Raw genomic sequence first — 111852 nt, 5'->3', positions numbered from 1 at the left:
GGCCGTGCACAAGCGCTGTCGCGGTGCCTACGCCGTTATCGCCATGATTACCGGCTACGGTATTGTCGGATTCCGTGATCCCAACGGTATCCGCCCGGCCTGCTACGGTGTGCGCGAGAACGAAAGCGGCCAGAAGGAATACATGATCGCTTCTGAAAGCGTGGCCCTGAACGCCGCCGGCTTCACCATGGTGCGCGACATTGCACCGGGCGAGGCGGTGTATATTGAAACCGACGGCACCCTCTACAGCGAGCAGTGCGCCGAGGCGCCCAAGCTATACCCCTGTATTTTCGAGCACGTTTACTTTGCCCGCCCGGATTCCATCATGGACCGCGTATCTGTGTACAAGGCCCGCCTGCGCATGGGTGAAGTGCTGGCCGATAAAGTGCTGCGCGAACGCCCGGAACATGACATCGACGTGGTGATTCCGATTCCCGACACCAGTCGTACCTCTGCCATGCAGATGGCTTACCAGCTGGGCGTGAAGTACCGCGAAGGCTTCATCAAGAACCGTTACATCGGCCGTACCTTCATCATGCCGGGCCAGAAGATGCGCAAGAAGTCTGTGCGCCAGAAGCTGAACCCGATTGACCTGGAATTCCGCGGCAAGAACGTGATGCTGGTGGACGACTCCATTGTTCGCGGCACCACCTGTAAGGAAATCGTACAAATGGCCCGGGACGCCGGCGCCCGCAACGTTTACTTTGCCTCGGCCGCGCCCCCTGTTCGCTACCCGAACGTGTACGGCATCGACATGCCGTCTGCCAATGAACTGATTGCCCACGACCGCACGGTTGAGGAAGTTCGCGGCCTGATTGGCGCTGACTGGCTGGTATACCAGGACCTTGAAGACCTGGTGGCCTGTGTGGACGACGTTAACGATGATATCGATGGCTGGGAATGTTCGGTATTTACCGGCGAATACGTGACCGGTGATGTCGATGCCGCCTACCTGGCGCGCCTGGAAGACCAGCGCAACGACACCAAGCGTTCCGGTGGCCAGGTGATGGATGAAGATAACGGTATTATCGACTTGCACAATGATGAAGACTGACCCCAGCACCAGGAGAACCCAATGACTTACGGCCGTGAAGAACAGCTCTGGATTCCGGAATCGGACCTGGACGGCATGTCTGTGGACACCCTGGCGGTCAGGGCAGGGCAGATCCGTACCGGGCAGCTGGAACACAGTGATGCGATTTTCCCGACATCCAGCTTTGTCTACGGCAGTGCCGCCCAGGCGGCGGCGCGCTTTGGAGGCGAGGAGCCGGGTAACATCTATTCCCGCTTTACCAACCCCACGGTGCAGGCCTTCGAAGGCCGGATTGCGGCGATGGAAGGCGGCGAGAAAGCCGTCGCCACCGCCTCCGGCATGGCGGCGATTCTCAGCACCTGTATGGCGCTGCTGAAAGCCGGGGACCATGTGATTTGCTCCCGGGGCGTGTTCGGCACCACCAACGTGCTGTTCCAGAAGTACATGGCAAAATTCGGGGTGGAAACCACCTTTGTGTCGCTGACGGATATGGAACAGTGGCAGGCCGCGGTGCGGCCGGAAACCCGCATGCTGTTCATCGAGACCCCCTCCAACCCCTTGTGTGATGTGGCCGACCTTGCTGCACTGTCGGCACTGGCCCATGCCAACGATGCCCTGTTTGTGGTGGATAACTGTTTCTGTACCCCGGTACTGCAGCGGCCCTTGGAACACGGCGCAGACCTGGTGGTGCACTCGGCCACCAAGTACCTGGACGGTCAGGGCCGTTGTGTCGGCGGCGTGGTTGTTGGCCCGGCAAAGTACCTGGACGAAATTTACGGTTTCATCCGCTCTGCCGGCCCCACCATGAGCCCGTTCAACGCCTGGGTGTTCCAGAAGGGCCTGGAAACCTTACCGATTCGTATGCGAGCTCACTGTGCCAATGCGTTAGAGTTGGCTCGTTGGCTGGAACAGCAGCCGGAGGTTGAAAAGGTGTTCTATGCCGGCCTGGAAAGCCATCCCCAGCACGAGCTGGCCAAACGCCAGCAAGACGGCTTTGGCGGTGTGGTGTCGTTCCAGGTGAAAGGCGGGCGGGAGCAGGCGTGGCGGTTTATCGATGCCACCCGGATGATTTCTATCACCGCAAACCTGGGTGATGTGAAAACCACCATCACTCATCCGGCAACCACCACCCACGGGCGGCTGGCGCCGGAAGACAAGGCCAAGGCAGGCATCACCGAAAACCTGATTCGGTTGTCTGTTGGCATAGAAGCCATAGATGACCTGAAAACCGATCTGGATCGAGGTTTTCAGGCACTGAAAGATTAAACTCACTGACGGTTTGGGCATTCATGGCGGAATCCGCTAAAGCGAAAAAAGCAGTATCAGCCGAGCTGACGGAAAAACAGAAACGCTTTCGCCGCCTGATGGCACAGGGCGCCCGTGAAGGGGCTGTCATCGGCCTGATAGTGCTTTGCATCTATCTGGCCATGGCCCTGTTTACCTTCAGCCCGTCTGATCCCGGCTGGGCCAGTATCGGCCACGACACCAGCGTACAGAACTACGCAGGGCGTACCGGCGCCTGGCTGGCCAGCCTGCTGATGGATTTCTTCGGCCACGTTTCCTGGCTGTTTCCTGCCATGATTGCCGGTTATGCAGTCATGCTTATTCGCCTGCGTAACCAGTCACTGGATTTGCACTGGCCGTTGTTCATGGTGCGCTTCGGTGGCTTCCTGCTGATCCTGCTCTCTGCCACCAGCCTGCTGTCACTGTATTCGGTGTTCGGGCTGGGGGAATCCTCCGGTGGTGTCATGGGTATGGCGGTGTCGGAAGCCATGGTGCGCTTCTTTAACTTGCCGGCCACTACACTGCTGTTAATTGCGATCTTCCTGTTTGCCCTGACGGTCACCATTGGTTTGTCCTGGTTCCGGCTCATGGACCAGGTGGGGGCCTTAACCCTGAAAGCCGGGCTGGCCGTGAAGGCTCTGTTCACCCGCACGGGTGACAAAGCCGAGAAACCCGAACGGCCCGCAAAGCCGGAACCCGAGCCGCCGGTTATTCGGGACAAGGTGGCTGATGAAGGTCCGGACAGCACCCAACCAAAATCCGGGCGTTGGTGGAACCGTCTGTTCCGCCGCCGCGCCAAAGCCGCCGACAAAGAGCAGAAGGCGCCTGCACCGAAAGTCCGTAAAGAACCCGGGCTGGAAGGCCTTGCCGATGTAGACCCGGAACCGGTGCGGCTGGAAAGCTTCAGCTCCCGAGAAGTCGACGAGCCCCGGCCCGAGCCGGCTCTCAGCTCCGACAAACCGGCTCCGCAAGCCAGTCGCTCCCTGAAGATTTCTCCGTTCAAGAAAGACGAGCAGAAACCGGCGGATAAGAAAGCTTCCAACAAGCAGGCATCGCTCCTGGAGGACATCGAGAGCCCGATTCCGCCCATTTCCCTGCTGGACCCTGCTGAAGAGCACAAAGAAAAAGGCTACTCCGAGGAATCCCTGGAACACATGTCCCGCCTGCTGGAAGAAAAGCTGGCCGATTTCGGGGTGTCCGTCGAGGTTGTAGAAGTAAACCCCGGGCCGGTCATTACCCGGTTCGAGATCAAGCCTGCGGCCGGGGTGAAGGTCAGCAAGATTTCCAACCTGGCCAAAGACCTTGCCCGCTCCCTTGCGGTACTCGCCGTTCGGGTCGTGGAAGTGATTCCTGGCAAATCCGTGGTGGGTATCGAAATTCCGAACGAAGCGCGTGAGATGGTGCGCCTGAGCGAGGTGCTGGGAGCCCGGGTATTCACCGAATCGTCGTCTGCGCTGACCCTGGCATTGGGTAACGACATCGGTGGCAACCCCATGGTGGCCAACCTGGCCAAGATGCCTCACCTGCTGGTGGCCGGTACCACCGGTTCCGGTAAGTCTGTGGGTGTCAATGCCATGCTGTTGAGTATGCTGCTGAAGGCTACTCCGGAAGAAGTTCGCTTCATCATGGTGGACCCGAAGATGCTGGAATTGAGCATCTATGACGGCATTCCCCACCTGCTGGCGCCGGTCGTAACCGACATGAAAGAAGCCGCCAACGCATTGCGCTGGTGTGTGGCCGAAATGGAGCGCCGCTACCGCCTGATGGCGAATCTGGGTGTGCGCAACATTGCCGGTTACAACAAGAAGGTGAAGGACGCCCGCGCCGAAGGCGAACCTTTGCTGGATCCGCTCTGGAAACCGGACGAATACCTGGCCAATGACGAGCAGGAACGCCCGGAACTCGACACCCTGCCGTTTATCGTGGTGGTGATCGACGAATTCGCCGACATGATGATGATTGTCGGCAAGAAGGTGGAAGAGCTGATTGCCCGTATCGCCCAGAAAGCCCGGGCGGCCGGTATACACCTGATCCTGGCCACCCAGCGGCCGTCGGTGGATGTGATTACCGGCCTGATCAAGGCCAACATCCCGACCCGGATTTCGTTCCAGGTGTCGTCCAAGATCGACTCCCGCACAGTGCTGGACCAGGGCGGGGCGGAGCAGCTGCTCGGCCACGGTGACATGCTGTACCTGCCGCCGGGCTCCGGCCTGCCGGTTCGGGTTCACGGTGCCTTTGTGGATGATGACGAAGTGCATCGGGTAGTCAGTGCCTGGAAAGCCCGGGGCGAACCGGAGTACGTGGACGACGTCCTTAATGGCGCCGAGGGCGAGAACCTGCCCGGTGTTCCAACCCTCTCGGAAGGGGGCGGTGGAGACGAAGGGGACGCCCTGTTTGACGAGGCGGTGGCCTTTGTCACAGAAAACCGGCGGGTGTCGATCTCGTCGGTGCAGCGCAAATTCAAAATCGGCTACAACCGGGCCGCCAATCTGGTGGATGCCATGGAAGCTTCCGGTGTGGTCAGTCCGGCGGGACACAATGGCGCACGTGAAGTGCTGGCGCCCCCGCCGCCACGAGACTAGGAGATCAACTATGCTAGGTGCTTTGAAGGGTACTATGATTAGATCACTGCTGGCCGGGTTCGCGTTGGTGACGGCCCTTGGCTCGGCAGCACCGGCCCTGGCTGACAGCGAGCAGGAATCCCTGAAAGCGGCAGAGCAGCTGTCCGCCATGTTGCGCAGCTACGAAACCTACCAGGCTCGGTTTATCCAGATTGTGGTGGACTCCAGCGGCGGTCGCGTGCAGGAAACCCGGGGCAACCTTAAGGCCAAACGCCCGGGCCTGTTCTACTGGGAAACCGGTGCGCCGCTGTCCCAGTTCATTGTCAGTGATGGTGAAAAAGTAGAGGTTTACGATCCGGACCTGGAGCAGGTGACCATTCATACCCTGGATGACCGTATCCAGACTACTCCGGCGCTGTTGCTCAGTGGCGAAGTGGGTAACCTGAATGAGAGCTACAGGGTGTCTGGCCGCAGTATCGGGGAAGATACCCGGGAGTTTACCCTGGAACCCCGCAGCGCCGACTCGCTGTTCACCTCCTTGCGCCTGAGCTTCTACGATGGTGAACTGCAGGAAATGCGCATGGAGGATTCCCTGTCCCAGATGAGCATTCTCAGCTTTGACGAGATCCGCCTGAACGAAGACATTGAACGCAGCGCCTTCCGGCTGGAATACCCGGAGGAGGTTGATGTTATCCGGGATGGCGTCTGATGCAAGACAGCCTGTTTCAGACTGAAGCCGGTTTCCAGCCGCTGGCCGCCCGCATGCGGCCGGCAACCCTTGATGACTACGTAGGCCAGAAGCACCTCGTTGGCCCCGGCAAACCCCTGCGCCGGGCGGTAGAGCAGGGCCAGTTGCACTCCATGATCCTGTGGGGCCCGCCCGGGGTGGGCAAAACCACCTTTGCCCGGTTGCTGGCCAATGTTGGCGAGCTTTCCTATGAAACCCTGTCTGCCGTACTTAGCGGGGTGAAAGAAATCCGCGAAGTGGTGGAGCGGGCCCGCAATCGAAAACAGTCCCAGGGGCGGGAAACCCTGCTGTTTGTGGACGAGGTGCACCGCTTCAACAAAAGCCAGCAGGATGCTTTTCTTCCTCATATCGAAAACGGCACCTTTATCTTTGTGGGCGCCACTACGGAAAACCCTTCCTTCGAGCTAAACAGCGCCCTGTTATCCCGCACCCGGGTTTACGTGCTCAAAAACCTTGAGCGGGATGACATCCTGCAACTCCTGAACCGGGCGCTCACCAGTGACGCCGGTTTTGGCGGCAGGCTGCTGATTGACGAAGACGTACTGGACACCCTGGCCGAATCCGCCGGTGGCGATGCCCGCCGCGCCCTGAATATTCTGGAAGTCGCGGCCGACCTGGCAGACCCGGAAGGGCCAGAGGCCAGCCGTATTACCGCCGCCACCCTGGAGCAGGTGCTGCAAACCAGTTTGCGCCGCTTCGATAAGGGCGGCGACGTGTTCTACGACCAGATCTCCGCCCTGCACAAATCCGTGCGTGGCTCCAACCCGGACGGCTCCCTGTACTGGCTGTGCCGGATGCTCGACGGCGGTTGCGATCCGCTCTACGTGGCGCGGCGGCTGGTGCGGATTGCCAGCGAGGATATCGGCAACGCGGACCCCCGGGCGCTGCAGATCACCATGCAGGCCTGGGATGCACAGGAAAGGCTCGGCTCTCCGGAAGGGGAACTGGCCCTGGCCCAGGCGGTTACCTACCTGGCCATGGCGCCCAAGAGCAATGCGGTCTACAAGGCCTACAACCAGTGCATGGCCGACATTCGCAAAGACCCGGATTATGAAGTGCCGGTGCACCTGCGAAATGCCCCGACCAAGCTCCTCAAAAGCATGGGCCATGGCGAGGAATACCGTTACGCCCATGACGAGCCGGATGCCTTCGCCGCCGGCGAATCCTACCTGCCGGAAGCCATCCACCAGCGCCGTTATTACGAACCGGTGATGCGCGGGCTGGAAATCAAGCTGGCCGAGAAACGCCAACGGCTCGACGCCCTGGATGCCCAGAGCCCGAAAAAACGCTATTGATACTCCCGGTTTACTGAATTTACGCCGGGCGCAGGGCAGAAGGTGGTCAGCAGCACTGCGGCAGGTATAATGCCGCTATATTCTATTTCATTCGTTAACCGGAAAATTCAGGAAGATCATGCTCGATCCGAAACGTGTCCGTACCCAGACTGAAGAAATCGCCCGCCGGCTGGCCATTAAGAACTTCGAGTTTGATGTGGCTACCTTCGAACGGTTAGAGGAAAGCCGCCGAGCCATCCAGGTTCGTACGGAAACACTGCAGAGCGAGCAGAACAAGCGTTCCAAGTCCATCGGCAAGGCCAAGGCGGCCGGTGAGGATATCCAGCCTTTGCTGGAGGAAGTGGACAACCTGAAGCGCCAGAAGGCTGAAGCGGAAGACGAATTGCGTTCCGTCCAGGAATCCCTGAATGCCTTCTTCGCCGGAATTCCCAACCTGCCGGACGAAGACGTTCCGGCGGGCAAGAATGAAGACGACAACGTTGAAACCCGCCTGTGGGGCACCCCCCGGGAATTCGACTTTGAGCCGAAAGACCACGTGGCACTGGGTGAAGACCTGAAAGGCCTGGATTTCGAGAAAGCCAGCCAGCTGGCCCATTCCCGGTTTGCCGTTATGCGGGGCCAGCTGGCCCGTCTGCACCGGGCCCTGGCCCAGTTCATGCTCGACCTGCACACCGAAGAGCATGGTTACACCGAGGCCTATGTGCCGTACCTGGTGAATGCCAATACCCTGTTTGGTACCGGTCAGTTGCCGAAGTTCGAGGAAGACTTGTTCCGTACCGCCGGCGACAACCCGCTGTACCTGATTCCGACGGCGGAAGTGCCGGCCACCAACCTGGTGTCTGACACCATTCTGGATGATGCGGAGTTGCCGCTGCGCCTGGTCTGCCACACACCCTGTTTCCGCAGCGAAGCCGGCTCATACGGCCGCGACGTGCGGGGCATGATTCGCCAGCACCAGTTCGACAAGGTAGAGCTGGTTCAGGTGGTGCGCCCCGAAGACTCCGCCAAGGCGCTGGAGCAGCTCACCGGCCACGCCGAGAAAGTGCTGCAACTGCTGGAACTGCCGTACCGGGTAATGACCCTGTGTGGCGGCGATATGGGCTTCTCTGCGGCCAAGACCTTCGACCTGGAAGTGTGGTTGCCGGGGCAGGGCAAGTACCGTGAAATTTCTTCCTGCTCCAATACCCGCGATTTCCAGGCCCGCCGTATGCAGGCCCGCTGGCGCAACCCGGAAACCGGCAAGCCGGAGCCGGTACACACCCTTAATGGCTCCGGCCTGGCGGTGGGCCGTGCCATGATTGCGGTGATGGAAAACTACCAGCAGGCGGACGGCAGCATCCTCGTTCCGGAAGTGCTGAAGCCGTATATGAGAGGCCTGGACAGAATCCAATGAGCCAGAATAACGAAGGTACTCCACCGCCAGGAGCGATTGGTGTGGCCTCTGCCGCACCAAGGTATCGGGTGAATCCGATTACCGAAAACCCGAACAACTCTGCCGGAGAGGTTGCCCTGGTGGGCGCCGGGCCCGGCGACCCCGAGTTGCTGACCCTGAAAGCCTGGCGGCTGATTACCAACGCGGAAGTGGTATTGTACGACCGCCTGGTGTCACCGGAAATCATGGCGCTGATTCCGGAAACTGCCGAGAAGATCCATGTCGGCAAGCAGCGTGCTAACCATACCCTGCCGCAGGATCAGATTAACCAGCGCCTGGTGGACCTGGCCCGTGAAGGGCATAAGGTAGTACGCCTGAAGGGCGGCGATCCGTTTATCTTCGGCCGTGGTGGCGAGGAAATCGAAACCCTGGCCCAGGCCGGGGTGCGGTTTCAGGTCGTGCCGGGTATCACCGCCGCCTCTGGTTGTTCGGCCTACGCGGGAATTCCGTTGACCCATCGGGACTATGCCCAGTCGGTCCGGTTTATTACCGGCCACCTGAAGAACGACAGTTGTGATCTGCCCTGGGCTGATTTTGTGCAGACCAGCCAGACCCTGGTGTTCTACATGGGGCTGGTGGGCCTGCCGATTATCAGTCGGGAGTTGATCGCCCACGGCATGGCGCCGGATATGCCGGTTGCACTGGTGTCAAAGGGCACCACGCCGGAGCAGGAAGTCATTACCGGTACGCTGGAGACCATCGTGGGTATTATCGAAAACCGGGAAGTGGCCGCGCCCACGCTGGTGATTATTGGCGAGGTGGTCACCCTGCGCAACCGCCTGGACTGGCTGGGCGTACAACCCGAGCCATATTGAGTTTGGCCAAACATCAGGCACAAAAAAACCGGGCTGAATGAGCCCGGTTTTTTTATGCCTCGCGAATCGAATCAGTCGATTCGCTTGGGCAGTACGTCCTTGAGCTTTTCACGCATGGTGCGGATTGCTTTCTCGGTGGTTTCCCAGTCGATACAGGCGTCGGTCACAGACACGCCGTACTTCAGGTCTGCCAGGTTTTCCGGAATAGACTGGTTGCCCCAGTTGATGTTGCTTTCCACCATCAGGCTCTGGATAGACTTGTTGCCTTCCAGGATCTGGTGGGTAACGTCTTGCATTACCAGCGGCTGGATGGCCGGGTCTTTGCTGGAGTTGGCGTGGCTGCAGTCCACCATGATGGACTTGCGCAGATCGGCTTTCTCCAGCGCCTGCTCACACAGGGCAACGTTCACAGAGTCGTAGTTGGGCTTGCCTCCGCCACCGCGCAGTACTACGTGACCGTAGTTGTTGCCCTTGGTGCGGATGATGGCGCCTTTACCCTGCTGGTCGATGCCCAGGAAGCTGTGAGGGTGGGAGACCGACTTCATGGCGTTAACAGCAACATCCAGGCTGCCGTCGGTGCCGTTCTTGAAGCCGATAGCCATAGACAGGCCACTGCTCATTTCCCGGTGGGTCTGGGATTCCGTGGTACGGGCTCCGATGGCAGACCAGGCGATGGTGTCCTGCAGGTACTGCGGAGAAATCGGATCCAGCGCCTCGGTTGCCGTTGGCAGGCCCAGTTCATTGATATCCAGCAGCAGGCGACGGCCGATGTGCAGGCCCTGTTCGATGTCGAAGGTATCGTTCAGGTGCGGATCGTTGATCAGGCCTTTCCAGCCAACGGTGGTCCGCGGCTTTTCGAAGTAAACCCGCATCACCAGCAGCAGGGTATCGCTGACTTCGTCGGCCAGTTTCTTCAGTCGGTTGGCATAGTCCCGGGCAGCGTCCACGTCGTGGATAGAGCAGGGGCCAACTACAATGAACAGACGGTGGTCTTTGCCGTCCATGATGTCGTAGATTGCCTGACGGCCGTTGGCCACGGTTTCTGCAGCGGTATCTGAAAGCGGCAGTTCGCTTTTCAGGGCTTCAGGAGTGATCAGTGGTTCCTGGCTGGCCACGTTCAGGTTTTCCAGTTTCTTGCCCGACATCTTGTAGTGCTTCCCCGGTGACTGAAGATTAACGCAAATGGTGCCGGCAGGCGGTTGTCCGCCCGCCGGTGAGCTGGTTAGTCTGCGTTATTTGGCAGTGCTTTTCAACGGCGGTGCTCAGTCGTCCAGCGAACCCATGCCGGAGATATTGGCGCCGGCGTCTACGTACAGAATCTCGCCGGTGATACCGGAAGCCAGGTCAGACGACATAAACGCAGCGGCGTTACCTACTTCAATGGTGGTCACGTTACGACGCAACGGAGCGCGCTTGGCGTTCTCGCTCAGCATACGGCGGAAGCTGGCGATACCGGAGGCGGCCAGGGTCTTGATCGGGCCGGCAGAAATCGCGTTCACCCGGATGCCTTCTTCGCCCAGGCTGGCGGCCATGTAACGGACGTTGGCTTCCAGTGAGGCCTTGGCCAGGCCCATCACGTTATAGTTCTGCAGGACACGCTCGGCACCCAGGTAGCTCAGGGTCAGCAGGCTGCTGCCTTCGTGCATCATCTTGCGGGCACCCTTGGCCAGCGCCACGAAGCTGTAGGAGCTGATGTCGTGGGCAATCTTGAAGCCTTCGCGGGTGGTGACATCCACATAGTTGCCGTTCAGCTCGTGGGCCGGGGCAAAGCCAACGGCGTGGATGATGATGTCGATGTTGTCCCAGTGCTTGTTCAGCTCGGTGAACACATTCTCGATTTGCTCGTCGCTGGCGACATCGCAGGGCAGGGTGATAGTGCTGCCCCACTGTTCCGCGAATTTTTCAACGCGGGACTGCAGCTTTTCGTTCTGGTAGGTGAAGGCCAGTTCGGCGCCTTCACGGGCGAACGCCTCGGCAATGCCGTAAGCGATGGAATGCTTGCTGGCTACGCCAACAATCAGTGCTTTCTTGCCACTGAGAATTCCCATGGGTATCTGCTCCCTGTGTTCCTGTGATTTGCGCGTATTATCCCCGACCGGGGTACACGCGGGTAACGGTCAATTGGTCGTAGTCTGGTAGAAGAAGGCTGCGTTCAGCAATTCCCGGGTGTACGGCTGTTCCGGTTGCCGGAAAATCTTCTCCGCATCGCCGTACTCCACGATGCTGCCATGATGGAGCACCAGCAGTTTGTGGCTCAATGCCCGGACGACGGCCAGGTCATGGCTGATAAAGATATAGCTTAACCGATATCGCTGCTGTATATCCCGCAACAGTTCGATCACCTGTTTCTGCACGGTTCGGTCCAGCGCGGATGTCGGCTCGTCCAGGATAATCAGCTCAGGTTGCAGAACCAGGGCACGGGCGATGGCAATGCGCTGGCGTTGCCCACCGGAGAACTCATGGGGGTATCGGTGCCTGGCTTCCGGGTCCAGGCCGACATCCTGCAAGGCCCGGATGACACGGGCTTCGTGCTGGTCCTGGTTGTCCGGGTCGTGAATCGTCAGGCCTTCGCCAACAATTTCGGCAATGGACATGCGCGGGCTCAGGCTGCCGAACGGGTCCTGGAACACAATCTGGATACGCTTGCGCCAGGGCCGGAAGGCTTTCTGGGTGAGGTTGCCGATGTCGGTGCCACCCAGCTGGATGTTGCCGGTTGCGCCGGTAAGCTTTAACAAGGCGTGGCCGATGGTGGTCTTGCCACTGCCGCTTTCGCCGACAATGCCCAGGGTTTCCCCGGGGCGCACCGTGAAAGCCACGTCCCGAACGGCGTGGTAGCTCTCTTTTACCCGGCCAAACAGGTCCTTTTTGATGGGGAAGTGCACGTTCAGCTTATCGACTTTGATCAGCTCAGGGCCGCCGGTTTCTGCCGCAACCGGGTGTTCCGGTGGCTCCGCATCAATCAGCTTGCGGGTGTAGGGGTGGGATGGCGATTCAAACAGGATGGCGACCGGTGCTTCCTCGACCCGTTTGCCGCGCTCCATAACCACCACGTTATCGGCATACCGGCGCACCAGGCTCAGGTCATGGGTAATCAGCAGCATGGCCATACCGAGCTTCTGCTGCAGGGATTTAAGCAGTTCCAGCACCTGCTTCTGTACGGTGACATCCAGGGCGGTGGTGGGTTCGTCTGCAATCAGTAACTCCGGCTCGTTGGCCAGGGCCATGGCGATCATGACCCGTTGCTTCTGCCCACCAGAAAGCTGGTGCGGATAACTCTTGAGGCGACGTTCCGGTTCCGGAATGCCCACCAGCGCCAGTAATTCCATGCATCGCGCCCGGGCTTGCTCGCCCCGCAGGCCCATGTGCAGTTCCAGCGTTTCGGTGATCTGCTTCTCTACCGTGTGCAGCGGGTTCAGGGAGGTCATGGGCTCCTGGAAGATCATGCTGATCTTCCGCCCCCGGATTTGCCGCAACCGTTTTTCCGGGGCCTTCAGAAGGTCTTCGCCCTGATAGGTGATGCTGCCAGACGGATAGTCGGCGTGGCGCTCGTCCAGAAGGCGCAGTACCGACAGGGCGGAAACCGACTTACCGGAACCGCTTTCACCCACCAGCGCCAGGGTCTGGCCTTTGTTGATGGATAGCGACAGGTCGTCCACCACCAGCGGGCCCTTGTCGAAACGGATGGAAAGCCCCGAGATGTTCAGTAGTTCGCTCATATCAGTTCTTTCTCGGGTCAAAGGCATCACGCACGGCTTCGCCGGTAAACACCAGCAAGGTCAGCATCACGGACAAAGACACGAACGCCGAAATGCCCAGCCAGGGTGCGTGCAGGTTGGACTTGCCCTGGGCGATCAGTTCCCCCAGGGATGGCGACCCGGATGGCAGGCCGAAACCCAGGAAATCCAGTGAGGTCAGGCCGGTAATGGCACCGGTCAGGATAAAGGGCAGGAAGGTGAGGGTGGCGACCATGGCGTTGGGCAGTATGTGCCGGAACATGATGTGACGGTTCTCCAGGCCCAGGGCACGGGCAGCCTTCACGTACTCGAAGTTTCGGGCCCGCAGGAACTCGGCGCGCACCACATCTACCAGCCCCATCCAGCTGAACAGCAGCATGATGCCCAGCAGCCACCAGAAATTGGGTTGCACAATGGCTGACAGGATAATCAGCAGGTAGAGCATGGGCAGGCCGGACCAGATTTCGATGAACCGTTGCCCGAACAGGTCAACCTTACCGCCGTAATAGCCCTGAATGGCCCCCACGATCACGCCTACAACACAGCTGGCAATGGTGAGGGTCAGGCCGAACACCACGGAAATCCGGAAACCATAGATAACGCGGGCGGCGACATCCCGGCCCTGGTCATCGGTACCCAGCCAGTTCTCGGCACTGGGGGGCGCTGGTGACGGTACATCCAGGTCGTAGTTGATGGTGTTGTAGCTGAAGCGGATCGGTGGCCAGATCATCCAGCCTTTAGCGTTGATTTCCCCGGCGATAAAATCATCCCGGTAGTCCGTTTCGGTGGGCAGGAAGCCGCCAAAGGTTTCCTCCGGTACGTTCTGTACTACCGGGAAATACCAGTCGCCCTGATAGGACACCATCAACGGCTTGTCGTTGGCGATCAGCTCGGCGGCCAGGGACAGGCCAAATAGCAACAGGAACACCCACAGGCTCCAGTAGCCGCGCCGGTTGGCCTTGAAGTTACTAAGCCGTCGCTTCTGTATGGGAGAGAGTGTTGGCACTACGCACCCTCCCGGCTTTCAAAGTCGATACGGGGGTCCACCAGCACGTAGGTAATGTCGCTGATCAGCTTCAGGACCAGGCCCATCAAGGTGAAGATGTACAGGGTGCCGAAGATGACCGGGTAATCCCGATTGAGGGCGGCCTCGAAACCCAGCAAGCCCAGCCCGTCCAGGGAGAAGATAACTTCAATCAGCAGGGAACCGGTAAAGAACAGCGACACCAGTACCCCGGGCAGGCTGGCAATCACAATCAGCATGGCGTTACGGAATACATGGCCGTAAAGCACCTGTTTTTCCTCAAGGCCCTTGGCCCTGGCCGTAACCACGTACTGCTTGCCGATTTCATCCAGGAAGGAGTTCTTGGTGAGCAGGGTCAGGGTGGCAAAGCCGCCAATGACGTTGGCGGTTACCGGCAGGGCCAGGTGCCAGAAGTAGTCACCAATCTTCTGGTACCAGGTCATCTGCTCGAAATCGGCGGAGGTCAGCCCCCGCAGCGGGAACCAGTCGAAGTAACTGCCACCGGCAAACAGTACGATCAGCAGGATGGCGAACAGAAAGCCGGGGATGGCGTAGCCCACCACGATGGCGGAACTGGTCCAGACGTCGAAGCGCGAACCGTCCGAGACCGCTTTGCGAATACCCAGGGGAATAGAGATCAGATAAATGATGAGGGTAGACCAGAGCCCCAGGGATATCGAAACGGGCATTTTGTCGATGATCAGTTCGATGACCGTACGATCCCGGAAGAAAGACTCGCCGAAATCGAAGGTGGCGTAGTCCTTTAACATCATCAGAAAACGTTCATGGGCGGGCTTGTCGAAGCCGTACATTGCCTCGATTTCTTGCAGCAGTTCCGGAGGCAGGCCCCGGGAACCCCGGCTGTCAGAAGAGCCCGACGCCACCTCGCCGCCGGTGTCCCCGCCACCGGCCCGGGCCAGGGCGCTGCCGCCATGGCCTTCCATTTCAGCGATCAGCTGTTCTACAGGTCCGCCGGGCGCCGCCTGCACGATAATAAAGTTCAGCAGCATTATCCCGACCAGGGTCGGGATAATCAGGGCCAGCCTGCGGAGTATGTAAATGCCCATTGAGGGGAGGAGTCCTTCCGTTACTGCTGTGGAATAAACCGGCGGGTCAGGGTTTGACCCACCAGTTGTTCAGGTCGATACCGTTTTTCGGTGTGACCTCCGGGCGCTGCAGTTTGTTCCAGTACGCAACCCGGTCCCTGGTCAGGTGCCAGTGGGGGATCACATAGTGGCCGTGCAACAATACCCTGTCCAGGGCGCGGACGCGGTGCACCAGTTCGTCCCGGTCCGGTGCCTGGATGACCATCTCCACCAGGCGGTCCACCACCGGGTCACTCACACCCATGTAGTTGCGGGAACCGGACACATCCACGTTGGATGAGTGCCAGTATTCACGCTGCTCATTGCCCGGAGAATCGGACTGGGGCAATACCTGGGTGATCATGTCGAAATCGAAATCCCGTACCCGCTGAACATACTGGTTGCTGTCCACCAGCCGCACGGATACGTCAATCCCGAGGCGCTCAAGGTTCTGCCGGAAGGGCAGGACAACGCGCTCGAAACTTTTCTGAAACAGCAGCACCTCAAAGGCCAGTGGCTTGCCGGTTTCCGCGTGCACCATCTTGCCGTCGCGGACGCTGTAGCCGGCTTGCTGCAGCAGTTGCATGGCCGTGCGCAGGTTATCCCGCATGGAGGTGCCGTCACCGGTCGTCGGAGGCGTGTAGGTCTCGGTGAAAACAGCCGGGGTCAGCTGATCCCGGAACGTCTCGAGAATCTCCAGCTCGCGGCCGGAGGGCAAGCCGGAGGAGGCCAGGTCGCTGTTCTCGAAATAGCTGTCGGTGCGGGTGTACTGATCGAAGAACAGGTTGCGGTTGGCCCATTCAAAGTCAAAGGCATAGGCCAGGGCCCTGCGTACCTTCGGGTCTTTGAACACTGCTTTGCGAGTGTTGAAGACAAAGCCCTGCATGCCGCTGGGGCGGTGGTGTTCAACCGCTTCCTTGGTGATTTCGCCGTTGTCGAAGCCGCGCCCGGTGTAGGCAGTGGCCCAGTTCTTGGCTGAGGTCTCCACCCGCAAATCGAAGTTGCCGGCCTTGAAGGATTCCAGGGCGACGGTATCGTCGTTGTAGTACTCGTACTTGATGCGATCAAAATTGAAACGGCCCTTGCGGATGCCCAGGTCTTCCGCCCAATAGTCATCGACCCGCTCATAGGTTACCGAGCGCCCGGCCTCGTAGCTGTCGATGCGGTATGGGCCGCTGCCAACCGGGACATCCAGGCCGTTACCTTCGAACTTGCGGTCGGCCCAGTAGTGGGCCGGCATCACAGGCATTTGCCCGAGGATCAGGGGTAGTTCACGGTTTTCGGTTGCACCGAAATCAAAGCGGATACGATGGCTGTTTTCGACGGTGACCTTGCTCACGTCCGCATAGTAGTTGCGGTAAAAAGGGTGGCCTTCGGTGGTGAGTATCCGGTACGAGAATTCAACGTCTTCGGCGGTAATGGGTTCACCGTCCTGGAAGCGGGCCTGCTCCCGCAGGTTAAAGATCACGTAGCTGCGGTCTTCCGGTACTTCAACGCTCCCGGCGATCAGTCCGTATTCGGAAAACGGTTCGTCGGCAGAGGATTCCAGGAGGGTGTCGTAAACGTAGGTACTGACGCCAGCTGCCGCAACACCCCGGATAACAAACGGGTTGAAGCTGTCGAAGCCGTTGGCGACCACAGACATACGCAGGGTTCCGCCCTTCGGGGCGTCCGGATTTACGTAGTCAAAGTGGCTGAAATCTTCCGGATACTTCAGCTCGCCGTGCATGGCAATGCCGTGCACGGGAGCGGGATTCGAAGCCGCCGGGGTTTCCGCAACGGTGGTTGCTGCGGTGGCCATCAGGGCCAGGGAGGTGAAAATACTGGTCAGTGAAAAGGCGGCTTTCCGTGTTTTTATCATGGTTCTCGCACGTTAAGGGCTGTTTCTTATGTCAACGTAGAGTACCAGACTTTGTCCGGGTTGCAGATAACGCTTGGTATTAAGATCGTTCCATGATGCGATGTCCCGCACATTCACCGAGAAACGGCTGGCAATGGCAGACAGTGAGTCGCCACTGCGGACCCGGTAGCCCACCTTGCGAACCATCGCCTTGCTGCGGGCGGAGTTGTTGGAGGCAACGGTGGGTTGTGCGTTCTTGGACCAGATAACCAGCTTCTTGCCGGGAATCAGCGGGTCGCCGGGGGCCATGCCGTTCCAGGCAGCCACTTCACGCACCGATACCCGGTGTTCGCGGGCGATGTCCCAGAAGGTGTCACCGGAACGCACGGTATAGGAAACCTTGTTGCCATCCCGCTTGCGTGACTGGGTGCGCTGCAGGCGCTGGGACTGGCTCAGGGCATAGGCATCAGCGCCGCGGGTTGAGGATGGAATCAGCAGGCTCTGGCCAATGCGGATCAGGTCGGAATCCAGTTTGTTCACCTGGCGCACCACGGACGTAGTCGTGCCGAACTTCCGGGCGATGCTGTTCAGGTTGTCGCCCTTGCGGACCTTGTAGTTCTGCCAGGATACACGCTGTTCTTTCGGGAAATTCGCCAGGGCCTGGCGGAACTCTCCGGCATTCTGTTTCGGAACCAGGAGACGGTGCGGGCCTTCCGGATTGGTGGCCCAGCGATTGTAAGACGGGTTCAGCAGGTAGATTTCATCAATATCCACCCCGGCCAGCTCGGCAGCCTGTGCCAGGTCCAGCTGTGAGCCGGTATCCACCACTTCGAAGTAGGGCTCGTCGTCCAGTGCTGGCAACTCGATGCCATAGGCTTCGGGGTTGTCGAAGATCTTGGCCAGTGCAATCAGCTTGGGCACATAGTGGCTGGTTTCCTTGGGCAGTGACAGAGACCAGAAATCCGTCGGCTTTCCAGCATTCCGGTTACGCCGCATGGCGCTGGATACGGTGCCGCCACCGGCATTATAGGCGGCCAGGGCGAGGGTATAGTCACCGTCAAACCGCTTCGCTAGACGGTCCAGGTAGGTCAGGGCTGCGTCGGTTGCTTCCAGCACATCACGGCGGTCGTCGTGCCACCAGCTTTGGGTCAGGCCGAAGTATTTGCCGGTAGAAGGAATGAACTGCCAGAGGCCGGCTGCCCGGCCATGGGAATAGGCAAACGGGTCGAACGCACTTTCGACAATCGGAAGCAGGGCCATTTCTGTCGGCAAACCCCGTGCCTCGGTTTCTTCCACAATATGGTGCAGGTAACGGGAGCCCCGTTCGACAACCCGCTTGATGTAGCTCGGGTGGCGGGCGTACCAGTCGAGTTGCGATTTGACCCTGGCGTTGTCGACAGCGTGGTCCATGGCGAAACCTGAACGCATCCGGTCCCAAAGGTCCTGGCTGTCGGCACTGGCATCTGCCCGGGTTTTCGGATCATCCAGCTTTTGCCGGGCATCCTTCGCCTTGGCGCGCAGTTCCGGGGATATGGCGTCATCCAGCGGGGCATCCGTGGCTTCATCGCTATTGCCGGCAGCCACCGAGGCTTTCAGGTCTTCGTCTCCCCGGGCTACCACTACCTTCTCGGAATCCACCGGGTTGCCTTGCTGGTCAGTGTCCGATCCGAACCAGGCTGATGGGGAGTTCCAGTTCTCCATGATCTGGGGACTGCTGCAGGCAGAAAGCAGCGAGGAAGCGAGTAACACATATGAGAGTCGTTTGACCGGCATAAAAGAGTTCCGAGTAGCGCCGGCAGCGTCATGTATAAAGGGCCGGCAGAAATGACTGGTTACGGTCGATAGCAGGTTGGGATTCTAAGAAAGCCCTTTCACGGCGGTCAAGAATTGCCGTGTTACAGCTGTGACAAGAACTGTTAACCGGCAGCGCCGGAAAGGATCAGAAATGATCCTTTCCGTGCCGGACTGCTGCAAAAATTTCGCTGTCCGAGCCAGAGGGCAAACCCTGCTCAGCGCAGTACCGATGGGCAGCTTCTGCCACTGCCGGGTCGTCCCAGCGCAGGAACAGGTTCAGCGATTTCTCGGCGGCTATGGTTGAGGGCACGGTGGGCAGGCCCTGGTCACGGCGTGCCTGGCACTGTTGCTCGAAATCCGCGAGGGCCTGGTCGTCGGGCAACCAGCTGCGGGCAAAGCGCAGGTTGGCCAGGGTGTATTCATGGGCGCAATACACGGCTGTATCCCCGGGCAGGTCCCGGAGGGTACTCAGGGACTGGTGCATTTGCTCCGCCGTGCCTTCGAACAAGCGACCACAACCGCCAACAAACAAGGTGTCGCCACAAAACAGTACCGGCTTGCCATCGACCTGTGTGGGGCTGAAATAAGCCAGGTGGTCGAGGGTGTGGCCCGGCACGGCCAGCACGTCAAAGGTCAGCCCCTGCCAGATAACTTCGTCACCGGGGTGAACCGGGTGATTGCTGCCCTTGAACGGGGATTCCGCCGGCCCGACCACGCGCACGTCTGGCCATGTCTGCTGCAGGTCTTTGATGCCGCCGACGTGGTCCGGGTGATGGTGGGTAACCAGGATGGTGTCTGCAACCAGGTTGTTGGCGACCAGGTAGTCCTTCACCGGCTGAGCCTGCCCAGGGTCTACAATCAGTGCCTTGCCGGTCTCCTGGTCTGCCAGGCACCAGATATAGTTGTCTGAAAACGCCGGAATCGGGTGAATACTGAACATGGTGACCCCATGTGCTCGATGAATGTGCCTGTTATGATAATGCAACCGTGCTGTCATCCCAAGAAGCGCGCCCGCGAATCCGGCCCGGAACAGGGGCGCTGATGTTGGAGAAATCCTGGTGAAAGGTTTGCAGCCTGTAGATTATTCCGCACGCCACGAAAGTTTCGAGCGCTGGATACAGACCCCGCTTGGCCGCGCCCTGCTGGCCAGCCAGCGGCGTGTCCTTGACCATCACCTGGATGGATTAACCGGCGCCCGGCAATTGCAGGTGGGGCTGAGCCATCGATTGCCCCTGGCCAGCGGTACCGACTTCTCCCAGAAAATTATCACCACGCCAGCCTGGTATACCCACATGCCGGACGGCGTAGCGGTTTGCGATGCGGACGAGTTGCCGTTTCCCGGGGATTCCATGGACCTGGTCATCCTGCACCACACTGCCGACTTTTCGCCGGATCCACACCAGGTGCTCCGGGAGTCGGCCCGGGTTTTGCGGGGAGAAGGGCACCTGGCTTTGATCGGATTTAACCCGCTCAGTCTCTGGGGCGCGCGCAAGCTTGTTTCCCGGCATCAGCTTGGCCCATGGGGCGGTCGTTTTCTGCTCCGGGCGAGGATGGAAGACTGGCTCAGGTTGCTGGGGTTTCAGCTGGAGGGCAGTGCCACGTTTTTCTGTACGCTTCCGCTGCAAAGAAAGGGCAACTATATAAGCCGGCAAAGCAAAGACCTGGATTGTCATGGACATTTCCTGCCAGTCGGGGCCTATTACTGTATCCTTGCCCGCAAACGTGTCTATGCCCGGTTGCAGCGGCGGGTGCCCTGGCGCAAAACACGGGTCGTGTCGTTACCCGGGGCTGTGGGTTCCCACGGAACCTGCGCCAGTACCGGCACGGTAAAGAAACAGCAGAACAGTTCAGGAGTGTGAATGGCCGGCAAGGTAGTGATGTATACCGATGGTGCCTGTAAAGGTAACCCGGGCCCCGGCGGGTGGGGTGTATTGTTGCGTTATGGCGATGCCTGCAAAACCATGCACGGCGGAGAGGCGCAAACCACCAATAACCGTATGGAACTCATGGCCGCCATTCAGGGCTTGAGGGCGTTGAAGCGGGAGTGTGAGGTGGAACTGTACACCGATTCCCAATACGTCCGTAAAGGCATCACCGAATGGATGGCCGGCTGGAAGCGTAACGGCTGGAAAAACTCGGCCAAAAAACCGGTTAAAAACGCCGACCTCTGGCAGGAGCTTGATGCTGAAGCCGCCCGGCACAAAGTAAGCTGGCACTGGGTCAAAGGGCATTCCGGCCACCCGGATAACGAGCTGGCGGATGAGCTGGCGAATCGTGGCGTGGCTGAGTTGTCCGGCAGCTGAACCGGCATTTTCTAAAGTCTGATGGGTATTTCTGAAGGTAAGCAATGAGACAGATCGTACTGGATACCGAAACAACGGGTATTGATCCCAACGACGGCCACCGGATTATCGAGATTGGTTGTGTTGAGGTGGTCGAGCGGGAGCTGACGGGCAGGAACTACCACGTTTACATCAATCCGGAACGGGAAGTGGAAGCCGAAGCCATAACCGTTCACGGCATTACCAATGAATTCCTGACAGACAAACCGAAATTTGCGGAGATTGCCGACGAGTTCTTCGAATTCATCAAGGGCGCAGAGCTGGTCATTCATAACGCGGCGTTCGACGTCGGTTTCATGGATTCCGAGTTTGCCCGCCTGAAGCCTGTCCGCAAAACGGCAGACCACTGCGGTATTGTCGATACCCTGGCTATCGCCCGGGCCAAGCATCCGGGCCAGAAGAACAACCTGGACGCACTCTGTAAGCGTTACGGCGTGGATAACAGCAACCGTGACCTGCACGGCGCTTTGCTGGATGCCGAGATCCTGGCCGATGTCTATCTGCTGATGACCGGCGGCCAGACCGCGTTGTCACTGGACAGCGGGACCGGTGACGACGGCAGCGCCGGGGGGCTGCGCAGGATCAGTTCAGAGCGCCAGCCGCTGGCCGTTGTGCGCGCCAGTGATGAAGAAGCCGAAGCCCATGAGGCATTCATGGCAATGATGGAAAAACAGGCCGGCGGAACGGTCTGGAGCAAGTTACAGGGAGCAGAATGAGAACTGGGTCAGGGTGTACCAAATGTTACATTCCGGCTTTCTTGAGGTACTTGAATTCTGTGTTATAAGTAATGGGAAGTTCGCCAGTTTTTTGGTAACTGATTATTCTTTGTAAGGAAGCAGGAAACGTTTATGGTTCAATCGTCTCTGGCGACGAAATCGCAGTCGTTTGATCTGGTCAAAAGCGAAATCGAACAGACCATCAAGCAGGCCGAGGCCAGCCTTGAACGTTTCCAGGAAAACCGCGAGAGCGGGGAAGACCTGCAAAACTGTGTCGATTACCTGAACCAGCTTCGCGGCATTTTCCTGTTGGTGGAGCTGCGCGGTGGCACCCTGCTTTGCCAGGAAGCCGTCAGCCTGGCCAACGATGTACCTGTTGGCGCCAACGACGACAAAAACATTCTCCTGACCACTCTCAGCGGTGCGCTGTTTATCCTTCGCCGCTATGTGGAGTATTACCACCAGCAGCGGGAAGACCATCCCGAACTGTTGCTGCCGGTGATAAACGATCTGCGCGAAGCCCGCCGCGAAAAACCTTATCCCGAATCCTGCTTTTTTGACCTGGAGGTCAGGGAGCGTCCGGATTTCTGCAAGGGCAAGGCGATTCAGCCGCTGGAAGGTGGCGAAGCGGAATACGAAATCCTTGCCCGGCGCATGCGCCTGACCTTCCAGGTGGCGTTGCTGGGTGTTCTCCGGGACAGGAACGAAGTGGTCAGCAAAAAACTGATCGCCCGCTCGGCCCGGGGCTTTGCAAGGTTATGCCAGGGCGCACCCATGGGGCAGATGTGGTGTTTGCTGGCCACCGTGGCGGACACCATGCTCGACCGGGCGATGGTGTTCAACAAAGCTCGCAAGCGGCTGCTGATGCGTATTGAGAAATACGCCCGTGAAGTGGTGTATGTGGGCAAGGTTGCTACCGCAAAAGACGCTCCTGACTCCCTGATTCGTGACCTGGTCTACCTGCTGTACCGCAGTGGTTCCGGCAACCCGGAAGTCGCTGAAGTCTTGTCGGCCTGGCAGGTAGCACCGTCTGATTTTCCGGACTCCCTTCTGGAAGCCCACTCCCGCCGGTTATACGGCCCGGGTTCCGATGTCCTGAAATCCCTGTCGGAAGCGCTGCAGGAAGAGCTGAACCAGCTCAAGGACAAACTGGATATCATCGAGCGGGGCATCGAGCCAGACCTGGCTGAACTGGTGTCCATTGCCGAGTCTCTCGAACGCCTGGCCAATACCCTGGTGATGCTCGACCTGAACCGTCTGGCGGGTGTTGCCCGTGAAGAAGCTGGCAAGCTTCGCCAGTGGCAAAAAGAGGATCGCTTGCCGGAGGAAGACGAACTATATCGCCTGGCCGATTCGGTGCTGGGTATTGAAGACGCGGTGATGCAGATTGTGTCCCGTGGTATTACCTCAGAAACCGACGCCCTGGCTACCAGTGAGCGCAAAGCAGAAGAGTCGATTTACCTGCAGGAAGCGGTCTGGGTGGTAGCAGAGGAAGCCCGAAGTGCACTGACCCTGGCCAAGCGGGCGATTACCGCGTTTATTGAATCTGATTACGACAAGCTGCACCTGGCAAACCTGCCCGGAACATTGCGAAGCATCTGGGGTGGCCTGGTGATGGTCAACGATCCGCAGGCCGCGGATGTGATCGCACGCGTTGCGGCTTCTATTCAGGAGCGGCTGCTGGATGCCCGCGAAGCGCCGGTTTCCCAGGTGCTGGAAGCGCTGGCGGATGCTCTGACCTCGCTGGAATACTACATTGAAAGCATCGGCCGCCGGGAAGATCGCAATACCGATCTTCTGAAGCTGGCGGAATCATCGCTGGATGACGTAGGGCTGTAACAGCCGGCCCGTTTTTAGGGCTTTTGTCCAGCCACAAAAAAACCTGCGACTTGCGCAGGTTTTTTTGTAGAGCGTTCGGCAGGGGATTAGCCCATGTTGAACAGTTCACCCAGCTTGGTAGCCAGCATCATGTCGCCTTCGGCGCGCAGCTGACCAGCCATGAATGCTTGCATGCCGTCAGTTTCGCCGGAAACAATGCCCTGAAGGGTTTCAGAGTTCATGATCAGGGTAACGGAAGGATCATCGTGGGCACCTTCGTTCATCTTGCAGGTACCGTCGTTGATTTCCAGGTTGTAGGTCTTGTCGTCTTCGATATCGAATTGGAAGACCAGGTCCAGGCCCTGTGCCGCGTCTGCGTTGAAGTTCTTTTCCAGCTTTTCAAATACCTGAGCTACAGACATTGTTTTACCCTTTTTGGTGGTTGTCTTGTCATGGTGACTTCGCAATTCGACTTTATGGGCACAGAGGGTGTGTGTCAAGCTTGATCGAACGCTTGTTTTAATTTTCTTTCGGGCTTATCACACTTGGCCCGAGCGGGTACACTCTTGGCTTTGCGAAACACTTCCGGAGACTGCATTTTGGAATTTCTCACCGAATACGGCCTGTTCCTTGCCAAGGTTGCCACCTTCGTTGTGGCGGCCATCATTCTTGCCTCTATTATCTTTTCAGCTGCCCATCGTGATCGCGATGACCACGAAGGTGAAGGTGAGCTGAAAATCCGCAAGCTGAACGACCAGTACCGCAAGTTAAAAGAGTCTATCCAGACCCGCCTGATGTCCGATGCGGAATACAAGAGCTGGTCGAAGAAGAAAAAGAAAGAAGACAAAGCCGAGAAAAAAGCCGCAAAAAGCAGCAGTAAGGAAGGTGAGGGTGAGCAGCCCGGCAAGCCACGGATCTATGTGATCGACTTTGATGGTGACATCAAGGCCAGCGACACCGACACCCTGCGCCGTTCAGTGTCGGCGGTGCTCAGTGTGGCAGACCCGAAAACCGATGAGGTGGTGGTGCGCCTTGAAAGTGGCGGCGGCCTGGTACACGCCTACGGCCTGGCTGCTGCGCAGCTGGACCGCATCCGCAGCAAGGGCGTTCCGCTGACGGCCTGTGTCGATAAGGTGGCTGCCAGTGGCGGTTATATGATGGCCTGCGTCGCAGACAAAATTATTGCCTCTCCGTTTGCAGTGCTGGGCTCTATAGGCGTGGTAGCACAGCTGCCCAACTTCCACCGGTTCCTGAAAAAGAACGACGTGGACTTCGAAGTGCTGACAGCCGGTGAGCATAAACGCACCCTGACCGTGTTTGGTGAGAACACCGACAAAGGCCGCCAGAAGTTCCTGGAAGACCTCGAAGACACCCACGGCCTGTTCAAGGAATACGTCAGTGAGCGCCGTCCTGACCTGGATATCCAGGCGGTGGCGAACGGTGACATCTGGTTTGGCAAGCGGGCGCTGGAGGTCAAACTGATTGACGAGATCAAAACCTCAGACGAATACCTGATCGAGGCTTGTGATCGGGGGGATGTCGTGTCGGTATCTTTCCAGCGCAAGCGGACACTGCCGGAAAAACTCGGGCTGGCCACCAGTGCCGCGCTCGAGCACACCGTCTGGAAAGTGCTGAGCGCGTTCCGTAACCAGAAGATCCAGTAGCGGGCTTCCTCAGGAAGCCCGGCGGCGGAACAGCGGCACGTCTGTGTCGGCTGCCGCCTGGTAGGTCTGGGAGAAGAAGTTCAGGCAGCGGGCTGCCTTGGTGGCGTCTTTGTCAGCCCGAAGCACAAAGGCATCGAAGCCGCAGCGTTTCATAAACTGGAGCTGATCAAGCAGCACGTCACCTATGGCCCGCAGCTCGCCGCTGTATCCGTACCTTTCCCGCAGCAAGCGGCCAATGCTGTAGCCCCGTCCATCCACGAAGCGTGGGAAGTTAACGGCTATTACCGGCAGCTGGTTGGCTTTGTCGGCCAACAGTTCTGGTTCGTGATGGCTGTCGAACCATACGCCGATATCTTTCCGCCCGGCATAGTGTTCAGCGCCGGCCAGCCAGAGATCCACCGGGATCAGTGCCGGCTGGCCCTCTGGAATGGCCAGCGATTCGCCGGCTTCCGGGCGGGCAACCACGGCCCAGTTGTCGTTACGAAGGGTGCCGTCAACGGCAATGACATCAGGCATAAACCCGCTCCTTGAAAGGATCAAGACCGACCCGGCGATAGGTGTCCAGGAAAGTCTCTTCTTCTGTGCGTTTCTCAACAAACACGTCAATAATCTTCGCAACCACATCGGGCATTTCTTCCCGGGCAAATGATGGCCCAAGGATCTTGCCGATGGCGGCGTCGTGATGGGAAGCACCACCAAGGCTTACCTGATAGAACTCTTCGCCCTTCTTGTCGACACCCAGGATGCCGATATTGCCGACATGGTGATGGCCGCAGGCATTCATGCAGCCGGAGATGTTCAGGTCGATCGGGCCCAGGTCGTACAGGAAATCCAGGTTGTCAAAGCGGCGCTGAATGGCTTCCGCGATGGGGATCGACTTGGCATTGGCCAGGGCGCAGAAGTCGCCACCCGGGCAGCAGATGATGTCGTTCAGGGTGTGCAGGTTGGCGGTGGCAAAGCCCATCGGGGTAATGCGCTGCCAAAGCTCGAACAGGCGGTCCTGGCGTACATCTGCAAGGACAATGTTCTGTTCATGGGTGGCCCGGACTTCGCCGAAGCTGTACTCGTCGGCCAGGTCTGCAATGTCTTCCAGCTGGGCGTCTGTTACATCGCCCGGAGGTGTGCCGGTTTTCTTGAGGGTCAGGGTGACGATGGCGTAACCGGGCTTCTTGTGCTCGTCCACGTTGTGGGTCAGCCACTTGTCGAATTCCCGGTTCTCAAAACGTTGCTTGCCCAGCAGGTCGCTGGCGTTTTCCAGTGTTTGATAGTCCGGCTCGGTAAAGTAGCCCTGAAACTTCGTGATCGCGTCAGGGGTGAGACGGGTGGGGGAATCCTTGATCTGTGCCCACTCAGCCTCGACCTTTTCGGCGAACCCGGCCGGTGTCAGGGCTTTTACCAGAATCTTGATACGCGCCTTGAACTTGTTGTCCCGGCGGCCATAGCGGTTGTACACCCGAACGATGGCCTCGAGGTAAGTGAGCAGGTCCAGTTCCGGCAGGAACTCCCGGATAACGGGCCCAACCATGGGGGTGCGGCCGAGACCGCCGCCGGCGTGTACCCGGAAACCCAGCTCACCCTGTTCATTCCGGACCAGTTGCAGGCCGATGTCATGAATCTGGATGGCGGCCCTGTCGGTCTTCTCCGAAGCGTTCACTGCAATCTTGAACTTGCGGGGCAGGAAGGCGAATTCCGGATGAAAGGTAGACCACTGCCGGATGATTTCGCAGTAGGGCCGCGGATCGGCAATTTCGTCCGCCTGCACGCCGGAGAACTGGTCTGTGGTGGTGTTACGAATGCAATTGCCGCTGGTCTGGTTGGAGTGCATCTCTACCTCTGCCAACTCGGCCAGGATATCCGGCACCTCTTCCAGTTTTGGCCAGTTCAGCTGGATGTTGGTCCGGGTGGTTACATGTGCGTAGCCACGGTCGTAATCCCGCGTAATCCGCGCCAGCCGTCGTAATTGTTCGGAGCGCAGCATACCGTAGGGTACGCAGATGCGAAGCATTGGGGCATGACGCTGAACATAAAGGCCGTTCTGGAGGCGAAGGGGAAGAAACTCCTCTTCGGAAAGCTCACCGGCCAGTGCGCGTTCGGTCTGATCCCGGAACTGGGCCACACGCTCGGCTGCGATTTGCTTGTCGTGTTCATCGTAAACGTACATAGGGTAACGTCCTGCCTGCTACATCAAAGAGTCTTCTGATATCGGGCTCGAAAATAGGGAGCGCCTTATTCCTGTGGGGCAGGATATCACCGGCTTTTTATTCTCAAAATGATTATTTCAACATAACATTATCGATTCAGGCGATAAGGGCGGCGCTGAAGGGCTGGACGAATATCAATTTACTGCTTAAATGAAGGGCGTACGCGAAGAACAAAAACCAATAAAGAGAGGTGAAGGTAGCCATGAGCAAATCTGCAGGTTCAGACAGCAAGGTCGATGCCGTAGCAGCCGTTCTTTTAGTCGTGTTAACTGTGTCGTTTGCCGTAATCTGGGTGGCTGGCCAGTAGGTTACTACTGACCGGCCAGTACCAGGTTCACCACAAGGATCAGGCCGCCTACGAAGGCGGCCGTAAACAGCAGCCCCGCGATAATGTAGGGGGCGGGGCTGTAGCTTGAGAAGTCTTCCTGCCGCCGGCGGTCGGATTGCACACCGAGGGCGCCGGCCAGGATGCTTTGCATGATTTTCAGAACACCCGGCGAACCGGTTTTTTGGTCTTCGTTGTCCTTTTTGTTTTTGTTGGCAACGTCAGTCATGGTTTACCGCCCTGATTTATTCTGCGGGATCATAGGCCAGGCTCGGCATCAGCCAGCGTTCGGCTTCCGCTTTTGACAGCCCCTTGCGTTCAGCATAGTCCTCAACCTGGTCCACGCCAATTTTACCCACGGCAAAGTACTTGGAGTCCGGGTGCGCGAAATACCAGCCGGAAACCGCAGCGGTCGGGAACATGGCGAAATGTTCCGTTAGCTCGAGGCTGGTGTTGGCGGTGGCATCCAGCAGTTTGAACAGGGTGGCTTTTTCCGTGTGGTCCGGGCAGGCCGGATAGCCTGGGGCCGGGCGAATACCCCGGTAACGTTCCTTGATCAGGTCTTCATTGGCCATCTGCTCGTCATTGGCGTAACCCCAGAACTCCTTGCGAACCCTTTCGTGCATGCGCTCGGCAAAGGCTTCGGCCAGGCGGTCCGCCAGGGCCTGAACCATGATGGCGCTGTAGTCGTCGTGGGCGTTCTTGAACTCGGTGGTGAGTTCGTCCACGCCAATGCCGGTGGTGACCGCAAAGCCGCCCACATAGTCACCCAGGTGCGAACTCTCCGGGGCCACGAAATCAGACAGGGCCATCATCGGCTTGCCCGGGGCCTTCTCATCCTGCTGGCGCAGGTGGTGCAGGGTGGTGAGTTCCTCGGTGCGGGTCTCGTCGGTGTACACCACGATGTCGTCGCCCCGGCGGTTGGCCGGCCAGAAGCCGATCACGCCACGGGCACTGATCCGCTTCTCCTCAATCATCTGCTTGAGCAGTTTCTGGGCGTCGTCGAACAGGTTGCGGGCGGCTTCTCCACGCTTGGGGTCGTCGAAAATCGCCGGGTACTTGCCGGCAATGTCCCAGGAAATGAAGAACGGCGTCCAGTCGATGTATTCCGCCAGTTCGTTCAGGTCATAGTCTTCGAACACCCGCACGCCGGTAAACGCCGGCTTGGGCGGCTGGTAGTTTTCGAAATCAATCTCCGGCGCCCGTGCCCGGGCTTCTTTCAGGGATACCAGCTTGGTGCGGTCGCCACGGTTCTTGCGGCGCTCACGGATTTCGTCGTATTCGGTGCGGGCTGCTTCCACAAAGGCCGGCTTGGCGGTCTTGCTCAGCAGTTGTGACGCCACGTTGACGCAACGGGAGGCATCGGACACGTACAGGGCAATGTCGTTCTTGTAGTGAGGCTCAATCTTGACCGCAGTATGGGCCTTGGAGGTGGTGGCACCACCGATCATCAGCGGAATCTTGAAGTCCAGCCGCTGCATTTCACGGGCAACGTGCACCATTTCGTCCAGCGATGGAGTGATCAGGCCGCTCAGGCCGATGATGTCGACGTTTTCTTCCTTTGCTTTTTCCAGGATCTTGTCGCAGGGCACCATCACGCCCATGTCGATCACTTCGTAGTTGTTGCACTGGAGCACCACGCCCACGATGTTCTTGCCGATGTCGTGCACATCGCCTTTCACCGTGGCCATCAGGATCTTGCCCTTGGCTTGCTGGTCTTCGGTTTTTTCCGCCTCGATGTACGGAATCAGGTGGGCGACCGCCTGCTTCATAACCCGGGCGCTTTTCACCACCTGGGGCAGGAACATCTTGCCATCGCCAAACAGGTCGCCGACCACGTTCATGCCGTCCATCAGCGGGCCTTCGATCACCTCGATCGGGTGGCTGGCATTCTGGCGACAGGCTTCGGTGTCTTCGATGATGAAGTTGGTGATGCCTTTAACCAGTGCGTGCTCAAGCCGCTTTTCAACCGGCCATTCGCGCCAGGCCAGGTCTTCTTCTTTAGCCTGGCCGCCTTTGCCCTTGAACTTCTCGGCCGCTTCCAGCAGGCGGTCGGTGGAGCCTTCGCGGCGGTTCAGTACCACGTCTTCCACCAGTTCTTTCAGATCCGGCTCGATTTCATCGTAAATCACCAGTTGGCCCGGGTTTACGATACCCATGTTCATGCCGGCCTTGATGGCGTGGTACAGGAACACCGAGTGGATGGCTTCACGCACGGCATCGTTGCCGCGGAACGAGAAGGACACGTTGCTCACGCCGCCGGAAATGGATGCGTGGGGCAGGTTCTCTTTAATCCAGCGGGTGGCGTTGATGAAGTCCACCGCGTAGTTGTTGTGTTCCTCGATACCGGTAGCGATGGCAAAGATGTTCGGGTCGAAGATGATGTCGCCCGGGTTGAAGCCGATGCTGGTCAGCACATCGTAGGAGCGCTTGCAGATCTCGGTCTTGCGCTCGTAGGTGTCGGCCTGGCCGTCTTCGTCAAAGGCCATCACCACCACGGCGGCGCCGTAACGCATGCAGTCTTTTGCCCGCTTGATGAACGCCTCTTCGCCTTCTTTAAGGCTGATGGAGTTCACTACCGCCTTGCCCTGGATGCAGCGCAGGCCGGCTTCGATCACTTCCCACTTGGAGGAGTCGATCATGATCGGCACGCGGGAAATGTCCGGCTCGGAGGCAACCAGGTTCAGGAAGGTAACCATTACCTCCTTCGAGTCCAGCATGCCCTCGTCCATGTTGATATCGATAATCTGGGCGCCATTCTCTACCTGGTCCCGGGCAACGCTGAGGGCCTCTTCGTACTGCTCTTCCTTGATCAGGCGAAGGAAACGCTTGGAGCCGGTCACGTTGGTGCGCTCACCCACGTTGATAAACAGGGTGTTTTCGTCGCCGGTAAAGGGCTCAAGGCCGGCCAAGCGCAGGGCCTTCGGGCGCTCGGGAATCTGCCGGGGCGGATATTTCGAGACCGCGTTGGCAATGGCTTCAATGTGTTCCGGGCGGGAACCACAGCAACCGCCGATAATGTTCAGGAAGCCGTCTCTGGCGAAGCCTTCGATGATTTCGGCCATTTCTTCCGGAGTCTGGTCGTACTCACCGAATTCGTTGGGCAGGCCGGCGTTGGGGTGGGCGGAGACATAGGTTTCCGCTTTGTTGGACAGTTCTTCCACATAGGGGCGCAGGGCATCCGCACCCAGGGCGCAGTTCAGGCCAATGGAAATCGGCTTGGCGTGGGCCACGGAATTGTAGAACGCCTCGGTAGTCTGGCCGGATAGGGTGCGGCCGGAAGCATCGGTAATGGTGCCGGAGATCATGATCGGCAGTTCAATGCCGGAATCTTCGAAGAACTGCTGGGTAGCGTAGATGGCTGCCTTGGCGTTCAGGGTGTCGAAAATGGTTTCAATCAGGATGAGGTCAGAACCGCCTTCCACCAGGCCTGACACAGCCTCGTAATAATTATCCACCAGAGTCTGGAAATCGACGTTGCGGTACCCCGGGTTGTTCACATCCGGCGACAGCGACGCGGTACGGGAGGTGGGGCCCACGGCACCGGCCACAAAGCGGGGCTTTTCGGGATTCTTCGCGGTGTATTCATCAGCGATTTCCCGGGCCAGCCTGGCCGAAGCCACGTTCAGCTCCCTTGCCAGCTCTTCCATGCCGTAGTCGGCCTGGGACAGGCGGGTGGAGTTGAAGGTGTTGGTTTCGATAATATCGGCGCCGGCATCCAGGTATTCTGCGTGGATATTGCGCAGCAGGGCAGGCTGGGTAAGGTTCAGCAGGTCGTTGTTGCCCTGGACTTCCCGATCGTAGTCTTTGAACCGGTCGCCACGGAACGCGGCTTCATCCAGTTTCTGGTTCTGGATCATGGTGCCCATGGCGCCATCAAGAACAATGATGCGTTCCTTGAGTGCCTTTTTAAGCTGGTCCAGACGGGTGTTGCGATCGGTCATAGGGAAATCTTCCGGATGTCGTGAATAACGTCTAATACGGTTAATGGCGCGGGATCATAGCAAAAAGCGAGCAGTTCGTCTTAGTACGGATGATCATTATCAAGTGCCTTGCCGTGTGCGGCGGTTAGCCGGGTCATAAGGGAAGCTCATTAGCCCGATTAATGCCCGACTATTTTACTTGGTCTTTTAAGTTCCTGCGAACTCTCCTAAAATGGAGGTCACATTTGAAAACAGGTAGGAAGCATGGCTCTGGTAACTGTTACTGATTCTGCAAGGGACTATCTTGCACAACTGATCGAAAAGCAGGATGTCGAAGGTATGGGGGTTCGTATCTTTGTGACCCAGCCCGGCACTCGTAACGCAGAAACCTGCCTGGCCTACTGTCCGCCGAACGAAATTGTCCCCACCGACGAAACGGTAGACCTGCAGAAGTTTACGCTGTACCTGGATCACAACTCGGTACCCTTCCTGGAAGAAGCCTACGTGGATTATTCCAAGGATCAGATGGGCGGCCAGCTGACCATCAAGGCGCCGAACGCCAAGGTACCCCAGGTATCTGACGATGCACCGCTGCCGGACCGGGTGAACTACGTACTGGCCTCCGAGATCAACCCCAACCTGGCGGCTCACGGTGGCGATGTATCGCTGGTCGAGATTGTTGAAGAGTCTGTGGCCGTGCTGCGTTTTGGCGGTGGCTGCCAGGGTTGTTCAGCGGTGAGTCTGACTCTCAAGCAGGGTGTCGAGAAAACCCTGAAAGAACGCGTGCCGGAAATTACCGCCGTGCGTGACGTAACAGACCACACCAACACCGAAAACGCTTACTACCAGTAAGCGACTGCTGTGGCAGGCTGACTTCCCGAGCCTGGACAGTCTGCCACAGACACCCCTTCGCCGTGGCTACACGGCCAATGCCCGCGAGTGCCTTCTGTTTCATTATTTCCGCCATCAACAGAATGACTTGGTATTTACTCGGGGTAAGTCTTGTCGGACCTAACACTTCTATCCGTGCCAGTGATGGCTGCCGTAGTTGGCTGGTTTACTAACTGGCTGGCTATTCAGATGTCGTTCTATCCGGTTCAGTTCATCGGTTTCGGCGTCGTTGGCTGGCAGGGCGTGATTCCCCGCAAAGCCGAGAAAATGGCTCACATCTGCATCGACCGTACCCTGCAGCATTTCGGCGACCTCAACTCGGTGTACCAGAAGCTCGAACCCCAGCGCATTGTCCAGCAGGTTCTGACCCAGGTATCGCCGCGCATGGACGAGTACATTGATGAAGTGATGTACGAAGTCCAGCCGGTGCTTTGGGACAATCTCCCGATGTTTGTGAAAGACCGCATTTACCAGTGGGCGCGACAGCAATTGCCATCGCGCATAGAGGAGCTGGTGGAAGACTTTGGTGACGACCTGGACGACCTGGTAGACCTGAAAGCGCTGCTGAGCCGCGAACTGCAACACCATCCGGACCTGATGAACCGCATTTTCAAACAGGCCGGTGCCGTGGAATTGCAGTCCGTGATCAACCGGGGTGCGCTGATCGGTGCCTTGCTGGGCGCTCTGCTGGTGCCATTCTGGGTATCCTACCCGCAGCCGTGGGTGTTGCCGGTGGGTGGCTTTGCCATCGGTTTTATCACCAACTGGCTGGCCATCAACCTGATTTTTGCCCCGCTCAGGCCGCGCCGGATGCTGTTCTGGAAGTTTCAGGGCCTGTTTTTGCAGCGACAGGACGAAATCAGCGACATCTGGGCGCAGCTGGTGGCCGAGGAACTGATTACCGTGGAGAAGGTGGCGGATGCCATGATTAACGGTCGCCACGGCGCCCGTACCCGCTCCATTCTGCAGAAACACCTGCGCCCGATGCTGGATAACTCCATGGTCATGCGGCTGGCTGCGCAGGTTACCGTGGGTATGTCCGGTTATACCGACCTGAAGCGGGCCATGAACGACAAGGCGGTACTGGCTACCCGGGATGTCTTCTCCGACCCGGCATTCAACAAGGAGCGGGCACCGGTCGTTGCCGGTGTGCTGGCGGGCCAGATGAAAGCCCTCAAACCCGAAGAATTCCAGGAAATCCTGCGCCCGGCATTTCGGGAAGAGGAAATCCAGCTGATGCTGATCGGTGGCTTGTTCGGGGCGATGGCGGGCTTTATCCAGTTTGTACTGATCTGATTACTGTAGTTCAGGCCTACAGGCAGTTGGTGGGGCGGGGCAAACCTGCTATCCGGCACGCGGTTTTGGCCGGTGTGCCGGGGAACAGCTGCATCAGGTAGATGCTGTTGCCTTTTTCTTCGCCCAGTGCTTCCTTTACCGCCTTTACGAACAGCCGGTTTGATGGCGGCGACATTTCATGTGATTTATAAAAACCCCTCAGAAACTCTATGATTTCCCAGTGCTTTTCTGATAGCTCTATTTGGTCATCTGCGGCAATCTGGCGGCCCACCTCCGGTGTCCACTGATTGGCGTCTTCCAGGAAACCTTCGTTATTGCGGGGCGGCATGTCAGTTATCGGCATGGTTTACCAGCTGATGATGCGTGAATGTTTGGCGGTCAGGCGTACCAGTTCGGCGTAGTCGATCGTTCCTGTCCGGGTTTGCTCATTCAGCGCCCGGGCGTCGACATCCGCTTTCATGGCCTTACAGGCGGCAGGAAGGGTAACGGAGCGATCGGCCAGGGCAAGTACCGCGTTTTCGGTAAGTACCAGCTGATCGCAGTCCTGGATGGCCTGGAGGCAGGTTTCAAACCGGGGGTGCCCCGGAGGCTTGTTCAGAATGTGCAGTGTCGGGTTTGCTGGCTGCGTGCTTGTCATTATCTTCCTGCCTCAGCCTGCAAAGGCCACGTTACTGTGGGCGTTCATGACGTCTTGCAGGTTTTCGGCGAGGGTGACACCCGAAACCAGTTGCTCCGGCCCAAGCCCAAAGCACTCGCAGGACGCCGTGTCTGCAAAGATTTCTTCCACGCCGAACATGGGCGCTGCCGAGAGGTTTTTCTCCACGGATTTCTGGCCAATGGCGTCGGGAGCCTGTTGCTTGCGCAGCCAGTTGACCCCGGCGCCGGTAAAGAGCAGGGCAGCCGGCTGGTCGAAGGCGGCCAGCGAGAACACCATGTCCAGGGCCTCGCGCCCGGCCCAGTTACCATATGGGGGTTGGTCTACTATGATCAGCGTGCTCACCGTCAGTTACTCCCGTGGAAATAGGTAACCCGGTCCGATTTCACATTACCTTCCACCCATTCACCAAGGCCGGCAATGCCAAACGGCTCCAGCAGGTTGTTGCCGGGCAGTTCGTAGCGGGCCTGTTCGGTATCATCAATGATTCCGCGGCGCAGCGCCGAGGCAATACAAACGGTAGCGGGAATGGCGTTGTCAGCCAGGAAGCCGGCCCACTGCTTCGGCCAGTTCACCTCGTCAGAGGGTGGCGTCGCCAGCGCCGAGGCCAGCAATACGCCCTCACCATACAGGAATACCCGGTCAATCCGGTGGCCCGCAACAAGCAATTCCCGGGCAAAGGCCAGGGCGCTCTGGGGGGCCTGGGAAGACCAGGGGGCTCCGGTGATTACGAGGGTATAGCTCAGTGGCGTCATGGCGTCCTGCACCCGGGAGTGAATCTTGAGGATTTGCAGTGTACCTAAAGCAGAAACCCCGGCAAAGGCCGGGGTTTCTGGAAGCGAGGGACTGACCGGAGATCAGTCTTCGCCGCTGAATGCCGCCAGCAGGTGCAGCAGGCTGACAAACAGGTTGTAGATGGATACATACAGGCCAACCGTGGCGATGATGTAGTTACGCTCGCCGCCTTTGATGATCTGGCTGGTTTCAAACAGGATCATGATGGAGGCGAAGATGGTGAAGCCTGCAGACACCGCCAGGTGCAGGGCAGAGCTTTCCATGAAGAACGCCAGCAGCATGGCACCGATCAGCACAAATGCGCCAGCGGTCAGGAAGCTGGACATGAAGCTGAAGTCTTTCTTGGTGATGATCGCTGTCGCAGACAGGCCGACAAAGGCCACTGCTGTCAGTGTCAGGGCCTGGGCCACAATCTGGGAGGCGCCGGCCGCCACAAACGCACCGATGATCGGGCCAAGGGTATAACCCATGAAACCGGTCAGGGCGAAGGTGGTTACGATGCCCCAAGGGCTGTTCTTCAGTTTATAGGTAGCGAACAGCAGGCCAATGTAACCCACGATGGTGATCAGGAAGCCCGGATGAGTGCCGTTCATGTTCAGGAACGCAGTCAGGGCGGAGAAGGCGAGGGTCATACCCAGCAACATGTAAGTGTTGCGAAGCACCTTCATGGCATCATCGCTGATACCCGCAGTGACCTGGCTTCTTTCCCCGGTCGTGTCGTAGGCAGCCTGGTTGTTCTGAACGCCGAAACGTCTGTCTTCCATTGTCATCTCCGTTTAGTGAAACTGGATACTGTGTCCCATCATAATGTTGAATCCGCAACTTTCAATCATTTACGACAGTAATTCGCCTTCCGGATTCCATTAAACCGCTGTAATCTTGTTTATGGATTGTTCAGAAGCTCCGGAATTTACATCGTTTTTTCTACAGGGCGTTGACAGCACAGGCAAATCCGGTATCATTCCACCCGCTGTCGCAAGGCAGCTGAGGAAAGGCGAGTCATCGCCGATCCAACAAGACGGTGGGCTGGCAGAGTGGCTGAATGCAGCGGTCTTGAAAACCGCCGACGGTTAATAGCCGTCCCGGGGTTCGAATCCCTGGCCCACCGCCATTTTTCTCTCAGACACACCTTCCCGAATACGCATTTTCCTCCGCTTTACCAATCAATTCCGATTTTGCCGTACACTCATTGCTGAACCGTTTACCGAAAACAGCAGGTGTCGCTATGGACGAACATCAAACTCCTGAAACCGAAAACGAGCGCAAGAATCGTCGCTTTGCTGTGTCTGCCAATCGGGGCAAGGCCAGCCATCGCATTCGTTACGTGGAAACGGGTGGGGCGGCAGTGGATGCCGAAGAGTGCACTTTTTGCCAGGCGGTGCCGGACCTTGAAGACGACGCCAGCGTAAAATCAACCCGGGTAACCGGTCATTCGCACCCTGCTGGGTAATCAGGGACTTCCGTCGGTTTCCTGGCGCCGGGCTTTATGCCGCTTTGCCGAGTGCTGACCGTATGGCGCGAACGGCTTCAAGGGCGGCTGCGTTGTCGCCGTGAACGCACAGGCTGTCGGCGGGTAAATCCAGCCATTTGCCGGTAGTGCTGGTGACTCCGCCATTGTGGGCAAAAGACAAGGCCTGCTTTACGATCAACTCCGGGTCTTCGTGCACAGCTCCAGCCTGGCGGCGGGACACCAGTTGGCCCAGATCGTCGTAGGCGCGGTCGGCAAAGGCTTCCAGCAGCAACGGCACACCCAGGTTCTCAGCCAGGGCCTGATGCTCCCGATAACCCAGGGTTACCGGAATCATCAGCGGCAGGCCTTCGCGGAAGGTCCGTACCGCTTTCATAACCGCTGCCAGGGTGTCCTTATCCTTCATCATGTCGTTGTTGAGGGCGCCGTGGGGTTTTACATAGCTCACGGCCAGGCCTTCGCTGCGGCACATGCCCTCCAGTGCCCCTAACTGATAGAGCATCAGGGCTTCGATTTCATCCGGGGTGTGATGGATGGAGCGTCGGCCAAAGCCTGGAAGGTCGTGATAGGAAGGGTGGGCACCGATTTCAACCTTGTGCTGTGCTGCCAGTACCAGGGTGTGCCGGATCACCATCGGGTCTGCGGCGTGAAAGCCACAGGCCACGTTGGCCATATCAATCAGCGGCATAACCAGGTCGTCCTGGCCCATTTGCCAGGCACCATAGCTTTCGCCCAGATCACAGTTCAGCTTCATGGTACCCCCTCCTGATGCTATCGACTCGCTCAGAGGTCGTCCCGGCCGGGCCAGGTTGCCTGCTTGCGCTCGCTGGCCAGCGCGGCCCTCTGCTCAAGCACTTCCGGTCTGCTTTCAGGTGCGGCCCAGCCCTGCAGGTTATCTTCTACCAGTTGTACCAGGGCGTCTATATGGCCCTGGGTGGCGTTCAGGCAGGGGATGTAAGCAAAGCCTTCGCCGCCGGCTTCCATGAAGTATTCGCGGTTCTCTTCGTTGATTTCCTCGATGGTTTCCAGGCAATCGGAAGAGAAGCCGGGGCAGAACACATCAATGCTCTTCACGCCTTTGCCCGGCAGGGATTTCAGGGTTTCGTCGGTATAGGGCTGCAGCCACTCTTCACGCCCGAAGCGGGACTGGAAAGTGGTCATGTATTCTTCGGGCTTGAGTGCCAGTCGCTCGGCCAGCAGGCGCGAAGTCTTGTGGCATTCGCAATGGTACGGGTCGCCCCTCTGCAGGTACTTGAGCGGCACCCCGTGGTAGGACAGGATCAGCTTTTGCTTGCGCCCGTGCTCGGCCCAGTGGCTCTCAATGTGCTTCGCCATGGCTTCAATATAGGGAGGGAAGTCATGGTAATGGGAAACAAACCGGAAATCCGGCAACCATCGCCGCTTGGTGAAATCGCCAGCAATGGCATCAAAGGTTGAGGCCGTGGTTGAGGCCGAATACTGGGGGTAAAGTGGCAGCACCAGCAGCTTGCGTACACCTTGTTCCTGCATCTCGTCCAGTACGCGGGGAATAGACGGGTTGCCATAACGCATGGCAAAGCCCACTACCACGTCGTTGCCATATCGGGCTTGCAGGGCTTTGCGGATGCCCTCCGCCTGGTTGGCGGTGTGGATCAGCAGGGGTGAGCCGTCTTTGTCCCACACGCTGGCGTAGGCTTCAGCACTTCTCTTCGGACGGATGCGCAGAATAATGCCATGCAGGACCAGCCACCAGATGGGGCGGGGAACTTCAACCACCCGGGGGTCCCACAGAAATTCCCCGAGATACCTGCGCAGTGCCGGGGTAGTGGGGGCATCCGGGGTGCCCAGGTTGGTTACCAGAACGCCAAGGCGCTCCGACTGCTTGTGGCTGAAGTTCTCTGTCCCTTTGTATGGCATTGAAGCTTTCCGGTGTTGGGTAGTTAGTGCTGGTCTGCCTGCTGCTGAAGCCGCGGAATCAAGCCGGTAATGTCGTAGCCGGCCCGGTGGGCCCTGGTCAGGATTTCCCGTGGGTCAAGCTCGCGGGCGGCGCTCAGGGCCCATAGTACGGTACAGCGGGTGCCAGATCGACAGAAAGCGAATACGGGTTTGTCGGCATCCCGGATCATCGGGGCAAAGTTGTCGACATCCGCATCGGTAATGTTGCCGGACTCCACTGGCAGGTAGACCCACTTGAGCCCGTGCTCGGCGGCAGCGGCTTCAATATCGGCCATGGACGGCTGGCCCGGCTCTTCGCGGTCCGGCCGGTTGGCAACCAGGGTTTTAAACCCCAGGCGTGCGATTTCTGCGACATCCTGCACCGCAATCTGCGGTGCTACGGAGAGGTTGTCATCGATCTTTCTGATTTCCACTAGCATTCTCCAACGTTCTGTCAGGCGGCATCGCTGCCGGCGAATTCTCGATCGGTTTCAGAGTCGCCCCGGGCACGATTGCGCTCGAACAACTCGAACAGCACCATGCCGGCCACCATAGAAGCAACGAACACGGCGCCCTTGATTTCGCCGGCGCCCAGTGCCACAAGTCCGGGGCCCGGGCAGAAACCGGCAATGCCCCAGCCGATGCCGAACATCATACTGCCGATAACCATGCGTTTCTCGATTCGGTTATTGGTCGGCAACTTCATGTTGAAGCCGAGGAACGACAGGGTGCGTTTACGGGCGACTGCGAAAGACACCAGCCCAACGATGATGGCGCCCCCCATCACAAACGCAAGGGAAGGGTCCCACAGACCGGCGATGTCCAGAAAGCCCAGTACCTTTTCAGGGTTGGCCATGCCGGAGACAATCAGGCCCATACCGAAGACCAGGCCGGCGAACAGCGAAGCGAAAGAGTATTTCATGGCATCAGGCTCCGATCAGGTGGCGAATAACAAAGACGGTAATGAAACCGGTGGCCATAAAGCTCAGCGTGGCAACCAGCGAGCGCAGCGACAAGCGGGACAGCCCGCATACGCCATGGCCGCTGGTGCAGCCGGACGCGTAGCGGGTGCCGATGCCCACCAGCAAACCGGCCACGATGAGCGCCGGATAGCCGGCATTGATTTCAACCGGCGGAAGCTGGGCGAACAGGGCCCAGACCGCTGGCGCGCCGATCAGGCCGCCCAGGAAGGCAACGCGCCACAGGATGTCGGTGCGAACGGGGGTGAGTAGCCCGCCCAGAATTCCACTGATGCCGGCAATACGCCCGTTCAGAAGCAGGAAGCTGGCCGCTGCCAGGCCGATAAGGATACCGCCCGTGAGGGCTGCGCCAGGGGTAAACTGGCTCCACGCAATATCAATCATTCAGAATCTCCGGATTGAATGGTTGGTTTTGGAATAAGGATATAATGGGGTGTGATAATAACAAAAAAAGCCCGGCAAGGGATGCCGGGCAGAGGCGTGCGAGTAGTATCCATGAAAGACTTCCAGACAAACCGGCATCAACTCGGATACCGGTATCGAGAAGTATTGACCATAATTTGAGCAGTTCAAGCCAGAGGCCCTTTCGTTTGAAAACATTTTTTCATATCGCCCCCGTGTTTATACTGCGGCCTTTTCCCATGCGGGTTTCAGGGCTGCCCAAGGTAACACTGAAATCGCGGTATGGCTGTAATACAATGGGCGCTGAACACCCTTTGCCCGCATTCAAGAGGTAGCTATGTCCGACCAAGACCAAAATTCGCCGGAGAATGATCCGCAGCTGGCAGACAAAATCAAGGGCTCTGCCCGTCAGATCTGGCTGGCCGGGCTGGGCGCTTACACCAAGGCCGAGGAAGACGCCGGCAAATTTTTCGACCGCCTGGTCCAGGAAGGCGAACAACTGGAATCGAAAACCCGTGGCGTGGTGGGCAAACAGATCCGTACCGTGGAAGACCGGGTTGGCGAAGTTCGCGAGCGGGCAACCGGTACCTGGGACAAGCTCGAGCACATGTTTGACCAGCGGGTGTCCGGCGCGCTCCGGCGTCTGGGTATTCACCGTCGGGAAGAAATCGAAGCCCTCGAACATCGTATTGCGGCTCTTGAATCTGAACTGACCCGCCTTCGCGATTCCGACTCACTGGCCCGTGACGAAGAAGAATAAGCTTTACAGATACGTGTGGCTGGTGAGACGGATCTGTTCCTGTTCCTCAGCCGCCATGTAGGGCAGTATCAGGTGCAGCATCTGGTACACCCCCTTGCCCGGATCCACCGACTCCCGGTTATCCAGGTGTGACAGCGTGTCGAAACTGCTCCAGTAGCACACGGTCAGCGTGAGCTGTTCACACAGGGATTCCAGTTCTGCCTCTTCAATGGCCATGGTCTGCTGGCCGCGAAAACTCTGGCACAGGGTACGAAACGCTGTCGTTTTCTTTTTGAGAATGCGCCGGAACCGGACCTGCAACTGGCTGTAGCGCGACAGCACATTGACCAGGTCCTGGTACATAAACCGGTAACGGGCTACTGCCTCAAACAGCATGTGCAGGAAGAACCCGAACTGGTCCAGTGAAATCTCCACATCTTCCGGTACTGCCAGCAGGTCGAGCATTTCGGCCTCAAAGCCGTCGAACAGCTCCTCGACAATGTCACCCTTGCTCTTGAAGTGGTAATACAGGTTACCCGGGCTGATCTCCAGTTCGTCGGAGATCAGCAGCGTGGTGACATTGGGTTCTCCCAGGCTGTTGAACAGTTGCAGGCTGGTGTCGAGAATCCTGTCTCTGGTTTTGACCTTTTTCATAAGGGCAGTAGCGCGCCTTTACAGCTCGAAGCTGGCCCAAACCGGGCAGTGGTCGGATGGCCGCTCCATGGCACGGATGTCGTAGGACACCCCGGCTGCCCTGGCTTTTGGCAGCAGGCTGTCGCTGGCCATGATCAGGTCGATACGCAGGCCCCGTTTCGGCTCCCGCTCGAAGCCTTTGCTGCGATAGTCGAACCAGCTGAAGGTATCGGCTTCATCCGGGTGCAGGTGGCGGAAGACGTCGGTATAGCCACGTTTTTCCACTTCTCCCAGCCATTCCCGTTCTTCCGGCAGGAAGCTGCATTTTCCGGTACGCAGCCAGCGCTTGGCGTTGTCCGGGCCGATGCCGATGTCTTTGTCGGTGGGGGAGATGTTCATATCGCCCATCACCACCACATGGCCCGGTTGCTGTTTCAGGTCGTCCAGATAGGCCATCAGGTCCGCGTAGAATTTCTGCTTGGCCGGGAACTTCACCGGGTGGTCGCGGCTTTCGCCCTGGGGGAAGTAACCGTTGATGACCGTCAGCGGCTCACCATTTACGGTAAAACGACCGGTAATCAGGCGGCGCTGGGAATCCTCGCCATCAGACGGATAGCCTTTAACCACATGCTCCGGTTCTATCCGCGACAGCAACGCCACGCCGTAGTGCGTCTTCTGACCATGGAAATGCACGTGGTAGCCCAGTTGGCGGATGGCTTCCTCCGGAAATTCCGCATCGGTCACCTTGGTTTCCTGCAGGCCGATGAAGTCGGGATTCAGCTCTTTAATCACGGCTTCAAGCTGGTGCAGGCGGGTGCGGATACTGTTTACGTTAAACGACACAAACATCATGGCGTGGAATCTCCGGATCAGTTTGCCCGGAAGTTTACCATAAGGGATGGCGTATGCCGTGTGGCTGAAGGGGCGCAGTCAGTCTGTCAGTTCACACTCAGGGTATCGGATGACCCGGTAGTTGATTGCAGCGGTGTGATTGGCATCTGCGTTCTTGCGAATGTTGGTCAGCCCCAGGTAGTGGGTCAGGGCGCCCTGGCGGTTGTAGCCGAGCACAATCGGATCAACCAGCACTCTCAGCATCAGGCTGGTGGGGCGGATTTGCACCACAATGTCGGCATCTACCCGGTTTTTCGGGCCGGGTTCCAGCACAAAGCCGTAGTAATCGCCCCGTGTGGGTGCCAGGAAATCGAATTCTACAGACTGACCGCTGGTTACCGCGGCCCAGTTGGCGCGTACGAACTGGTCAAAGCCGGCATCTACCACCAGTTTGCTGCCAAAGCGCAGCTCGAACATGGCGGTTTCGCTGGAAGGCTTCTGCCAGGTGATGTCCAGGGTGTTGGCTTCGGGGTAGCTGATCTCCAGGCGCTCGTTGAACTCCGGCTGGTGAAAATCCACCGCCGGCAGCTGGACAGATTGCCGGTATGTCAGTTGCTTGCTGGCAAAGGGCGTGTCGTCGCTGGCCCTCAGGTAATCGACCTGGTGTTGCTCCGGAACGAATACGCCGGATTCACAAGTGCCGCTGACGGCATGGTGTTCCTGGTAGATCGGCCTGTCGTCATCAAGGCCCCGGGCGCTGCCATGGAACTCGAAGACAGCGGCACTGGCCTGGCTACAACCGAGCAGGGCGCCAACAAGCGCTGTTGTCACTTTCATGGCTCAAGCTCCGTGTACAAACTTTTCCGGATGAACAACAGCAGCGGGAAGATCACCAGCCAGCCCAGCGCGATGGCCGCTACCGACAGGGCCGTATCCGGCAGTGTGACAGCGCCGAGTTTGGCGGCAGACCAGTAAGCCAGTGCCCCGGCAAACGGTGCCAGCGCAAACGGAAGCCAGCGGTGCTGGCCTATCCACGCCAATGAGTGGCACAGGGTGGTCATGAACAGGGCCCAAATAGCCACCAGCCAGGGCGGCACAACGGCAATTTCTTCGATACCCGGGATGCCGAGAATGCCAAGCCGGAACCAGAGCGTGTCCAGCAGCCCGCCAAGTACAACACCGACCCCGATAAACTGCAGTTCCGAAAAGCGCTTCTGGCTCACCAGCAGCATATGGACCATGAAAAGCCCCAATGCCAGGGCTGTCACCGGCAGCCCCGGGTACAGCACACAAGCGAACCAGCCGGCCTGGAACAGTACGAAGTTCAGGACATTCCGGACCGTTTCCGAGGTGATCATAGGCTGATGATGTTGGCGCGCTTGTTGGCCGGCTTGGCCATCAGCAAATGGGCCACACCAATGGCACGCTCACTGAAGCCCGCTTCGCAGTAGGCGAAGTAGAAGTGCCACAGTCGCTGGAAGGCGGTGTCGTAACCCAGGGCATCCAGTTCGCTGCGCTTTGCCATGAAGCGTTCGCACCAATCCCGAAGCGTGCGGGCGTAATGGAAGCCGAAGTCTTCGTTATGGGTGAGTACCAGGTCTGACCCGCGGCCCATGGACTGCAGGATCGCCCCAAACGAAGGAATAAAGCTGCCCGGGAAGATATATCGCTGGATAAAGTCCACGTTCTTCAGGGCACGCTCGTAACGCTGTTCCGGCATATTGATCGCCTGCACCAGGGCCAGGCCATCCGGCTTCAGCAGCTTGCTGATCTGGGACAGGTAGCTGTCGAGAAACTGCGGACCTACCGCTTCGATCATTTCGATGGAGACCAGCTTGTCGAACTGGCCGGTGAGGTCGCGGTAATCATCAAACAGCATGGTAACGCGATCTTCCAGCCCTTCGGTCTTCACACGCTCCCGGGCCAGTTCCAGCTGTTCCTTCGAGATGGTGGTGGTGGTTACGTGGCAGCCGTAATGTTTGGCGGCGTGGATGGCAAAGCCGCCCCAGCCGGTACCGATCTCCATCACCTTGTCGCCGGGTTGCAGGTCGAGCTTTCGACAAATGACATCCAGTTTGTGAACCGCAGCCTGTTCCAGTGTGGAGTCCTCGCCCGGATAAATGGCGGAGGAATACATCATGGTAGGGTCCAGGAACAGCTGGAACAGGTCGTTGCCCAGGTCGTAGTGGGCGCTGATGTTCTTGCGGGAACCTTCCGGGGTATTGCGGTTCAGCCAGTGCAGGGCCTTCAGGGCCGGTTTGCTGATCCAGCTGAACTTGTCCTCGAAGGCGTTCATGGTGTCCAGGTTGCGGGTGAAGAAGCGCAACAGGGCGGTCAGGTCCGGAGAGCTCCAGTCGCCAGCCACGTAGGATTCCGCCGCCCCCACGCTGCCACCGGTGACCAGGTCCCGCCAGGTGCTGTGGTTGTGGATGACCAGTTCTGCGGTCGGGTAACGCTGGTCGTTGTCGCCGAATACCTGGTCGTCGTAACCGCGTTCACGTACCACCAGTTTGCCGTGCCCGAGCATGGACAACTGATGGCACACCAGTTTGCGGGCAACCCGGCTGATGGTGCCGGTGTTGGCAACGCTGGATTCCTGGCTGGTGACGGAGGTATTCAGGTTCTCCATGAGCTTACCCTTCCTGAAGGTTGTTCATTTGACGCGTTGATGGCCGGTTCACTGACATCGAACCCCTGATCTTCCAATCCCCGGCGGAACTCCGGTGCCTGTGGCTCCAGTTTGTCCGGGTGGGTGTAGAAGGGGGCGCCCTTAAGTTTCAGTTTCAGGGCGTTCCAGTAAATACCGGCGGTGCCTTTGATAGTTTCCAAGGGGAAACGTCGCAGGCTTCGATGCAGGGTTTTACGATCAAGTACCTGCCGTTGGACTACCAGGGTGGCATCAAAATGTTTGTGATCTTCCTGTTCCACGTTCATGTGGATGCGCAGTTCCGGGCCCCGGAAGCTGAACAGCCACTGGTAGTGCTGGTTCATGCCGTTAAACGGCGACACGTGGAAACGCTTGCTGAAGGAAAAACGCTCGGTTTGCCAGTTGCTTGCATCCCCCGGCCCGTGATTACGGCATTCCAGGCAGTAAACGTGGCGTTCCTTCCAGGGAGTATTGGTAATCTGGGCCAGAATCACCCGGGGCACGTCACCCCGGGCCGGGTCCTGGCCCTTTTCGTAGCACAGGTAAAAGCTGACCGGGTTGAACACGTAGCCCAGATACCGCGGGTGGGTGATCAGCTGAACCGGCCCGTCCGGCTGCCAGCCGGTGGCCTCCCGAACCCGTTGAACGACAGCCTGGTGCAGGTTCGGGATGTGCGGGTCCAGGTAATCTTTCCGGCAAAGCCCCAGCCAGTTGAACCGTTCCAGTGAAAAAAAGCGGCTGATGGAAGTGACAGAAGACCACTCCTCAAGGTCCAGTGCCAGCATGCCAATGTTGTACCGAAACTCATGCTGTACCGGCAACTTACGGCGATGTCTTATAGTGCCTTCTAGCCACTGGCTGGCCATGCTCAAAGCTCCACACCAAAGGCCTGTGTCACCCGCAGGGCGCTGCGCACGCCGTCTTCGTGAAAGCCGTTAAACCAGTACGCACCGCAGAAGTGCGTGCGGTTATGGTTGCCGATTTCGTCATAGCGCTGCTGTGCGGCAACAGCCTCAAGGGTGAACACCGGGTGGTCGTATTCGAACCGCTTGATCACTTTGCCCGGATCGATATCCCGGCTGCGGTTCAGGGTTACGCAGAATGTCTCCGGAGCGTCGTCGAAGTTCTGCAGGATATTCATATTGTAGGTGACAGATACCGGATGGGTGCTGTGCTCGGGAATCATGTAGTTCCAGGCCGCCCAGGCACGACGGTTGGAGGGCAGCACGCTGGCATCGGTGTGCAGCACCACGTCGTTCTTCTGGTAGCCGATGGCGCCCAGAATGTCCCGCTCCTGGTCACTCGCGTCGCTCAGCATGGCCAGTGCCTGGTTGCTGTGGCAGGCGAGGATAACCTGGTCGAAGCGGTGGTTTTTCCCGTTAACAACCAGCGTTACGCCGTTTTCATCCCGCTGGATGGCGGAGACAGGGCTGTTCAGGTGGGTTTTGTCCCCCAGTCTCTGCATCATGCGGGTGACATAGCTGGCGGAACCGCCGGAAATGACCCTCCAGGTGGGCCGGTCATCTACCGACAACATGCCGTGGTTGTTGAAGAACTGCAGGAAAAACCGGATCGGGAACTGCTCCAGCACGATTTCCGGCGCGGACCAGATGGCCGCTCCCATGGGCACGATGTAGTTGTTGCGGAAGTATCGGCTGTAATGGTTGCGGTTCAGGTATTCGCCCAGGGTTTCGCCTTCGGGAATTTCACCGGCGGCCAGGTCTGCCCGGGTTTCCTTGTTGAAGCGCAGGATCTCCCGGATCATTTTCAGGAAATGCAGGTTCAGGACGTTTTTTCGCTGGGCGAACAGGGTGTTCAGGCTGGTGCCGTTGTATTGCAGGCCGCTGGTGTGGCAGTCCACGCTGAAGCTCATATCGCTGACTTCCGAGGCCACGCCAAGCCGGTCCATCAATTTGATGAAGTTCGGGTAGGTCCAGTCGTTGAAGACGATAAAGCCCGTGTTGACCGGCCAGGTACGACCCCCGGCCTGTACCAGCTCGGTGTTGGTGTGGCCGCCGGCATAGTCGGCGGCTTCGAACAATTCTACGTCGTGGTGTTCACTGAGCAGCCAGGCGGCGGTCAGTCCTGAAACACCGGCGCCAATAACTGCAATGCGCTGACGGTCCTGATTCATTGATGGTTTTCCTTAAGCGGTTTGTTCACAAAATAGGTTCGGTCAGGAATTCTGGTCGGCTTTGCGGGCCATGGATGCTGCCATGCGATCCACCACGCCCTGAGGCAAGGCGCCCAGCACTTTCAGCAGCCAGGTAAACCGCCGCGGGAAGGCAATCTCGTTGCGGCCTTTGGCCAGCCCGTTGGCAATCCTTTGTGCGGCATCGTCTGCGGTCACCATAAATGGCATGGGGAAGTCGTTCCGATCGGTCAGCGGCGTTTTTACAAAACCCGGTGAGACCACCACCACATCAATGCCTTCGGCAGCCAGGTCTGCCCGCAGGGCATGGGCAAAGTAGGTCAGGGCGGCCTTGGATGCGCCATAACCTTCGGCCCGGCCAAACGGAAACCACCAGGCCGAGGAGCTGACAATCACCAGGGTTGCCGGCTTGCCCTTGGCCCGGGTGGCCCGCAATGCGGGCAGGGCGATGTCCAGGCTGCGGGCGGTGCCCAGCACGTTGGTAATGATATTGGCCTCGATGACCTGGCTGTTATAGTTGGCGACTTCCAGGTACTCACAGGTGCCGGCGTTCAGAATGGCCATGTCCAGGTCGCCAAAATGCTGGAGATCGCCCTGAATGGCAGACAAATCGTCCAGGCTGGTGGTGTCTGCCACGGCGGATGTAATCCGGTTCGGGTGCTGGCTGGCCAGCTTGTCCAGCGCCTCGGCTCGCCGGCCGGTAATGACCAGGTTGTGGCCGCGCTTTGCCAGTTCATTCACCAGGGCCTCGCCGATTCCGGAAGAGGCGCCGGTAAGCCAGATGTTCGATGCGGATTGCAGTCGTTTGTTCATCCTGCCTGCCTCTTCACCCAGCGGATGGCGCCACCGACCACCGGCAGGTTTTCATAAAGCAGTTGCCCGGCGTCGAAATAGTCCCGATGGAAGCGCACCTTGCCGTTGCTGATTTCCAGGTGACTGATGCCGTCTACGAACACGGTCTTGCCGTTACGGATGCGCTTGTGGCGCAGCTCCATTACCCAGGGGATGGTGCACCATTGCTGCTGGATAACCGGCGAGCTGAAACGGAACTGGCAATGGAGTACGTTGCCATAAGCCCCAGCCATGTATTCGGTAAGCTCGTTCAACCCGGACACCTGGCCGAACGGATCCTGGAAGTGGATATCCTGGCTGTACACGTCCTTGAGCTGGCTCAGGTTGCCTTTGTCGAGTTGGTTGTACAGTGTGCAGAAGCGCTCAAGCACTTCCGGTAGTTCAGCAACCGGTGTGCTGGTGTCTACGCTGGAAAGGTGTTGGCTCATTGGCTTGCCCTCCCGGTACGGTTGCGGTCGAGTTCGAGGGTTTCCTTACGGATATGGTCGGGGATCGGATTCAGGTCCCAGATAATGCCCAGTTTCGACAATACCCACAGGCCGTACCAGGTAATGTCGATTTCATACCAGCGGAAGCCCTGGCGAACCGCCGTTGGCCAGCGATGGTGGTTGTTGTGCCAGCCTTCGCCCAGCGTGATCAGTGCCAGCCAGAAGTTGTTGCGGCTGTCATCGCTGGTTTCAAAGCGGCGCTTGCCCCACACGTGGGACAGGGAATTAATAGAGACGGTGGCGTGAAACAGCACCACGGTGGAGATAAAGAAACCCCAAACCAGTAGTTGCAGGCCGTTGGTGCCCAGCCCGGGCGCCCAGGCAGCCAGTGATTCGCCAAGCAGGTAAATAGCAACTGCGAAGGCGGCAGGCACCAGGGAGTCGAAGCGATTGATAAAACGCAGTTCCGGGAACTTGAGCCAGTCTTTTACCCGGCGCTCGTTCATGGCAAAACCGGCGTCGCAGGTAAACCATCCCACGTGGGACCACCAGAATCCGCCCTGGTGGGGGGAGTGAAGGTCTTCCTCGCGGTCTGAATGCTGGTGATGGTGCCGGTGGTGCGCCGCCCACCAAAGAGGGCCGCGCTGCGCGGCACTGGCGCCCAGAACGGCAAACACAAATTGCGCGGGCCGGCTGGTTTTGAAGGATTTGTGGGAAAAGTAGCGGTGATAGAAGCCGGTAATCGCGAACATCCGAACCAGGAAAAATCCAAGGGCAAACACCATCGCGAAGGTGCTTGTGCCGGTCACCAGTACCAGGAGACAGGCCAGGTGCAGGGCAATAAACGGGAGTACCCGTACCCAGTTAAAGGTTCGGGACGAGGTGTCCAGGTGATCTGATCCCGCTTCGGAATCGAACCATCTCAGAATATTTGTCAGCCAGTAATTCACTCGGGTCATAAATAACCATGCTCAATGTAACGTCAGACACCCCATCAATACGAAGTATCGCGATTATTGGTTCAGGGCTTGCGGGCCTTACCGCAGGAATTCTGCTTGGCCGAAAGGGCCATAATGTCAGGGTCTTCGAGAAAAGTCGTGGCCCCGGTGGCCGTATGTCGTCTAAACGGGTTTCCGGAAGCTCGGCGGACATCGGAGCCCAGTATTTCACGGCCCGTCACCCGGAATTTCTGGCGTTTTTGAAGGCGTATGCCGGAGCCGACAATTTTGCCCCCTGGCAGGGCCGTTTCGGCTTTCAGGGCGACGATAAACAGTGGCAGGCGTTCCCCGAGGAAACCCGCTACGTAGGCGTACCCAGAATGACCGCCATTACCCGGGCGTTGTCCGAACACGTTCCGGTAACCGCGCAGGTACGGATTGCGAAACTGGGGCGGGTCGGGGAGCAATGGCGCTTGATCTGCACCGAAGGCAATGACCACGGCAGCTACGACCAGGTGATCATCACAGCGCCTCCGGCCCAGGCCCGGGATCTGCTGGAGGCGAGTGGGCTGAATGAACTGGCTGGCAACCTTGGCCATTCTGAAGACAGTATTCTGGCCTGCTGGGCAGTGGCCGCGCACTTTAAAGAAACTCCCAGCTATGATTTCGACGCCATGCGGCCGGATTCCGACGTGCTTTACTGGGTGGCTAACAATTCCTCCAAACCGGAGCGCAACGATCAGGGCCAGTGGTGGGTGCTGCATGCCACGCCGGAATGGACGCAGGCCCATGTCGAGGAGCCCGCCGAAAAAGTGTCGGAGCAGTTGCTGGCTGCCTTTTACGAACTGACCGGGTATCAGGGCGCTGCGACCGATGCTGTAGCACACAGGTGGCTTTACGCCCGCTCGGTGCAGCAGGAACAGCCCGGTTATCTGCTGGAACCCGGGCTGGGCGTAGGCCTGGCAGGAGACTGGCTCAATGGCGGCCGGGTAGAAGGCGCCTGGGAAAGCGCCACTCGCCTGGTTGAAGCCCTGGGCTGATTATTCCATCAGGTCGAAAGGGGCCCGGGTGGTCACTTCCGGCCGGTGGTAGAAGTGGGTGATGGTGCCATCGCCAAACTTGGAGAAGAACGCGCTGACATCGGTGATCTTCCGCAGCGACCGCTCCCGGCTGACGGGGTTCTTCACCAGTACCTTGATGCCGTTGAAATTGTCCTGGATGTTGGAAAACCGGGCCCGCATGGAACAGGTCACCACGTCCACCGGGTTCAGGCCCAGCTCTCCGGCCAGCCAGTTGCCGTGTTGGGTGATCTCTGCCTTGGCCATGTTCTCCCGGGTGTCCAGGTGCTTGAGCTTCACCCGGTTCACAATGCTGAAGGAGTAGCTCTTCGGCTGCCGTCTCGCCACTTTCCGGAACGCCTCCCAGAAGAAACTGTCGGTCAGTTCGGCGAAGTAGTTCATATCGCTCAGGCAGGTATCGATCCACTCGAAACTTTCCGGGTCTTCCAGGACTTCGTTAATCGCCTCGCGCAGCAGCCAGTCAAAGCCCAGGGCGGTCTTGTGGGCATAAACCTTGCGGTACATCTGGTAACGGCTGTATACAAAGTCTTCCAGCGCGCCCAGGCCTTTCTGGGTAATGGCCAGCCCCATCCAGGGTTCGGTTACGTCCCAGCCAAACCGCAGGTTGCTGAGCAGGTGGTCCAGGTTAAAGCCACCGATGGTGACGGAGCTGTGGAAGCCGTCCCGCAGCATATAATCGGCCCGGTCGGCATCAATCTCGCCCGATACAATGGACGACAACAGTCCCATGACCAGCCCGGGTACGTCGCGTTCCGGAATCGCCCCGGCAACGGCATCGTCGCCGGCGATGAAATCCCAGAAGGTGCGTGCGTGGCGGCAGAAGGTGTCGCTGGGGGTGACGTCTGTGGTCTCCATAATGCCGATCACATCCACCACATCCAGGCCGGCGCTTTCCAGGTCGACCGAGGTCAGCACTTCGTGTGCCACCCGCACAGAATAGTGCTCATGCTCCAGTTCGTCCGGCTCGCCCTGGTGATAGCGGGAGTAATCCACGCCCTGCCAGAGGTCGGCAAACCGTCCGGGGCGGGACATCAGCTCCCGGATGCGCCGGGCCTGGGTAAACTGGTGGGAAAAGCTGGAATGGCCGCTGTCATGCAGCAGGCACCCCAGCCGGATGGTCTTGGCAAGGTAGTCAATGGCATCAAGCTGGCTCAGGCTCAGGTCCATGCGCTCGCTCAGTTGCCGCTCCCGCAGGTAGGCATCGATCATCGAGCGGAACATCCGGGTGCCCACATGCATCACACCGATGCTGTGCAGAAACCGGGAGTGAGTGGCACCGGGGAACACCAGGCTGAGAATGTCGTTCTGGCAGATGTTGCGTAAACGCTGGAACAGCGGGTGGTCAATAACCTGTATTTCATGGCGGTACAGGGGAATACCCCCGTGAACCGGATCCATGATCAGCTTGTCGTAGGCTCCCAGCAGGTCGTTGACGGCACGTCGCATGGTTACAATTCTCCCAAAATGATGACAGCGACCTTGTTATATCACAGGGGCATGCCAGAATAGGCGATATGACCCGAATTTCTCTTTTATCGCTGGTAGTTTAAGGCAATCAACATGAACTCGCGCACCGAGCGCATACTGATTATCGATGCCGACGAACAGGCTCGAAACGATTTGTCACGCTACCTTGAAGCGAGGGGTTTCTACGTGACCGGGTATCCCGATATCCAGTCCGCCCGCGGCTTGTTCGAAGATAAACTCCCGGACGTCATCTTTGCAGACCTGCCCGCCGACGCCATCCGTGATCTCACCACCCGGCTGGCGGACTCGGAAAGCTTTATTCCGGTGGTTACCTGCACGGCCAGCAACTCCAGTACCGATGTTATCCAGGCGCTGCGGGCCGGTGCCACCGATGTGGTGCTCAAGCCCTGCAACGACGACAAAGGCGCGCTGGATGATGTGATCGGCAAACTGTTCGACCGGGTGCGGGTTAACCGATTGAACCAGTTGTACCGACAGGAGCTGGAAGAAACCAACCGGGAGCTGCGCAGCGGTATTGCGGAGCTGAGGGCAGACCAGAACGCCGGGCGCAAAGTCCAGCTGCGAATGCTTCCGGACCACGATTTGCAGATTTCCGGGTTGCAGGTCGACCATAAGATCAAACCCTCGCTCTACCTGAGCGGCGATTTTCTCGATTATTTCCGCATCTCCGAAGACAAGGTGCTGGTGTACATCGCCGATGTTTCCGGCCACGGTGCCAGTTCTGCCTTTGTCACTGTGTTGCTGAAAAACCTGACCAATCGTTTGCAGCGCAACCTCAAACGGCAGTCCAGCGACGACATCCTTCACCCGGAGCGCTTTCTCGAGCGGATCAACTCGGAACTGCTCGATACCGGCCTGGGTAAACACGTAACCGTGTTTGTGGGGATAATTTCCATATCTGAACGTATACTGAGTTATGCGGTGGGTGCACATTTCCCGATGCCGATTTTGTCGTTTGAAGACGGCGAAACCCGGTTTCTGGAAGGTAATGGCCTGCCGGTGGGGTTATTCGAAGATCCCGAATGGGAGGTGTATCAGGTTCATCTGGACCGGCCGTTCAGGTTGTTGATGTTTTCAGACGGCATTCTGGAGGTAATTGCTCCGAAATCGCTGGATGAAAAGGAACGAACACTACTTGAACTCGTGTCTGGAGGTAGTCACACTATCGCATCGCTGAGTGAGGCTCTGGGATTGGATACCATCTCCGAGTTGCCCGACGATATCGCGATAGTTTCGGTAACTGATGCCCTTGACGGGCCAGATAACACGTCGTCGACGTAGTGGCAGTGTGAAAAATGGCTGGTTATAAGATCCTGCAGGCAGAAAAGCAGGGAATTTACGTCCTGAAGTTTATTGGGGAAATCCGGCTGAACCTGTGTTCGACGCTGGACAATCTGGTTGAGACCATCACGGGTAACCCGCAGTTCAAAACGGTAATTATCGATCTGACAGAGACCGAAATTATCGACAGCACCACCCTCGGGCTGCTGGCCAAGATTGCCCTGGCCGCCCGAAAGCAGAGCCGCTTCCTGCCGACTCTGATCTCGACCAACCCTGATATTACCCGCATTATTACCTCAATGGGTTTCGACAAGATCTTTATCATTGTGCGCGAGCCCGCTTCCCGGATAGAAGAACTCGAAGAAATTCCCGTACTCAAGGCCAGCGAGCAGCAGGTGAGAGACAAGGTTCTGGACGCCCATAAAATCCTGATGGGTATGAACAGCAAGAACAGGGAAGAATTCAAGAATCTGGTGCGTGCCCTCGAGTGTGAAGAAACCGGCTAGGTTTCAGTACGCCACGGGTGCGCTGCCCGTACGCAATAAAACGGAAATGATATGCCTGAAAACACCACTCCCCCGAAAGACGGGGCGAAGTCCTACGACGTTGCAGTGCTGGGTGGCGGTAGCTTTGGTACCGCCATGACCAAGGTTCTTGGCGAAAACGGCCACACCGTCCATTTCTGGATGCGCGATGAAGTCCAGGCGGAGGAAGTTCGCCGTACCCGTGTGAACAAGCGCTACATGCCGGATGTCACCATTGAAGGCGACGTGCAGCCCACCACAGACCTGGCCGAAGCCGTTGCCAGGGCCGAAGTGGTATTGGTCGCTATCCCTTCCAAGGCTTTCCGCTCTGTGATCCGCGAGAATGCCGACGCATTCCGGGAAGGGCAGATTGTAGTCAGCCTGACCAAGGGTATTGAAGAACACGGCTTCAAGCTGATGAGCGAAATCCTGATGGAGGAGCTTCCACGCTGTCGCTCCGGTGTGCTCAGCGGCCCGAACCTGGCGGCCGAGATCGTCAATCGTGAGCTGACCGCCACGGTCATTGCCGCCAAGGATCCGGAAGTTCGCCGCACGGTGCAGGATCTGCTGGGGTGCGAGTATTTCCGGGTATACGCCAACGTAGACGTGTATGGCGTAGAGCTGGCCGGCGCCCTCAAGAATATTTACGCCATTGTGGCCGGACTGGCCTCGGCGCTGGAGATGGGTGAAAACGCCCGGGCCATGCTGATTACCCGAGGGCTGGCGGAAATGAGCCGCTTTGCCGTAAGCCTTGGGGCCAACCCGATGACCTTTATGGGGCTGGCGGGTGTTGGCGACCTGATTGCCACCTGTACATCGAACAAAAGCCGGAACTACCGGATTGGTTACGCGGTGGGTAAGGGCAAGCAACTGGACGAAGCGGTGAAAGAGCTGGGCCAGGTGGCCGAGGGCATCTACACCCTGAAACTGGTGCGGGAGAAATCGGAATCCATCGGCATTTACATGCCGCTGGTGCGCGGGCTTTACGAGATTCTGTACAACGGTGCCTCGATCAACGCGGTCATCAGCAGCCTGATGATGGCGGTACAGAACTCTGACGTAGAATTTATTCTGCCCCGCACCATCACCCAGTAAAGGCTTCTGCGAACGAGGAGCGCTTATGCAACTGATCATCATGCGCCATGGCGAAGCCGGCTGGCACAGCCTGGACCAGGAACGGGAGCTTACCGATGTGGGCCGGCACGGGGCAGCGGCCGTGGCCGCGGCAATCGGCAAATCCTCCTGGCGCCCGGACCGGATCTGGTGCAGCCCCTACACCCGGGCCCGGCAAACCGCAGCGATTGTCTCTGAAGTGCTGAATTGCCCGGTAGACGAAAAGCCGTTCATTACCCCGGACGATGATCCGGGGCTTTGCCTTGACGCTTTACTGGAAACCGATATTTCCCGTTTGATGCTGGTGTGCCACATGCCCCTGGTGGGCAGCCTGTCTACCTTACTGGTGGACGGCCATCGAAAGGGCATTCCCTTTATGACCGCCCAGGCCGTGGTGCTGGATATGCCGGTGGTGGGCCCGGGCTGCGCTGACTTGAAAGAACAGTTTCTGCCCTGATCTTTATCCTGTCATTCCATTTCGCAAGTTTCGAGACGCCATGTACAGCTTTCCGATCGAGTATATCGAACCCGTCTTCCGCCCGCCGAGCGAGGCAAAGTCCCTGATCCTGCCGGTAACCAACGGCTGCTCCTGGAACCAGTGTACGTTCTGCGAAATGTACACCCAGCCCCAGAAGAAATTCCGGGCCAGGAAGCCTGAGGACATCCGGGCCGATATCGCCAAGGCTGCCGAGGCCTTCGGTGACGTCCGCCGAGTGTTTCTGGCCGATGGCGATGCCATGGTGCTGCCAACCCGCCGGTTGCTGGAAATCCTGAGCGACCTGAAAACCGCCTTTCCGGGCCTCCAGCGGGTTTCAAGCTACTGCCTGCCACGGAACCTGGCGAAGAAATCTGTTGAAGATCTGGTGCAGTTGCGCGAAGCCGGGCTTGGCATCCTGTACGTGGGCATGGAATCCGGCGACGACGAAGTATTGAAACGTATCAACAAGGGTGAGAGCTGGGAATCCACCCGTTCCGCCCTGACCAAGATTCGCGAGGCTGGCCTGACCAGCTCTGTGATGGTGCTTAACGGCCTGGGTGGTGAAACCCTGTCGCGCCAGCATGCCATCAACACAGCCACCCTGTGCAACGAAACCCAGCCGGATTACCTGTCGACACTGGTTGTCAGCTTTCCTCAGGGCGAAGAGCGTTTCCGGGAAGGTTTTGGTGATGATTTCGTACCCCTGAGCCAGCAAGGTTTATTTGAGGAAATACGCCTGTTCCTCGAGCACCTGGAACTGGAGAAAACCATTTTCCGCAGTGACCATGCCTCCAACTACCTGGTGCTCAAGGGCACTCTGGGCCGGGACAAACAGCGAATGCTGGAGCAGGTCAACCTGGCCATCAGCAATCCCGGTGCGGCGGCTCTTCGCCCCGAGTGGATGCGCGGACTGTAAACGGAGTAGATCACTATGACCCGAAAGCCTGATGAACTGGCCTCCGCTGTTGAAAAGAATGCCGGTGGCAAGGCCTTGCCGCCGCTAGACCAATGGAACCCGGGGCTGCTGGGGGATATGGACCTGCTGATCACCCGGGACGGCTCCTGGCTGTTCGAGGGCAAACCCATCGGCCGGGAAGCGATCGTGCGATTGTTCTCCACGATTTTGAGAAAAGAGCAGGACGGCGCCTACTACCTGGTCACCCCGGTGGAGAAGTGGCGGATTGCGGTAGAAGACACGCCGCTGCTGGCCCACTCGGCAGAGGCCACGGGAGAGGGTGATAGCCAGGTGATTTCGGTGACCACCAATATGGGCGAAACCCTGGAAATCGGCCCGGACCATCCGCTTGAGGTGGGGGCCTATCCCGACAGCGACGAGCCCCGGCCAGTTGTCGCCGTCAGGCACGGCGTGGAAGCACGGTTGGTGACCAATGCCTTTTACCAGTTGGCAGAGTTTGTTGAAGAGCAAATGGTAAACGGCGAAACCGTGCTGGGAGTTTTTAGCCACGGAAAATTCTGGAAAATCGGGCAGGGCGGTTGAAAAGCCCCTGACCACCCCAATGAATGAGGTAGAAAACGCAGTCTGTCACTTGTTAAACTGTCTTTTCTTACTTGTTATCGAGCCTGGCTCTCTAACGAGGCCCGGTGGTCGTTAGTCCCTCTGTGCAGTATGGCTGTTCAAGATTACTTTCGATTACCTACATCTTAAATACACAGTCATTGCGACACGCAAGGAGATCACATGGCCCAACCTCGTGTTGTCACCATCCATTACACGCTCACTAACGACCAGGGAGAGCAACTCGATTCCTCCCGCGTAGAAGGCCGTGAGCCGCTGTCTTACCTGGAAGGTGCACAGAACATTATCGGTGGACTGGAAAACGCACTCAACGAAAAGAGCGCTGGTGACCAGGTTAAAGTCTCTGTAGCTCCTGCTGAAGGCTACGGCGAAGTTAACGAAGAACTGATCCAGCCGGTTCCGCGTTCTGCCTTCGAAGGCGTCGACACCATCGAGCCGGGCATGCAGTTCCAGGCCCAGACTCCGGGCGGCCCCCAGGTTGTTCGCGTTGTTGAAGTGAGCGACGAAACCGTCACTATCGACGCCAACCACCCGCTGGCGGGCCAGACTCTGCACTTCGACGTAGAAGTGGTAGAAGCTCGCGAAGCAACCGACGAAGAGCAAGAGCACGGCCACGTGCACTGATCTCTTCCGAAAGGTTGATCAAAGAACGGCTCCTGCGGGGGCCGTTTTTTTTGGATTTCGTGGCAAAAAAATACCGGAGGCAAGCTCCGGCATTTTCTGGTCAGTACACCCGCTTACATATTCGGGTAGTTGGGACCACCACCGCCTTCCGGCGTTACCCAGGTGATGTTCTGGGCAGGGTCCTTGATGTCACAGGTCTTGCAGTGAACACAGTTCTGGGCGTTGATCTGGAACTTCTTGCCGCTGCCATCTTCCGCTTCAACCACTTCGTACACGCCGGCCGGGCAGTAGCGCTGGGCGGGCTCGTCGAACTTGGGCAGGTTGTCCTTCAGCGGAATGTCCGGATCGGTCAGCTTCAGGTGAACCGGCTGGTCTTCCTCGTGGTTGGTGTTGGAGATAAACACCGAGGACAGGCGGTCGAAAGTCAGCTTGTTATCGGGCTTCGGATAGGTGACCTTCTTGCACTCGGATGCCGGCTTCATGGTGGCGTAGTCCGGGGTAGTATCGCGGAACGTGATCGGCAGGCTGCCACGCAGAATGTTCTGCTCGAAGAAGGCAATGGCGCCACCTACGATGTTACCGAACTTGTGCATGGCCGGGCCGAAGTTACGCTCGGCGTACAGCTCTTTGTACAACCAGCTGTCTTCAAAGCGCTTCTGGAAGCTGGTGATCTCTTCGCCAGACTTACCTTCTTTCAGAGCTTCGAACACCGCTTCGGCGCCCAGCAGGCCAGACTTCATGGCAGTGTGGGAGCCCTTGATTTTGGAACTGTTCAGGGTGCCGGCATCGCAACCCAGCAGCAAGCCGCCCGGGAAGCTCATTTTCGGCAGAGCATTGTAGCCGCCCTTGGCGATGGCGCGGGCGCCGTAAGCAACACGTTTGCCGCCTTCCAGGTACTTCTTCACCTCAGGGTGGTGCTTCAGACGCTGGAATTCCTCAAACGGGCTCAGGTGCGGGTTGCTGTAGGACAGATCGGTGATCAGGCCAACATAAACCTGGCCGTTTTCCAGGTGATACAAGAAAGAACCGCCGGTAGAGCCAGACTCATTCAGCGGCCAGCCAGTGGTATGAACCACCAGGCCCGGCTCGTGTTTGGCCGGGTCAATGTCCCACAGTTCTTTGATGCCGATGCCGTAGTGCTGAGGGTCTTTGCCTTCATCCAGCTTGAAATCGCTGATCAGGCGCTTGCCCAGATGGCCGCGGCAGCCTTCGGTGAACAGGGTGTACTTGGCGCGCAGCTCCATACCCGGCATGTAGCCATCTTTCTGGGAGCCGTCACGGGCCACGCCCATGTCGCCGGTGATGATACCTTTAACCTGGCCATCTTCAATGATGGTCTCAGAGGCGGCAAAGCCCGGGTAAACCTCTACGCCCAGCTGCTCGGCCTGTTCGGCCAGCCAGCGGCACAGGTTGCCCAGACTGATAATGTAGTTGCCGTGGTTGTGCATGTTCTTGGGCACAAAGGCATTGGGAACCTTGGTAGCTTTTTCCTGGTTCTTGAGCAGGAAAATGTCGTCCCGGGTAACCGGCGTATTCAGGGGAGCGCCTTTTTCTTTCCAGTCCGGGAAGAGTTCATTCAGGGCAGTAGGCTCGAATACGGTACCTGCGAGGATGTGCGCCCCGATTTCAGAACCTTTTTCTACTACACAGACAGTCAATTCTTCGCCAGCTTCCTGCGCCAGTTGCATGACGCGGCAGGCTGCAGACAGGCCAGCAGGGCCGCCGCCGACGATCAGAACATCAAATTCCATCGATTCGCGTTCCACGTTGGTCTCCTCAAACAGCTTTTAATGAATGTTATTAACCCGAAGGATAGCGCATTTCAAGAATCAAACAAACGTTTGTTTGAAATCTGCCCTTACCTTTGGCATTGTACGTATACACCGAAAAATCGTGTGTTTTGAGTCGATTTTTAGTATCGTCTCATTGTCAGGTCGGGTCAACCCGGTCCTTTGACTGTGAAGACTCATTAAACCCATCGTAGAAGAACGAGGAATCTATGAAGGTTCTGGTCGCTGTAAAACGAGTTATCGACTACAACGTAAAGGTGCGTGTCAAGCCGGACAACACCGGCGTTGATCTCGCCAACGTCAAGATGGCAATGAACCCGTTCTGCGAAATCGCAGTTGAAGAAGCGGTTCGTCTGAAGGAAAAGGGCGTTGCCAGTGAAATCGTGGTTGTATCCATTGGCCCGAAGGCTTCCCAGGAGCAGATTCGTACTGCACTGGCGCTGGGTGCTGACCGTGGTATCCACATCGAGACTGACGAAGAAGTACAGTCCCTGGAAGCGGCCAAGCTGCTGAAGGCGGTTGTCGAGAAAGAAGAGCCCAAGCTGGTTATTCTGGGCAAACAGTCCATCGATTCCGATAACAACCAGACTGGCCAGATGCTGGCCGCTCTGACTGGCATGGCCCAGGGCACTTTCGCTTCCGAAGTGGTTGTTGACGGTGAAAAGGTTAACGTAACACGCGAAGTAGACGGCGGTCTGATGACAGTTGCCCTGAACCTGCCGGCGGTTGTTACCACTGACCTGCGTCTGAACGAGCCGCGTTACGCTTCTCTGCCGAACATCATGAAGGCCAAGAAGAAGCCGCTGGACGCCATGAGCCCCGCCGATCTGGGTGTTGAAATCGCCCCGCGCCTGACCACCCTGAAGGTCGAAGCCCCGGCTGCACGCCAGGCTGGTATCAAGGTGGCAGACGTAGCTGAGCTGGTGGATAAACTGAAGAACGAAGCGAAGGTGATCTAAATGAGCATCCTGGTAATTGCTGAACACGACAACAGCAGCCTGAAGCAGGCTACTCTGAACGTTGTAGCGGCTGCCAAGGCCATCGGTGGCGACATCGACGTGCTGGTTGCCGGTGAGAACGTAGGCGCCGTCGCTGAAGCCGCTGCCAAGGCAGAAGGCGTGAACAAGGTACTGGTTGCAGACAACGCCGCGTACGGTCATTTCCTGGGTGAGAACCTGGGTGACCTGGTTGCTGAAGTGGGTAAGGGCTACAGCCACATCCTGACTTCTGCCGGTACCACCGGTAAAGACTTCATGCCGCGCGTTGCTGCGCTGCTGGACGTTGCCCAGGTATCCGACATTATCCGCGTTGAGTCTGACGACACCTTCGTTCGTCCGATCTACGCCGGTAACGCTATCGCGACCGTAAAGGCCAGCGACAGCATCAAGGTTATCACTGTACGTCCGACCGCGTTCGACCCGGTTGCCGCTGAAGGCGGTTCTGCTTCTGTAGAACAGCTGGACGTTGTAAAAGACGCCGGCCTGTCTTCTTTCGTAGGCGAAGAGCTGGCCAAGTCTGACCGTCCGGACCTGGCTTCTGCCGGTATCGTAATCTCCGGTGGTCGTGGCATGCAGAACGGCGACAACTTCAAGATGCTGGAGCAGGTTGCTGATCTGATGGGTGCCGCTGTTGGTGCATCCCGTGCCGCAGTTGACGCCGGCTTCGTACCGAACGACATGCAGGTTGGTCAGACCGGTAAGATCGTTGCTCCGCAGCTTTACGTTGCGGTGGGTATCTCCGGTGCCATCCAGCACCTGGCAGGTATGTCTGACTCCAAGGTGATCGTTGCGATCAACAAGGACGAAGAAGCGCCGATCTTCCAGGTTGCTGATTACGGCCTGGTAGCAGATCTGTTTGAAGCAGTTCCGCAGTTCGAAGAAGAGCTGAAGAAAGTTCTGTAACTTTCAGATCTCTTTAGCAAAAAAGGCACCTCAGGGTGCCTTTTTTGTTTTTGAAACAATGCGCTTTTCGGCTTTGCCGATAATCAGGGTATCCGCGAGGATATGCAGGGCCCGGTTGGTGGTACGGACCGCCTTGTACACCTGCTCGGTTTTTTCGTGATGGGTTTGCTGGACCTTCCTGGTACTGTTGCGAAACTCTTCATCGCTGGAAAACATGTCGATCAGGCCAAACGTGGTGTTGGCGATGGCCTTGTGCACTTTCTCGACCGCCATGGCGCCGCCAGAGACCGTATCCTCCAGCAATTTCGCACGGTTACGGACCTCCAGCAGTTCCATACGGCTTTTCTGGACGGCACTGCGGGCACTGATGCGGTGGGTGTTAAGAATCCTCAGATCACGGCGGTTATCGCCGGATACACGAAAACCGGCAAACAGGCAGCCGGCGGTGGCGGCAAGGCTCAGGGCAACAAGAATCTGGGCGATCATGGCCGAGGCTCCTCAGCGGTATTCAATGTGCATTTCAACATCGATATCACGCTCTTCGAGTTCCACTTCGAGTTCTTTCATGACTTCCTGATAGACCATTTTCCGGGTCATTACCGGTAAGCGATCCGCAAGCAGCCGGCCGGTCCGGGATTCCCGCTTGGCCAGGGAAATCGGGTCCAGCACCCGAAGGGTCAGTATCAATTCCGGATCCTGGCTGGTCTCAGGGATACCTTCGTTCTCCAGAATCTGGGCGATCATCTTCTTCTGCTCGAGGAATTGCCAGAGCAGCAGGGCGCTGAACACCAGAAGAATCAGGCTGGTGAGTGCAAGCAACGTGTTCAAAGGGCACCTCCCGGGTGTCTTGTGTGCATGTACAGAGTGTGCCCCAGTCTGCATGACAAACGATTGGCCGGGAGGACGCCCCGGACAGCGTAAACAGGAAAGTAGAACCTGTGTTCAAACCTGTTACCATCGTAACCCAACACCCGTTTGAATAAGGATAAATAATGACCAACACCACACAGGCAGAGTTTGATCTGGTCGTATTTGGCGCCACCAGCTTTGTGGGCCAGATTCTTTCCCGGTATCTGATGGAGACTTACGGCACCGGTGGTGAAGTCCGTTGGGCCATTGCCGGCCGTTCCGAGAGCAAACTGGCCAGCCTGAAGGCTGAGCTGGGGGATAACGCCTCTGCATTGCCGGTTATTCTGGCAGATGCCTCTGACGACGACGCCCTTGCCGCCATGTGCCGACAGACCCGGGTGATTATTTCGACCGTTGGCCCCTATGCGCTGTATGGCGAGCCGCTGGTTAAAGCCTGCGTGTCCACCGGCACCGATTACTGCGACCTGACCGGCGAAGTTCAGTGGATTCGCCGGATGATCGAGCGTTATGAAGACCAGGCCAGGCAGACCGGAGCCCGGATTGTTCATTGTTGCGGTTTTGACTCGATTCCTTCCGATATGGGCGTCTGGTTCCTGCAGCAGAAATCCGAAGAGACCTTCGGCCAGCCCTGTCGCGATGTGCGTATGCGGGTGAAGGTGGCCAAGGGCGGGCTGTCCGGCGGAACTGTAGCCTCCATGATCAACGTAGCCAAAGAGGCCGGGGCAGACCCGAAGCTCCGGAAAGAGCTTGCTAACCCGTTCTCCATCTGCCCGCCGGACCACCGTTCCAGCACGCGCCAGCCGAGCCTGAAAACAGCGGAATTCGATAAAACCTTCAATGCCTGGCTGGCCCCGTTTGTGATGGGTGCCATCAATACCCGGGTGGTTCATCGCTCCAACGCCCTGCAGCAAGCCCGCTACGGCAAGGAATTCACCTACGACGAAGCCATCATGACCGGCAAAGGCACCAAGGGACGCCTGACGGCCTATGGCATTGTGGCCGCCCTGGGTGCCTTCTTTACCGCATCGGCCATCAAGCCAACCCGCTGGGTGGTGGAAAAACTGGTGCCCAAGCCGGGTGAGGGGCCAAGCCCGGAATCACAGGAAAAAGGCTTCTACGACATCCGCTTTGTCGGACGTACAGAAGATGGCAAGACCCTGATCACCAAGGTGACGGGCGACCGGGACCCGGGCTACGGCTCTACCGGCAAGATGCTGGGTGAATCCGGTATGTGCCTGGCCTTTGATGTGAAAGACGAAGTGCCTGGTGGTTTCTGGACTCCGGCCTCTGCGCTTAACGGCAAGTTGCTTGAGCGCCTGACTACCAGGGCGGGGCTGACTTTCGAGCTGCTCGAAACCCGCTGAGCCGCTAGTTCAAATGCAGAATGTGGCCGGATGGCAGCAATGCCTCCGGCCCGTGGCCTAATGAAATCACGGCGCGCCCGTCCAGCCACTGATCAATCCGGGGGGCTATGCGGCTTCGGGTATCGGCATCCACGCCGGTAAAGGGTTCATCCAGAATCACCAGCGGTGCTTTACTCAACAATACCCGGGCCAATACCAGCCGGCGGGCTTCACCGCCCGACAAGCGGCTGCCGCCGTTCCCCAGCCAGGTATCCAGGCCTGCAACCTCACGGCTGAAGCGCTCGGCCAGTTCCACCAGCTCCAGTACATGCCAGAGTTCGCCGTCCGTTGCTTCTGGATTACCCAGCAACAGGTTGGCTTTGACGGTGTCGTCGAACACAACCGTAGTTTGAGTCAGGTAGGTGCAGGGCAGGGACTCCAGAGAACCTGCAACGGGAGCAATCAAACCGGCAAAGGTATCTGCCAGGGATGATTTTCCGCTGCCAGACACCCCGACTACGCCCAGGCGATCTCCGGGTTCGACCGCTACCGAGAAGTGGGTGATAACCGGAGACTGCCCCGGGTGGCCAACGGCCAGGTCGCTCGCGGTCAGAGCGCTTTGTTTTGCGCCCTGTCCGGCCGGCCTCTTCTGGAAGCCAGGCTGTTCATCTGCGGGTTGTACATCTTCATTGAGACGCCTGGCGGCTGCCAGTGTTGCACCAAACTTTCCAAAGGCTTCAGGCAGCATGCCGTAAACTTCTCCCAGACCAAGCAGGGCAATGGGCAGCAGCACCAGAACCGGCCCGGATATGAGATCCTGCTGGAACAAGCCAAAGCCGGCCCACAGGGCAATCACCGCTGACAGGTTTACCAGCAACACTGTTACCGAGAGGTGCCAGCCCACCCTGGCATCGACCTCCGCCTGGCTTTTTGAAAGCGCAAAGGCGTGGCGCATCAGCCGGCCCGAATGTTTGCCCGCACGGCCGGCGGCGGTGAGTTCTGCAAAGCCTTCTAAGTGTTCAATCACCTGGCCGCGAAGTTGTTCCTGCCGTTCGTTTAACTGTCCCGAAAGCGCCCGGGTGCGAACATACAGCCCCCAGGTGGCGATACTGAAGGCTGTTGCCAGAATACCCAGCAGTATCAGTGCAATGGTGCCGCTGAACAGCAGCCAGGCCAGGCCGACAATCATCAGGGTAACCAGCGCCGCCAGTGCGGTAGGGGCAATCAGGCGCAGGTACAGGGTGTCCAGGGCGTCTACATCGGCAGTCAGGCGGGACAACCACTGGGCTCCGGTTTTATCGCCTCGCTGGCGTTTGCCCGCCTGCGCCAGCCGGTTGAACAGCGCTACGCGAATATCGGTAAGCAGGCTCAGCACCGTATTGTGGTTGTAAAGCCGCTCCAGGTATCGGGAAACCGTTCTGGACACCGCAAAGAATCGGATCCCGCTGCCGGGTACATAAAGGTTGATGTACGCCTGAACGCCCGCTGCAAACAGCAAGCCCACCAGGGCGGTTTCGGTCAGGAACCATCCGGACAGGGCCAGCAAGGCAATGCCGGATATCAGTGTTGCCAGCAGCAGGGCACCGCCCACCACCAGCCGACCCCGGCGGCGAAGAATCAGCTGTAACCAGGGCCGGAGTTCACGCATTGCGCACCTCTGTGCCGGAGACGATCAGAACCCGGTCGGCCAGTGCCAGCAGCGCCTGGTGATGGGTAGAGAAAATCACGGTCTTGCCGGCTTCGGAAAGCTTGTGCAGGGCTTCCAGTACACAGATTTCGCTGGTGGCGTCCAGGCCTGCGGTCGGCTCATCCAGCAGAACCAGCTCATGATCCGCCAGAAAAATGCGGGCGAGACTTAGCCGTCGGGCCTGGCCACCGGACAAGCCCTGGGCATCTTCGCCAATACGGCTGTTGATGCCCTGTTCCCGGCTGTCGAGCAACTCGGCAAGGCCGACCATGCGCAGGGCATTCTCAATGGCTATATCCGATGCGTCAGGGCTGGTCAGCCTCAGATTGTCCGCCCAGGAACCTTGAATCCAGAAGCCTTTCTGGCCCAGCCAGCCGAAAGGGGAGGAGCCCGCAGATTGTCCGAACACCGATATTGTTCCGGCATCGGGGCGAATAAACCCGGCTAACAGGTGCAGTAACGACGACTTCCCGCCACCGGACGGCCCTGTGAGCGCGATCACTTCACCGCGCTTTACCTGCATGTCCAACTGATCAAACACTGGAGGGCTATCGGAATAGCGCAGGGATACGCCGCTCAGGGCGATCGTGTCCGCCGTGGCGGTGGGTTCGGTTTGTGCCTGGACATTTCCGGCGCCGGAGACCGGTTCCTGAAGCCGGGCAAGAATCTCTGCTCCGGCGCCCAGGGCGGCGGCCCGGTCGTGATAATGTTGGGACAACGTCCGTAATGGCTGAAAGAACTCCGGTGCCAGCAGCAGGATCAGCAGGCCGGAGAACAGGGTGAGCTGATCGCTGGGGCCAAAGGTGATGTAGCCCAGCAACCCGAAACCGATGTAGATGGCGATGACGGCAATGGCGACCGACGAAAAGAACTCCAGTACCGCCGACGACAGAAACGCCACCTTCAGGGTTTTCATGGTGATACGCCGGTACTGATCCGAGCGTTGATACAGGGTATCGCTGGCCTGGGCGATCTGGCCGAACAGTTGCAGGGTCGTCAGGCCCCGAACCTTGTCCAGAAACTGCCCGGACAGCCGGCTGATGGTCTGGAAGTGCTGCTGGTTCACATTTTCTGCACCCATACCCACAAGGGCCATGAACAGAGGGATCAGGGGCGCGGATAACAACAGAAAGATGCCGGCCAGCCAGTCGAGCCAGAACACCAGCGCAAGAATCATCAGGGGGATAACGGTGGCCAGGATCATCTGGGGCAGGAACCTGGCAAAATAACCGTGCAAGGCTTCCACGTGGTCCAGCCATTCCCGGGCCAGGGAAGCGGCAGAGGCCTCCGACAGAGCTACGGGGCCGACAGCTTGCCAGTGGTCATTCAGTTGGCGACGGGCATGCCGGCGTACCTGTTCGCTGCAGCGCGCCGCAAAGCGTGTTTGCAGGCCCTGGCAAACTGCCCGCACAACGAGCATACCCACCAAAACCAGAAACCAGGGGGTGAGGGCAGAGACCGGCTCGCCGGCAATTACCCCCTGATAAACCAGCCAGGCCAGTAACACCATCTGCACGATGGTGGCCAGCCCGGCCAGGGTACCGGCGACTACTGTGGCGTTTATCCAGCGCTGGCTGGTTCGGGCAAGCCCGGCCAGCCAGCCTTTGACATCAGCCTGAGCCGGTTCTGCCACTCAGTGATACCCTTCGCCGGCCCGCACCTTGCCGCGGAATACCCAGTACGTCCAGGCGGTGTATACCAGCACAATGGGAATTACGAACAGCAGGCCCAGGAGCAGGAACAGCTGGGATTCATAGGCAGACGCTGCATCCCACAGGGTGTAGTTGGGCGGCACCATATAGGGCCAGCGGCTGACCACAAGCCCCAGATAGGTTGTGATGAACAGCCCCATTGTGGCCACGAAGGGCATGCCTTCGAAGCGGTTGCGCACAGAGCGCCAGATCTGGAAGGCGCACAACAGTGTCAGGGCCGGAAGGATCCAGATGATACCGATGTGGTCAAACCAGCGTTCACGCACCATGTCGTCCACAAACGGTGTCCACACGCTGATAATGGCGAAGATGGCCAGCACGGCGAACAGCAGCGGCGTTGTTACCCGGTAAGCCCAGTCTTGCAGGCGGCCTTCGGTTTTCAGGATCAGCCAGGTGGAGCCGAGCAGGGCATAGCCTGCCAGAGTGCCGAGGCCGGTCAATACGGTGAACGGGGTAAGCCAGTCCAGCGCGCCACCCACATACACGCCATCAACCGTGTTGAAACCCTGAATATAGGCACCAACCACCGCCCCCTGGGCGAAGGTGGCGACGGTGGAACCGCCGGCAAACGACCAGTTCCACAGGTAGCGGGACGTGCGCGCCTTGAACCGGAATTCGAACGCCACACCCCGGAAAATCAGCCCGGCAAGCAGCAGGAACACGCCAATGTAGAGCGCAGGCAACAAGATGGTGTACACCATAGGGAAGGCGGCCAGCAGCCCGGCACCGCCCAGCACCAGCCAGGTTTCGTTGCCGTCCCAAACCGGTGCCACCGAGTTCATCATGGTGTCGCGGTCTTCTTCAGAGGGGGCGAAGGGAAAGAGAATGCCCACGCCCAGGTCGAAGCCGTCCATCAGCACATACATGATGATGCCGAAGCCGATAATAAACGCCCAGATGAGGGCCAGATCAAACAGTTCCATCAGGATTGCCCTCCTTCGTTAACGGGTTTTGCGTGGTTAACCGCACCCTTGCCGGATTCGATCTCGAACGGAACATGGGCCGCCGAGAGTGGGCGGGCAGGGCGATCGGCTTCATGGTCGGCATTGTCTTCATCGCCTTCCAGGCCGACGAACAATACCCGCATCAGGTAGTAAACACCGGCGGAGAACACCGCTGCGTACACCAGGATGTAACCGATGAGGGTGAACAGCGCCATGCCCCCGGTCAGCGAGGGTGTTACCGAATCAGCCTGGTTCATAATGCCGTATACAAGCCAGGGAGCCCGGCCAACTTCGGTTACGAACCAGCCGGTCAGTACCGCGAAGAAGGGCGCAATGCTCATGGCGCGCAGCCCCTGCAGGAACCAGCGGGCCTTGTAGTAGCGGCCGCCGGCCCGAAGCACCAGCCCGGTTACCGCGAACAGGATCATCAGCATACCCAGGCCAACCATCACCCGGAACGACCAGAACACAATCGCCACCGGAGGCTGCTCTTCTCTGGGAACATCCTTCAGGCCAGGTACCACACCATCCCACTCGTGGGTGAGAATCATGCTGGCTAGGCTGGGGATGCCGATTTCAAAATGGTTGGTTTGTGCTTCCTGGTCCGGAATGGCGAACAGCAACAGTGGCACATTGGAAGAGGTTTCCCAGTTGCCCTCCATCGCAGCCACTTTCGCAGGCTGGTGTTCCAGTGTGTTCAGGCCATGGAAGTCACCGACCACCAACTGGGCCGGGGCAATAAACAGCAGCAGCCACAGGCACATGGACAGCGCCTTGCGGTTGGCTTCTACCTCCCGGCCCTTGAGCAGGTACCAGGCACTCACACCGGCCACTACAAAGCTGCCGGTCAGGAATGAAGCCAGGCCCATGTGCATAAAGCGGTAGGGGAATGACGGGTTGAAGATGGCTTCGCTCCATGACACCACATGGAACACACCGTCGCGCAGTTCAGTGCCCGCCGGGGTCTGCATCCAGCTGTTGGCCGACAGTATCCAGAACGAGGAAATGAACGTGCCGGTGGCAACCATAATGGCCGCAAACAGGTGAACGCCCGCAGGAACCTTGTTGCGCCCGAACAGCAGAACCCCGAGGAACGCCGCTTCCAGGAAGAAGGCCGTGATAACCTCATAGCTCAGAATCGGGCCAAGGAAGTTGGCAGAAGCCTGGGAGAAGTTACTCCAGTTGGTACCGAACTGGAACGACATCACGATCCCGGAGACCACCCCCATCCCGAAGACAACGGCGAAGACCTTTGTCCAGAATCCGGAAAGCTTCGTCCAAACCGGGTTACGGGTTTTGAAGGCAAGACCTTCCAGAACGGCTATATAAGATGCAAGCCCGATGGTAAATACCGGGAAAATGGCGTGAAATGACACGACAAACGCGAACTGGATTCGCGATAGGATGAGGGGATCTAGTTCCACAGGAACCTCCGGTAACTTTCACAAGTCACAACAGACAGGTGCTAACCTGCCCGGCCGCTGCCTTAGGCGATTTTGCTATGTTGTTATTACCGGCAGTTGATTATGATGCTACGGGAATTGTAGCAGAAAGAAATAGGGCAGTTTGTCGCACCTTTGATATAAAACAATGACGGTGAACCTATGAGCTTCTATGAAGACCGGATTCTTCCCCACATTATCGACAAGGCCTGCTCCATGGGCCAGGTGATGAAACTGCGCAGCCAACTTGTGCCAAGGGCTCGCGGCCGTGTGCTGGAAGTGGGAATGGGCTCGGGTATTAACCTGGAATTCTATAATCAGGACCTCGTAGAGATGGTGTACGGGCTGGAGCCATCGGAAGGCATGCGGCGCAAAGCCTTGCCGAACCTGGGCCGGTCACCGGTGCGGGTAGAGTTGCTGGATCTGCCGGGTGAGAAGATTCCGCTGCAGGACAACTCGGTCGATACCGTTCTGCTTACCTTTACCCTGTGCACCATTCCGGACTGGCACACGGCCTTGCTGCAGATGAAGCGGGTACTCAAGCCCGGTGGCGACCTGCTGTTCCTGGAACACGGAGAAGCCCCACACGACACCACGCGCAAATGGCAGCACCGGATAACACCGGGATGGCGAAAGCTGGCCGGCGGCTGCCACCTGAACCGGCACATCGCGGAATTGATTGAACATGCCGGCTTTGAGATTCAGGAGCTGGAGAATCTGTATATGCCCAATGCACCGAAAATTGCCGGTTATATCTACAAAGGCAGGGCAACCAAGCCCGAATAACCTGAGTCCCTGCCGGAAATTGCTTAATTACTGAGCGATTCTGAAAGCGGAATTGCGTTAGCCATCCGGGCCTTATACAATTCCGGCCTTCAGTTTTCCCCCGATGCTCCGGTGGTGAAATTGGTAGACACAAGAGACTTAAAATAAAGTCAGTGTCTATAAAAAAGGCAATAAAAACATAGGTGTGCAAAGATCAAAAAATTTGGTGCATCGGCGGTGCATCAGATTAAGAAAAACGCTCCGGTGGTGAAATTGGTAGACACTAGGCACTTAAAATGCCTTGCCGCATGGCGTGCCGGTTCGAGTCCGGCCCGGAGCACCATTATTCTTTAGCCTGGCTAGTGTGTGTTCTTTCACCAGATCACCCGGTAACAGGATCATCCGACGAATAGCCCTTTGACTCCCTCACGCCACCCCGCCATGCTGAACCAAACCAGCATCCACAGGTGGCCTATATGAAGTTGTTACCCGTTATCGCCCTGGCGCTCACTCTCCCCACACTGGCGGCGGCGCAATCGCCAGATCAGGAAGGCATGTATCAGCCGCAAAAGCTCGTTAAGGATAAGGCGGAAAATTTCTGCGAGTTGCTGGCGAACATCAATCTACGTCCTCAAGATTTCCAGTCGATCACCCTACACACTGAACCAAAAACCTACGGCATCGCGGAATCAGACCGGGACGGGTATCACATCCTCGTCACGTACCCCTACCGCACAGACGGGGTTAACTGGGCTTGTGTGTTCAGGGACTACCGGCAGGGGGCGCTGTTGCAGCTTGTAGAGTTTGGGCTGATTGGTGGCGAGCAGGAAGAAATGCGGATTATCGAGCCGCTTTGGTGATTGCACCCCGCCAGGCCGCACCACACCAACAAATCACACCCCGGTCAGGGCGCCATTTATGGCATGATATTTTCCGGGGCACGATACCTGCTTGTTATGCAATGTCCGTTCCACGCTGCAAACAACGTGCCTGAAATCGGCTCCTGACAGTTTGTGGAAATCGCACAACGGCGGGCGCTGGATTCGTGCATCAGCAGCACCGGGGTCTAACCGGCCTCGCGGCACCACCCCCTGAAAGCCTCGCTAACGGCTTCCGGGTTATCGCCGGTCATCGAGCATAGCCAGCGGGTCATCGGCCCACACCGGCACAGGTCGTTGAAGGCGCGTAGCTCGTCCCTGCCGGTGCCTTTCTTTTCGTGCCAGTGGTTACGGGCATCCAGCACCATCAGCGCCAGTGCAGCCCGCCACAAGCGAAGCTCTGGCGCTCCGGCCTGTTGGCCTTGCTCTGTTATGTCCGGGTAATCGTTCATGGCGGGAACCTGGGCAGGAATAGGTGAGGGTTTTTCTGATCGCTGCGGATAGCACCCACAAACCGCATTCCACCACCGCAGGTGGAACGAATCGTTATTGCTGTTTCAGGTGTTCCCGTAGCCGTTGCGTTAACGGCGCGGGGGCCTTGTCCGCATGGCCTAGCCGGATCTGGGGGGCTGGCCCTAAGAGCGCGTTATAAAACTGCGCCCTCGTCATGGTGCCCCCTTGGGCCTTGTAGGCTTCAAAGTCGCAATCATCCACGGCATAGCGCCTGTTCATGCCACTACCTCCAGTTGTCCAGCTTCTACCAGCGAGCTATAGCCCGCGTTTGCAGTCACACGCGCATACTCGGCAGGCTCCAGCGTTTTCACCTCTCCGGCTTGCCAGTGCACACCCGCCACGCCTTGCCGTTTCTCGGCATTGTTGCGGATCTGAATCACCGCCCCGGTGGATGGACTCGGCACCAGACCGGCAAGCGCCTGGCGGCTGGCCTCCAGTTGCACCAGGTCACTCTCGGCACTGATACGGGCCTTAGCCTGACTTTCGAGGCTGTCCAGCAACTTGCCGTAGGCTTTCGGCGCTACCCACTCGCACCACTTGAGCAAATCGCCGTGTGACAACTCCCGTTGCCAGTTCTCCGGCCACTGAATCAGACCGGAATGGCCCTTGCCGTGGATCGCGCCAATGATCGCCCCGGCAATCTGTCCGGCCTGGGCTTCGGTCAGACCGTGGTGGCTTTTGGTACTGGCAAGGCTGCGGATCAGCAGGCCACCATCACGGGCGCGGTGGTCTGGCATCAGTTGCGCGTACCCGGACAGGATGCCGCCAATAGCATCAGCAGTCGGTGTGTCTGCGTTGTCCAGGATCGCCAGCAGTTGAGGGCGCAAGGCGTCCGGTGTGGATGCCTGTTTGGCCTTATCTAGCCGTTGCTGGGCTTCGGTCTGGGCATTTTCCAGCAGGGGCATCAGGTGGTCGTGTGCGGTCTGGGCTTCGGTTGCGTAGTTTTTCATGGTCATGGTTTCGTTCTCTCTTTGCGGTGGTTAAAGCAATGCGGCGTAGTCATACACGCCAGAATCGTGCGCGTTCAGGGCAATCACCCCGGCGGCTGCGTTGGCTCTATCGTCATGGGCTCCGGGCGCATGGTTCACGCTGTCCCGGCCCGCTCTGGAAGTCTTGCGCTCAAGGCCAGCAAACTGAGTTATCAGACGGTCATCCGGCGGCAACTCCACCCGGCCCGAAGTCAGGGCGGGCAGTGCGTCCAGGTACAGTTCAGAGCGGGGCTTAGGGCTGTATTCAATGGTGATTCCGTGCTTGCTGAACTCGTCAGCGGGCCAGCTTCCTGCGTACTTATCCGAGTGCGCCTCACGGATGCCGTAGGCTTTCAGCAGGGCGGCATAGTCGGCGGTGATTTCAGCCGGTACACCACGGCGGGCGCGTACCAGATCCACCACCACACGGGAATCCTCGCGGTGGCCTATGGCCAGGGTGTATTCATCCTGTCCACCACCGGCAGGGTCAGCAAAGGCAAAGTAACGAAAGCGGCTGTTGTACGGCAGTTCCAGCGGTTCGGAACGTGCCACACCTTCCACCAGATCGCGGGCAATGAAGGCTTCCAGGTCGCTGCGGAATTGCGCCCCATACTCAGCCTTTGCCGCTTCGGGGTCGCGCTCGTAGGCTTGATCTATCACGCGCTGGGGTAGGCTGGGGTTCATCAGCTTACTAGGGGCCTGGGCTACCAGGGTGTGCGCGTCATGGCTTCCGAAGTAGCGGCGGTAGGTGTTCCACAATTCGCCCCGCTTGCTGTACGGGCTTGAAAGGGCCACCAGCTTGCCCTCTAACGTGGCCATAGCCGGACGGATTGCCGCCAGTATTTCATGGTCGGGATTGGCGCTGTCTTCCGAGCGGATGAACGCCAGTTCATCAATACAGCAAAAAGCCGCACTATAGCCCCGAGTTGCCCGGAAGCTGGCGGTGTGCACCTCTATGGCCGTGCGGTTGGTTAGCTCAATGGTCTCTTTGTCTTCCCGGCTTATCAGTTGCTCAAGCATGGGGTTAGCATGTAGCAGGCCCGATATATACCGGAATATTGAGCGGGCTTGCCGCCGGTCTGCGGCCAATATCATCACCGTGGCCACTTCACCCGGTGCCAGCCGGTCGCGGTAGTCCTTGAAAGCCGCTTCATATACCGCCAGCAAGGCCGCTGCCTGGCTCTTACCGCCACGCCTCCCGACTACCAGCCATAGCTCATCAAACGCCACCACGGGCGCGCTAAGGCGTCCTGTAAGCTGTTTCAGTATTTGCCGTTCCTCATCATCCAACGGCAGGCCATAGAAGCCAGCCAGCAGGGCGCGCCATGCCTTGAATGACTCCCCGCCGAATTGCTCGCCGAATAGCTGGGGGTCTGTCATCAGGTCGCGAATGGTGACGGTCATTGGCGGGCCTCACGCTTCGCCAGGTACTCGGAAAGGCTGGGTACGTCATGGGCTACGCGGTTCAGGCCTAACTTGCCGAGAATGCCCTGAAGGCTGTTGGCTGCCTGAGTCCAGCGAGCTACATCAAAGTCTTGCCCTTTAGCCAAACTCTGTTCCTGTTGCGCCAGCCAGTATTCAAGCCACAAGGCGCGCTCTACTAGGCTTCGCTGGGCATAGCTCAAACGGTCAGCCCCGCCTAAGTCATCGGTGAAAGCCTGATAGCGTTCCCGCATAACCTGGGCAATGGCGTAGCGGTTATCTAGCTCACTGATCCAGCCTTGTGCGAACTTTGCCGGGGGCGCTTGTGTTTTGCTCATGTTTGGGCCTGTTTTGCCGGTAATTTGCGGCTATTGATCCACCTAATGATGCACAGTATACCAGAAAGAACCATAAACCCTTATATACCAGTACTTTGAATGATACACACAAGAGACATAATATCCTTGGTGCGGTATCTGAGAGCGACAAAAACGAGGGTAGGGCGGGGCGTAACCCGGCAGGCTGCGGCTATCGTTTCCGGCGTTTTGATAGGTTTACCCGACATTCATTCCGGGGTTTTTGAGGTTCAAAACTCCAGAAAGTGAAAACGGGGAACCATTAAAAAAAGAAAGAAAGTACACTCTAAAATGCCTATAGGGATTAAACCCCAGAAACCCCAAAATATAGGGCGGTCTGTTTACCCTTCTCGATTTCTCCAATCTGCTACCCCAAAAACCACAAAACCCGACACAAGGCCGGGTCTGCGGGTTGGTTATCGTTAAAGGATTGCCGGGTTAACCTGATAGGCTTTGCTGGGCCTTCCTGGGCCTTGAGGCTTGTACTGTACCGGCCTGATATACCCGCGTTCCGTGAGGATCTGCAAGGGCTGCTCCAGTGCGTCGGCCCTATCAAAGCGGCTTTTGTGGTTCTGGAAGGCATCACGGGCTGTAAACTCCTGCAATCCGTGGCGCTTGATCCACTTGATTAGAACCTTTGCGCCCTCCGCGTCTGGGTCAGCCGCCATCAGGCCATAGACTGCAAGGGCATGGCTTGCGAGGGCTTCACCAGTGCGAACGGCTGCGCTCATATCATCGGCACTGACGGCGCTGGCCTTGTAGTCCTGACCATGCCGGGCGATATGGAACAGGGCGGCAATCCGTGCCACTGCTCCGGGCAACTTGCCTGCCCAGTCGCGGCAATGCTCAAACAAGCCGTTTTCGCCCATTTCGGCTTCCACATCCTGCCAGCATTGTTGCCAGATTTCGCGGGCCTCGTCGGACAGCTTGATAATGTCCCGTTCCTCCTTGTTCTCACCAGCCGAAAGCAGGGCTTTCACGGTTTCGTAGAAGCTCGATTCCGTAAAGGCGTCCATACGCTCCCCTTGTCCGCTCCGGTTTCCCAGATTGGAAGGTGGCAAGGCATACAGGAAGCGGCCCAACAGGCCACGGCCCTTGAACCCCGGTTTCGTGCTGAGGCTATGCAGAACGTCCGGCTGTACCGCCAGCGCAATCGTTAGCCGTGGGTTATCCAGGATCACGGCGGGTTTACTGCCCCGGTCGATCCGTACAGGGTCGCCAGCATGGCCGTTAAGGTATAGGTCGATGTTCGGCACACCCTGGTTATACCGGCCTGCCATTGTTTCGAAAATGCCGCCCTCGGCACTGAGTAAGCCCAGCTCCCCGTTGTTGTGCTCCATCATCGTGCCGAGGTGTTCGGTGGTCACGTCTGACGTATAAACACGGGGCAAGCGCGGCACCTCCGGCAAATCGGCCTCCATTTCGATCACCTTGTCCATCAAGCTGGCGGCTTTATGCTCGTCCTTTTCCTTGGCGGCCATCTGCCGCTGTTGCTTGATCCGTTCCTTTTGCATAGCCAGTCGGCTTTCTGCCTTTTTGATTTCCGGCTCCAGGCGCTTGCGTGTGTCGGCTTCCCATTGCAGCAACGGTTTCACCGCTCGCTTAAACTCGGCAGACTTCCGCAAGGCTGGCGGCAACGCGGTGGCAATCATCAAGTTAATCGGCTCAAAGTAACCGGGCTTGATATTCACATCGGCAAGCCGTTGGCCTGCCACTGCCAGCACACCTAACGCCAGCATGGCGGGAAGCTCCACCGGGGTTTCAGTCTCCTGGCTGGCGGCCTGAGCGTAGTTTCTAAGAATCGGCGGCCACTCATTCACCGGCAATGGCACCGGGGCTGCCGTGTCCAGATCCACCAGCGGCGGCCACTCGATTGCCGGGGCGGCTTTCTCCTGTTGCTCCACGATATAGTGAAGGCTCCCCCCGGTTGCAGGCCTGCGGCTGTAGTTGCCGAACGACTGATAGGTGCCTTTTGTCTTGTCCTTGTCGTACTTGTCAGAACGGCGACTCCACAGGTCGAATACGGCGAACCCGTGCGGCCCTAATTCGTACTGGATAGCGGCCCCGACTTTCTGCCAGGTGTCATAGTCCACGCCTTCGCCATCATTACGGATCTGAGCCACAAGGGATAGAACCCGCATAGCGTCCATTTTATCGCCTTGTGTGGCGCCCTCTGGCCCGTTCTCAGGCGCTTTCCTGTCTGGGAAATACTCGCGCCCCAGTTCGCTTAGATCCCTGTCCTCGATAGCGAACGGGCTTTCCTCCAGGTGGTGCCCGGTGAAGGTTAAAAAGCGTTTGTCCTCGTAGAACTCCACGCCTTTGGCTTTGCTGTTTCCGGTGTGCCCGCCGAAGCTGCCACGGGCGATAAATCGGAAGCCAGAAAGGCCGGGGCTGAACTCCGTATAGGTATCGGCTTTTCGGATGATCTCGGCAACGTGTGGCGCTACTTCGCCAGCCTCGTTTATGCAGTCGTCAGTATCACCACCGGCTAGACCGTACTCCCGATAAAGGATGATCCCCACACCTTGCAGCATCGGTTTAGATTCAGCGTAGTGGATGGCGCGTTCAGCGGTCGTACAGAACCCTTCCTGACTCCACTTTTCGGAACCATCAACGGCTGAAACGGGCACCTTGTCCGGTTTCTTTCCGGGTTTCTGCTTCAACTTCCAGGCGCACCAAATCGGCAGGTCTGAAAGCTCTGGCGGGATTTCTTCAAGGCCGGGAATGTGTCGGGCATAAGGGCGGCTGTTCGGTTTTTGAACAGTCATGCTATACTCTGTTTGAGCTTGCCCGCTCTGCTTTGTGCTTTCGCCCCCGGTCAGTTGCCCGCTGATTTCGGGGGCTGTTCGTTCTAGCTCTGTCATTTTGCGCCCCCGTTGCTGAATCCCATTTTGTCCGCCACCTTGATAGCGTCCCGCTTCGATAGCCGGTAATGCTTTTCCAGAAACTTGCGGAAATGGCGGCGGGTGGTTAGTCCTGCGCGGGGCAGTTCCAGGCTACCGCCTTCAAATTGAGTGCGGGCGGCCCTCATTGCCTTTTGCTTGTCGTTGGGGGTGATCATGTAGTCCATCATTTCGCCCCCTCCTTGAACTCAAACAGATCCGTTACAGCCACACACTTACAGCCGCATATCTCACGGACTGGCAGGGTGCCGTTACTGATCGCGTTGGTTATGACGTGTGCCGGGACGCCTACGGCATCAGCCACACGGCTTAGGGCCACGTATTCGGCTTGGTCGGCATGGTTGTAGAAGGTGCCGGGGGTGCGTTTCATGGTTCAGCCCTCCCCGGAACAGGTGCGGGCGTTTTCTTCGATCCACGCCAGAACGTCATCAGCCCTGTAGCGAACATGGCGGCCCAGCTTGATGAAGCGTGGGCCTTCGCCACACCAGCGGGCGCGCTCGCACCAGGCGGTAGACTTGCCCAGATATTGAGCGAGGGTTTTTTGATCCCATAGCTTCGGCATGGTCACGGAAGCGTCAGGGTGAAGGGGTTCGGGGGGCAGGGTGGTGCCTGTGTATTCTGCGGCTTGTAAAGAAGTGGTGTTTTGCATGACTAGCCCTCACTGAGCTTTGAATGTGAGGGCAGTATCAGACTGATTTTAAAGGTAAAAAATTTGCTCCCCGTGCGGAAAATATAGTTTCCGTGCGAGCTATATAGTTTTCTTTGGCCTCCCTCCCTTTTTGGCGTAATCGGGTGCCACTTCTCTTACCCATCCCTTTACAACGGGAAGGGTTAATTTTTCGCCCGCCAGTTCTGCGGCCTTTTCATGCAGTAATTCCGCCACTTCGCCCGTCCGCAGTTCTTTTTCAGTATCGTAGTGCCAAAGCTCTTTAGCCTCGGCTTGCGTGGCTTCCTTCGCCCTCCGTAGTACATCCGTCTTACCTTTAAGCGGGGCTGTTCTCGCGTCCTCGGCTTTGGCGTATTTTTGCGCTTTGGCTTCGTACTCGTCCGCCAGGGCTTCGCGCGCGCTTGCTATGGTATAGCGCGCATAATCAAAGGCCGCGAATTGCTGTTGTTTCGATAGCCTGCCTTGCACGCTCGCTACCACCAGCGCGGCAGCCCTGACTAACCTGGGCTGGCTCTGGCGGGCAGAACGTAGCCTCTCAATATCAGCCGGGGGCAATCCCTCGGCATAACACAGGAACCACGCGCCCGGCTCGATATGCCCGCTTGGTTCTCTCGGCGGTTCAATGTAAAGCCTTCCCTCTGTCAGATCCTCAAGGGTAACGCTTGTTTCCCTATGCAGTGCCTTGATTACCTCGTGATCCTGTAGGCTGTTCACGCGCTGGCCTCCCTGTTAAACGGCAATACCTGGGCCACTGGCTCCGGCTGCCCTTCTACCATGCGGTAGAGCATTTGCAGGGCTTCTAGTTTCTCGTCGTTAAAATTGTGGTGCTGGTAATGCCGGGCCTGAACGCCACCTAAGCCGTGGCTAAGTAATTGGCCCAGAACGTCGGAACTCACGCGGTAGGGCTTGGCCGCCAGTCGGGTTTCAATGGTTGCCCTGATGGTGCCGGGGGTGAAGTGTCCGCCCTCCAGTTCCTTGGCTTTCTCCATTGCCTCCCGGATCTTGTCCACGCGCTCCGATATATACTTGCCGTTGATCGGGCTTTTCCCGCCATCGCACGAAAACACATAGTTGCCTGTGCCGGTCAGCCGTTCAATGCAGGCGAGGGCTTCCGGTAGCAGGGGGATAGCATGGCGGCGGGGTTCTGCTCTACGGCCTTTGTAGTCCAGCAGGGTAATGGTTCCAGTGTCCCGGTCTATGTCGTGCAGGGTGGCGCGGGAAAGCTGTTGTATGCGCTGTCCGCCGGTCAGAACGTGCAGCATCATAATAGAGCGGCCCGGCTCTGGTAGTTCTTTAACGCGCGTCCAATAGGCTTGGAACTCGGCAACGGAAAGGGCGCGGGTTCTAGCCTTGCTGGAGCCTTCCACCTTCACCATATCGCGGGCGGGGTTGGCCCTGATATTCATGTTTCGCAATGCCGCCGGAGCGTTGACGTTGCCGCGCGCCTTGATTGCTTCGGTGAAGGCTGAACGGATATAGGAGCGGATCTTGTCAGCCTGGCGCAACTTGCCCCGGTCTTTAACGTCCGCCACTACCTTTATGCAGTCGTCCAGGTCTATTTCAGCCGCGCGCTTTTTCCATAGCTTCGGCTGGGCTTTCTGAATGTCCGCCGTGATCTGGTTCTTCACGTTGCGGGCAGATTTCTTTCCCTTGGATTCCAGCAGTTCAATGTACCCGGTCAGCAGATCCCCGAACGTGGCGGCCTCCGCTTCCTTTTTCTCCGGGCGCGGGTCTATGCCGTTGGCTATGTCTGCGTTGATTTCTAGCGCGCGCTTGCGGGCTTGCTCGGCGCTGGGGGCGGTGCCGGTGTAACGGGCAATGGTTACACGGATCACTTCACCCTTGAACCGAGTCTGGAAAAACAGGGTTTTGCTTCCGCTGGGCATGATCCGCACGCCATAGCCCTGAATGGCAGAATCCCAAACAATGCGGCGCTTTCCGTCTACCGCTTCCAGCTTGTCTAGGTTGGTTTTGTTGAGCTTGATCTTTTCCGGTGGCTTGCGCTCGGCTTGCTTCGCCATGAATCCCCCTTGGTGCATCACTGGTGCATCGCTTTATTTCAAAATCGTTCAAAGGCACTAGGGATTATTCTGGCGTAACTGGCTGAAATTTCAAAGCTGTTAGTGGTTAACCATTTTTGTTCAAAGTGGAAGAAAAGGACTTAAAATCTCTCGACCGTAAGGTCGTGCCGGTTCGATTCCGGCCCGGAGCACCATCCTGTTTTCCCCGGCCCTTCAGCCAAACATGTTTGCCGCATCCTCACCAAAGCAGGCAACCCGGTTCCGGCCCTGGTCCTTCGCTTCGTACAACGCCAGGTCTGCGCTGCGCATGAGTGTGGAGCCGGAAACATTGTCCACGTTTACACTACTGGCAACACCGACACTCACGGTGACGACATCGCTCACCGGAGAGTCTGCGTGGGGCAGTTTCAGGCCTGCAATGGCTTTGCGAAGTTCTTCGGCACAGGTTCTGGCTTGTTCCAACCCTGTTTCGGGCATCAGCACACTGAATTCCTCACCCCCGGTACGGGCAACCAGAAAGCCATGGGGCTTGACGGTTTGCTCCATGCACTCCGCAACGCTGGCGAGACATCTGTCACCTTCCGGATGGCCATAGCGGTCGTTATAAAGTTTGAAATGGTCGATATCCAGCATCAACACGGAGGTCGGCTTTTCCGGTTCATCCGACAGGCTTTGCTGCAAGCTGGCATCGAACAGTCGGCGATTGGCCAGGCCTGTCAGCGGATCGTGATGGGACAGGTCCAGCAACATTTTTGACTGTTCGCGTTGCTGGCTGATCAACCTCTGGGCGTGGCGAGCGAGGGTGCCAAACTCGTCTCTCCGCTGCAACAGGCTGTCTGGTACGTCCGCCAGGTTCTCGCGTTGGCCAAGGGAATTCTCTCCCTGTTTCCCGGTAACAAAGCGGGTGAACAGGCCCAGTGGCTTCAGTACCAGGCCATATAGCAGTGCCAGCACCACCCCGATCACAACGGCCAGCAAAACGGCAGTCCAGGCGAGTGAATAGCGGAAAATCCTTGAGGCCCTTTTACCGCGGTCTCTCGGAATTTCGGTGCTCAACACCAACTCGGGCCCGCGGGAATGGGTTAACAGAGGCTTGCCGGCATGCAGCAGGTCTGGCCCTCGCTGAAGAGCCATTTTCCGTTCCGTATCGGCCGGGGCTGCTGGACGTGTGGAAATCTGCACCGATAGCCCGGTCTGATCCTCGAGCAAATCCGTCAGCCGTTCGTCAATCAGCCGAAGCTTGATAAGCCAGCCCCGGGATGGGCCTGTCCTGTCGGTTTGAAGTATGGGGGCTATCGCAACGAGTGCAGGCCACGGGGAGGCAAGGTTCAGTGGCAGCCCCGATGCTTCTACCTCGCCCAGAAACGGCTGAACCTCAGCGATGAGCGGTGCCGCCCAGCTGCAGTCGCCCGTTGCTGAGGTGCAGGTGCCGTAGGTGTTCGTGCCCGGATCAATGCCGGCAATCCACATTGGTTGCTGGCCTTCACTGATGAAGATCATGGCCTGGTCGTGCAGGTCTTCGAACATCTCCCGGCTGAAGTTACTGGTGGCGTAGTCGCTGTTTGCATCCTGGATGAACTGGTAAGTGTCATCCCAGTGCGCCCAGTCCCGGGTTTGTGCGGTCAGCGCATTGTGGTTCTGCGTCAGTGAATTTTCGATGCGCGCGAGTTCCTGGCCCGCTTGCTGGTTCTCGGCTTTCATGAGGACCGGCTGGAAAACAACTCTTTCGATCAGAAGCAGGGCGATCATGGCCAGTACAAGAAGCTGCCAGAAACAGAATAAACCTGGAGGCCAGTGAGTGGCGGACTTGCTTCATACTGCATTTACCTGTTCGCTGTTTTAACAAGCTTCTGGCTTGCTTGTTTTAAGCATTCATCGTACCGGTCGGGGTTGCCTGCGAATACTCGGTAATAGCCGCAAATTGCAACTATTTGTATACGCCCAAAGTCTGTTCGACAGGCTGGCAGCTGTTGGCAATACTGGGGTGATAGCCATCAAGGAGTTCTGAATTATGTCTGCCGCGCAAGAAAGCCCAGTGCGAGTCCGTACAGAAAATGGTATTACCACGCTGACCCTGAACCAGCCGGAACGCCGGAACAGCCTGTCTATGGCCATGCTGGAAGGGTTGTCTTCAGCCCTTGAGAAAATTGCCCGGGATGACAGTAGCCGGGTAGTGGTGCTGGCTTCCGCCGGCCATGTGTTTTGCGCCGGCCACGACCTGCGGGAGATGCGGGATAAATTCGACAGCCACGAATTTCAGCTGGCTCTGTTCCAGCAGTGCAGCAAGGTGATGCAACAGATTGTGAACCTGCCGAAGCCGGTGATCGCCCGGGTAGCCGGTGTGGCAACGGCTGCAGGGTGTCAGCTGGTGGCCAGCTGTGACCTGGCGGTAGCGGAGCGGGGCAGCCGGTTTGCCACGCCGGGTGTGAACATCGGTCTGTTCTGCTCCACGCCAATGGTGGCGCTGTCGCGCAATGTTTCCCGCAAACATGCTATGGAAATGTTGTTAACCGGCGAAATGATTGATGCGGATACCGCAGAGCATATCGGGCTGGTGAACCGGGTAGTGGAACCGGAAGCCCTGGATGAGACCGTCTACAACATGGCCGCAACCATTGCCGGTAAATCTGGCCACACCCTGAAGATCGGTAAAGAGGCGTTTTATCGGCAGCTGGAAATGCCCCTGGCCGATGCCTACGATTACACCGCCAGGGTGATGGCCACCAATATGACAGCTGAAGATGCACAGGAAGGTATTTCAGCGTTCCTGGATAAGCGGGATCCGAACTGGCAGCACAAATAGCCGGAGTGGTTTCAGGGCTTGCAGGCACCGTTGGCTGGCCATACCAGCCGGTCACCGGTGCCAATGCCGCGTTCATGGAAGTAGCCGGCATTCATTTCCACCGCACTCAGGAAGGGCTTGCCGGCCGGATAAGCCGGGCAGTCGCTGCTGCGGGAGGATGCACAGGGGTGCATTTGCCGCAGGCTTACTATCTCGCCCTGTGCACCTAGATAGGCGATGTCGAGTGGGATCAGGGTCTGGTACATCCAGAATCCGTGGTCGGCCGGTCGCAGCTGTTGGTACTCGAACAGCATGCCGGCGTTATCCTGCAGGTGTTCCCGGCCCATCAGGCCCCGGCGCCGCTGCTCCGGTTCACTGGCCACTTCAAGCATGACCGGGTAGGAGCGATCAGCGGTTACAAAACAGGCCTCAATCACCGGCAAGGGTTGTTCGTCCCGGGCGTCTGCCGCGCCGCAGGCGGCCAGCGCCACCAGGGCGCAGGTTGCCAGCAATACACGAAACATCACGAACGCAGCCGGTATCCGGTTTTGAAGATCCACCAGACGGTGGTCATGCACATGGCCAGGAATATCAGGGTCATGGCAACGCTGATGCCCACGTGCACATCAGATACGCCATAGAAAGCCCAGCGGAAGCCGCTGATCAAATACACCACCGGATTGAACAGGCTGATGGTTTGCCAGACCTGGGGCAGCATATCGATGGAATAGAAGGTGCCGCCAAGGAACACCAGCGGGGTTACGATCATCATGGGCACGATCTGCAATTTCTCGAAGCCGTCGGCCCAGATGCCGATGATGAACCCGAACAGGCTGAAGGTCACTGCCGTCAGCACCAGGAAGGCCAGCATCGACACGGGATGCAGTACCGAGTAGTCGACAAACAGCCGTGCGGTCGCCAGGATAATCAGCCCCAGAATAACCGCCTTGGTGGCCGCAGCGCCGACGTAGCCCAGAACGATCTCGGCATAGGACACAGGGGCAGACAGCACTTCATAGATGGTGCCGGAAAACTTTGGCATATAGATGCCGAAAGAGGCGTTGGAGATGCTCTGCATCAGCAGGGACAGCATCAGCAGCCCCGGGATGATGTAGGCGCCGTAGTCGATGCCGTCGATATCGCCCATGCGGGAGCCGATGGCAGAACCGAATACCACGAAGTACAGGCAGGTTGAGATCACCGGCGACAGCACGCTTTGCATGATGGTCCGCTTCATGCGCGCCATTTCGAACTTGTAGATGGCTTTTACACCGTAAAGATTCATTCTGCTCTCTCCGTTCGGGCGGCTTATTCGTGAACCAGGCCCACAAAAATCTCTTCCAGGGAGCTTTCCCGGGTTTGCAGGTCCCGGTACTCGATGCCCAGATCCCCAAGGGTCCGAAGTAAGCGGGCGACGCCGGCTTGCTGTTGCTGGGAGTCAAAGGTGTAGATCAGCTCGTAGCCGTCTTCCGAAAGCTCGACGGGCTCCAGGGTGAGTTCGCCTGGCACCCTGTCGAGTTTGTGCTGCAGCTGCAGGCGCAGTTCTTTTTTACCCAGCTTGGACATCAGGGTGTCCTTGTCTTCAACCAGGATAATCTGGCCCTGGCGAATCACCCCGATGCGGTCCGCCATTTCCTCGGCTTCTTCGATGTAATGAGTGGTCAGGATTATGGTGGTGCCGTTCTCGCGGAGTTTCCGGACCATCTCCCACATGTCACGGCGAAGCTCTACATCCACGCCCGCGGTGGGCTCGTCCAGAAACAGAATGCGAGGCTCGTGGGACAGGGCCTTGGCAATCATCACCCGGCGTTTCATGCCGCCAGACAGCGACATGATGCGGTTGTTGCGCTTGTCCCACAGGGAGAGGTCTTTCAGTACCTTCTCTATGTGGGCCGGTTTCGGGGCCTTGCCAAACAGGCCGCGGCTGAACGACACCGCATCCCATACGGTTTCAAAGGAATCGGTATTCAACTCCTGGGGTACCAGGCCGATGGCTTCGCGGGCCTTGCGGTAGTTTTTAACGATATCGTGGCCGGCAGCGGTTACTTCGCCGTTGCTCTTGTTCACTATCCCGCAGATGATGGAAATCATCGTGGTTTTGCCCGCACCATTGGGGCCAAGCAAGGCGAAGATCTCTCCCGGGTAGATTTCCAGGTTAACGTCTTTCAGGGCCTGAAAGCCGTCTTCGTAGATCTTGTTCAGGTGCTTTACGGAGATGTCCGGTTGCACAGCGGTATCCTGTTTCTTGGGTGATTCAAGCCAGAAAGCCGGGCATTTTCTCATGCTGGCCGCGGTTTAGAAACCTTTGCCATGTCGGCATTTATGCCCATAATGCCCCTTCAAAAAGGGGATGAGAGGCTGCTGATATGATACGAGCCATCGTAACAGGGGGTTTACTGATTGCTGCTGTAGCGATACTGGCATTTGCTCCCGACTACCTGAACGAAGCCAGCAACGAGGAGAAGAAGCCACCTTGCGACCTGCTTGCAGGCCCTTGCAGCTGGCAAACGGATCAAGGCCAGTGGCAGGTCAAGCTGACCCCCGGCCCGGAAGGAGACCAGGGCGTGGAATACCAGCTTCAGGTAACCGTGCCGGATGCGCCGGATCGGTTTCTGGCGGTACTTAGGGGCGAAAATATGTACATGGGCGAGTACCCGGTGCCACTGGTACGGGAAGAATCGCTGGAATACCGGGCCAGGTTTACCGCGCCGTTTTGTACCACTGGCAGTGAAATGATCTGGAGAATCGATTTTCAGGATGGCCAGGATTTAATCGAAAATGTGCCGTCAACACTGGTCTTTCGTGCGGAGAAGTAGTTAAATTCCTGGAAAATACAACAATCTCCAGGGAAATGTGATGGATTACGGGGAAAGTGTTCAAAAGGTTCTGCTCAGAAAGATTCTCAAGGCAGAACAGGATTTGCTTCAGCTCAAACTCGATTACTGCCGCTTTGTCTTCGGGCTCACCCACCGGGCGCGTGTGAACGCAGGCGGGAAATCCTGGCTGGTACGGTCTGTGGATGTCGACTCCATGCAGCACACTGACGACGGCGGGTTTACCCGGCCGGTGATCGCCGGAGTGCCCGCAGAGGACGAAACCGGCACCACAGCGATTAACCTTGGCAGTAATTGGGAAGTTGAAGCCGTCAGATAAACGCGTTGCTGGTGGCTGCGTCGTAAAGGCTGGAGGGTGCCGGTACATACTGATGTTGCTGCCAGTGTTCAGCACCTTCAAGGCCGGCCCGGTAGCAAGCCAGTAACACGGAACTGGAGGTGAGGGTGCTGATAGCCTGCAATGCTTCCGGTTGGCGAATGCCTGTTTTACGGCTGACAATGCGTGCCACCATGACTGCCAGGGCATCGGAATGGCGCACCGGTTGGCGGCTCAGTGCACAACCGGCCCCATACAACCAGGCGGCTGCGTACATCCGCACTGCCTCTGGCGCCTCGGCCAGCAAAAGCCCCTTATCCCGACAATCCCGCTCCTGGAGCCCGGCCAGAATGTGCAGCTGGGTGCGCAGTTCGGTGCCATGGGCAGAGGCAATTTTCACCTGCTTGCCAGTACGCGCCGTGCGCCTTGCCACCGGGCCGGATATTTCCGGTTCCGCTATACCACCTGCCAGTTGAAGTGCTTCTCCCCGGGACAGGGCAACCATCCGGATTGCCAGAATGCCGACCAGTGCCAGCAAGCCGAGTTCAGTAACAGTGACCAGTCCGTTGACCATGAAGGGTATCTTGCCTCGCATTCCTGAAATTAGAACGATAAGGCATTGTAACGATATGTAACGATCGGCAAGGTAACCGGCTTCCCAATTCTGGCAGTACCGGCATTTCAGGCGCGGGAATTGTGATGCTGGTCTCAGCTGATCAGCAGGTTTGCATGGTCTGCAGGGCCAGTTTCCGGCGGATGTAGCGGCCCAGTGCATCAACGCCAATGTTCAGCAGGGCTGTGATCAGTATCAGTACCATGGCCCGGTCGAAACGAATGTTCTGTATGGCACTGTCGACATAGAAGCCCAGCGTGTAGATGCCGAGGATGCCCAGGATGGCTGTTTCCCGCATGATGATTTCCCAGCGGTAGAACAGAAAGGCCAGGAAGGACCGGTAAACCCGGGGAACCAGTTCCCAGCTGTACCGGGTGAAGCCGGTGGGCGCATCCGGGCGCAACTGAAGGGTGTTGGTCTGGCGACCGATCAGGTGGCCGATAATGCCACCGTTGTGCAGGGCCAGTGCCACCACCGCCGGCAGCATGGACGGCCCCCAGAGTTGCAACAGGATGTAAGCCAGGATGTATTCCGGCGTGGAGCGGGCAATCACCAGCAACACATGGCCGGAGGTACGGCGCACCGGGCCACCAAAGTGGTTGGAAATCAGCGGGAATGCCAGCAGGGAAATAATACCCGTAGCCACCAGGGCAATCTGGGTAAGGACAATGGTGTTCCAGATGCCCGGCAGTGCCTCGGTGACCATTACATCCCCGAACCAGGCAGACAGGCCGGCAAGCCCCTCGCCATCACGCAGCGGAGCCGGGATGATGTCTTCGGTGAAGAACCGCTCCACATTGCCCCAGACAATGGGGAGCCCGTCTCCCAGAAAGAACGGAGCGGCCAGAATGTAGAACGGCAGCAATTTCGGACGAACCCACAGGGGCAGGGTGGCAATCAGGATATAGAACAGAATCAGCATGGCGCCGGCATCGGAATACATGCCCTGGGAGAACGACGATTCCAGGTAGAACCCCAGCGTAGGTAAACCCACGAAACCGAGAATGGCCGAGGAGCGCAGGCCGCATTCCAGGCGGTAAGAGGTGTAGGTGCGGATCTGTTCCCAGCAATCCGGAATACGGGCATACAGAAAGGCTGACACCGAACCGGTGCCGGGAGGCAGCAGGCGGCCGGGCTCCGGATCAGACTCTTCAAAGATCTCCGAGTACACCTTGGCGAAGATACCCGAATAGGGGATGGCAATGGCCAGCACGCCGGTCAGTGGGTGGAAACCGAAGAACTGTAAGAAGATCAGCGCCCAGAACAACTCATGAATCGAACGGATGAAGGCACAGAAGATTCGAACCGGCAGAAACTGATAACCCAGCGCCAGCAGAAATCCTGCCAGGCTGCCGATGGTTACACCCACGAAGGCGAACGCCACCGTGCGCAGCAGGGCGGTCATCAGGCCTTCGGTGCTGAAAAAGTTGGGGGTAGCTACGCCCAGAAAGAACCGGCCAAGATCCTGCCAGGGGTTGGCGGTGGTGATGGCAATATCGGCCACCAGCAAACCGCCGAGCGCAATGGCAAGGAAGATGAAACTGGCTCTGACGGTGGGGTAGGAAAACATAAACTGGTTCTGGCCCGTTAATACAGCGACATGATGTCGGATGCGACAAGCGAGGAAGCCGCTTCGTCCAGCGCTACCTGGCCGTCCTGAATGCCGATGATCCGGTTACAGTAACGCAGTGCCATGTCCACATCGTGCAAAGCAATAATCGAGGTGGAGAACCGGTTGGTGAGGGTTTTCATGACCAGGTGCGCCATGGGGCCATCCAGTGCCGAAATGGGCTCATCCGCTAACAGCACAGGGGCCTGCCGGTAGATGGCCCGGGCAATGGCCACCCGCTGGCGTTGCCCGCCAGACAGTGCAGCCGCCGGTATCCACTGTTTCTCGGGAATTTCCAGTTCTTTGAGCAAGGCCTTTACGGTGTCGCGGTCGCGACGGAACGGGCGAATCAGGGTCAGGGCGTTATACCAGCCGGGATGTCGGTCCAGTTGTCCCATAAACACGTTATGAAATACCGGCAGCGCGTTCACCAACCCCAGGCCTTGCGGAATCAGGGATGCCTCACTCTCAAGCCGGTCGTAAAGCAAACGGATCAGCGTAGACTTGCCGGCGCCACTTTTGCCGACCAGCGCCACATGCTCGCCTTCATTTACGTGCAGGGAGAGCGGGCCAATCACCCGCTCTCCGTTAAAGCTGGCTGTCAGACCATGAAAATCAAATCCTGGCATCAATCGAGGATTCCGATGTTTTCAGCGGTCTTGCGAATGGGCTCGTAATCATCGTTAGACGCCGGAATAAAGCCGGAACGGGGGAAGCTTTCAAGCAGTGCCGGATCGTCCAGTTCCAGCAGGGCCTTGGTCACCTTGTCTTTGAAACCTTCACCGAACCGCTCGTTCACGTCACCGCGGATGGTCCACTGGTAATCCGGGTACGCCGGGGTTTTCCAGATAACCTGAACGGCATCGGTATCGATGTTTCCATCTGCCAGCTCTTTTTCCCAGACCTGGAAGTTGAGCGCGCCCACTTCATAGGTGCCAGCCTCTACCAGGCGAAGAGTACGGGTATGGTTACCGCTGAAACCAACACGGGAAAACAGAGATTCCGGGGCCTCGCCAAAGGTATCGCGCAGGTGGAACTCGGGCATCAGGCGGCCGGAGGTAGAACCCTTGGAACCAAAGGTAAAGGTTTTGCCACGCAGGTTGTCTTCAAGGTCCGCCAGGCTGTCTGCCGGCTCGATTTCGGTGCTGGTGTTGGCGATGAAGTAGGTGACGAAGGCTTCGTCTTCCACGCCCTGGGCGATGGCCTCAGAACCCGGCACCAGGCGCCGCGCCTGCACACCGGACAGCCCGCCAAACCAGGCCAGCTGCACCTGGTTGTTGCGGAAGGCGGATACCGCTGCCGCATAGGATTTTACCGGGATATAACGAACGTCTACATCGAGTTGCTCGGAAAGGTAATCGGCCACGCCACGAAAGCGCTCTACCAGCTTCGTTTCATCCTCATCAGGAATAGCCGTAAACACGAAGGTTTGTGCCTGTACGGCAGTGACGGCAGAAAAAGACAGAAGGCCGGAAACCAGCCATTTCCGTAGATGTTTGATGACCATGATGATTCATTCCTTTTAGTCGGGGGAGCTTTTGGGTGGTCCGGCCAGCGCCGAAGGCAGCCTCAGGATACCGTGAATTACCACAAGTCTGAACCGGTATACGCAGGTATCCTTTACCCGGAGCACTGGCGCATGCAGAATTTCGGTAAATTTATCGGACACCCTTTATGCATATTCTGATCATCACTCCTGCCGGCCCGGACTCCAAGGCCGGCAATCGAGCCACGGCCCTGCGCTGGCAGGTACTGCTGGAGCAATCCGGCCATCAGGTCCAGGTATTGACCGAATATGAAGGAGAAACGGCTGATCTTATGATCGCCCTTCACGCCTGGCGCAGTGCGCATGCGGTAGAGGCATGGAGAGAGCAAAATCCGGACAAGCCATTAATTGTCGTGCTGACGGGTACCGATATTTATCATCACCAGCATGAATATCCCGGGGCTACCTTGGTTTCGATGGACACGGCGGATTTGCTGATAGGCCTGCACGACCTGGTAGGCCGGGACATTCCGGAATCGTTCCGCGACAAACTGGTTACTCTTCGCCAGTCTGCGGCGCAGCCTGCCGTGCGTGGCGGCTCCCGGCCGGAATCAGGGCAGTTCAATATCTGTGTGATCGGCCACCTGCGTGATGAAAAAGACAGCCTGCGGGCCGCCCTTGCCGCGCGCCACCTGCCGGAAGATTCCAGCATTGTCGTTAATTGTGCCGGCCGCCCGCACACCGAGGAGTGGTGTGAGAAAGCGCTGGCAGAAAGCAAGGATAACCCGCGCTTTCACTGGTTAGGGGAGCTGGATAAACCGGGTCTGGAAAACCTGATGGCCGTGAGCAGTGTGATGGTCATCAGCTCTGTGATGGAAGGTGGCGCGAATGTGGTCTCTGAAGCCTGCAGGGCAGGTTTGCCCATTCTGGCGTCGGATATTCCGGGCAATAAGGGGCTGTTGGGTGAGGATTATCCGGGCTATTTCCCGGTTGGGGATGACAAGGCACTGGCCCAGTTGATGAGCCGGGCAGAGCGGGAACCGGAGTACCTGGCAAAACTGAGAGCGGCTGTGTCGGCGCTCGCTGAAACCTTCACTCCTGAAAAAGAACGCCAGAGCCTGGACGAGGCTCTGGCGCGGGTACTCGACATTCGAGGCTAAGGTACGTTTTACAGTACTTTTTTCGCCTCGGCGGTCAGCTGGCTGTAGCCTTTCATGCTCTTGAAGGCTTCCAGCTTCTGCTTGTCTTCGGCGCTCGGGTTGGCAATCTGCTCGATGGAAGTAATGCCTGCTTCTTTCATCTTCTTCGCAGTCGCCGGTCCGATACCCTTCACGCGGGTAAGATCAGACTTGTCCGCAGGCTTGGCTGCCTTCGGAGTAGCAGCTTTCCTGGCGGCAGGCTTTTTGGCAGGCGCCTTTTTTGCAGCCGGCTTGCTGCCTGTAGCGGATTTGGCCGCAGACTTGGCCTTGCTGGCTGTTTCGTCCGCCGCTTTGCGGGCTTCCTTGGAGGCAATACCCACACGCTCCAGCAGGGTGGCCTGCAATTCGTGGAACTCGTTCATCCGGCGCTCGAACTCTTCGTTAAAACGCTTCATTTCCCGGTCACGCAGCTCGTCCATGTCTTTGAGCAGCTTGCGCACGGGGTCCTGAATCTGGTGCTGCAGGTGGTCGAACTGTTGCAGGGCATCGCTAATCAGCCCCTCGATCTGGGCAGAGGTTTTCTCGAACTCTTTGTTCACCTTCTTGACGATCTTATCTACGCTCGGTTTGGCTTTCTTTGCCATGGGGACGTCTCCTTGCAGACGGATGCTTGGTAAGTACTACGGGGTATCAGGCCAGTTGCCTCATGCTCGCGACGGGGCCCGGGCCACGGCGGGATTTGAGGCTTTGTTTTTTCAGAAGTACTTCGTGAATGCGCCGGAGTTTTTCTGACAGGGGAGATGCGTCTTTGGTGTTAAGGTCAGAAAAATCAATCGAATAGAAGAAATTGCTACAGTGCTTTCTCTTTTCGGTGACCAGGCCGGAGACACCCTCGGCCCGGATTTCCTCAAACGGCATATCCATTACCAGCTCCAGAACCAGGGTATCGCCCGGCTCGAAAACCTTGTCGGTTTTCATCACGCAGCCATAGCTGTCCAGCTCGTACACGCGGGCCTCGACGGTTTCTTTACGAAACAGTCCCTGGCGAACACGGAAGCGGGCAACCAGATCCGGTAGTGGGTCGTTCATTAACCTGTATCTCTGCGTTTTTCAGTACATCAGAATGTGTATATAGATCAAACAATAGACGGCGAAAGCAATTATGGCAATGCTGTCAGCCGTCTACGGTAACCCTTTCAGGGAAGGGTTCAAGAGCCTGGCCGGTGATTCCGGGCCAGATCCGTTACCGTGAACGGGTTTTGATTTCGTACATATCAACACGGCGATCTTTAAGATTAGTGACAGAACCTTCGTTACGTACCAGTTTCAGCTTTTCCAGGTCCATATCCGAGAACATGATCATCTCGGTGTTGGGCGTGGTTTCCGCCATCACGGCATCGTGGGGGAAGGCGAAGTCCGAAGGCGAGAATACGGATGACTGGGCGTACTGAACGTCCAGGTTTTCCACCTTGGGCAAGTTACCCACGCTCCCGGTGATCACCACATAGCATTCGTTTTCAATGGCTCGCGCCTGGGCGCAGTGGCGTACCCGCAGGTAGCCGTTCTTGGTGTCTGTCCAGAAGGGCACACAGATAATATCGACGTTCTGGCTGGCTGCAATACGACCCAATTCCGGGAATTCGATGTCGTAGCAGATCTGGATAGCCACGCGGCCGGCATCTGTTTCGAACACCTCGAAGCTGTTGCCACCTTCGATCACCCAGTCACGGCGTTCATGGGGTGTGATGTGAATCTTGCGCTGCTCATCAACCCGACCGTCCCGGTGGCAGAGATAGGAGACGTTGTATACCCGGTCGTTCTCGATCAGCGGCATGGAGCCGGTGATGATGTTGATGTTGTAGCTGACAGCCATTTCCGACATCTCGTTACGGAACTGTTCGGTAAAGCCGGCCAGGAAGCGAATGGCGCGGGTCTGGTCCATCTGATCGGTCAGGCCCATCAACGGCGCGTTGAAGAACTCGGGGAACAGGGCGAAATCGCTTTTGTAGTCCGACAGGGCATCGACGAAGTACTCCACCTGCTTGAGCACTTCCTCAACAGAGGTGAATTCCCGCATCTGCCACTGAACTGCCCCCATACGCACCTGGGTTTTCTTCACGTCCAGCACTGAGGAGGGCGGGGTATACAGGATGTTTCGCCACTCCAGAAGCGTGGCATAGCCCATGGATTTTTCGTCTTCCGGCAGGTATTTGTGCATCAGCCGGGTAACCTGGAAGTCATTGGAGAGCTGGAAGCTCAGAATCGGATCGTAGATCTCTTTGCGGTCTACCCGATGGATGTACTCTTCCGGGGTGTACTGCTCGGAATACTTGAAGTAGTTGGGAATACGGCCGCCGGCCAGGATGGCCCGAAGGTTCATGGAGCGACACAGTTCCTTTCGGGCTTCATACAAGCGCCGACCCAGACGATAGCCGCGATATTCATGGTGGATGAACACATCCAGCCCGTACAGGGAATCACCATTGGGGTTGTGCCAGATCTTTTCGTTGCGAAGGATCAGGTCGTCGTAGGCGTGGGGGTTGCTGAACCGCTCGTACTTAACGCTTACGGTTAGTGCTACGGCTACCAGGTGGCCATTGTCTTCAATACAGATCTGGCCATCCGGGAATTGCTCCACCAGCGCCTTGATGGTGTCTTTTGGCCATGCACCGCCGATGTCGTCATAAACATCGTCCATCAGTTCCTGGAGCTGTGGGTAATCCTCGAGGGTGAGGTTGCGCAGGTTCAGGTGCAGTTCTTCGTGGGCCATTCAGAGATTCTCCGTTTTTGACGAGCGGATGCACGGTTCAGGATGCATCAGTTTAACAGAGGTTCCTGAATACTTCGCCCGGGACTATTGGTCCAGGTATTTGATACGCCGGCTCAGCTCTTCCAGCGTTTTCCGGCCAATACCATTGGATTCATCACTGAGGTACGGGTTCTTGAGGGTGATGATGGTGCGATGCTTGAGGTTAAGTTCGTTCATCGCGCGGCCGAAGTATGTGTTCAGATAGTCCGCAAAACTGCCATCATTGATGGCGCGCTCAATGCCAAGCTGAAGCCGGTGGGCGGTGTCGTGATCGTGTTTTGCGGCAAACAGGTATGAAGGTAGCGGGTAAGCAATCAGGAGATTAGGCTCAATCACCAGGCCACTGGCGCGGGGCTGTTCGAGGTCAAACAGTACTTCACTGATGCCCCGGGCAAAGCAGTCGAAACGTTGGTTCAGCAGCATCCCGAACAGCACTTCGAAACGTGGATTGGTGATGACTCGTAGCCCGTTGGCCTCGAGAATCGGGGTGTCTGGCCAGTGCGTTCCCTGGCCAATACTGATTTTACGGGCTTTGATGTCTTCAAGGCTGGAAATATCTTTGAACTTCGGCAGGTTTTCCGGCATGACCAGGCAAACCCGAAAGCCCAGCAAGCCGCCATCCACCGGAACCGGGATCGGGTTCAGGCTGTCTTCCCGTTCAGCCGTGGTGGCAACGTTGGCAATATCAAGGATACGGTTGTTACGTTTGGTCAGCTCCAGCAAGGCCCGCCCCTGGCTGACCTCTACACTGCGAAGTAACTCGTAGCTGCCGTATTCGGGGGTTTTGTCCAGGGCCAGCAACACCAGGTTGCGAATTGCCGGGCTATCGTAGTTGCGGTACCAGAGGGTGAGCTCCCGGTGGTTGTCTGTTGTTTCGGCAACCACATGGGTGGCGGGTACCAGGCTTGCCAGCAGGCAGGCCGCGAAAGAAACGACGCGGAAAAGGGGAGTACAACCCAAGTCGGCTTTCCTTCTGGAAGATGCGTGAAATGTCGTTGTATTGTTCTGATTTGCATTGTTGTTGCTTTACGGGCAATTTTGCAACGCAAATTCGCGGTAACTGGAACCAGGACACCAAATTCATGGCTTTGATCGACAGTATAGAGGAGGTTGGGCCGGACCGGGTGCGGAAAAAGGGCTTCAAGGCGGAATAATCCGCCCTCGCTCGGTTAGCCAGCACCCAGTTCGGCGATGGCCTGAAGGAAAGTTTCGCCGTACTTCTCCAGCTTGGCGGCACCAACCCCGCTGATTTCGCCCAGTTCTTCGATACTGCCAGGGCGGCGCTGGAGCATTTCAAACAGGGTGGTGTCGTGGAAGATCACATAGGGCGGCACCCCCTGCTTGTCTGCCAGCTCCTTGCGGCAGGCCCGCAAGGCGTCCCAGCCAGCGTGGTCGGTGACCTGGTCCCGGATATCCTGCCCGCTGGCGCGACTGCCAGATGACTTGCTGCCGGAGCTCTTCTTCTGCACCGGGTCTTTACGCAGCTGAATAGGCTGTTCACCTTTCAGCAGGGGGCGGCAGCGTTCGGTCAGCTGCAGGGCGCCATAGCCTTCCGGATCTGCGCGGAGATATCCGTTAGCCACCAGTTGCCGGAATACCGACTTCCATTCGGTCGCCGATAAATCCTGCCCGATGCCATAGGTGGAAATGGCCTGGTGGCCGGATTGCAGGATGCGTTCGTTCTCTGAGCCGCGTAGCACATCAATGACATAGTTAACGCCAAAGCGCTGGCCGGTACGGTACACGCAAGACAGGGCTTTCTGTACAGCAACCGTGCCATCCCAGGTTTCCGGCGGGTTCAGGCAGGTGTCGCAGTTACCGCAGGGCTGCTCTAGGGTGTCACCGAAGTAGCGCAGCAGAACCTGCCGGCGGCATTGAGTGACTTCACACAGGCCCAGCATGGCATCCAGTTTCTGCCGCTCGACACGTTTAAACTGGTCATTGCCCAGGGACGCTTCCAGCATCTGCCGCAGTTTGATGACATCCTGCAGGCCGTAAACCATCCAGGCCGTCGAGGGTTTGCCGTCACGACCGGCCCGGCCGGTTTCCTGGTAGTAGGCTTCCAGGCTCTTGGGAAGGTCCAGGTGGGCAACAAACCTGACATCCGGTTTGTCGATGCCCATGCCAAAGGCGATGGTCGCCACAATGATTACGCCATCTTCGCGCAGAAAGCGTTCTTGGTTCCTGGCTCGTTCTTCGGCAGTCAGGCCGGCGTGGTAGGGCAGTGCCAGGTAGCCTTTGCTGGCCAGCAACCTGGCAGTGGCGTCTACCTTGTTCCGGGAAAGGCAGTAAACAATGCCGCAGTCACTTTCATGTTCGGCTTTAATAAAGTCCAGTAACTGTTTGTTGGCATTGGTTTTTGGAGTGATTCGATACTGGATGTTCGGACGATCGAAACCGCTGATGAAGTGCCGGGCCTGGGTCAGTGACAGGCGCTCGGCTATTTCCTTTCGGGTACGCTCATCGGCGGTTGCGGTCAGGGCAATCCGGGGAATGCCGGGAAATTCTTCCGCCAGCATGCTCAGCTGCAGGTAATCAGACCGGAAATCATGGCCCCACTGGGAGACACAGTGGGCTTCGTCGATGGCAAACAGAGACAGGGACGCGTTGTGCAGCAGTTCAATGGTACGAGGCTGGATCAGCCGTTCCGGTGCGCAATACAGCAGGTCCAGTTCGCCGGTCATTAGGGCATATTCGGTGGCCCGGGCCTGCTCGAAATCCATGGTGGAGTTCAGGAACGCCGCTTTCACGCCCAGTTGTTTCAGGGCGGCCACCTGGTCCTGCATCAGGGCGATCAGCGGCGAGATGACCACCGCCGTACCCGGTCGAACCAGCGCCGGCACCTGATAACACAAGGACTTACCGCCGCCGGTGGGCATCAGTACCAGGGCATCACCACCGCCCACCACTTCCTGCACGATATCGCCCTGCAGCGGCCGGAAACTTTCGTAACCGAATACCTCGTGCAGAACCTGCTCCGGGCTTCGGCCGGTGGCAGAAGGGGGTTCGCGGGTCAGTTGGTCAAAATCCTGGTCCGGATACATGCTGGTCTTTGCCTGTGGGCGGGAAATGTTCAGGGCGGGGATGATAACAGATCCGCCGGCGGGATTGGTTAACCCCGCCATTTCGGTGGAGGAAATCAGTGCCAAGACAGGATAGAATACCGCCAATTTCCAACCACTTGATTAACCGCTTCGAACAACAACAGGGCTTGCATGCAGGAATTTGACGCAATCCGTCCCTATTCGGATGAAGAAACAGCGCCGGCCATCAAACGCCTGGTTAATGATCGGGAGTTCCTCGACATGGTGGGCCGCTTCAAGTCCCCCCTGGCGGCGAAGTGGGCGCCGGCGGTCTTGCGGATGTTTGTACGGCGCTGGCTGGTTGGCAACTTCGGCCACTACCATCGGGTGGATGACCTGCAGGCGGAGCTGTCAAAGTACGTGGGCGAACTGGTTGAAAGCACCACCTCCCGGGTAACCCACAGCGGCCTGGAGAACCTGAGCAAGACCAACGCCCATTTGTTTATCTCCAACCACAGGGACATCGTGTTTGACCCAATGGTGGTGAATTACCTGCTGTTCCAGAACGGTTTCCTGACCACCCGCATTGCTATTGGCGACAATCTGCTGCAGAACCGGGTGTTTGCAGAGATGATGCGCCTGAACAAGAGCTTTGTGGTGCGTCGTAACATGACCAGCCCCCGGGAAATGCGCGATGCCTACCTGACGCTGTCCGGGTTTATCAACCACAGCATCGACACCAACCACAGCATCTGGATAGCCCAGCGTGAAGGCCGCGCGAAGGACGGTATAGACGCCACGGACCCTGCCATCATCAAGATGTTCTACATGAGCCGGAAGAAATCCGGGCTGGCCTTTGGCGAGGCCATGAACCGGCTGCATATTGTGCCGGTGTCTATTGCCTACGAGTACGACCCCTGCGATGCCGACAAAGCCAGGGAGCTGGAAGTGAAGGCCCGTACCGGCAGTTACCAGAAAACCGAAGGGGAAGATTCCGAGCAAATTGTAAAAGGCCTGACCGGTTACAAGGGGCATGTGCATGTGCACTTCGGTGCGCCTATTGCTGATGCTCCGGATAATCCGAAAGCCCTGGCCGCCCGCATCGACCACGAAATGCACGCCAATTACCATCTGCATGCATCCAACCTGGTGGCTTACCAGATGCGGGGCGTTCACCCGGAAGCCCGGGAAACACCGGGCAGTGTCAGCGAAAGCGTGGTGACGGCAGAAACCTGGTCACCGGCGGACCTGGATGCGGCCCGTGCTGAAATGGAGCGCCGGCTGGAAGCCTGTGATCCGGCTATCCGGCCTTACCTGCTGGATATGTACGCCAATCCGGTGGTCAACGCCCTGGCCGCCAATAACAACGGCGAGGCGCTGACGCCAACCGAAGAATAGCCTAGGCCCAGAGCATGGCGCCCATCTCCAGCGGATGGGTGAGGGCGTCATGGTAGGGATAGGCCCTCAAGCGCAGGGTTTGCAGGCCCGGGTAGGGCGCTTTGATGCGCGCGGAGAACAAAGTTTTGCCATCCTGGTCACCTGCCGGTTCCAGGATAAAACTGTCCGGCCCGGGCTCGCCATGGCTGCCGGTACAGTCCGGTGATACCACGCATTCCACCCGGATATCCTCCGGTGCCAGCCCGTTCAGGGCCACTTCCACGCTCAGTTCCACTTCTTCATCCCAGTTGCAGCGGTCTGTGACACAACCGTGCATCTGAATGTTCACCCCGTGCCAGGCCGCCCGTATCCGCGCCTTCCATTGCGCCAGCTCGTTGGCCAGTTCGCCTTTGTTTGCCGCCAGGCGGTGGCCCTGGGCGCTGGCCGGCTGGTAATAGTTCCGTACGTAATCCATCACCATGCGCTGGGAATTGAACCGGGGCGTAATGGTTTTCATGGACGCCTTGGAACGGGCCACCCAGTCTTTCGAGTAACCCTGGGCTTCCCGTTTGTAGTACAGCGGGATAATTTCCATTTCCAGCAAGTCGAGCAGGTCCCGGGCTTCTTCACGGTTGCGGAATTCCTGGTCCAGGCGAATATCCCGGGGGGCAATGGCCCAGCCGTTGTTACCGTCGTAACCTTCGCCCCACCAGCCATCCAGCACACTCAGGTTAAGGGCGCCGTTCATGGCGGCTTTCTCGCCGGAGGTACCGCTGGCTTCTTTTGGATATTCCGGCGTATTCAGCCAGACATCCACGCCGCTTAACAGCCGCCTCGCCATGGCCTGGTCGTAGTCTTCCAGAAGAATAATGTGGCCCATCAGGGAAGGCTGCATGGACAGGTCATGGATGACCTTGATCAGTTGCTGCCCCGGGTTGTCCTTGGGGTGGGCCTTGCCGGCGAAGACCAGGACCACGGGGTTGTCGGGGTCTGTCAGCAGCCGCTCCAGCCGCGGCAGGTCGGAAAATATCAGGGTGGCCCGTTTGTAGGTGGCAAATCGCCGGGCAAAGCCGATCACCATGGCGTCTTTTTCGGGGGATACCAGCTTTCGGGTCATACGCTCGGTGACCGAATGGCCGGTGCCGTTGCGCTGATGCTGGTGCCTTAACCGGCGCACGATGAATTCCGCCATCTGCTGTTTCAGGGCTTTATGCACGCTCCAGTAGTGATAATCCGGAATTCTGTCGACAAAATTCCAGAAATCCGGGTTTCTCAGCTCGCTTTTCCAGGTGGGCGCCTGGATTTCAAACAGGCTGGCCCATTCCGGCGCCAGAAAGGTAGAAACATGCACGCCGTTGGTGATGTAACCAATGGGGTTTTCTTCCGGAGGAATTTGCGGCCAGATACTGCCTTCCATTTCCGAGGCGACCCCGCCGTGGATACGGCTGACACCGTTGTGGAACCGCGAGCCCCGCAAGCCCAGGCTGGTCATGTTGAAGGTGCCATCGCCGTTCTTGGTGCCCAGCTCGAAAACCCGGTCAAAATCCAGCCCTGCGGTTTCCGTATACGGGCCCAGGGCATGGGCAACCAAATCCCGGGGGAAAATGTCATGGCCGGCGGGTACCGGCGTATGGGTGGTAAACAGGGTGCAGGCGGCAACGGATTCCAGGGCGGCCTCGAAGCTGAGGCCATGTTCCATGGCCATCCGGCAGCGCTCCAGGATCTGGAAGGCGGCGTGGCCTTCGTTAATGTGCCAGGCGGTGGGCTTGATGCCCAGTGCTGCCAGCGCGCGGGTGCCCCCGATGCCCAGCAGGATTTCCTGGCTGATGCGGGTGTCTGAATCGCCGCCGTACAGTTGCAGGGTCAGTTCCCGGTCCTGCTCGTTGTTCTCTGGTGTATTGGCATCGAGCAGGTACAGGCGGATATGGCCAACCCGCGCCTGCCAGACCCGGGCCCACAGCTCCCGCCCCGGGAAGGGCACGGAAATCTTGAGTTGCTCGCCATCCTGTTCTACCGGGCTGATGGGCAGCTCGTCGCTGTCGTGGCACTGATACCGGGCTACTTGCTGGCCCTGGGCATCAATGGTCTGCATGAAATAGCCCTGCTGGTACAACAACCCTACCGCGACGAAGGGCAGGCCGAGATCGCTGGCCGCTTTGCAGTGGTCGCCGGCCAGGATGCCCAGGCCACCGGAATAGATCGGAAAGCTTTCGTGAAACCCGAACTCGGCGCAAAAATAGGCCACCAGGCTGGTTTCGGGGTTGAGTAGCTCCACTACTTCTGCACCCGGCCCGGCCTCTACGTAGGCATCGTAACTGGACAGCACCCGACGGTATTCGGCGAGAAAGGCCCGGTCGGCAGCGGCTTCTTCAAGCCGGTGCTGGGATACCCGGCGCAGAAACAGCTTCGGGTTGTGTTCCACCTTTTGCCACAGGCGCAGATCAATACGGGCAAACAGGCCCCGTACGCCGTGGTTCCAGCTGTAAAACAGGTCGTTTGCCAGCTCGCCCAGCCGATGCAGGGCTTCGGGCAGTTGGGGTCGGGCTTCAAGCCGGAATTCCGTAGCCTTGTGCATGTTCAGAACCTCCCTGTGGTTACTGGTTATGCCTGAGCTTGTTGTAGAGGGCGGCGTATTCACCGGCCCGGTGCTTCCACGAGTAATCTGCGGTCATGCCATTTTGCTGCAGCTGTTGCCAGGTTTTCCGGTGCTTGCGGGCCTCGAGCGCCCGGTTCACGGCGCGCTTCAGCCCGTGGGCGTTGGGCTCCCGGAAAACAAATCCGTTGGCGTCCCGTACCGGCACCTCGCCGGGGTCCAGTACGGTATCGTTCAGCCCGCCCGTGCCGTGCACCACCGGAATAGTGCCGTAACGCAGGCTGTACATCTGGTTCAGGCCACAGGGCTCAAACCGGGATGGCATCAGGAAGATGTCCGCGCCGGCGGTTATTTCGTGGGCCAGGGCCTCGTTATAACCCAGCGTAAGTGACAACTGTTCGGGCCAGTCCCGGGCCAGGTGTTGCAGCGCCTGTTGGTAACGGGCCTCTCCGGAACCGAGAATGGCAAACTGACACCCCTTTTCCAGTAAAGCCGGCAGTGCTTCCAGCAGCCAGTCCAGCCCCTTCTGTTCTACCAGACGCCCGACAAATCCCAGCACCGGAGCGCCGTTGACTTCCAGCCCCAGCTTGCGCTGCAGGGCTGCCCGGCACTGGGCTTTTCCGGAGGTATCGTCCGGGCTGTAGTGGAAATCCAGGTGCTGGTCCGACTTCGGGTTCCAGTAACGGTTATCGATGCCGTTCAATATGCCGGTCAAGGCATGGGACCGGTGTTCCAGCAAACCGTCGAGCCCATAGCCAAACTCCGGCGTGCGGATTTCCCGGGCGTAGCTCGGGCTCACAGTGGTGATGGCATCGCTGAACACCAGGCCGCCCTTGAGAAAGGAAAACTGGCCGTGAAATTCCAACTGGTCAAAGCGCCAGAGATGATCCGGCAACCCCAGCGCCCTGAACGTTTCATGGGAGAAAAGGCCCTGATAAGCCAGGTTATGGATGGTAAAGACAGTGGCGGGCGCGTGCTTGTCGTTGTGCAGGAACACGGGGATCAGGCCGGTTTGCCAGTCGTTGCAATGCACGATATCCGGCTTCCAGGATAACCCCAGTTGCCCCAGCGCCATCATGGCCCCGATACGGGCAAACAGGTGAAAACGATGGGCATTGTCCCACCAGTCTTCACCGTTTTCGTTCTGGTACGGGCTGTCACCTTGCCGGTCGAACAGGGCCGGACAATCCACCAGCCAGAGCAGTACCTGGGTCTCCGGCACCTGAGTTTGCCAGAGTGAAACATCGTATTGTCCGAAACGGAAGCGGGCCTTGCGCTGAGAACCGGCCTCCCGGGCTGCCTTGAGTGCAGCGGGATAACCCGGCAGCAGGATCTGGCAATCGTAGCCGAGCCGGCACAGGGCTTCCGGCAGGCTGCCGGACACATCGGCCAGGCCGCCGGTCTTTACCAGGGGAAAGACTTCGCTGGTGGCAAACAGAATTCGGGTCATGCATCGGCCTTCAGAATAATCAGCCCCAAGGGTGGCAGGGTAACCTCCACCGACGCCGGCCTGGCCATCCAGGGGGTGTCGGTTGCAGTCAGGGTAAACGGATTGCCCAGATTACTGCCACCGTAGTAGGTGGAGTCGGAATTGAAGATCTCCTGCCAGTTGCCGGCCAGGGGAACACCAATCCGGTAGTGATGCCGGGGCACGGGGGTAAAGTTGACCACGATCACCAAGGCCTCGCCACCGTGCTGGTCCGGTTTGCGCAGGTAGCTGACCACCGACTGGGTGGAGTCGTGGCAATCAATCCATTCAAAACCGGCTGCATTGTAGTCCAGCCGGTGCAGGGCAGGTTGTTCCCGGTACAGGCGGTTAAGATCCTGCACCAGTTTGTGGATGCCCTGATGCCCTTCGTGTTCCAGCAGGTGCCAGTCCAGCTCCCGTTTTTCACTCCATTCCTGCCGTTGGCCGAACTCGCCGCCCATAAACAGCAACTTGGCACCCGGGTAGGTGAACATGTAGCTGAACAGCAGCCGCAGCGATGCCCGTTGTTGCCAGTCGTCTCCGGGCATTTTCTGGATCAGGCTGGATTTGCCGTGTACCACTTCATCGTGGGACAGCGGCAACAGGAAGTTCTCGGAAAAGGCATACAGCAGCCCGAAGGTGAGCTTGTCGTGGTGGAATTGCCGGTAAACAGGGTCCTGCTGGAAGTAGTGCAGGGTGTCGTGCATCCAGCCCATGTTCCACTTCAGGTTGAAGCCAAGCCCGCCGACTTCCGGTGGCCGGGTAACCTGGGGCCAGGAGGTGGATTCCTCGGCCATCATCAGCACCCCGGGGAACCGGCCCTGGCACACCTGGTTGAGCTCCCGAAGGAAGGCAATAGCCTCCAGGTTCTCGTTGCCGCCGTATTCGTTCGGCAACCAGTCTTCTTCATTGCGGGAGTAATTCAGGTACAGCATGGAGGCAACGGCATCTACCCGCAGGCCATCCACATGGAAGGTGTCCAGCCAGAACAGGGCACTGCCAATCAGGAAGTTTTTTACTTCATGGCGGCTGTAGTTGTAGATCAGGGTGCCCCAGTCCTGGTGCCGGCCCCGGCGCGGGTCTTCATGTTCGTACAGGGCGGTGCCGTCGAACTTTGCCAGCGCGTGTTCGTCATCCGGAAAGTGTCCGGGAACCCAGTCCAGAATTACCCCGATATTGTGCTGGTGGCACTGGTCAATCAGGTAACGAAGGTCATCCGGGCTGCCGTAGCGGCTGGTGGGCGCGTAGTAACCGGTGGTCTGGTAGCCCCAGGATTCATCCAGGGGATGCTCGGTTACCGGCAGCAATTCAATATGCGTGAAGCCGCTCTCCAGTACGTATGGAATCAGCTGCTCTGCCAGCTCCCGGTAATTCAGCCAGCGGCCGGAACCGTGGTGGCGCCAGGAGCCGGGATGCACCTCGTAAATGGAAATGGGGCTGCGTTGCCAGTCAAACCGGTTGCGGCTTTCCAGCCAGTCGCCATCTTCCCAGCAATAGGCCCGGCGCTCGGTAACCCGGGCGGCGGTTGACGGCCTGAGTTCGAAGGCCTGGCCGTAAGGATCCGTTTTGGTGAGCTGGTGACCGTCGCGGGTTGTAATTGAAAACTTGTACAGGGCGTCAACCTGGACTTTCGGTATGAACACAGACCATACGCCGAATCCTTCATGCAGCTGCATGGCGTCTGCGTCGGCCTGCCAGTGATTGAAATCACCGACGACACTGACAGCCCTGGCATTGGGGGCCCAGACCGCAAAACGCACACCTTCGGTGCCTTTATGGGTCATGGGATGTGCGCCAAGCACATTATAGATATGCCAGTGCCGGCCTTCGGCCAGCAGGTAGAGGTCGAACTCGCTCAGGGTGGGGCTTTCCATAGTCCTCGGGTTCCCGTTCAGAATGGTACGGCTGGAGGTTAGACCATTGGACGTTTTTGCCGCTGATCGAAAAATGACCTGCGACAATTTTACGTCATAATTGGATGGTAGTGTTCTAGAATCTTATAAATCGTCAATGCAGTGTCTATTACCGTTCGCTCAGGACGGGCAGAGGACCAAGCGGGTTTTCAGGGAAGCAGAACTATGCAAATGGCAAAGCGTTACGTCAGCCGCCTGACGCGGCAAACCCTCGCCCTGGTGCTGGCCGGAGGCCGGGGCAGCCGGCTGGAAGACCTCACCAAGTGGCGGGCGAAGCCAGCAGTGCCTTTTGGCGGCAAGTTCCGGATTATCGATTTTCCACTCTCCAACTGTATCAACTCCGGCATCAGCCAGGTGGGTGTGATTACCCAGTACAAGTCCCACTCATTGATGCGACATATCCAGCGGGGCTGGGGCTTTTTGCGGGGCGAAATGGGGGAGTTTGTGGAGCTGCTGCCAGCCCAGCAGCGCATCGAAACCTCCTGGTACGAAGGCACCGCCAACGCGGTATTGCAGAACCTCGACATTATCCGCAGCCACAATCCGGAGTATGTGCTGATCCTAGCGGGTGACCACGTTTACAAGATGGACTACGGCACCATGCTGGCCGCCCATGTGGAGCAGGAGGCAGACGTTACGGTCGGTTGTATAGAAGTGCCCCTGGAAGACGCCAGGGCCTTCGGGGTGATGTCGGTGGACGACAAGCTCCGGATTACCGAGTTTGTTGAAAAGCCGGACAACCCCAAACCCATGCCCGGGCAGCCGGATAAAGCCCTGGCTTCAATGGGCATCTACGTGTTCAGTACCAAAATCCTGTTTGATGAGCTGCTGCGGGACCACGAACTCAGCACACTGTCATCCCACGATTTCGGCAAGGACATTATCCCGTCCATTATCGAACGCCTTCGGGTGTCTGCGTTTCCGTTCCGGGACCCGGTCAACAACAAACCGGCCTACTGGCGGGATGTCGGCACCATCGATTCGCTCTGGCAGGCGAATATGGAGCTGATCGGCGTCAGCCCTGAACTCAATCTGTACGATTCGGAATGGCCCATCTGGACCTACCAGGAACAGATGCCCCCGGCCAAGTTTGTATTTGATGACGATAACCGGCGGGGCTATGCGGTGGATTCCATGGTCGCCGGCGGCTGTATTGTGTCCGGCGCGCAGGTGCAGCGTTCACTGCTGTTTTCCAAGGTGATTGTCCATTCCTTTTGTACGGTAGAAGACACGGTTATTTTCCCCGATGTGGATATTGCCCGAAACTGCAAAATCCGCCGGGCGGTCATCGACCGGGGCTGCCGGATTCCGGAAGGGACCCGTATCGGCTATGACGCAGAACAGGATGCCAAACGCTTCTACGTATCACCCAAAGGCATTGTACTGGTAACCCCGGAGATGCTGGAGCAGGACTACCCCCATGGCCTCTGACGACCGCACACCGGTCGTGCTTTGCTGGCACATGCATCAGCCGGACTATCAGGACCAAAGCACTGGCGAATTCCTGTTTCCCTGGGTGTACCTGCACTGCATCAAAGACTACGCCGACATGGCCGCCCACCTGGAAGCCCACCCGGATGCCCGGGCCGTGGTGAACTTTGCGCCGGTGCTGCTGGAACAGATTGAAGAATACCTGGTGCAGATCGAGTGCTGGCGACATAAAGGCACCGGTATTGGTGATCCGGTACTGGCAGCCCTGGTGAGCGAGTCCCTTCCGGAGCCCGGTTCGCCCGGTTTCCTGGACCTGATGGACAAGTGCCTTCGAGCCAATGCCGACCGAATCATCAAACGATTTCCCGCTTACCGCAGGTTGTCCGAGCTGGCCGGTTTCTATCGCGTCCGGCCGGATATACAGCGCTATATCTCCGTCCAGTTCCTGGAAGACCTGCTGGTGTGGTACCACCTTGGCTGGATGGGAGAAACCGTTCGCCGGTCTCACACTGTTATCCGCAGCCTTCAGGAAAAAGGCCATCAGTATTCCCGTGAAGACCGGCTGGCCGTGCTGGATGTCATTGCCGAGCTGTTAGCGGGCATCGGCCCGAGATACCGGCACCTGGAGCAGAACGGGCAGGTAGAACTGGCAATGAGCCCCTGGGCGCACCCCATCATGCCGCTGCTGCTGGACCTGAAATCCGCCAGTGAAGCGATTCCTGATATCCGGTTGCCCGAACACGGGCACTACCCCGGAGGAGACCAGCGGGCGGCATGGCATCTGGAAGAGGGCAAGAAAGTGTTCCAGCGGTTTTTCGGCAAACAGCCCACCGGTTGCTGGGCTTCCGAAGGCGCGCTGAGCCAGTCACTGTTACCCCTGTTGCACGATCATGGATTCCGCTGGACCGCCAGTGGGGATTCCGTGATCCACAACAGCATGAAACTGGCCCGGAACAAAGGTGCCGGCGATGGTGGCGGCAGTATCCACAGGCCATTCCGGTTCGCTGAACAGCCGCTGACCGTGCTTTTCCGTGATGACGGGTTGTCTGACCTGATCGGCTTTACCTATGCAGACTGGCACGCCCGGGATGCCGTGGGTGACCTGGTGCATCACATGGAGAATATTGCGAAGGACAATCGCAACAACGCCAATGCGGTGATTTCGGTGATTCTGGACGGAGAGAATGCCTGGGAATATTACCCGGAGAACGGCTACTACTTTCTGGACGAGTTGTACCGGGTTCTGGAGAACCACCCGGATCTGAAACTGACCACCTACCGGGATTACCTGGATACTCCGGACTGCCAGCCTGAGGGCCTGCCTCACCTTGTTGCAGGCAGCTGGATTTACGGAACCTTCTCAACCTGGATTGGCGACCCCGACAAAAACCGTGCCTGGGATTTGCTGTGTGAAGCCAAGCAGCATTACGACAAGGTGATGGACAACGGCTCGTTAAACGCGGAACAGAAGGCGGCGGCTGCACGGCAGCTAGGCTTGTGTGAGGGTTCGGACTGGTTCTGGTGGTTCGGGGATTACAACCCGGCTGCTGTGGTGAAAGATTTCGAACACCTTTACCGGCGCCATCTGGTCAACCTGTACGATGCCATCGGATACCCGGCACCACCGAGCCTGTTCCAGCCCCTGAGCCAGGGCGGTGGCGAGCCGGCCCGGGGCGGCGCCATGCGGCCAGGGCACGAATCGGGTGAGGGTTCATGACTCAGGCCCTGCCGCCCGTTTCTGTGTTTTCCCGGCGCCGTGCCGGTGTGCTGCTTCACCCGACAGCCTTGCCGGGCAGCCACGGCAAGCTGGGCGAAAGCGCTCGGAGGTTTGTGGACTGGCTTGCAGCGGCCGGTGTGACTGTCTGGCAAACGCTGCCTATCGGGCCGACCCATCCGGATCTGTCACCCTATCAGTCGCTGTCGGCCCACGCCGGTAACCCAGAGCTGATCGACTTCAGGGAACTGCCCGGCAAACAGGAAAGCCGGGAGATTGACGATGCCTGGCCACAATTTCTGGCCAGCCACAGCCACTGGCTGGATGACTACGCACTGTTTATGACCATCCGGGCCAGATACCCGGGAACAGCCTGGCCCGACTGGCCCGACCCCCTGCGACGGCGCGATGCAGGCGCACTGACAGAGTTTTCCCGGGCCAATGAATCAGCCATCGAACAGGTGAAGTACGAGCAGTTCCTGTTCCACCGGCAATGGCATGCGCTCAGGGAATATGCCCGGGACCGGGGCGTGCTGATGTTCGGGGACATTCCCATCTTTGTGGCCCACGACAGCGCCGATGTCTGGGCCAATCCGGAGCAGTTCAAGCTGGATGCAAACGGTCAGCCGCTGGCAGTAGCTGGCGTTCCGCCGGATTATTTTTCGCCGGACGGCCAGCACTGGGGTAACCCGCTTTATAACTGGCAGGCCATGGCACGGGATGGTTACCGGTGGTGGCTCAGCCGCCTGGCCAGCCAGCGGGAAAAGTTTGATCTGTTGCGGATAGACCATTTCCGGGGCCTGCAGGCGTTCTGGGAAATTCCTGCCAGTGACCCCCGGCCGGTGAACGGCTACTGGGTGCCCGGCCCGGGGGATGACTTCCTGTCGGCCTGTTTCCGGGAACTGCCGGACCTTCCCCTGGTGGCCGAGAATCTCGGCATTATCGGCGACGATGTGGAGCAGTTGCGCCACCGTTTCCGGTTGCCCGGCATGACGGTTCTGCAGTTCGGCTTTGACGGCAGCCCGGGCAATCCGCACCTGCTGCATAACCACAGGGCGGAAGATCTGGTGTACACCGGTACCCACGACAACGACACCACCCTGGGCTGGTACCACAGCCTTGATGAGCGCACGCGGCAACACGTAAACCACTACCTGAGAATTACCGGCGAAGAGTCAGCGCAGATGCCCTGGCCAATTATCCAGGCCGCCATGGGATCGGTCTCCGGGCTGGTGGTTGTGCCCGTACAGGACTTGCTGGGCCTGGACTCTGATGCCCGATTCAACACCCCCGGCACCATCGAGAACAACTGGATATGGCAGCTTCCAGAGCATTATCAGGAGCTTGTGGATATTGCCCGGCTCAGGGAAACGGTTCAGCTATACGGGCGGTAATGTTGCTCCGTTTATTTATTGATCAGAGTCAAGTTGATCAATAAACAAACAGATATAACTGGTGCATGAACAGGTATAACCTGTATCCGCCAGAAAACAAAAGTTTGTGAAAGGGGGCTCGAATGGAACACCGTCTTAGCCAGCGAATTGAAGGGGAGTTGCCTATACTGGTGTACAAGCGTGGTATGCCTGTAGCCACCGGGGCGATAAAAGATGCGTCCAGGCGGGGGCTTTTTATTGTCACCGGCTTTGATGATGTGCGGCTGAACCAGGCCCTGCACTTGTCGTTCCGGTTTCCCGAGCAACCCGAGAAACACCATACACTGAAGGCCCATGTGGTTCGAAGGGCCGACCAGGGGCTCGGCGTCGATTTTGACAGCGCAGAGAATGACGCAAGGGTCATTTCCGAGCTGATACTCTGGTTGGAAGACCACAAAGACTCAGAAGGCCGGGCGGCCCTCAGACATCGCAAGATTCACTAAAAACCCGAAACGAAAGGAAGAAACAGCAATGGCTAGACTGGAAGGCAAGGTAGCAGCGGTAACCGGCGGAGCATTGGGCCTGGGCCGGGCCATGGTGGAACGGATGGTAGAGCAGGGCGCGGCAGTAGGTGTGCTCGACGTGCTTGATAAAGAAGGCGAAGCCCTGGTGCAGGAACTCACCAAAAAAGGTTTCCGGGTCGCTTACTGGCATTGTGACGTGGCCGATGAAAGCCAGGTGAAAGCAGCGCTGGATGGCGTGGCCGAGCGCTTTGGCAAGCTCAACGTTATGGTGAGCAATGCCGGTATCTCCGGTGCCAACAAGCCGACCCACGAAGTGACCGAGGCAGAATGGGACAAGGTTCAGGATATCAACGTAAAGGGTGTGTTTTTCTGCACCAAGCACTCGGTTCCGCACATGCTGAAAGCCGGAGGCGGCAGCATCGTCAACCTGTCCTCCATTTATGGCCTGGTAGGGGCGCCCGACGCACCGCCATACCATGCCTCCAAGGGTGCGGTACGGCTGATGTCCAAGACAGATGCCATGATCTACGCCAAAGACCGAATCCGGGTGAACTCTGTACACCCCGGCTTTATCTGGACACCGATGGTAGAGGGCCACATGAAAACCACCGGAGTGGATCCGGAAGAGGCCAGGAACGCCACCGCCGCCCTGCACCCGCTGGGCCATATGGGCGAGCCGGATGATATCGCCTGGGGTGTGGTTTACCTGGCGTCAGATGAATCCAAGTTTGTAACCGGCAGCGAGCTGGTGATCGACGGTGGCTACACCGCACACTGACGGCTTGAGGCCAGCCCATGACACTTGCCGCCTATTCCATGCGGGCCCTGCCAGACCAGTTGTCGGGGCTTATATCCCTGGCACTGGACCTGCGCTGGACCTGGCATCACGGCGGTGATCAGTTATGGCGGGCCCTGGACGAAGAAGCCTGGGAAGCCACCCATAATGCCTGGCTGGTGCTCAACGGGGTTGCAGTGGAGCACCTGCAGGCGTTATCCCAGAATCCGGACTTCCTGACGCTCTATCAGGAGCAGGTCAGCCGGCACGAAGAGTTTACCCGGGCTGCGACCTGGTATTCGGATTCCTGCAATAACAAACTCGATGGCGGAATCGCCTGGTTCTGCATGGAATATGGTGTTTCCGAATCCCTGCCTCTGTACAGTGGGGGGCTCGGAGTACTCGCTGGCGATTTCCTAAAAGCTTCCAGTGACCTCGGTGTTCCGGTGATGGCTGTGGGCCTGCTGTATCAGCAAGGATACTTCCGCCAAGCCCTGAACACGGCAGGTGAACAGATCGAATTCCATCCCTACAACGATCCCACCATGTTGCCGGTATCGCCCTTACGGGACAGCAACGGCGAATGGGCGAGGGTAACCGTACCTTTTCCCGGACGGGAGGTTCGGCTTCGGGGCTGGAAAGGCCAGGTGGGGCGTTGCGAGCTCCTGCTGCTGGACAGTAACGACCCCCGCAACGAACCCGGCGACCGGGGTATCACCAGCGAACTTTACAGTGGCGACCCGGAAAAGCGTCTGCAACAGGAAATGGTTCTGGGTATCGGAGGCTGGCGTTTGCTGGAACTTCTGGACCGGAAACCGGCACTTTGCCACATTAACGAAGGCCACAGCGCCCTGGCCCTGGTAGAGCGGGCCCACCAGTGGCAGCGCAGCCAGCAATCCGATTTCGAAGTCGCCCGCGTTGCCACCCGGGCCACCAACCTGTTCACCACCCACACATCCGTGGCTGCCGGGTTCGACCGTTTTCCCCGCGCACTGGCGGCCCTGTACCTGGAACCCTGGCTGTCCGGGCAGGGTAACCGCCTGGATAACCTGCTGGGGATCGCCAATGGCGGCGCATCAGACCTGAATATGGCGGGGCTGGCCCTGGGTATGAGCGGCCGCTTCAACGGTGTCAGCCGGATACACCAAAAGGTGACCCAGACCATCTTCCAGCCCTGGTTTGGTCGCTGGCCCACGCCGGATATCCCTGCAGACTACGTGACCAACGGAATCCATACTCCGAGCTGGGATTCTCCGGAATCCGACCAGCTCTGGACTCGCGCCTGTGGCAAGGACCGCTGGCGCCAGCCAATGCTCGAACCGGAACCCATGTGCGACGTTGATGACCTATCTATCTGGGAAATGCGCCGCAGTCAGCGCCGCCGGTTGGTGGGCTATCTGCGCAAACGCCTGCACGCACAACATTGCGAACATAACTACGGAAGCAACCCGGACGCCGCCTGTGGCCTGTTGCTGGATGCAGAAAGCCTGACACTGGGTTTCGCACGGCGGTTCACGGCCTACAAACGCCCGGACCTGTTGCTGAAAGACCCGGAAAGGCTCATCCGGTTACTGACCACCCGTGACCGGCCGTTGCAGATCGTGCTGGCTGGCAAGGCACACCCGAAGGACAAGGTTGGCAAGGAACTGATCCGGCGCTGGAAAGCCTTTTCGCAGCGCCCGGAAGTGGAAGGCAAAGTAGTGTTCATTGAAGACTACGACCTAGCCGTGGCCGGCCAGCTGATTCAGGGCGTTGACGTGTGGTTAAACACCCCGAGCCACCCGTGGGAAGCCTGTGGCACCAGTGGCATGAAAGTTCTGGTGAACGGCGGGCTCAACCTTTCCCAGTTTGATGGCTGGTGGGCGGAAGCCTGGAACGATCAGGTTGGCTGGGCGATACGGCCCGGGGCAAGCTTTGAAGAACTGGCACTGGATGGCAGCCATGACGACTCGGATGCCCGGGAACTTTATGAACTGCTGGAACAGCAGGTGATTCCGGAGTTCTACCACCTGGATGACAAGGGCTTGCCCGGTACCTGGCTGCAACGCATCCGTGCCAGTATGGACCAGCTGACCGCCCGCTATTCGGCAAACCGCATGGTGCGGGAGTATGTTTCCGACTTTTACCTGCCGATGGTGACCCAGGGTAACGAACGCACCCCGGAAATCGCGGCCGAGCTGGTCGCCAACCGAAAGAATGTCTGCCGGCACTGGCCAAAACTTCGGTTTGGTGAACTGACCGAACAGACGGGTGACAACAGCCAGACCTTTTCACTCTGCGTTTACCTGGATGGCCTGGGTCATGAACAACTGACGGTGGAACTGGTGGCGGAAGCGTCGGAGTTCGGGCCAAGACTGGTGCAACCCATGGCTATAGAGCATGCACTGGAGGGATCAGAAGACAGCTATCTGTATCGGGCAACCGTGCCCCCGCGCCCGGCAGGCCACTTCACCCCGAGAATCCGGGTAAAGGATGCCCGCCTGAACCTGCCGCTGGAAGACAGCCACATCCT

The 111852-nt window shown here is 58.2% G+C and carries 107 protein-coding genes, 3 tRNA genes and 1 pseudogene (2 of these 111 running past the window's edge); 43 read left to right on the top strand and 68 right to left on the bottom strand.

All coding sequences use genetic code 11. From position 1 onward, the window contains the following. The 7 genes and pseudogenes from purF to cobA all read left to right on the top strand — a co-directional run. Positions 1 to 1054: the 3' portion of an amidophosphoribosyltransferase gene (gene purF, locus LWH94_RS02155; protein WP_199457577.1), read on the top strand. 470 nt of this gene lie to the left of the window's left edge; only the last 1054 of its 1524 coding nucleotides appear in the window; the start codon falls outside the window, past its left edge; the stop codon is at positions 1052 to 1054. Positions 1055 to 1075: 21 nt separating this feature from the next. After that, complete coding sequence (locus LWH94_RS02150; RefSeq protein ID WP_232901083.1) at positions 1076 to 2299, top strand: O-succinylhomoserine sulfhydrylase; 1224 nt, start codon at positions 1076 to 1078, stop codon at positions 2297 to 2299. 23 nt (positions 2300 to 2322) lie between these two features. Further along, entirely contained in the window at positions 2323 to 4899 is a 2577-nt protein-coding gene (locus LWH94_RS02145; protein WP_232901082.1) for a DNA translocase FtsK, read from the top strand. 34 nt (positions 4900 to 4933) lie between these two features. After that, positions 4934 to 5587 carry an outer membrane lipoprotein chaperone LolA gene (gene lolA, locus LWH94_RS02140; protein ID WP_058340856.1) on the top strand — a complete coding sequence of 218 codons (654 nt, stop codon included), beginning with the start codon at positions 4934 to 4936 and terminating at the stop codon, positions 5585 to 5587. Beyond that, positions 5587 to 6921 (top strand): replication-associated recombination protein A, encoded by a 1335-nt coding sequence (locus LWH94_RS02135; protein ID WP_269802454.1) that lies wholly within the window; start codon positions 5587 to 5589, stop codon positions 6919 to 6921. Before lolA ends, LWH94_RS02135 begins: the two co-directional genes overlap by 1 nt. A gap of 118 nt (positions 6922 to 7039) precedes the next feature. Next, positions 7040 to 8314 (top strand): serine--tRNA ligase, encoded by a 1275-nt coding sequence (serS, locus tag LWH94_RS02130; RefSeq protein ID WP_232901081.1) that lies wholly within the window; start codon positions 7040 to 7042, stop codon positions 8312 to 8314. A gap of 38 nt (positions 8315 to 8352) precedes the next feature. Beyond that, positions 8353 to 9168, top strand: a pseudogene (gene cobA, locus LWH94_RS02125) (uroporphyrinogen-III C-methyltransferase); the annotation flags it as partial. 71 nt (positions 9169 to 9239) lie between these two features. Here cobA and LWH94_RS02120 read toward each other — a convergent pair. The 8 genes from LWH94_RS02120 to gloB all read right to left on the bottom strand — a co-directional run bounded on the left by LWH94_RS02120 (position 9240) and on the right by gloB (position 19585). Next, the gene (locus tag LWH94_RS02120) at positions 9240 to 10313 is read right to left on the bottom strand and encodes a 3-deoxy-7-phosphoheptulonate synthase (protein ID WP_058340860.1); all 1074 of its coding nucleotides are present in this window, start codon (positions 10311 to 10313) and stop codon (positions 9240 to 9242) included. Positions 10314 to 10430: 117 nt separating this feature from the next. Next, positions 10431 to 11216 carry an enoyl-ACP reductase FabI gene (locus LWH94_RS02115; protein ID WP_232901080.1) on the bottom strand — a complete coding sequence of 262 codons (786 nt, stop codon included), beginning with the start codon at positions 11214 to 11216 and terminating at the stop codon, positions 10431 to 10433. A 69-nt stretch (positions 11217 to 11285) separates the two neighbouring features. Further along, complete coding sequence (locus LWH94_RS02110) at positions 11286 to 12884, bottom strand: ABC transporter ATP-binding protein (RefSeq protein ID WP_058340862.1); 1599 nt, start codon at positions 12882 to 12884, stop codon at positions 11286 to 11288. A gap of 1 nt (position 12885) precedes the next feature. Beyond that, positions 12886 to 13908 (bottom strand): ABC transporter permease, encoded by a 1023-nt coding sequence (locus LWH94_RS02105; protein WP_232901079.1) that lies wholly within the window; start codon positions 13906 to 13908, stop codon positions 12886 to 12888. Beyond that, positions 13908 to 14993 carry a microcin C ABC transporter permease YejB gene (locus tag LWH94_RS02100; RefSeq protein WP_232901078.1) on the bottom strand — a complete coding sequence of 362 codons (1086 nt, stop codon included), beginning with the start codon at positions 14991 to 14993 and terminating at the stop codon, positions 13908 to 13910. Before LWH94_RS02100 ends, LWH94_RS02105 begins: the two co-directional genes overlap by 1 nt. Positions 14994 to 15039: 46 nt before the next feature. Beyond that, on the bottom strand, positions 15040 to 16872 hold the full coding sequence (locus tag LWH94_RS02095; protein ID WP_232901077.1) for an extracellular solute-binding protein: 1833 nt from the start codon (positions 16870 to 16872) through the stop codon (positions 15040 to 15042). 12 nt (positions 16873 to 16884) lie between these two features. Then, the gene (locus tag LWH94_RS02090) at positions 16885 to 18624 is read right to left on the bottom strand and encodes a LysM peptidoglycan-binding domain-containing protein (protein ID WP_232901076.1); all 1740 of its coding nucleotides are present in this window, start codon (positions 18622 to 18624) and stop codon (positions 16885 to 16887) included. Positions 18625 to 18790: 166 nt separating this feature from the next. Next, positions 18791 to 19585, bottom strand: a complete 795-nt coding sequence (gloB, locus tag LWH94_RS02085; RefSeq protein ID WP_232901075.1) for a hydroxyacylglutathione hydrolase — start codon at positions 19583 to 19585, stop codon at positions 18791 to 18793. A 118-nt stretch (positions 19586 to 19703) separates the two neighbouring features. Between gloB and LWH94_RS02080 the strand changes: the two genes are divergently transcribed. From LWH94_RS02080 to LWH94_RS02065, 4 genes are all read left to right on the top strand, one after another. Continuing rightward, complete coding sequence (locus LWH94_RS02080) at positions 19704 to 20504, top strand: class I SAM-dependent methyltransferase (protein ID WP_058340990.1); 801 nt, start codon at positions 19704 to 19706, stop codon at positions 20502 to 20504. Further along, positions 20505 to 20948, top strand: coding sequence for a ribonuclease HI (gene rnhA, locus LWH94_RS02075; protein ID WP_199457563.1), 444 nt, complete (start codon positions 20505 to 20507; stop codon positions 20946 to 20948). A 44-nt stretch (positions 20949 to 20992) separates the two neighbouring features. Beyond that, the gene (dnaQ, locus tag LWH94_RS02070; protein WP_232901074.1) at positions 20993 to 21703 is read left to right on the top strand and encodes a DNA polymerase III subunit epsilon; all 711 of its coding nucleotides are present in this window, start codon (positions 20993 to 20995) and stop codon (positions 21701 to 21703) included. A 132-nt stretch (positions 21704 to 21835) separates the two neighbouring features. Beyond that, entirely contained in the window at positions 21836 to 23542 is a 1707-nt protein-coding gene (locus tag LWH94_RS02065; RefSeq protein WP_232901073.1) for a chemotaxis protein, read from the top strand. Positions 23543 to 23628: 86 nt separating this feature from the next. Here LWH94_RS02065 and LWH94_RS02060 read toward each other — a convergent pair whose 3' ends face one another. After that, positions 23629 to 23943, bottom strand: coding sequence for an SCP2 sterol-binding domain-containing protein (locus LWH94_RS02060; protein ID WP_232901072.1), 315 nt, complete (start codon positions 23941 to 23943; stop codon positions 23629 to 23631). Between the two features lie 177 nt (positions 23944 to 24120). Here LWH94_RS02060 and sohB point away from each other — a divergent pair, with 177 nt between their 5' ends. Further along, complete coding sequence (gene sohB / locus LWH94_RS02055; protein ID WP_232901070.1) at positions 24121 to 25185, top strand: protease SohB; 1065 nt, start codon at positions 24121 to 24123, stop codon at positions 25183 to 25185. 9 nt (positions 25186 to 25194) lie between these two features. Here sohB and LWH94_RS02050 read toward each other — a convergent pair whose 3' ends face one another. From LWH94_RS02050 to metH, 4 genes are all read right to left on the bottom strand, one after another. Next, positions 25195 to 25701, bottom strand: coding sequence for a DUF934 domain-containing protein (locus tag LWH94_RS02050; RefSeq protein ID WP_058340872.1), 507 nt, complete (start codon positions 25699 to 25701; stop codon positions 25195 to 25197). Next, positions 25694 to 27346: a nitrite/sulfite reductase gene (locus LWH94_RS02045; RefSeq protein ID WP_058340873.1), complete on the bottom strand. Its 1653-nt coding sequence runs from the start codon at positions 27344 to 27346 to the stop codon at positions 25694 to 25696. The genes LWH94_RS02050 and LWH94_RS02045 overlap by 8 nt, the downstream gene beginning before the upstream one ends. Before the next feature lie 351 nt (positions 27347 to 27697). Further along, entirely contained in the window at positions 27698 to 27940 is a 243-nt protein-coding gene (locus LWH94_RS02040) for a DUF2970 domain-containing protein (RefSeq protein ID WP_232901068.1), read from the bottom strand. A 16-nt stretch (positions 27941 to 27956) separates the two neighbouring features. Beyond that, positions 27957 to 31655 (bottom strand): methionine synthase, encoded by a 3699-nt coding sequence (gene metH / locus LWH94_RS02035; RefSeq protein ID WP_232901066.1) that lies wholly within the window; start codon positions 31653 to 31655, stop codon positions 27957 to 27959. Between the two features lie 243 nt (positions 31656 to 31898). Here metH and nfuA point away from each other — a divergent pair, with 243 nt between their 5' ends. Next, a complete protein-coding gene (gene nfuA / locus LWH94_RS02030) occupies positions 31899 to 32486 on the top strand; it encodes a Fe-S biogenesis protein NfuA (RefSeq protein WP_058340876.1) in 588 nt (195 codons plus the stop codon). A 183-nt stretch (positions 32487 to 32669) separates the two neighbouring features. Further along, positions 32670 to 33821 carry a DUF445 domain-containing protein gene (locus LWH94_RS02025; protein WP_232901065.1) on the top strand — a complete coding sequence of 384 codons (1152 nt, stop codon included), beginning with the start codon at positions 32670 to 32672 and terminating at the stop codon, positions 33819 to 33821. Positions 33822 to 33837: 16 nt separating this feature from the next. Here LWH94_RS02025 and LWH94_RS02020 read toward each other — a convergent pair whose 3' ends face one another. The 5 genes from LWH94_RS02020 to LWH94_RS02000 form a co-directional block, all read right to left on the bottom strand. After that, entirely contained in the window at positions 33838 to 34164 is a 327-nt protein-coding gene (locus LWH94_RS02020; RefSeq protein WP_058340878.1) for a TusE/DsrC/DsvC family sulfur relay protein, read from the bottom strand. A gap of 3 nt (positions 34165 to 34167) precedes the next feature. Then, positions 34168 to 34458, bottom strand: a complete 291-nt coding sequence (gene tusB / locus LWH94_RS02015) for a sulfurtransferase complex subunit TusB (RefSeq protein ID WP_094624026.1) — start codon at positions 34456 to 34458, stop codon at positions 34168 to 34170. Between the two features lie 12 nt (positions 34459 to 34470). After that, positions 34471 to 34821: a DsrE family protein gene (locus LWH94_RS02010; RefSeq protein WP_232901063.1), complete on the bottom strand. Its 351-nt coding sequence runs from the start codon at positions 34819 to 34821 to the stop codon at positions 34471 to 34473. A 2-nt stretch (positions 34822 to 34823) separates the two neighbouring features. Then, the gene (tusD, locus tag LWH94_RS02005; protein WP_232901061.1) at positions 34824 to 35231 is read right to left on the bottom strand and encodes a sulfurtransferase complex subunit TusD; all 408 of its coding nucleotides are present in this window, start codon (positions 35229 to 35231) and stop codon (positions 34824 to 34826) included. Between the two features lie 102 nt (positions 35232 to 35333). Next, the gene (locus tag LWH94_RS02000; RefSeq protein ID WP_058340882.1) at positions 35334 to 36035 is read right to left on the bottom strand and encodes a Bax inhibitor-1/YccA family protein; all 702 of its coding nucleotides are present in this window, start codon (positions 36033 to 36035) and stop codon (positions 35334 to 35336) included. Between the two features lie 256 nt (positions 36036 to 36291). Between LWH94_RS02000 and LWH94_RS01995 the strand changes: the two genes are divergently transcribed. Together LWH94_RS01995 and LWH94_RS01990 are read left to right on the top strand one after the other, a co-directional pair. Then, positions 36292 to 36382 (top strand) — tRNA-Ser (locus LWH94_RS01995). A gap of 114 nt (positions 36383 to 36496) precedes the next feature. Next, positions 36497 to 36721: a hypothetical protein gene (locus tag LWH94_RS01990; protein WP_232901059.1), complete on the top strand. Its 225-nt coding sequence runs from the start codon at positions 36497 to 36499 to the stop codon at positions 36719 to 36721. 34 nt (positions 36722 to 36755) lie between these two features. Here LWH94_RS01990 and LWH94_RS01985 read toward each other — a convergent pair whose 3' ends face one another. The 5 genes from LWH94_RS01985 to LWH94_RS01965 are packed head-to-tail and all read right to left on the bottom strand — an operon-like array spanning position 36756 to position 40017. After that, positions 36756 to 37493: a 5-oxoprolinase subunit PxpA gene (locus LWH94_RS01985; protein ID WP_232901057.1), complete on the bottom strand. Its 738-nt coding sequence runs from the start codon at positions 37491 to 37493 to the stop codon at positions 36756 to 36758. 29 nt (positions 37494 to 37522) lie between these two features. After that, a complete protein-coding gene (gene hemH, locus LWH94_RS01980) occupies positions 37523 to 38635 on the bottom strand; it encodes a ferrochelatase (protein WP_094624022.1) in 1113 nt (370 codons plus the stop codon). A 23-nt stretch (positions 38636 to 38658) separates the two neighbouring features. Continuing rightward, entirely contained in the window at positions 38659 to 39087 is a 429-nt protein-coding gene (locus LWH94_RS01975; protein ID WP_199457550.1) for a TIGR01244 family sulfur transferase, read from the bottom strand. A gap of 20 nt (positions 39088 to 39107) precedes the next feature. Next, the gene (locus LWH94_RS01970) at positions 39108 to 39575 is read right to left on the bottom strand and encodes a YeeE/YedE family protein (protein ID WP_058340885.1); all 468 of its coding nucleotides are present in this window, start codon (positions 39573 to 39575) and stop codon (positions 39108 to 39110) included. Between the two features lie 4 nt (positions 39576 to 39579). Next, entirely contained in the window at positions 39580 to 40017 is a 438-nt protein-coding gene (locus tag LWH94_RS01965; protein ID WP_058340886.1) for a YeeE/YedE family protein, read from the bottom strand. A gap of 355 nt (positions 40018 to 40372) precedes the next feature. Here LWH94_RS01965 and LWH94_RS01960 point away from each other — a divergent pair, with 355 nt between their 5' ends. Beyond that, entirely contained in the window at positions 40373 to 40795 is a 423-nt protein-coding gene (locus tag LWH94_RS01960) for a phasin family protein (protein ID WP_058340887.1), read from the top strand. Positions 40796 to 40798: 3 nt separating this feature from the next. Here the strand turns inward: LWH94_RS01960 and LWH94_RS01955 are convergent, their stop codons facing one another. From LWH94_RS01955 to LWH94_RS01910, 10 genes are all read right to left on the bottom strand, one after another. Next, the gene (locus LWH94_RS01955; protein ID WP_232901055.1) at positions 40799 to 41428 is read right to left on the bottom strand and encodes a TetR/AcrR family transcriptional regulator; all 630 of its coding nucleotides are present in this window, start codon (positions 41426 to 41428) and stop codon (positions 40799 to 40801) included. 18 nt (positions 41429 to 41446) lie between these two features. Next, positions 41447 to 42259 (bottom strand): exodeoxyribonuclease III, encoded by an 813-nt coding sequence (gene xthA, locus LWH94_RS01950; protein ID WP_232901054.1) that lies wholly within the window; start codon positions 42257 to 42259, stop codon positions 41447 to 41449. A gap of 78 nt (positions 42260 to 42337) precedes the next feature. Next, on the bottom strand, positions 42338 to 43075 hold the full coding sequence (locus tag LWH94_RS01945; protein WP_232901052.1) for a hypothetical protein: 738 nt from the start codon (positions 43073 to 43075) through the stop codon (positions 42338 to 42340). Next, positions 43072 to 43596 carry a DUF2878 domain-containing protein gene (locus LWH94_RS01940; RefSeq protein WP_232901050.1) on the bottom strand — a complete coding sequence of 175 codons (525 nt, stop codon included), beginning with the start codon at positions 43594 to 43596 and terminating at the stop codon, positions 43072 to 43074. The genes LWH94_RS01945 and LWH94_RS01940 overlap by 4 nt, the downstream gene beginning before the upstream one ends. After that, on the bottom strand, positions 43593 to 44867 hold the full coding sequence (locus LWH94_RS01935) for an SAM-dependent methyltransferase (RefSeq protein ID WP_232901048.1): 1275 nt from the start codon (positions 44865 to 44867) through the stop codon (positions 43593 to 43595). Before LWH94_RS01935 ends, LWH94_RS01940 begins: the two co-directional genes overlap by 4 nt. After that, positions 44855 to 45751: a DUF1365 domain-containing protein gene (locus LWH94_RS01930; protein ID WP_232901046.1), complete on the bottom strand. Its 897-nt coding sequence runs from the start codon at positions 45749 to 45751 to the stop codon at positions 44855 to 44857. Before LWH94_RS01930 ends, LWH94_RS01935 begins: the two co-directional genes overlap by 13 nt. Positions 45752 to 45753: 2 nt before the next feature. Then, positions 45754 to 47019: an NAD(P)/FAD-dependent oxidoreductase gene (locus LWH94_RS01925; protein ID WP_232901045.1), complete on the bottom strand. Its 1266-nt coding sequence runs from the start codon at positions 47017 to 47019 to the stop codon at positions 45754 to 45756. Positions 47020 to 47061: 42 nt separating this feature from the next. Continuing rightward, complete coding sequence (locus LWH94_RS01920) at positions 47062 to 47850, bottom strand: SDR family NAD(P)-dependent oxidoreductase (protein ID WP_232901043.1); 789 nt, start codon at positions 47848 to 47850, stop codon at positions 47062 to 47064. Further along, on the bottom strand, positions 47847 to 48317 hold the full coding sequence (locus LWH94_RS01915) for a nuclear transport factor 2 family protein (RefSeq protein ID WP_058340894.1): 471 nt from the start codon (positions 48315 to 48317) through the stop codon (positions 47847 to 47849). Before LWH94_RS01915 ends, LWH94_RS01920 begins: the two co-directional genes overlap by 4 nt. Continuing rightward, positions 48314 to 49276 carry an acyl-CoA desaturase gene (locus tag LWH94_RS01910; RefSeq protein ID WP_232901041.1) on the bottom strand — a complete coding sequence of 321 codons (963 nt, stop codon included), beginning with the start codon at positions 49274 to 49276 and terminating at the stop codon, positions 48314 to 48316. Before LWH94_RS01910 ends, LWH94_RS01915 begins: the two co-directional genes overlap by 4 nt. Positions 49277 to 49284: 8 nt before the next feature. Between LWH94_RS01910 and LWH94_RS01905 the strand changes: the two genes are divergently transcribed. Further along, the gene (locus LWH94_RS01905) at positions 49285 to 50295 is read left to right on the top strand and encodes an NAD(P)/FAD-dependent oxidoreductase (RefSeq protein WP_232901039.1); all 1011 of its coding nucleotides are present in this window, start codon (positions 49285 to 49287) and stop codon (positions 50293 to 50295) included. On the opposite strand, the gene LWH94_RS01900 is transcribed toward LWH94_RS01905, so the two are convergent. Then, positions 50296 to 51780 carry an HD domain-containing protein gene (locus LWH94_RS01900; protein WP_232901038.1) on the bottom strand — a complete coding sequence of 495 codons (1485 nt, stop codon included), beginning with the start codon at positions 51778 to 51780 and terminating at the stop codon, positions 50296 to 50298. 114 nt (positions 51781 to 51894) lie between these two features. Here LWH94_RS01900 and LWH94_RS01895 point away from each other — a divergent pair, with 114 nt between their 5' ends. From LWH94_RS01895 to LWH94_RS01865, 7 genes are all read left to right on the top strand, one after another. After that, positions 51895 to 53103, top strand: coding sequence for a PP2C family protein-serine/threonine phosphatase (locus LWH94_RS01895; RefSeq protein WP_232901036.1), 1209 nt, complete (start codon positions 51895 to 51897; stop codon positions 53101 to 53103). 14 nt (positions 53104 to 53117) lie between these two features. Then, positions 53118 to 53609 carry an STAS domain-containing protein gene (locus LWH94_RS01890; RefSeq protein WP_022988214.1) on the top strand — a complete coding sequence of 164 codons (492 nt, stop codon included), beginning with the start codon at positions 53118 to 53120 and terminating at the stop codon, positions 53607 to 53609. Positions 53610 to 53660: 51 nt separating this feature from the next. Then, entirely contained in the window at positions 53661 to 54722 is a 1062-nt protein-coding gene (locus LWH94_RS01885) for an NAD(P)H-dependent glycerol-3-phosphate dehydrogenase (RefSeq protein ID WP_232901034.1), read from the top strand. A 25-nt stretch (positions 54723 to 54747) separates the two neighbouring features. After that, positions 54748 to 55197, top strand: coding sequence for a SixA phosphatase family protein (locus tag LWH94_RS01880; protein ID WP_232901032.1), 450 nt, complete (start codon positions 54748 to 54750; stop codon positions 55195 to 55197). A gap of 40 nt (positions 55198 to 55237) precedes the next feature. Continuing rightward, on the top strand, positions 55238 to 56134 hold the full coding sequence (locus LWH94_RS01875) for a radical SAM protein (RefSeq protein ID WP_232901030.1): 897 nt from the start codon (positions 55238 to 55240) through the stop codon (positions 56132 to 56134). A 15-nt stretch (positions 56135 to 56149) separates the two neighbouring features. After that, complete coding sequence (locus LWH94_RS01870) at positions 56150 to 56716, top strand: DUF1285 domain-containing protein (protein ID WP_232901028.1); 567 nt, start codon at positions 56150 to 56152, stop codon at positions 56714 to 56716. Positions 56717 to 56917: 201 nt separating this feature from the next. Then, positions 56918 to 57379, top strand: a complete 462-nt coding sequence (locus LWH94_RS01865) for an FKBP-type peptidyl-prolyl cis-trans isomerase (protein WP_058340902.1) — start codon at positions 56918 to 56920, stop codon at positions 57377 to 57379. Positions 57380 to 57492: 113 nt separating this feature from the next. Here the strand turns inward: LWH94_RS01865 and LWH94_RS01860 are convergent, their stop codons facing one another. Continuing rightward, entirely contained in the window at positions 57493 to 59145 is a 1653-nt protein-coding gene (locus LWH94_RS01860) for an electron transfer flavoprotein-ubiquinone oxidoreductase (protein WP_094624011.1), read from the bottom strand. Between the two features lie 233 nt (positions 59146 to 59378). On the opposite strand from LWH94_RS01860, the gene LWH94_RS01855 reads away from it, so the two are divergent. Both LWH94_RS01855 and LWH94_RS01850 read left to right on the top strand, forming a co-directional pair. Then, positions 59379 to 60128 (top strand): electron transfer flavoprotein subunit beta/FixA family protein, encoded by a 750-nt coding sequence (locus tag LWH94_RS01855; protein ID WP_200205140.1) that lies wholly within the window; start codon positions 59379 to 59381, stop codon positions 60126 to 60128. Further along, positions 60129 to 61070, top strand: coding sequence for an electron transfer flavoprotein subunit alpha/FixB family protein (locus tag LWH94_RS01850; RefSeq protein WP_058340905.1), 942 nt, complete (start codon positions 60129 to 60131; stop codon positions 61068 to 61070). 30 nt (positions 61071 to 61100) lie between these two features. On the opposite strand, the gene LWH94_RS01845 is transcribed toward LWH94_RS01850, so the two are convergent. Together LWH94_RS01845 and LWH94_RS01840 are read right to left on the bottom strand one after the other, a co-directional pair. After that, positions 61101 to 61556 carry a hypothetical protein gene (locus tag LWH94_RS01845; RefSeq protein WP_022988223.1) on the bottom strand — a complete coding sequence of 152 codons (456 nt, stop codon included), beginning with the start codon at positions 61554 to 61556 and terminating at the stop codon, positions 61101 to 61103. Between the two features lie 12 nt (positions 61557 to 61568). Further along, a complete protein-coding gene (locus LWH94_RS01840; protein WP_232901026.1) occupies positions 61569 to 61898 on the bottom strand; it encodes a hypothetical protein in 330 nt (109 codons plus the stop codon). A gap of 164 nt (positions 61899 to 62062) precedes the next feature. On the opposite strand from LWH94_RS01840, the gene LWH94_RS01835 reads away from it, so the two are divergent. After that, a complete protein-coding gene (locus LWH94_RS01835; RefSeq protein WP_232901025.1) occupies positions 62063 to 63304 on the top strand; it encodes a saccharopine dehydrogenase family protein in 1242 nt (413 codons plus the stop codon). A gap of 4 nt (positions 63305 to 63308) precedes the next feature. On the opposite strand, the gene cydC is transcribed toward LWH94_RS01835, so the two are convergent. Genes cydC through LWH94_RS01815 form a run of 4 tightly spaced genes read right to left on the bottom strand, consistent with a single transcriptional unit; the run spans position 63309 to position 69050 of the window. Then, entirely contained in the window at positions 63309 to 64931 is a 1623-nt protein-coding gene (gene cydC, locus LWH94_RS01830; protein ID WP_232901022.1) for a thiol reductant ABC exporter subunit CydC, read from the bottom strand. After that, positions 64924 to 66603: a thiol reductant ABC exporter subunit CydD gene (gene cydD, locus LWH94_RS01825; RefSeq protein WP_232901021.1), complete on the bottom strand. Its 1680-nt coding sequence runs from the start codon at positions 66601 to 66603 to the stop codon at positions 64924 to 64926. The genes cydC and cydD overlap by 8 nt, the downstream gene beginning before the upstream one ends. Continuing rightward, a complete protein-coding gene (gene cydB, locus LWH94_RS01820) occupies positions 66604 to 67605 on the bottom strand; it encodes a cytochrome d ubiquinol oxidase subunit II (protein WP_199457531.1) in 1002 nt (333 codons plus the stop codon). Continuing rightward, on the bottom strand, positions 67605 to 69050 hold the full coding sequence (locus tag LWH94_RS01815) for a cytochrome ubiquinol oxidase subunit I (RefSeq protein WP_232901019.1): 1446 nt from the start codon (positions 69048 to 69050) through the stop codon (positions 67605 to 67607). The genes cydB and LWH94_RS01815 overlap by 1 nt, the downstream gene beginning before the upstream one ends. 180 nt (positions 69051 to 69230) lie before the next feature. On the opposite strand from LWH94_RS01815, the gene LWH94_RS01810 reads away from it, so the two are divergent. The 3 genes from LWH94_RS01810 (at position 69231) to LWH94_RS01800 (ending at position 70693) form a co-directional block, all read left to right on the top strand. Further along, a complete protein-coding gene (locus tag LWH94_RS01810) occupies positions 69231 to 69854 on the top strand; it encodes a class I SAM-dependent methyltransferase (protein WP_199457529.1) in 624 nt (207 codons plus the stop codon). Positions 69855 to 70091: 237 nt separating this feature from the next. Continuing rightward, a tRNA-Leu gene (locus LWH94_RS01805) sits at positions 70092 to 70176 on the top strand. Positions 70177 to 70309: 133 nt separating this feature from the next. Further along, the gene (locus LWH94_RS01800) at positions 70310 to 70693 is read left to right on the top strand and encodes a hypothetical protein (RefSeq protein ID WP_232901018.1); all 384 of its coding nucleotides are present in this window, start codon (positions 70310 to 70312) and stop codon (positions 70691 to 70693) included. A gap of 206 nt (positions 70694 to 70899) precedes the next feature. Here the strand turns inward: LWH94_RS01800 and LWH94_RS01795 are convergent, their stop codons facing one another. The 11 genes from LWH94_RS01795 to LWH94_RS01745 form a co-directional block, all read right to left on the bottom strand. Next, a complete protein-coding gene (locus LWH94_RS01795; protein WP_232901016.1) occupies positions 70900 to 71163 on the bottom strand; it encodes a hypothetical protein in 264 nt (87 codons plus the stop codon). 94 nt (positions 71164 to 71257) lie between these two features. After that, positions 71258 to 71443: a hypothetical protein gene (locus LWH94_RS01790; protein ID WP_232901014.1), complete on the bottom strand. Its 186-nt coding sequence runs from the start codon at positions 71441 to 71443 to the stop codon at positions 71258 to 71260. Then, positions 71440 to 72180, bottom strand: a complete 741-nt coding sequence (locus tag LWH94_RS01785) for a hypothetical protein (RefSeq protein ID WP_232901013.1) — start codon at positions 72178 to 72180, stop codon at positions 71440 to 71442. The genes LWH94_RS01790 and LWH94_RS01785 overlap by 4 nt, the downstream gene beginning before the upstream one ends. A 24-nt stretch (positions 72181 to 72204) precedes the next feature. Next, the gene (locus LWH94_RS01780) at positions 72205 to 73596 is read right to left on the bottom strand and encodes a hypothetical protein (RefSeq protein ID WP_232901011.1); all 1392 of its coding nucleotides are present in this window, start codon (positions 73594 to 73596) and stop codon (positions 72205 to 72207) included. Beyond that, positions 73593 to 73952: a hypothetical protein gene (locus LWH94_RS01775; protein ID WP_232901010.1), complete on the bottom strand. Its 360-nt coding sequence runs from the start codon at positions 73950 to 73952 to the stop codon at positions 73593 to 73595. The genes LWH94_RS01780 and LWH94_RS01775 overlap by 4 nt, the downstream gene beginning before the upstream one ends. Positions 73953 to 74392: 440 nt before the next feature. Next, complete coding sequence (locus LWH94_RS01770; protein ID WP_232901009.1) at positions 74393 to 76738, bottom strand: DUF3987 domain-containing protein; 2346 nt, start codon at positions 76736 to 76738, stop codon at positions 74393 to 74395. 92 nt (positions 76739 to 76830) lie between these two features. Then, positions 76831 to 77043, bottom strand: coding sequence for a hypothetical protein (locus LWH94_RS01765; protein ID WP_232901008.1), 213 nt, complete (start codon positions 77041 to 77043; stop codon positions 76831 to 76833). Further along, positions 77040 to 77243, bottom strand: coding sequence for a hypothetical protein (locus LWH94_RS01760; RefSeq protein ID WP_232901007.1), 204 nt, complete (start codon positions 77241 to 77243; stop codon positions 77040 to 77042). The genes LWH94_RS01765 and LWH94_RS01760 overlap by 4 nt, the downstream gene beginning before the upstream one ends. Before the next feature lie 3 nt (positions 77244 to 77246). Beyond that, positions 77247 to 77522, bottom strand: coding sequence for a helix-turn-helix transcriptional regulator (locus LWH94_RS01755; RefSeq protein WP_232901006.1), 276 nt, complete (start codon positions 77520 to 77522; stop codon positions 77247 to 77249). Between the two features lie 99 nt (positions 77523 to 77621). Then, a complete protein-coding gene (locus LWH94_RS01750; protein WP_232901005.1) occupies positions 77622 to 78254 on the bottom strand; it encodes a hypothetical protein in 633 nt (210 codons plus the stop codon). Continuing rightward, positions 78251 to 79561, bottom strand: a complete 1311-nt coding sequence (locus LWH94_RS01745) for a tyrosine-type recombinase/integrase (RefSeq protein WP_232901004.1) — start codon at positions 79559 to 79561, stop codon at positions 78251 to 78253. Before LWH94_RS01745 ends, LWH94_RS01750 begins: the two co-directional genes overlap by 4 nt. Before the next feature lie 95 nt (positions 79562 to 79656). Between LWH94_RS01745 and LWH94_RS01740 the strand changes: the two genes are divergently transcribed. Further along, positions 79657 to 79755, top strand: a tRNA-OTHER gene (locus LWH94_RS01740). 19 nt (positions 79756 to 79774) lie between these two features. Here the strand turns inward: LWH94_RS01740 and LWH94_RS01735 are convergent. Next, positions 79775 to 81262 (bottom strand): sensor domain-containing diguanylate cyclase, encoded by a 1488-nt coding sequence (locus LWH94_RS01735; protein ID WP_232901003.1) that lies wholly within the window; start codon positions 81260 to 81262, stop codon positions 79775 to 79777. A 310-nt stretch (positions 81263 to 81572) separates the two neighbouring features. Here LWH94_RS01735 and LWH94_RS01730 point away from each other — a divergent pair, with 310 nt between their 5' ends. Beyond that, positions 81573 to 82364, top strand: coding sequence for an enoyl-CoA hydratase (locus tag LWH94_RS01730; RefSeq protein WP_232901001.1), 792 nt, complete (start codon positions 81573 to 81575; stop codon positions 82362 to 82364). 11 nt (positions 82365 to 82375) lie between these two features. Here LWH94_RS01730 and LWH94_RS01725 read toward each other — a convergent pair whose 3' ends face one another. From LWH94_RS01725 to LWH94_RS01715, 3 genes are read right to left on the bottom strand one after another with little or no spacing between them, the layout of a single operon-like run. Further along, a complete protein-coding gene (locus LWH94_RS01725; RefSeq protein ID WP_022988233.1) occupies positions 82376 to 82867 on the bottom strand; it encodes a DUF192 domain-containing protein in 492 nt (163 codons plus the stop codon). Further along, positions 82867 to 83628, bottom strand: coding sequence for an ABC transporter permease (locus tag LWH94_RS01720; protein ID WP_094624002.1), 762 nt, complete (start codon positions 83626 to 83628; stop codon positions 82867 to 82869). The genes LWH94_RS01725 and LWH94_RS01720 overlap by 1 nt, the downstream gene beginning before the upstream one ends. A gap of 23 nt (positions 83629 to 83651) precedes the next feature. After that, a complete protein-coding gene (locus LWH94_RS01715) occupies positions 83652 to 84572 on the bottom strand; it encodes an ABC transporter ATP-binding protein (protein ID WP_022988235.1) in 921 nt (306 codons plus the stop codon). Between the two features lie 137 nt (positions 84573 to 84709). Between LWH94_RS01715 and LWH94_RS01710 the strand changes: the two genes are divergently transcribed. Next, positions 84710 to 85159 carry a hypothetical protein gene (locus tag LWH94_RS01710; protein WP_232900999.1) on the top strand — a complete coding sequence of 150 codons (450 nt, stop codon included), beginning with the start codon at positions 84710 to 84712 and terminating at the stop codon, positions 85157 to 85159. A gap of 40 nt (positions 85160 to 85199) precedes the next feature. Continuing rightward, complete coding sequence (locus LWH94_RS01705) at positions 85200 to 85496, top strand: hypothetical protein (protein WP_058340923.1); 297 nt, start codon at positions 85200 to 85202, stop codon at positions 85494 to 85496. On the opposite strand, the gene LWH94_RS01700 is transcribed toward LWH94_RS01705, so the two are convergent. The 4 genes from LWH94_RS01700 to LWH94_RS01685 form a co-directional block, all read right to left on the bottom strand. Next, positions 85489 to 86067, bottom strand: a complete 579-nt coding sequence (locus LWH94_RS01700; protein WP_232900997.1) for a hypothetical protein — start codon at positions 86065 to 86067, stop codon at positions 85489 to 85491. The genes LWH94_RS01705 and LWH94_RS01700 overlap by 8 nt on opposite strands. 142 nt (positions 86068 to 86209) lie before the next feature. Then, a complete protein-coding gene (locus LWH94_RS01695; protein ID WP_232900996.1) occupies positions 86210 to 87676 on the bottom strand; it encodes a PhnE/PtxC family ABC transporter permease in 1467 nt (488 codons plus the stop codon). Positions 87677 to 87693: 17 nt separating this feature from the next. After that, positions 87694 to 88344, bottom strand: coding sequence for an ATP-binding cassette domain-containing protein (locus LWH94_RS01690; protein ID WP_232900994.1), 651 nt, complete (start codon positions 88342 to 88344; stop codon positions 87694 to 87696). Next, positions 88344 to 89222 carry a putative selenate ABC transporter substrate-binding protein gene (locus LWH94_RS01685; protein WP_232900992.1) on the bottom strand — a complete coding sequence of 293 codons (879 nt, stop codon included), beginning with the start codon at positions 89220 to 89222 and terminating at the stop codon, positions 88344 to 88346. Before LWH94_RS01685 ends, LWH94_RS01690 begins: the two co-directional genes overlap by 1 nt. A 167-nt stretch (positions 89223 to 89389) precedes the next feature. Between LWH94_RS01685 and senB the strand changes: the two genes are divergently transcribed. Beyond that, the gene (senB, locus tag LWH94_RS01680) at positions 89390 to 90361 is read left to right on the top strand and encodes a selenoneine biosynthesis selenosugar synthase SenB (RefSeq protein ID WP_232900990.1); all 972 of its coding nucleotides are present in this window, start codon (positions 89390 to 89392) and stop codon (positions 90359 to 90361) included. An 8-nt stretch (positions 90362 to 90369) separates the two neighbouring features. On the opposite strand, the gene LWH94_RS01675 is transcribed toward senB, so the two are convergent. The 5 genes from LWH94_RS01675 to recQ form a co-directional block, all read right to left on the bottom strand. Continuing rightward, complete coding sequence (locus LWH94_RS01675) at positions 90370 to 90984, bottom strand: helix-hairpin-helix domain-containing protein (protein ID WP_094623994.1); 615 nt, start codon at positions 90982 to 90984, stop codon at positions 90370 to 90372. 46 nt (positions 90985 to 91030) lie between these two features. After that, positions 91031 to 91429, bottom strand: a complete 399-nt coding sequence (locus LWH94_RS01670) for a hypothetical protein (RefSeq protein ID WP_058340929.1) — start codon at positions 91427 to 91429, stop codon at positions 91031 to 91033. A 154-nt stretch (positions 91430 to 91583) separates the two neighbouring features. Beyond that, complete coding sequence (locus LWH94_RS01665) at positions 91584 to 93110, bottom strand: carbon-nitrogen hydrolase family protein (RefSeq protein ID WP_232900989.1); 1527 nt, start codon at positions 93108 to 93110, stop codon at positions 91584 to 91586. 84 nt (positions 93111 to 93194) lie between these two features. Continuing rightward, positions 93195 to 94109, bottom strand: a complete 915-nt coding sequence (locus LWH94_RS01660; protein WP_332875476.1) for a hypothetical protein — start codon at positions 94107 to 94109, stop codon at positions 93195 to 93197. Between the two features lie 209 nt (positions 94110 to 94318). Further along, entirely contained in the window at positions 94319 to 96193 is a 1875-nt protein-coding gene (gene recQ / locus LWH94_RS01655; RefSeq protein WP_232901145.1) for a DNA helicase RecQ, read from the bottom strand. A 171-nt stretch (positions 96194 to 96364) separates the two neighbouring features. Here recQ and LWH94_RS01650 point away from each other — a divergent pair, with 171 nt between their 5' ends. Further along, positions 96365 to 97570 carry a 1-acyl-sn-glycerol-3-phosphate acyltransferase gene (locus LWH94_RS01650; RefSeq protein WP_232900987.1) on the top strand — a complete coding sequence of 402 codons (1206 nt, stop codon included), beginning with the start codon at positions 96365 to 96367 and terminating at the stop codon, positions 97568 to 97570. Between the two features lies 1 nt (position 97571). Here the strand turns inward: LWH94_RS01650 and glgP (LWH94_RS01645) are convergent, their stop codons facing one another. Genes glgP (LWH94_RS01645) through glgB form a run of 3 tightly spaced genes read right to left on the bottom strand, consistent with a single transcriptional unit; the run spans position 97572 to position 103484 of the window. Next, positions 97572 to 100124: an alpha-glucan family phosphorylase gene (gene glgP, locus LWH94_RS01645; protein WP_232900985.1), complete on the bottom strand. Its 2553-nt coding sequence runs from the start codon at positions 100122 to 100124 to the stop codon at positions 97572 to 97574. Between the two features lie 19 nt (positions 100125 to 100143). Then, positions 100144 to 101592: a glycogen synthase GlgA gene (gene glgA, locus LWH94_RS01640; RefSeq protein WP_058340933.1), complete on the bottom strand. Its 1449-nt coding sequence runs from the start codon at positions 101590 to 101592 to the stop codon at positions 100144 to 100146. Beyond that, complete coding sequence (gene glgB / locus LWH94_RS01635; RefSeq protein ID WP_232900983.1) at positions 101589 to 103484, bottom strand: 1,4-alpha-glucan branching protein GlgB; 1896 nt, start codon at positions 103482 to 103484, stop codon at positions 101589 to 101591. Before glgB ends, glgA begins: the two co-directional genes overlap by 4 nt. A 210-nt stretch (positions 103485 to 103694) precedes the next feature. Here glgB and glgC point away from each other — a divergent pair, with 210 nt between their 5' ends. From glgC to glgP (LWH94_RS01605), 6 genes are all read left to right on the top strand, one after another. Then, positions 103695 to 104954, top strand: coding sequence for a glucose-1-phosphate adenylyltransferase (gene glgC, locus LWH94_RS01630; protein ID WP_227508263.1), 1260 nt, complete (start codon positions 103695 to 103697; stop codon positions 104952 to 104954). After that, a complete protein-coding gene (locus LWH94_RS01625; RefSeq protein WP_232900981.1) occupies positions 104944 to 106671 on the top strand; it encodes a glycoside hydrolase family 57 protein in 1728 nt (575 codons plus the stop codon). The genes glgC and LWH94_RS01625 overlap by 11 nt, the downstream gene beginning before the upstream one ends. After that, entirely contained in the window at positions 106668 to 108062 is a 1395-nt protein-coding gene (gene malQ / locus LWH94_RS01620) for a 4-alpha-glucanotransferase (protein ID WP_232900979.1), read from the top strand. Before LWH94_RS01625 ends, malQ begins: the two co-directional genes overlap by 4 nt. A gap of 122 nt (positions 108063 to 108184) precedes the next feature. Beyond that, entirely contained in the window at positions 108185 to 108544 is a 360-nt protein-coding gene (locus LWH94_RS01615; RefSeq protein WP_232900978.1) for a PilZ domain-containing protein, read from the top strand. Positions 108545 to 108572: 28 nt separating this feature from the next. Beyond that, positions 108573 to 109343, top strand: coding sequence for an SDR family NAD(P)-dependent oxidoreductase (locus LWH94_RS01610; RefSeq protein WP_199457509.1), 771 nt, complete (start codon positions 108573 to 108575; stop codon positions 109341 to 109343). 17 nt (positions 109344 to 109360) lie between these two features. Beyond that, a protein-coding gene (gene glgP / locus LWH94_RS01605; protein WP_232900976.1) for an alpha-glucan family phosphorylase crosses the window boundary here: on the top strand, positions 109361 to 111852 show its 5' portion. Its footprint extends 13 nt past the window's final position; 2492 of the gene's 2505 nt are visible here — the first part of the coding sequence; the start codon lies at positions 109361 to 109363; its stop codon lies beyond the right edge, outside the window.

The sequence above is a fragment of the Marinobacter sp. G11 genome (assembly GCF_021282325.1).
Classification (GTDB): Bacteria; Pseudomonadota; Gammaproteobacteria; order Pseudomonadales; family Oleiphilaceae; genus Marinobacter; species Marinobacter vinifirmus.
The sequence above is the reverse complement of the archived record's forward strand: the minus strand, read 5'-3'. Positions and strand labels throughout refer to the sequence as shown.

What these genes read in the sequence shown, in the direction of transcription:
- LWH94_RS01870 (WP_232901028.1), top strand. Translation starts at nt 56,150, where the DNA reads ATGACCCGAAAGCCTGATGAACTGGCCTCCGCTGTTGAAAAGAATGCC.
- LWH94_RS01940 (WP_232901050.1), bottom strand. Translation starts at nt 43,596, where the DNA reads ATGATCACCTCGGAAACGGTCCGGAATGTCCTGAACTTCGTACTGTTC.
- tusB (WP_094624026.1), bottom strand. Translation starts at nt 34,458, where the DNA reads ATGACAAGCACGCAGCCAGCAAACCCGACACTGCACATTCTGAACAAG.
- LWH94_RS02065 (WP_232901073.1), top strand. Translation starts at nt 21,836, where the DNA reads ATGGTTCAATCGTCTCTGGCGACGAAATCGCAGTCGTTTGATCTGGTC.
- LWH94_RS02025 (WP_232901065.1), top strand. Translation starts at nt 32,670, where the DNA reads ATGGCTGCCGTAGTTGGCTGGTTTACTAACTGGCTGGCTATTCAGATG.
- metH (WP_232901066.1), bottom strand. Translation starts at nt 31,655, where the DNA reads ATGACCGATCGCAACACCCGTCTGGACCAGCTTAAAAAGGCACTCAAG.
- tusD (WP_232901061.1), bottom strand. Translation starts at nt 35,231, where the DNA reads ATGACGCCACTGAGCTATACCCTCGTAATCACCGGAGCCCCCTGGTCT.
- LWH94_RS01890 (WP_022988214.1), top strand. Translation starts at nt 53,118, where the DNA reads ATGGCTGGTTATAAGATCCTGCAGGCAGAAAAGCAGGGAATTTACGTC.
- LWH94_RS01700 (WP_232900997.1), bottom strand. Translation starts at nt 86,067, where the DNA reads ATGGTCAACGGACTGGTCACTGTTACTGAACTCGGCTTGCTGGCACTG.
- LWH94_RS02060 (WP_232901072.1), bottom strand. Translation starts at nt 23,943, where the DNA reads ATGTCTGTAGCTCAGGTATTTGAAAAGCTGGAAAAGAACTTCAACGCA.
- LWH94_RS01720 (WP_094624002.1), bottom strand. Translation starts at nt 83,628, where the DNA reads ATGAATCTTTACGGTGTAAAAGCCATCTACAAGTTCGAAATGGCGCGC.
- LWH94_RS01895 (WP_232901036.1), top strand. Translation starts at nt 51,895, where the DNA reads ATGAACTCGCGCACCGAGCGCATACTGATTATCGATGCCGACGAACAG.
- glgC (WP_227508263.1), top strand. Translation starts at nt 103,695, where the DNA reads ATGGCAAAGCGTTACGTCAGCCGCCTGACGCGGCAAACCCTCGCCCTG.
- LWH94_RS01760 (WP_232901007.1), bottom strand. Translation starts at nt 77,243, where the DNA reads ATGAAACGCACCCCCGGCACCTTCTACAACCATGCCGACCAAGCCGAA.
- LWH94_RS01835 (WP_232901025.1), top strand. Translation starts at nt 62,063, where the DNA reads ATGACCAACACCACACAGGCAGAGTTTGATCTGGTCGTATTTGGCGCC.
- senB (WP_232900990.1), top strand. Translation starts at nt 89,390, where the DNA reads ATGCATATTCTGATCATCACTCCTGCCGGCCCGGACTCCAAGGCCGGC.
- LWH94_RS01735 (WP_232901003.1), bottom strand. Translation starts at nt 81,262, where the DNA reads ATGAAAGCCGAGAACCAGCAAGCGGGCCAGGAACTCGCGCGCATCGAA.
- malQ (WP_232900979.1), top strand. Translation starts at nt 106,668, where the DNA reads ATGACTCAGGCCCTGCCGCCCGTTTCTGTGTTTTCCCGGCGCCGTGCC.
- cydB (WP_199457531.1), bottom strand. Translation starts at nt 67,605, where the DNA reads ATGGAACTGTTTGATCTGGCCCTCATCTGGGCGTTTATTATCGGCTTC.
- glgB (WP_232900983.1), bottom strand. Translation starts at nt 103,484, where the DNA reads ATGGAAAGCCCCACCCTGAGCGAGTTCGACCTCTACCTGCTGGCCGAA.
- LWH94_RS01910 (WP_232901041.1), bottom strand. Translation starts at nt 49,276, where the DNA reads ATGACCCGAGTGAATTACTGGCTGACAAATATTCTGAGATGGTTCGAT.
- LWH94_RS01930 (WP_232901046.1), bottom strand. Translation starts at nt 45,751, where the DNA reads ATGGCCAGCCAGTGGCTAGAAGGCACTATAAGACATCGCCGTAAGTTG.
- LWH94_RS01915 (WP_058340894.1), bottom strand. Translation starts at nt 48,317, where the DNA reads ATGAGCCAACACCTTTCCAGCGTAGACACCAGCACACCGGTTGCTGAA.
- nfuA (WP_058340876.1), top strand. Translation starts at nt 31,899, where the DNA reads ATGGCTCTGGTAACTGTTACTGATTCTGCAAGGGACTATCTTGCACAA.
- LWH94_RS01785 (WP_232901013.1), bottom strand. Translation starts at nt 72,180, where the DNA reads ATGACCATGAAAAACTACGCAACCGAAGCCCAGACCGCACACGACCAC.
- LWH94_RS02020 (WP_058340878.1), bottom strand. Translation starts at nt 34,164, where the DNA reads ATGCCGATAACTGACATGCCGCCCCGCAATAACGAAGGTTTCCTGGAA.
- LWH94_RS01650 (WP_232900987.1), top strand. Translation starts at nt 96,365, where the DNA reads ATGCAGGAATTTGACGCAATCCGTCCCTATTCGGATGAAGAAACAGCG.
- LWH94_RS01665 (WP_232900989.1), bottom strand. Translation starts at nt 93,110, where the DNA reads ATGGCCCACGAAGAACTGCACCTGAACCTGCGCAACCTCACCCTCGAG.
- cydC (WP_232901022.1), bottom strand. Translation starts at nt 64,931, where the DNA reads ATGCGTGAACTCCGGCCCTGGTTACAGCTGATTCTTCGCCGCCGGGGT.
- LWH94_RS01925 (WP_232901045.1), bottom strand. Translation starts at nt 47,019, where the DNA reads ATGAATCAGGACCGTCAGCGCATTGCAGTTATTGGCGCCGGTGTTTCA.
- LWH94_RS01855 (WP_200205140.1), top strand. Translation starts at nt 59,379, where the DNA reads ATGAAGGTTCTGGTCGCTGTAAAACGAGTTATCGACTACAACGTAAAG.
- LWH94_RS01765 (WP_232901008.1), bottom strand. Translation starts at nt 77,043, where the DNA reads ATGATGGACTACATGATCACCCCCAACGACAAGCAAAAGGCAATGAGG.
- LWH94_RS01885 (WP_232901034.1), top strand. Translation starts at nt 53,661, where the DNA reads ATGCCTGAAAACACCACTCCCCCGAAAGACGGGGCGAAGTCCTACGAC.
- xthA (WP_232901054.1), bottom strand. Translation starts at nt 42,259, where the DNA reads ATGATGTTTGTGTCGTTTAACGTAAACAGTATCCGCACCCGCCTGCAC.
- LWH94_RS01710 (WP_232900999.1), top strand. Translation starts at nt 84,710, where the DNA reads ATGATACGAGCCATCGTAACAGGGGGTTTACTGATTGCTGCTGTAGCG.
- dnaQ (WP_232901074.1), top strand. Translation starts at nt 20,993, where the DNA reads ATGAGACAGATCGTACTGGATACCGAAACAACGGGTATTGATCCCAAC.
- LWH94_RS01690 (WP_232900994.1), bottom strand. Translation starts at nt 88,344, where the DNA reads ATGCCAGGATTTGATTTTCATGGTCTGACAGCCAGCTTTAACGGAGAG.
- rnhA (WP_199457563.1), top strand. Translation starts at nt 20,505, where the DNA reads ATGGCCGGCAAGGTAGTGATGTATACCGATGGTGCCTGTAAAGGTAAC.
- LWH94_RS01990 (WP_232901059.1), top strand. Translation starts at nt 36,497, where the DNA reads ATGGACGAACATCAAACTCCTGAAACCGAAAACGAGCGCAAGAATCGT.
- LWH94_RS01685 (WP_232900992.1), bottom strand. Translation starts at nt 89,222, where the DNA reads ATGGTCATCAAACATCTACGGAAATGGCTGGTTTCCGGCCTTCTGTCT.
- LWH94_RS02000 (WP_058340882.1), bottom strand. Translation starts at nt 36,035, where the DNA reads ATGGAAGACAGACGTTTCGGCGTTCAGAACAACCAGGCTGCCTACGAC.
- LWH94_RS02120 (WP_058340860.1), bottom strand. Translation starts at nt 10,313, where the DNA reads ATGTCGGGCAAGAAACTGGAAAACCTGAACGTGGCCAGCCAGGAACCA.
- LWH94_RS01905 (WP_232901039.1), top strand. Translation starts at nt 49,285, where the DNA reads ATGCTCAATGTAACGTCAGACACCCCATCAATACGAAGTATCGCGATT.
- LWH94_RS02040 (WP_232901068.1), bottom strand. Translation starts at nt 27,940, where the DNA reads ATGACTGACGTTGCCAACAAAAACAAAAAGGACAACGAAGACCAAAAA.
- LWH94_RS02045 (WP_058340873.1), bottom strand. Translation starts at nt 27,346, where the DNA reads ATGTACGTTTACGATGAACACGACAAGCAAATCGCAGCCGAGCGTGTG.
- glgA (WP_058340933.1), bottom strand. Translation starts at nt 101,592, where the DNA reads ATGACCCGAATTCTGTTTGCCACCAGCGAAGTCTTTCCCCTGGTAAAG.
- LWH94_RS02100 (WP_232901078.1), bottom strand. Translation starts at nt 14,993, where the DNA reads ATGGGCATTTACATACTCCGCAGGCTGGCCCTGATTATCCCGACCCTG.
- LWH94_RS01845 (WP_022988223.1), bottom strand. Translation starts at nt 61,556, where the DNA reads ATGATCGCCCAGATTCTTGTTGCCCTGAGCCTTGCCGCCACCGCCGGC.
- LWH94_RS01955 (WP_232901055.1), bottom strand. Translation starts at nt 41,428, where the DNA reads ATGAAAAAGGTCAAAACCAGAGACAGGATTCTCGACACCAGCCTGCAA.
- LWH94_RS01725 (WP_022988233.1), bottom strand. Translation starts at nt 82,867, where the DNA reads ATGTTTCGTGTATTGCTGGCAACCTGCGCCCTGGTGGCGCTGGCCGCC.
- LWH94_RS01880 (WP_232901032.1), top strand. Translation starts at nt 54,748, where the DNA reads ATGCAACTGATCATCATGCGCCATGGCGAAGCCGGCTGGCACAGCCTG.
- LWH94_RS01920 (WP_232901043.1), bottom strand. Translation starts at nt 47,850, where the DNA reads ATGAACAAACGACTGCAATCCGCATCGAACATCTGGCTTACCGGCGCC.
- LWH94_RS01795 (WP_232901016.1), bottom strand. Translation starts at nt 71,163, where the DNA reads ATGAACGATTACCCGGACATAACAGAGCAAGGCCAACAGGCCGGAGCG.
- LWH94_RS01970 (WP_058340885.1), bottom strand. Translation starts at nt 39,575, where the DNA reads ATGAAATACTCTTTCGCTTCGCTGTTCGCCGGCCTGGTCTTCGGTATG.
- LWH94_RS01965 (WP_058340886.1), bottom strand. Translation starts at nt 40,017, where the DNA reads ATGATTGATATTGCGTGGAGCCAGTTTACCCCTGGCGCAGCCCTCACG.
- LWH94_RS01670 (WP_058340929.1), bottom strand. Translation starts at nt 91,429, where the DNA reads ATGAACGACCCACTACCGGATCTGGTTGCCCGCTTCCGTGTTCGCCAG.
- recQ (WP_232901145.1), bottom strand. Translation starts at nt 96,193, where the DNA reads ATGTATCCGGACCAGGATTTTGACCAACTGACCCGCGAACCCCCTTCT.
- LWH94_RS01865 (WP_058340902.1), top strand. Translation starts at nt 56,918, where the DNA reads ATGGCCCAACCTCGTGTTGTCACCATCCATTACACGCTCACTAACGAC.
- LWH94_RS01705 (WP_058340923.1), top strand. Translation starts at nt 85,200, where the DNA reads ATGGATTACGGGGAAAGTGTTCAAAAGGTTCTGCTCAGAAAGATTCTC.
- LWH94_RS01935 (WP_232901048.1), bottom strand. Translation starts at nt 44,867, where the DNA reads ATGGAGAACCTGAATACCTCCGTCACCAGCCAGGAATCCAGCGTTGCC.
- LWH94_RS01780 (WP_232901011.1), bottom strand. Translation starts at nt 73,596, where the DNA reads ATGACCGTCACCATTCGCGACCTGATGACAGACCCCCAGCTATTCGGC.
- LWH94_RS01755 (WP_232901006.1), bottom strand. Translation starts at nt 77,522, where the DNA reads ATGCAAAACACCACTTCTTTACAAGCCGCAGAATACACAGGCACCACC.
- LWH94_RS01810 (WP_199457529.1), top strand. Translation starts at nt 69,231, where the DNA reads ATGAGCTTCTATGAAGACCGGATTCTTCCCCACATTATCGACAAGGCC.
- LWH94_RS01615 (WP_232900978.1), top strand. Translation starts at nt 108,185, where the DNA reads ATGGAACACCGTCTTAGCCAGCGAATTGAAGGGGAGTTGCCTATACTG.
- LWH94_RS02135 (WP_269802454.1), top strand. Translation starts at nt 5,587, where the DNA reads ATGCAAGACAGCCTGTTTCAGACTGAAGCCGGTTTCCAGCCGCTGGCC.
- LWH94_RS01625 (WP_232900981.1), top strand. Translation starts at nt 104,944, where the DNA reads ATGGCCTCTGACGACCGCACACCGGTCGTGCTTTGCTGGCACATGCAT.
- LWH94_RS01730 (WP_232901001.1), top strand. Translation starts at nt 81,573, where the DNA reads ATGTCTGCCGCGCAAGAAAGCCCAGTGCGAGTCCGTACAGAAAATGGT.
- LWH94_RS01695 (WP_232900996.1), bottom strand. Translation starts at nt 87,676, where the DNA reads ATGTTTTCCTACCCCACCGTCAGAGCCAGTTTCATCTTCCTTGCCATT.
- LWH94_RS01875 (WP_232901030.1), top strand. Translation starts at nt 55,238, where the DNA reads ATGTACAGCTTTCCGATCGAGTATATCGAACCCGTCTTCCGCCCGCCG.
- LWH94_RS01900 (WP_232901038.1), bottom strand. Translation starts at nt 51,780, where the DNA reads ATGCGACGTGCCGTCAACGACCTGCTGGGAGCCTACGACAAGCTGATC.
- gloB (WP_232901075.1), bottom strand. Translation starts at nt 19,585, where the DNA reads ATGTTCAGTATTCACCCGATTCCGGCGTTTTCAGACAACTATATCTGG.
- LWH94_RS01610 (WP_199457509.1), top strand. Translation starts at nt 108,573, where the DNA reads ATGGCTAGACTGGAAGGCAAGGTAGCAGCGGTAACCGGCGGAGCATTG.
- glgP (WP_232900985.1), bottom strand. Translation starts at nt 100,124, where the DNA reads ATGCACAAGGCTACGGAATTCCGGCTTGAAGCCCGACCCCAACTGCCC.
- LWH94_RS02110 (WP_058340862.1), bottom strand. Translation starts at nt 12,884, where the DNA reads ATGAGCGAACTACTGAACATCTCGGGGCTTTCCATCCGTTTCGACAAG.
- LWH94_RS01745 (WP_232901004.1), bottom strand. Translation starts at nt 79,561, where the DNA reads ATGGCGAAGCAAGCCGAGCGCAAGCCACCGGAAAAGATCAAGCTCAAC.
- hemH (WP_094624022.1), bottom strand. Translation starts at nt 38,635, where the DNA reads ATGCCATACAAAGGGACAGAGAACTTCAGCCACAAGCAGTCGGAGCGC.
- LWH94_RS01790 (WP_232901014.1), bottom strand. Translation starts at nt 71,443, where the DNA reads ATGAACAGGCGCTATGCCGTGGATGATTGCGACTTTGAAGCCTACAAG.
- LWH94_RS01985 (WP_232901057.1), bottom strand. Translation starts at nt 37,493, where the DNA reads ATGAAGCTGAACTGTGATCTGGGCGAAAGCTATGGTGCCTGGCAAATG.
- LWH94_RS02150 (WP_232901083.1), top strand. Translation starts at nt 1,076, where the DNA reads ATGACTTACGGCCGTGAAGAACAGCTCTGGATTCCGGAATCGGACCTG.
- serS (WP_232901081.1), top strand. Translation starts at nt 7,040, where the DNA reads ATGCTCGATCCGAAACGTGTCCGTACCCAGACTGAAGAAATCGCCCGC.
- LWH94_RS02050 (WP_058340872.1), bottom strand. Translation starts at nt 25,701, where the DNA reads ATGCCTGATGTCATTGCCGTTGACGGCACCCTTCGTAACGACAACTGG.
- lolA (WP_058340856.1), top strand. Translation starts at nt 4,934, where the DNA reads ATGATTAGATCACTGCTGGCCGGGTTCGCGTTGGTGACGGCCCTTGGC.
- LWH94_RS02090 (WP_232901076.1), bottom strand. Translation starts at nt 18,624, where the DNA reads ATGCCGGTCAAACGACTCTCATATGTGTTACTCGCTTCCTCGCTGCTT.
- LWH94_RS02095 (WP_232901077.1), bottom strand. Translation starts at nt 16,872, where the DNA reads ATGATAAAAACACGGAAAGCCGCCTTTTCACTGACCAGTATTTTCACC.
- LWH94_RS01770 (WP_232901009.1), bottom strand. Translation starts at nt 76,738, where the DNA reads ATGACTGTTCAAAAACCGAACAGCCGCCCTTATGCCCGACACATTCCC.
- LWH94_RS01945 (WP_232901052.1), bottom strand. Translation starts at nt 43,075, where the DNA reads ATGAAAGTGACAACAGCGCTTGTTGGCGCCCTGCTCGGTTGTAGCCAG.
- LWH94_RS01960 (WP_058340887.1), top strand. Translation starts at nt 40,373, where the DNA reads ATGTCCGACCAAGACCAAAATTCGCCGGAGAATGATCCGCAGCTGGCA.
- LWH94_RS01800 (WP_232901018.1), top strand. Translation starts at nt 70,310, where the DNA reads ATGAAGTTGTTACCCGTTATCGCCCTGGCGCTCACTCTCCCCACACTG.
- LWH94_RS02115 (WP_232901080.1), bottom strand. Translation starts at nt 11,216, where the DNA reads ATGGGAATTCTCAGTGGCAAGAAAGCACTGATTGTTGGCGTAGCCAGC.
- LWH94_RS01850 (WP_058340905.1), top strand. Translation starts at nt 60,129, where the DNA reads ATGAGCATCCTGGTAATTGCTGAACACGACAACAGCAGCCTGAAGCAG.
- LWH94_RS01675 (WP_094623994.1), bottom strand. Translation starts at nt 90,984, where the DNA reads ATGGCAAAGAAAGCCAAACCGAGCGTAGATAAGATCGTCAAGAAGGTG.
- LWH94_RS02145 (WP_232901082.1), top strand. Translation starts at nt 2,323, where the DNA reads ATGGCGGAATCCGCTAAAGCGAAAAAAGCAGTATCAGCCGAGCTGACG.
- LWH94_RS01775 (WP_232901010.1), bottom strand. Translation starts at nt 73,952, where the DNA reads ATGAGCAAAACACAAGCGCCCCCGGCAAAGTTCGCACAAGGCTGGATC.